This window comes from Exiguobacterium acetylicum, assembly GCF_019890935.1.
GTDB lineage: Bacteria > Bacillota > Bacilli > Exiguobacteriales > Exiguobacteriaceae > Exiguobacterium_A > Exiguobacterium_A abrahamii.
Genome location: NZ_CP082333.1, coordinates 2,099,590 through 2,214,932 on the forward strand (window position 1 = coordinate 2,099,590; position 115,343 = coordinate 2,214,932).

The following is a 115,343-nucleotide window of genomic DNA, read 5'->3' on the forward strand; positions in this document are numbered from 1 at the left end:
TCAAAATGCAACATAAAAAGGGCCCCCTAATATTTTTTACTCATTGGATTTTTTGTAGGCATTAACCAAAGAATTTCTCAAAGAAACTGCTGAATGACTTTTTCTCTTTTGGAGGCTGTTCACGTGTCGACCGTTCTTCTCGAACAGGTGTCGCTTGTTCGTTCATGAGCGGTGCATCCTGTTCACGTCCGTGTGCTACGACTTCCTTCTCTTCTGCGCGGTCGAAACCTGATTTCGATACGGCGCTTCGTGAAAGTACATAACGTAACATACCAGCTGCGACGGCATACTTCGGATGACGAATACCAAGACTAGCAGGTTGATAGACATTGACGCTCTGCTTGAAGATTCGTTTTCCAAGCTGGTCGATTCCCGGCAATGAAGAACTTCCGCCACACAAGATTAAACCGCTGTTCATATGAGCGTATCCGGCTTGCGTCATTCGTTTTTGAATCATCTCGAAGATTTCCTCAAGTCGCGCTTCTAACACGAAACCGATTTCTGATTGTGGTTCGAAACGATGTTCCCCGTTGATCGTGACGTAGGAAACTTTCTCTTCCGGATCACCGAGTGCTTCAAGTGCAACACCGTACTCTTCTTTTGCGAGCTTCGCATCTTGATATTTACAATTCATCTTATACGTCAAATCACGTGTCAGATGATCGCCACCGTATGGCAACGTCGTCGAGTAGACGAGGTCATTCTTTTCATAGATGGAAAGTGTCGTCGTCTCATGTCCGATGTCGATGATTCCGACACCGAGTTCGAGTTCATCAATCGATGCTGCGATTCTAGATACCGCTAAACTCTCCAGCACATATCCAGCAAGCTCTAAACCAGCCCGTTCAATGGAACGTTTAATGCTATGTAGGATCGTCTTTGCTCCGATGATGAGCTTCCCTGTTACTTCGAGACGATAACCAATCATTCCTCTAGGATCAGTGATCTCCGTTTGCTGATCGACCGTAAACGTCTTCGGCAGGACATCGACGACACTGAGTTCGTTTGGAATTCGCATGACCATCGCAGAATGCAGAACATCTTTCACGTCATCATCCGTGATTTCATTGTCCTCACCTTTGATTGATGTCATCCCCTGGCAATCCTTCACTTGAATGTGTTCGCCAGAGATAGCAACATATACTTCACCAATTGGTTCACCAAGTGTACGTTCCACTTCCGTGACCGCTTGTTTAATGGCATGTACCGTTTGATCGATGTCAACGATGACACCTCGTTTAACACCCGCGGATGGTGCAGAACCTTCAGCAAGAACGTTCAGCGTTCCACCAAGTAGTTCACCGACGATGAGTTTCACCTCCGATGTCCCTATGTCGAGTGCGGCAATCGTACCTTTCGTTTCCATGGGAGTGACACCTCCACTTTCATAATACTAATCCTTTTTATTCCTAATTATATTCTAGGAACAGGACAGGCTTCTTCTCGTTTAAGTCTACACTATATAAATACTTACGAAAAGAAGTTATTGCCCGTCTTAGCGTTCGAATAGATTACGATTTGATGACGATTCGAACAACGGTCGACGAATGAAAACACACGTTTGTTTTTTTGTTCGTCAACCCTTTACGAATCTTCTATTTTTTCCCTTTATATGGCTTGAAATAGATGCCGCCATCAATTGTAATCGTCCCTGTCTTTCCTTTCGGTAAGGCAGAAATGACCTTCACGTATTCATTCAAGGAATTTGAAAAGGCAGACGTACTGAGTAATACCGTATTCCCGTCCGTCATGAATAACTTCAGACCACCTTTGTCCGTCTTATCGTTTGCGACGATTTCTGAGATCCGGCTCCGTACTTTCGGCTCGATTTTAACAAGTTCCTTCGTCAATCGATTTAATGACTGATCCGTGAATCCCGTCAAGATCGGAGCATCGAATAGTTCTTCCTTCGACTTCCCAGGAATGATCGTTCCGTCCGCAAGCACGATCCGGTCTCCCGGTTTATCCTTCGCGTAAGCAATCTCTTTCTCTTCCGTCACCGTCACGCGATATTGATGCAAAAACTGTTTTTGCATCGTTGCTTCTTGAATACCCGGAACCTTTTCGATTCGCTCAAGAACATCTTCCTCCGATACGTTAAAGGCGTGTGTTTCCTTCACCTTAATCCCGGACGCTTGCAAGATATCAGCAGACTTCACATTGACGTTACCATCGATATCAAATCGAGCAACCCGAGAATAACTCGACTGTAGATAAAAGACGACACCGACCAATAGACCAATCAGAATCAGGACATAAATGAGTCTTCGGTTGGCTTTTTTGCGACGTTGTTCACGGATATAAGGTATCTTATCCTCGAGACTACGGACATTCTCGTCCTCTTGTGGTCGTCCGACCGCTCTCCGTTCCCTCACGTCTCATTCCCCCTCTATACGTAACAGTTCATTTCCCTATCGGTCTTTTCCTGCAATAGTTTAGTTTTTTTGTCCTGTCAATCGTAACAATTCATCAACTAAGTCCCGTGAAGCATTCGGCATACCGAGCGCAAGCGCCGCTTCAGACATCATTTGTTGTTGTGCCAACGCTTTTTCACATGCCTCAAACAATCGATCACCTGTCAGTTCCTGTTCACGAATCAATAGACTCGCACCTGTCTCGACGAGCGATGAGGCATTGACCTCTTGGTGATTTTCCGTCACGTAAGGACTCGGGATGAGCACGCTCGGTAAGCCGAGTGTCGTCAGTTCGGCAAGCGTACTTGCTCCTGAACGCGAAATAACAAGTTGACTAGCTTTTAAGATATTCGGTAAATCATATACGAATGGGCGAAGTTGAATGCGTTCTGGTACAGAACCAACGCGTGACACGATCGTATCGTAATGAATTTGACCCGTAACGAAGAGGAGCGACCATCCTGCTTGCTCGACCTTTGGCATCATATCGACGACTGCTTCGTTGATTGCAGGTGCGCCACGACTCCCGCCATAGATGACGATGAGAGGACGTCCTTCTTCAAAACCGAAACGTTGTCGCTCTTCAAGCGGATTGATGTTAAGCTCTGCCACTTCAGAAGCACGCGGATTTCCGATTAAAACCGTCTTCGCTTCATTCTTACCGAAGTGATGTCCAGACCCTTTAAACGAGAGTGCAACCCGATCCACATACCGAGCTAAAAATTTATTCGTGATACCAGGTAAACTGTTTTGTTCATGAACGAGTGTCTTGAACCCCATTTTTGCAGCCGTATACAATACCGGTCCACAAACGAATCCACCTGTACCGACGACGATATCCGGTTGGAACTGACGCAGTAGTCGACGAACACGCCGGACGCTCTTGACGAACCGGATACCGGTCTTGACGTTTTCGAACGACAAGGAACGACGAATGCCAGAAATCTCAATCGATTCAAATGGAATTCCCGCGCGACGGACGATATCCGCCTCGAGACCATTTTCTGTTCCGATATAGAGGACCTCACACGGCATGCGTTGTTCAAGCTCCCGAATCATAGCGAGTGCCGGATAAATGTGACCGCCTGTACCGCCTCCAGAGACGACGATTTTCATACTGTTGTTCCTCCTACTTCATGTACGGCACGAACGAAATGATCGCCGCGCTCTTCATATGTCTTGTATTGATCCCAACTTGCAGATGCTGGTGACAGAAGAATGATGTCGCCGGGTTGTGACACTTCAAACGCGACTTTCACCGCTTCATCCATCGCCTCAACAACGGTCGACACATAGCCATTTTCTGACGCAAGCGTTCCGAACCGATGACCTGTCTCACCAAGCCCGATGACATGTTTGACGTGTTTCATTGAATCGAGTAACGGTGTCAAATCCGCTCCACGCTCGAGTCCGCCACATAACCAGATGATGGGTGCCGTAAATCCGGACAACGCCGCTTCTGTTGCAACATTATTCGTCGCTTTTGAGTCGTTGTAAACTTTTCGACCAGCAATTTCACCGACGAACTGTGTCCGGTGTTCTACACCACCAAACGTCCGTAGGACATGTTGAACGTCAGGTAATGCTAAGTTAAACGGTTCGACGAGTGTTAAGGCTGCGAGAACGTTCTCGACATTATGCCCACCACCGAGAGCCAGTTCACTAACAGGTAAGATACTCGTCCCATTGATTGTCAACGTATCGTTCAGGACTTCTGCATACGCCGATTGACGACGAGAGAACAAGAACGGCGTTACTTCAGCAGTCTTTCCGAGCACATTGACGGACGTATCATCGGCATTCAAGACAAGACGATCCGTTTCTTTCATGTTCTTAAAGATCCGGGCTTTCGCTTCGCCATACGATTCAAAATCACCATGATAATCCAGATGTGCCGGTGATAAGTTCAAAAACGCTGCCGTGTATGGTCGGAACTGCTCGATCCCCATCAATTGAAAACTTGATAATTCAATGACGATGATATCGTCCTGTTTCGCCTGACATGCGATTTCAATTGCCGGGAATCCAATGTTTCCTGCCAAATGTACACGCCGCGTACCGGTTTTCAACAACTCATGGACAAGCGTCGTCGTCGTCGTTTTCCCGTTCGATCCTGTAATGGCAATCCACGTCGCATCGGTTGCTTGATACGCCAGTTCTACCTCTGTCCAAACCGGAATGTCGCGTCGCAAGGCTTCTTGTAGCAGATCGATGTGATACGGAATCCCTGGATTCTTGACGATCAAATCGATGTCGTCGAGTAGTGTGAGCGGGTGCTCACCGTAGACCGTCTTAACATCGAGTGATGCAAGCGTCGCTTGATCACTCTCGGACGGCGTTTTCCCGTCATTGACCGTTACCTCTGCACCAATACTCGCTAAATACCGAGCTGCTGCGATTCCACTTTTCGCCGTTCCGAGAACGAGCACTTTTTGATCATTCCATTGTCGTTGTTCCATTGTTGAATCGCTCACTTTCTCTCTTCTTTTTTATTACACGAATAGATAGGCGATGAATGCCATCAAACAGCTGATTCCTGCGAATGTACCGACGATCCGCCATTCGCTCCAACCGACCATTTCGAAGTGGTGGTGAATCGGGCTCATTTTGAAAATTCGTTTTCCTGTCGTCTTAAAGGAGATGACTTGTAGAATGACGGATAATGTCTCGACAACGAAAACGATACCGATTAAGACGAGTAGTAATTCCAGTTTTAAGACAATCGATAGACCTGCTAGTGCAGCACCGAGTGCAAGTGAACCTGTATCTCCCATGAAGATCTTCGCCGGGTGCGCATTGAATAACAAAAATCCGATCAATGCACCAACTGCTGAGAAAGCAAAACAAGCAGCGCCTACTTCATCTGCAATAAACCAACTGTATAATCCGAAGAACAAGAATGTTGGAATCGCTGTGAATGATACGAGACCGTCCAATCCATCCGTCAAGTTGACTGCATTTGAGAAGCCGACTAACCAGAACAAGGCAACAAACGGATAGACGATACCGAAATCAAGCTCAAAATCTGTAAATGGAATCGATAGATACGTCGCATCACTCGTGAATCCACCGCTCAACCAGACGAATAACAATCCGACGACGATTTGTCCAATTAATTTTTGTTTCGAATTCAGACCAAGATTACGTTTCTTGACGACTTTGATGTAATCATCAATGAAGCCGATGACGCCATACGCAAGTGTTAAAAACAGTAACGATAATTGTGTCGTCGATAGATCGCCCATGACGACTGCACCAAGAACGCTGACGATCATCGCGACAAGGATGACGATTCCACCCATCGTCGGTGTTCCTGATTTGACCTGATGCCATTGTGGTCCTTCTTCCCGAATTTCTTGACCGAACTTCAATTGGTGTAGAAATGGAATCGCCTTTGGCATGACGAGTAGCACAACGAGAAATGCAAGAATAAGACTGATGAATAATGTGATCATAGCAGACACCCTTTTTTCAAAAATTAGTTTTCGTTCAGATAGGTTAATATCCTTTCAAGCGCCATCCCACGTGACGCTTTCAATAAGACGATTGTTCGTTCTCCGAGCAGCGGACGCAATCGTTTCGCAGCATCCTCGACGGTTGCCGCGAATTGGATTTGAACAGACGGGTCGCTGATTCCTTCAGCAATCCACGCGCCTTTCTCCCCTACTAGGATAGCATGCGAGACGGGTAACGCAATCCGCTTTCCGACCGAGGCATGTAATAAGCGTTCTTGGTCCCCTAATTCATACATATCGCCGAGGACGAGAACGCGTGTCGTATACCCTTCCAGCGCAGTGACCGTTTCAATCGCTGCATTCATTGATGTCGGACTCGCGTTATACGCATCATTGATGACCGCAGTCTCTTCAAAGAGTAATCGTTCCATCCGCATCGGTGTCAATTCAACCGCATCGAACCCCTCTTGAATCCGAGCGTCCGTCACGCCAAGTGCACGTGCTGTCGCAATCGCGTATGCTGCATTTCGGACTTGGTGTTTTCCTAACACTGGCAGATGAAAAGCGGTGCCATCGTAAGTAAAGGCCGTCCCAAAGAACGTTGCTTCCTTCGTTTCGATCCGGTACGTATTTCCGATCTGATAGCCGATCTTCTCCGCTTCGACTTCTGCGAGAAGTGGTTCGTCACCATCAACGAATAAATGACCACCTGGCTTGAGTCCGGATTGAATCTCAAGCTTCGCTTTGGCGATGCCACTGCGTCCACCGACTTGCTCCGCATGCGATTCGCCGATGTTCGTGACGAGCGCGATATCTGGCTCAGCTAGATTCGATAAGAATTCAATATCGCCAAATCCGTTCATTCCCATCTCAAGCACAGCGACTTCCGTATCAGCTGGCATCATGAGAATCGTTAATGGCATTCCGATATCCGAATTGAAGTTTCCTTGAGTCTTATGTGTCTTGAACGTCGTCTTGAGTACGCTCTCGACCATGTCCTTCGTCGATGTCTTCCCGTTTGATCCAGTGATGGCGACGATTTTAGGCGCAATCTGCATTAAGTATCGTTTTGCGATTTGTTGCAGGGCAACCAATGGTTCATCGACTTCTAAAAAGACGATATCGACGTCTGGCCGATCAATGCCTTTCTTCCATAAGGTGATGATCGCTCCTTGATTTTTTGCACCTTCAAGGAATCGATGACCATCAACGCGTGCTCCCTGAATCGGAACATAGAGACCGTCTTCCAGTTGTGCGCGTGAATCTGTTGCAAAGTGACGAACGATACGATCATCTTTGACATCGAGATGCAACCATTCAGCGAGTTGCGTAATTGTTAACATGATATATACCTCCATTCGATGACAGCAAAAGAGGACGAATGCAAAAGTCAACGAATGACTCCTGTTCGTCCTCGTCTTCCTGTAGAAATCAGGAAACTTGCTCTACCGTTACTCTTTAGGTTCAGCTAGTTCGACCGTCAACTTTCCATTTTCCTTCACTAGTGTACCAGTTCGAGCCGATTGTTTGGTTACAAAACCTTTACCGATGACGTCGAGCTTCAAATCATATAAGCTGACAAGCTTTTTGACGTCTCGTTGCGACCAACCGGTCAAATCCGGCATCTTAAACGTATTTGATGTTTTCAGCAAGACACGTTCTCCGCTGACGAATTCCTGTCCACGGGATGGAATCTGCGAAACGACTTCAGCACCATCGCCTAGGATGATCGCAACTGCCTCTTGTTCTTTTGCTAGGTCAGTCGCTTGTCGAGCACTCTTCTTGATATAACTTGGCGTGATCTTCGCTTTGACATCCACTGAATCCTTTTGCGTTTCCGGTTGGATGCTACGATACTGTAGTGCCGTATTCATGACACTTTTGAACACAGGACTCATGATGAGCGGACCAGAGACGGATGATTCGTTTTTCGATGGACGATCGACCGCGATGTACATGATCAATTCCGGATCATCTTTTGGGGCCATACCGATGAACGAGTGAATGAATTGTCCTTGAATATACTTTCCATTCTCAGAAATCTGAGCCGTTCCGGTCTTCCCAATGACCCGGTAATCTTTCAACTTATACATTTGACCTGTACCAAGCTTACTGTTGACGACACCGTCGAGTGCTTCGCGTGTTGCTTTTGCCGCTTCAGCAGAAATCGGTTTACCGACGACTTCTGTTTTCGCTCGGTATGGTGCCTTATCCGTATGATCCGCTTTTTGGATGATATGCGGTTTGACCATCTCGCCGTCTCCAGCGATTGCTGTCGCTCCTTGAAGCAATTGCATCGGCGTGACCGCAGTCGATTGCCCCCATGAGGTGATGAGCGCATTCAACGGTTTAGACAAGTCAGATTGACTATTTACTTCTCCCGAGATGTCTATACCCGTTCGTTGGTCAAAATGAAACTTCTTAAAGTAATCTTTATACCGTTCAATCCCAAGTTTTTCTGCTGTCAACTTCGAGAACATGACGTTTGAGGAGTGATAGACCCCTTCAATCATCGGGATGGTTCCCCAACCGACATCGTTATAATCCTTGATGACCGTTCCTTTGTAGTTATAACTACCCGATTTATACATCTCATTCGGACGGAACACTCCCGCATCAATCGCTGCTGCGAGCGTAAAGATTTTCATCGTCGAACCTGGCTCGAATCGTGACGAGACGGCAAAATTCGTGAAATCTTTCATATCACGCAAATTCGGGTTGAACGATGGGCGATCCGCCATGGCGAGGATTTCACCAGTCTTCGCATCCATGACAATACCTGTCGCATTTTTCGGTTTGTACGTGTTGTACATTTTTTGCATCTCTTTTTCAAGCGACTGTTGGATTCGATGATCAATCGTCAAATAGAGATTCGATCCATCCTTCGGTTCGTTCGAGACACGTGACGCACCTTGAATCAACGGATTACCGCTACGATCCTTTTCAAAGACACGGGCTCCGTAAGATTCACTTAAAGCATTATCATACTGCTTCTCGATTCCCATCTGACCTTGTAAAGCGACCCGACCATTTTCCTCGGTGATCTTTTGAACGAACCCTAGTGTATCAGACAAGAAGATGCCGTTCGGATAGTATCGTTTCGGCTCTTCAATCATCCGGATTCCAGGAAGCTTCAGATTGTCGATTTTCTCTTTTTGATCAAGCGTCAAATCATTTCCTTTTTTTCCGAACTCAATTTGAGAACGGTCTTTGTTCTCAATCAGATAGGTCTCCAGTTCCTTCGTCGTCATCCCAAGAATCGGCGCAAGACCCTCAGCCGTCTTTTTAAAATCGACGATCGTCTCATCTGGATCTTTGACACCACCCAGTCGATAAACGCCAATCAGATGATAGGATGGAACGTTGATCGCAATCGGGGAACCGAGACGGTCGAAAATCTCGCCACGTTCTGCTCCAAGCGTTTCTTGAGACTCCCATCGTTTCTTTTCCGCGTATGCAATCATATCTTCACCATGGAACTGTTTTGTCGTTGCTAAATACAAAAATCGGCCAATGAACACAAAAAAGAGAGTAGCAAATATCACCATGATAAAGGCTACTCTCCAACGGGATTTTTTCAGTGGATTCATTTAGGAATCACCTTGATGTTCCCTTTACGCATATCAAGACCCTGTTCTTTTGCAATCTTATAAATCCGTTCCGGAGAGCTTAAGTTCGTGACCTCTAGTTGTAAACGTTCGTTTTCTTTTTTGAGTGATTGTGTGACTTGGTTCTCTTTCGCTAAATCACGGCTCACATTATACGCTTGGTTATGCGTACTGATCGTCAAACTCCCAAATAACACAAGACCACCAATCATCGCGCTGTATAAGAATTTTTCAAAGGGATACAAGCGATACTTCGGACGGACAGCGACGCGACGCGCGATATCTTCCGTCTTTCGTGGTTCCTGAACAGGTTGTTGACGAACGGGTTGAACCGTTTGGACCGATTTACGAAGTGGTTCTGCCATTGGAATGCTCCTCTCAAGTTTCTTTCATTTTTTCAGCAACTCGTAATTTTGCCGATCGGGCGCGACGGTTATCATCGAGCTCTTCAACACCAGCCGTAATCGGCTTGCGTGTGACGAGTCGGAGTTCCGGCTCCATTTCGACGGGAATCATCGGTAACCCCGGTGGCAGCTCGGGCAGTGATGATTTTTCTTTAATTGCTTGTTTACACATGCGATCTTCAAGTGAATGGAACGTAATGACACATAGACGTCCACCGACCCGTAATAAATCAATGGCTTGGTGTACTGCACGGTCAAAGACATTCAGTTCATCATTGACGGCGATCCGGATTGCTTGGAATGTCCGTTTCGCAGGGTGACCACCTTTACGTCGTGCTGGTGCCGGAATCGCATCCTTGATCAATTCGACGAGTTCGAACGTCGTCTCAATCGGTCGCTCTTCCCGCGCTTTTTCGATTTTGCGCGCAATCTGTTTCGAGAATTTCTCTTCCCCGTATGTAAAGAAGATACGTACGAGATCATTGTACGACCACTCATTGACGACTTCGTAAGCAGAAAGTGGAGAAGATTGATCCATGCGCATGTCGAGACGTGCGTCGTGATTGTAACTAAATCCCCGTTCCCCTTCGTCTAATTGTGGTGAAGAGACACCGAGATCGAATAAGATGCCGTCCACTTTCTCGACGCCATGTGCTGCTAATTGCTCTTTCAGATAAGCAAAATTACTCTTTATTAAAGTAAAGCGACCTTCATACGCCGCGAGACGTTCTACTGCATGAGCGAGGGCGACATCATCTTGATCAAATGCGTATAGATGACCTGTCGTCAATTGCTTGACGATCTCTTCGCTGTGTCCTGCTCCACCTAATGTACAATCGACGTAAATACCGTCGGGTTTAATCGCGAGTCCTTCGATCGACTCCCATTTCAATACTGTTTCATGCTCAAACATGTCCTGCCTCACCTTTCACTGTCCTTGAAGGACGTTACTCTTTTTCAATGTATCACATTCTCTCGTGAAAACGTTACGAAAATGAGACAGTTTCCTTGATTTATTTAACTTTTGTGTAATTTTCGCTAAAAAAACGAAAAAACCTGCTAGTTTCAGCAGGTTTAGAGGAAAATCTTCAGTTGATCACTCGTATTCGCTTCATAGGCTGTTCTTAAGTCCCGCACAAAATCAAGACCATGGTGATTTAACCACGGTAGGACAGAATGAATCCGCTCTTGTGGCGCTCCATCAGGAAGGAGATGGTAAGCCGTCTCTTTATATTGCCGTGTTTGTCGATCGAACTGACGTCGATCTTCTGCCAGTAGACTAGCAACTGCTTGATCGAGCTGTTTCTTGACCTTCTCACTCTTACTCGATGTCCGCAGTAGATCCTGTTCGAGCGAGAGGAATTCAGAGACAAAACTGTCTTTTAACATTGCTGCCGTCTGCATACGTCCTGTCATTTTCTCTTCTGAATAGAGCGGAATCGGAACGCCTGACCGGACGATTTCTTCGAGCGACACCTCGAGTTTAGCAAGACGTTTTTCATCGCTACGACGCACGAGTAACCCACCCATGCGGGGAATCAATAACGGCATCGTCCAATTCAGATGATGAAAGAGCGGTCGTAAGCGTGTCCAGTATGCTAACTCCCCCGGACCCCCGATATAGGCAAGCGTCGGGAACAGATAATCCTGCATCAATGGACGGGTGACGACACTGTTGGAGAAACGTTCCGGACTGGCGTACAGCAACGCGATCAGTTCAAGCTCCGTATATTGCTTTCCTTGTTTCGTCTCGAATCCGTCTGCTGTCGGATACAGCAACTGACGACCGTGATCATCGACGAAAAGATGCGCCGCTTCCTCGTTCAAGAATGTATCCGGTAACTCTTGCGTCTGTGAAATACCATCCGTCAATGCTCGTCTAAATTCCGCATTGTCTTGAATCAACCGTTCAAAGAACGGAATCTCGAGTTCACGGACAGAATGTGTATCCGCATCAAAGAAGACGACATCAAAATCGATCAATTCACCAATCAATTCTGAGAAAAACATCCCATACGATGTACACTCTTCAACGAGTTTCTTCAGGCGCGCAACTAATTGTTTCGTATGCACCGTTTCTGGCATTGCTCGGAATGCCTCTTCGATGATTTCAAGAAGTGCTACTTGATCAAAAGAGAGTCGACTGACCGAGCGGGCAATCGATTCTGAAGGTGTGACAGCGACTTTACGCGTTTGATAATCCGCTGTCGGAACGTAAACATGGTTAATCTCATCAAAATCGTGATCTTCGGTCGCGAGCCAAAAAATCGGAACGACAGGTCGCCCAAGTGTCGTCTCCGCCTGCTGCGCGACCTTCAGACAGGTCAACAATTTATAGATTGCATATAATGGTCCGCCGAAGATACCTGTTTGTTGTCCTGTAATGACAACTTGAGCTTCACCCGTACGAAGCTTCGCGACACGTTCCCGCAAACGCTCCGTCATGTTCGGATTTTGGCGTTCAAGTTCGTCAGTCAGTGCCGCAAGATGCGGATAGTGACGTTCTTCAAGCAAACGGCTCCTCGACGCTAAACCACTCTCTCCAAGGTGGTCGACATATGTTAAGAATTCTTCTCGTGAAGCACGATGCATCAACGAGTTATCATCGTATAAGGCTTCAAATGGTTGTACCTTCAAACAAAATCCCTTCTTTCTTACCTAACTGGTCAGCTGATGAACAGTTGACGAATACCGAGTACGAACAGTATGAAATGGACGGGTAATGCCAGCAAGATGATGATCCGCCAACTGTGGCGAATCATTTGTCTCAAATCAACATCAAGTTGACGAATTCGTTGCCAGAGTGCATTCAACGCAAACACCAACAACACGACGATGACGATCCACCCTAAGTAATTTGTTCCGGTCAAGGCAATCAATGCAACATGAATCGCATACAGAACGATGAATGTTCCAAAGTCGAGTGCAAATCGAACGGCCTTCCCATGTTTCCGAAATAGAAGTAGAAAGACGAGATACAACGCAATCAGGCTGAATAAAGGAAAAATGATGAAGACTGTCACTGCGGACCCTCCCTCTGTTTGATCTGTTCATAATAAAAAGATAAACGTGGCGTCGCAGTCGTCGCCTGACGTAATGCGTATCCAAGTATCGGCTCTACTTCCGTTCGTCGTCCGTACTCAAAATCTCGTAACATCGAAGAACGATTTTTGCTCGTATTCTTCATGATCCGCTCGATCTCGGAATAAGTAATGTCATGGTGCGGGAAGATCGTCCGCATTTCGTCGAATAATTGACGGGCTTCTTCTCGATAAGGCATCTCTAGTAAGGATCCATTCTCAACACCGTAATAAGCCGTCACTGGATTGATGACGACGTTGATGAACAACTTCGTCAATAGGACAGCTTCCATATCTGACTCGAATTCAAAGCACAGCTGCCTTGACGACAAGTTCGCTACCTCTTGATTCCCGTAGCGGATACGTCCTTTTCCAGTATGCTGGACTTCAAACGGTGCAGTACGCATGGCACCATGTTCGACGACACCAAATAAGACATGCGGCAATTGCTCTTTCCATTTCAAATGATCCATTCCATTTTGCAGGAACATGACGGGACACGTCAGCCGCTTAAGGAATGGAATCACACTTTTTATATCATACGACTTTGTCGCGACAAACACCAAGTCTTCTGACTCGAGCCGATCAATCTTCCGGATCCGTACGAGACGACTCGCTTGTCCATCGCGAATGATTGGTCGTTCCTCTTCTTGTTCTTGTCGCACATAAAGCGTGACTGCATGCTCTTCCGATAAATAAGAGGCAAGCAACAACCCGATGGCACCCGCGCCAATGATTCCAACATTCATCTGTTCATGTCCCCTTTCATGAAAAAAGCGACCTTAAAACCGATTTCTCGATTCGAAGGTCGCTTTTATACCGATCAATCAGCTTATTTGCTGACGATTTCTTTACCTTTGTACGAGCCACATGCTTTACAAACGCGGTGTGAAAGTTTCATTTCACCACAGTTTGGGCACTCGACCATACCTGGTACACGGAGTTTGAAATGAGTACGGCGAAGACGTTTGCGTGTTTTCGACGTTCTGCGGAATGGTACTGCCATCGTTGTCCACCTCCTTGAAAAAATACACTCGCCTTTACTTCAGAAATCAGGAATCCTGATCTTTTTTAAAGAACTGAGCGAGACCCGCGAGTCGCGGATCGATTTTTGGTTCGGTTTCCTCTGGATCTTCTTCAGAAAGAATCGTCCAGCCTTCCCCCTCAACCAACTGATTCTCTTCATCATCCCCATGCACTTGCACTGGCACATGAAGTAAAATCAATTCTTGCACGAGCGGTCGAAGATCGACCGTATTCCCGATCGGCACGTTGATGTCATCTGCTTCGTTCGAAACAGCATCGACCTCGAGCAGGAATGGCTCGATGGATTCAATCTCGAATGGATAAGCGACGTCATTTAGCGTCCGGGCATCCGGAAGCGTCATTTCGCCGGTAATCCGAAGATTGAATATTAATTGATTCGATGTAAACGATGCATTTGCACGAACGTGCACAGGTTGCACCGCCCGGATATCCGGATGGAGGGCGACTAGCTCATTGAGCTCGATCGTCTCGTTAACCTGAAGTTGACCCAGATTGCGCAATTTATTCAATTGCATCAGGGACCATTTCATCCGAATCACCTCAATTGCAACAATATGAATTATAGAGAGGACATCTTGTTTTGTCAATGTTTTTTCTTTACACTGAAATCGCTAGAGAACGAACACTTTTGGACGTCTTTATCCATATTACCGCACTTAATTCGGTTTGCAAAGGAGAAAGTTTTCATGAGGATGACAGCTATCATTTCAGAGTACAATCCGTTTCATAACGGACACTATTATCAAGCGACGACAGCACGACGGGAAACGGATGCCGACGTCATCGTCGCCATCATGAGCGGGACGTTCATGCAGCGTGGTGAGCCCGCCTTTACGGATAAATGGACACGTGCTCAGGCAGCCGTCGCGAGCGGTGCCATCGATCTCGTTCTTGAACTTCCCTTCTATTTTGCTGTCCAGCGTGCTGATCGCTTTGCACTCGGTGGTGTAACGATTGCCGAGACAATCGGCTGTCAGTCGCTTTCGTTTGGAAGCGAGTGCGGAGATATCGAACCTTTTCTCCATGCAGCAGCGGAACAGATCGAAGAGACCCCTGCATACAAGCAAGCGTTACACGATGGATTATCAGCGGGCCTCTCTTCTGCTCACGCCGCCAGTCAAGCATTCAGGAGCGTCTCAAGGACGCTTGATTTGACACAACCGAACAATACGCTTGGCTATTATTACGCTCGCGCCGCAAATACCCTGTCGCTTCATACGACGAAACGGATTGGAAGTGGCTACCACGACTTATCCACCGGGGACATCATGAGCGCCACCGCGATACGCGCCCATCATCAGACACACGGTCAGCTGCTCGCACTTCCTGAACAGACGGAAGACGTCTTAGCAAGCGCCTCTTTCGCCAACTTCTCGCATTATTATCCGTGGATTCGACAACGTCTACTAACGACTCCAGTAGCCGAGTTGATGCGAATCGCTGGGATCGACGCTTCGTTAGCACCACGACTCATCGAAGGGGCGAAACAAGCAACGACATTCGAGACCTTTCTGAATCACGTCAAAACACGCCGTTATACGCGGACGAGCCTGCAACGTGCCCTGATCTATCTGTTGACCTCAACGACAGCAGAGGAGGTCGCACGGATTGATTACGACCATATTGATTTCGTTCGTCCCCTCGCCTTTTCAGAACGAGGACGACAGGCACTCAAATCCATCAAAACGCGGACTACCGTCTTCAGTACCTTCACGAGTCATCCTTGGCTAACGAAAGAAAGCCAAGTGACAGCTGCATACGCACTGCCCTTGGCTCGCTACGACGCGTTGCTCGAACACCGTCGTTTTCCTTATTTCGCTGGAAGTTCTTCTAAATAATCAATCGCATCTTCGACTGTCTTGATCGGAACGAGCTTCATGTTCGTTCCGAGTTTTTTGATGGATGGTTTTGCTTCTTTGTAGTTCTCTCCTGCTGGCACGAACATGATTTCTGCTCCTGCCTCGTCAGCAGCGACGACCTTTTGCCACGCTCCACCAATCGGTCCCACCTTGCCGCCTTCTTCAATCGTTCCCGTGCCGGCGATTTTATGCCCTTTCGCCAAATCCCCCGGCGTCAATTGATCATAAATTTCAAGAGTGAACATCATTCCAGCAGATGGTCCACCGACACCTTCGACCTGAAACGCAATATCAGGATCCGTCGTCACGTTTGAGATCGGAAGCGGTTCGTAAATACCTAGTCCGACTCGCTTGACCTCTTTAGATAACTGATCCACGCGAATCGTCGTCTTCTTGTCTTCCGATTTACGCGTGAACTGAATCGGAACAGTTGTTTTGGCTTTTTTCGCTTGAATCGTCTTCATGAAACCTTCAAATGACGTAATCGGTTTTCCGTCAACACTTGTAATCCGATCCCCTGCTTTCAGTTTCCCCTCGGCTGGACCACCGGGAATGACGCCGGAGACGTAGACCCCTTCGAAATCGACATCGACCTTTTGATCCGCCAATTCAAACGCTTCGATCGTTGCGTTATGTTGCGCTTCTTCCATATACAGCTTCTGACGCGTTTCATACTGCGCGTCCGACTCGCCGTCGTACAGATAATCACTTACACTCGATGTTTCGGAGAACGGTAGAAATAAGCTTTCAATGAGAAAGTAAGGCGTGGCCCGGCGTTGTGCGATCGTCAGCATCATCAAATCTCCCGGTTCCTTGTCGCCTCCAGATACTTCGATCAAATCTTCCGTCGACGTCGCATCACCTGGATAGGAGATGAAATAGGGAAGCGGTACGAAAAATACGATCAAGGCAGCGATGATCGCTGCTAAGGCAGGTTTCCAAGCTTTCATCACAGTTCTCCTTTCGTATATTTCTGACGTAGCGCTTCTTCGACGGAAGGCGGTACGAGATCGGCAACGGAAGCACCATATTTGGCAGCTTCCTTAACGATCGAAGAACTCAAGAAGGAATACTGATTATTCGTCATCATGAACAATGTCTCGATTTGATCATTCATCTTCTTGTTGATGGAAGCGACTTGCATTTCGTATTCAAAGTCCGAAACTGCTCGTAGACCGCGTACGATCGCGGTTGCTCCGACTTCCGCCGCATAATCGACGAGCAATCCGTTAAAGGAATCCACCTTGATTTGAGGTAGGTGCGACGTCACATCGGCAATTAACTCCATCCGTTCCTGGACAGAAAAGAGTGGTTGCTTCGAAGAATTATTCAGTACGGCAACGATGATCTCATCAAAAATCGGAACAGCACGCTCGATGATGTCTAAATGTCCGTTCGTGATTGGATCAAAGCTACCTGGGCATATGGCGATTCGTTTCATTCGTGGTCTTCCTCCGCTTCCATGAATTCGTACAATGTAATCGAGATGACAGCGGAATAACGAAGTCGACGCACGACTTCCAGTCGTCCGATCTGGTCCGGCAATTCAACCGCCGAGTCATGTTCACAGACGATGACACCGTTGTCCGTCAGCATATCGTGTTGCTCTATGTACGTGACATGTTCCGTCAATCGCTCTTTTGCATAGGGAGGGTCTAGATAAATCAACTTAAACGGCTCTTCAGATGCGAGTTCCGTTAAAGCGATCGCTACATCTTTTTTCAAAACACGTGCTTGGTCCGTATAGTGCGTCGTTCGTAAATTATCTTGGATCGTTTGGACCGCTTTATGGTGTTGGTCGACGAACACTGCCTCATCGCATCCTCTTGAAAGAGATTCAATCCCAAGACCACCGCTCCCCGCAAACAGATCCAGTGCTCGTCCTCCGTTGAAATAAGGACCGATGACATTGAATAAGGATTCTTTAACCTTATCCGTCGTCGGTCGTGTTTGATCCCCTGGCACTGCTTTTAATCGTGTACCTTTCCGTTCCCCTGAAATGACTCGCATTTCCTTCATTCCTTTCAACAAAGAAGCGACGAGGATGTCCTCATCGCTCCATGGATTATGCTTCTTCTGGCATTTTACCTTTTTTGTTCGCGAACGTCTCCGTGATGAACGGTCGTTCTGAACGTTTGATCGATTCGACGAACGGGAGAGTCGAAATGACTTCCATCACCTGTTCATGCTGATCTAAATCGACATACAGATGAACGTATCGTTCACGTTTAGACGTAAAGTAGACGTTCCCGTAACGGCGTAATTGACGGGATGCTTTCATCGCATTGACATAGACGATGAGTCCCACTCGTTCTTTGATCACGCCAGCCTACCCCCTTCACCTTCGTTATCCGCTACAGCTACAGCTGCCACCGGTCGAACAACCTCCAGCGCATCCTTGATCGAAGAAAGGATTTCCCGTCGGTACTTTAATTTGCGGTGATACTTCCCCAGCGAGCTTCAGACTGATTTGTCCGAGTAACGTCTCGAGTTGTTTTTCCGCCTTTTTAAACTGCGCGACTTCCTCTTGTAAATCAAGTCGCCGTTTGACTTCATGGACCTTTTTCGTGATCGTCTGATAGTCAGGATGATACCGTCCGAATCGCTGTACGAGTTCGTAGTCCTCCTTGACTTGATGAAAATCGCGAATGACAGCCTGTGCCTCTGCTGACTCTTGCTGTGCTTGTTTCGCACATCTATATGCTTGCCCCGTTTCACTTTGAGCGAGAGATCGAATGAGGTCTTCCGCTGCGTTGATGAGGTCAATCGTCTTATCGGTATATATCACAACGAATCTCCTCCTTAACTTTACCATCTTATCATAACATTTCTCTCCCTCCTAGCCTGTTGAATTGTGTATAATTTGTTCAGAAGGAAGGAATGAACTTTATGCAACTGCTCTCTTTTAATATGTTCCGGACGATTGGAATCAAGACGGAACATGCCAAGTCAGATTATCACTTTGATTCCTTGAAAAAAATCGAACAGGCGGATGTCGTCCTGTTCCCGGAATACTGGCAAATCCACTCAATCATCTATGGGATGAAAAAACCGATTTTCCCGTCGGCTGCTACGTTCCACTTAGGTCATGACAAGATCGAAATGACGCGGATTTTTCAAACCGTCATTCCGGATAACATCCCTCGGACCGGCATCTATGGAAAAAATGAATTCACCGTCGAACGTGTCTTACGTGAATTTTCGTTTCCTTTCGTTGCGAAGACAGTCCGTAGCTCAATGGGACAAGGTGTTCATCTCATCAAAAATGAAACAGACTGGAAGAAATACACGGATACACACGAGACGTTCTACATTCAAGAGTACATTCCGAATGAGAAGGACTTACGTGTCGTCGTCGTCGGCGATCAAGTCCTTGCTGCATACTGGCGCGTAGGCGGTGCTCAGTTCTTAAATAACGTCGCTCAAGGTGGTGTCCTTGATTTTGATGATGTGCCACAAGGGGCAATCGACTTCGTGCTCGCTCTCGCGAAACAGCTCGATATCGATCACGCTGGTTTTGATCTCATCATCCGTGACGGACAGTGGTACGTTCTTGAGTTCAATGTCTTCTTCGGTGGAGAAGGACTCAATCACCTTGGTATTCACGCACCGGATACGATTCTCGAATATGTCGAACGAAAATATGGAAGTTCATGAATTCTTCAAAATGACTTCACATCTTTTACGTCATCGTTTCATTCATTATGGTATGATAGTTTGGAAAGACTAGTATCTACTAGCAAACTGGGGTATAGGGGGATTCAAACATGAAGTTTGAACAATATGGTATCGAAGGCAAGGAACTGAAGTTCGGTCTTCTCGAAACAATCATGGAACATCACCGCTTCGTTCGTGAAGGACAGTGGGATTACGAACGCGCGATGTATGACATGAAATATGAAAAACAATCAACAGGTGAAGTATTCTACCTGCGTGTTCCTGTCTATGCGATCCAAGGCGAGATTGAAGACCGCCATGCTGTCGTTCGTATGATGACACCACTTCTCGGTAAACACTACTATCCACACGGTGTCGAGTATGATGAGACGTTCCCTCCGGAAATCGTCAAAGACTGCGAACGTCGTTTAGCAGCATTGCTCGAAACACTCGAAAAATAAGATCCACACGTAGAGGTTCCAATTAAGGAGCCTCTATTTTTTTGTTCTTCATTCCAAACAAAAAAGCTAACGACCTCGCATCATCCACGAAATCATTAGCTGTTCTGTCCAACTGATTGTTATTCTTTAATACGCGCGAAATCGCTTTTAACGCGCGACGAATTGTACATAAGATACGACATCGTCTCCGAGCTGAATCCCAAGCTGCTCGCGTACATGAAGATAAAGCGCGTGAAGTGACGTTGCCGGTGCATTGACCTTTACGCTAAATGCAATCTCTTCCCGGTCCATCCGTTTGATCCGGGAGTGATGGATTCCATAATCCTCGATCGCACAAGCAAGTAATTCCTCGATGGCTTGAATAGAGACGGTAACATCTCCTTGCATGTACTCTTCATAAGTCATCTGCCTTCACTCCTTTGCTAATTGTGTGACCGAAGACATGACCTCTTCTAAGTCGACCGGTTCATCCGGCGTCTTCGCCATAGACGAAATCGCCCGTACTTTATTCTCACGGTCCAAAATGAACATTTGTGTTCCGTGTGTCACTAAGCCGCTCTCAGCCTTCGAGTAATAGAAATTCAACTGACGTGTCAAACGATCGATGACGACTGGATCTCCCGTCAATACTCTCCATCCTTTGGCATCTGCTTCAAAGTTCGAAGCATACTTTTTCAAGACTTTCGGTGTATCCACTTTTGGATCAACCGTCACTGCGACGAGTTCGACGTCACTTCCGTACAATTCTTCGTTCCGAAGCTTTTTCTCAAGCTTACGGTAATCATTTAACGTCAACGGACAAATATCAGGACAGTTCGAGTAGAAGAACGTCAACACTTTGACTTTTCCGTCTTCCGAATTGAATGATTTTCCGTCTACGGCATTCGTTAATTCAAATGGTGTCGGTTCAGCGATGACAGGTAACTTTTCTTTCATGAAGAAATAATAATATCCCCCGGCTGCCGCAACTAAGATAAGGACGACGGCAGCGACCGTCAAGTAACTATTCTTTTTCAAGTTGGCTCCCCCTTAATGACTCCAGATCGCCCGGAATACGTTCGTCGTCTCACCCGGATCGTAGACGACATATAGTAAGCAATACACGATCACACCGGTAATGGCTGTCAAAAACCAAACGATTGAGGCCACCGGTCCGATTTTACGGTGACGTGCAAAGTTCTTCTTATACGCGTGATAGAGTGCCATCAAACCGAGCACCCCACCAGATGTCGCAAGAAGGATGTGGAAGATCAAGAATCCTGTGTAGTAGGCTTTGACGGACTCTGGACCGCCAAAGGCTGTGTTACCGAGCAGAATCGTCCGCAAGGCATACATGATGAAGAATAATAAAGCGAGTGCAGCTGCAATCGTCATCACGGTCTGGTGAGCTTTCATGTTACGACGCGTTTGGGCGATTAAAAACCAGCCAATCGCTACGAAAATCGCACTGATGACAATCAGCGACACACAAATCAACGGCAAATAACTCATGTTCCAACTTCCTCCAATTTAATCCGCTTTTGGTGTGAAGGACATGCCTTCATCCACGGCAGTACTTTTTGAACGGCGCACCCATGTAAAGAAGGTCAGTCCGAAGAATAGACCATACACGAGTTCTTGACCGAGCTTCATGAGGACACCACCAAAGCGTTGGTCCTCTAATAAGTCATCTGTCGTTCCGAGCAATCGTTCCAGGTTCAATCCGCTTAAATCATTGTTCGGCATACAGTAAGCGAGTACTTTCGCGAACGTCGCCGGATCCTGATACGCTTGATACTGAAAACTTTGACTGAAGATCATGAAGGCACAGGCTGGTGTCAACAACACACCATTTGCCACGATATAGACCATCTTCTTCAGGTCAGAAAGACTGTCCGCCTCATTGACCGGTGCAATGATTGGATACCACATCGTCATACTCAAGAAAATCAATGTTCCGTGGAACAAACGGTGAACGGTATAGTTCGTCAAGACATAATCAAAAATAAATGGCATGTGGTAGAACGTAAACAAGGCATTAAAGACGACAAGTGCAATCAGCGGCTTGATGAAGAAGCGAAGAATCCTCCCAAGATACGGTGTATCGAACAAGCGCTTATAAAGCCACTCTGGTATCGCAATCAACAAGAGCGGCGGTGCGACCATATAGACGAATACCATCTGCAGCATGTGTGCTGAGAACGTGATATGTGCTAGCAGGTCTAATGGACTTCCAAAACCGATGTAAAAAACGATCAATGCCGCGAGCATCGAGAATTTTTGCCCAAGCGTTGTTTCCGGCTCATCCGGACGACGCAACTTTTCTGTCACGACAGCATATAGGATATACAATCCAACGAGTATCAACGCATAATACGGACTCCATAAGACAGTCCATTCGAATTGCGAAAGTGCTCCCCTTAAATTGCCTAACATATTTTTTCACCCCGTTCCTTTCTCTTACAAACTAAGATTACCGTTCCCCTATTTCATTGTAAAGGTTTCTCATAAAACGATTCCAAAATAAAAGACCATCCTGCTAAACGTTAGCAGAATGGTCACATTTCTTACCAGATCAATAGACGAAGTGTCGCGACGATCGTCAAGGCGACGAATACACCGAGACCCATCATGACTTTGATCCATGTGTTTCCTTTATTGTTCATGTGCATGAACATATAAAGTTGAAGATAAACTTGAACGATCGCCATGATGATCAAGAAACCACCAGCTGCCCAGTGCGGCATGAGCTCGGCCATGACAGCACCGAACGCGATGAGCGTCAAGACGATCATGAGCGCGAAACTGATGAGTTGCAGTTGTGTCTCGCGACTACGTTCCGCTTTCATCTCGAGTTCGATTTGATTACGCGTAAGTTGTGGTTCGTGTTTTTCCATCTTATTTCACCATCCCCATGAGGTAGACGACTGAGAAGATAAAGACCCAGACGACGTCAATGAAGTGCCAGTAAAGACTTGAAACATAGTACTTCGGCGCGTTCACGACCGTGATGCCACGGTTCCAGTTCCGGATGAGCAATGTCGAGATCCAGAGAAGACCGAACAAGACGTGCGCACCGTGGAATCCGACGAGTGTATAGAAGGCAGAACCAAATGCACTCGATGTGAACGTGTGACCAATGTGGTAGTAGTGATTGAACTCATAAATCTCACCACTTAAGAATCCAAGACCAAGAAGCAATGTGATGATGAGCCAAAGTTTCATCTTTTTCACATCATTACGTTTCATTGCCATCATGGCAAGAACGCTTGTCAATGAACTCGTCAAGAGAAGCATTGTCATGATGAAGACGAGACCCATTTCGAAGATGTCATAACTGCGTAGACCTTCTTTTGCACCGGAGTTATGGAGACCGATGTATGTCCCGAAGAGAGAGGCGAACAAAGTCGTCTCTCCTCCAAGGAAGAACCAGAAGGCTACATATTTATTCTTACCCTCAAGTGTTGCTTTTTCAACATGATCCGGAATACCCGTGATCGGGTTATTCGGTACTGAATGATGACCCATCTTACTTCGCCTCCTTTTCTGCTTCAAGGCGTAGATCTTCTTCGACGACTGATTTCGGGATGTAGTAGCCTTCATCATCGATCCAAGAACGGAAGAACATCGCGATCAATGTCATCGCAAGACCAATCAAGGCAACGACAAGACCAACAGTTCCATAGTCTAGGCGAAGAATGAATCCGAGACCTGCGAGGAATAGACCGACTGACATGACGAATGGCAAGATCGTGTTGTTCGGCATGTGGATATCGCCGACTTCTTCCGATACAGAAACTGTTTTGTTTCCTGCCATTTTTTCGAGCCAATACGTATCCAAACCTTTGACGAGTGGGATTTGAGCGAAGTTATACTCTGGAGTTGGAACTGGAAGTGTCCACTCAAGTGTACGTCCATCGCCCCAGACGTCGCGTTTTACATATTCTTTTGACATCAATGCTGCTGCAATCGAGATGACGAGAACGATCGTCGACACACCCATGAAGGCTGCACCGATTGATGAAAGTAAGTTCATTGTTTCCCAGCCTTGGTTTGGCAAGTACGTGAAGACACGACGTGGCATACCTGTAAGACCAAGAATATGTTGCGGGAAGAACGTCAAGTGGAAGCCGATGAAGAACAACCAGAATTGAATTTTTCCCCAGAATTCGTTGAGCTGTTTCCCGAACATGAGTGGGAACCAGTAGTAAAGACCTGCGAAGAGACCGAAGACAACCCCACCAACGATAACGTAGTGGAAGTGAGCTACTACGAAGTAACTGTCATGGTACTGGTAATCGGCAGGTGCAACAGAAAGCATGACCCCTGTCATACCACCAACAAGGAATGATGGAATGAACGCGACCGAGTAAAGCATTGCGACTGGGAACGTCAGCTTACCGCCCCATAGCGTAAAGAGCCAGTTGAAGATCTTGACCCCTGTCGGTACAGCAATCGCCATCGTTGCTACGGCGAAGATCGCGTTTGCGACCGGACCGAGACCAACTGTGAACATGTGGTGGACCCACACCATGAATCCGAGGAAACCGATCAACATCGTCGCAAAGACCATCGTCGTGTAACCGAAGAGACGCTTACGAGCAAATGTAGGAATGATTTCAGAGAAAATACCGAATGCCGGTAAAATCAAGATATAAACTTCCGGGTGACCGAAGATCCAGAAGAGGTGTTCCCAGATGACGATATTCCCGCCCGCTGCCGGGTCGAAGAAGTGCGCTCCGAAGAGTCGCTCGAACGTCAAGAGGAACAATCCAACCGTAAGTGGTGGGAATGCGAAAACGATCAAGGCAGAAGCAACGAATGCTGTCCATGTGAAGAGCGGCATCCGCATTAGTTTCATACCTGGTGCACGCATGTTCAAAATCGTAACGAGGAAGTTAATCCCCCCCATAAGTGTACCGAAACCAGAAATCTGAAGACCTAACGCGTAGAAGTCTACACCGAGAGACTCAGGTACCGTCGAGAGTGGTGCGTATGCAGTCCACCCTGCGTTCGGTGCTGCGCCGAAGAACCAAGAAAGGTTCAACAAGACTCCACCGAAGAAGAACAACCAGAAACCAAGTGCATTCAAGAATGGGAACGCAACGTCACGTGCCCCGATTTGAAGCGGTACTGCTGCGTTCATGTATCCGATCAACATCGGCATCGCTGCCAAGAAGATCATCGTCGTACCGTGCATCGTGATCAATTGGTTAAAGAGTTCACCGCTGACGAAATCGTTCATCGGTTTAATCAATTGAAAACGAATCATTAGGGCTTCTACGCCACCGACTAGAAGGAAGAACAATCCAGACATGATGTAGAGAATCCCGATTTTCTTATGGTCGACTGTCGTTAGCCAGTCCATGATGCCGCTTTTTTTCTGCGGCATACCCATAGTATGTGTCCCCACTATGATTCCCCCTTAAAAAATTATTGGAGCTTTTTGTCCAATAGATAATCTGCCAATTCGCTCAATTCTTCATCGCTGATCTTATCTTCAGAGAATCCAGGCATTTTCGTACCTTGTTTCTCTTTTTGTGGATCGCGAATCCATTTTTCGAGGTTTTCTTTATCATGGTCGAGGTAACCCGCGATACGCTGACGATCACCGAAGTTCGTCAAGCTAGGTGCGACTTTCCCGCCACCATGACAGCTGAGACAGTTCTGGGCATAGACTTTCTCGCCAGTCGTCCAGTTCTTTTCATTCTTTTTATCAAGCTGCTTCGTCTCTGCTTCTTTCGCAGCTTTCATATCTTTTAACCAGTTGTCATAGTCGTCTTGTTCAAGTGCAACGACTTTGAAGTCCATCAATGCGTGAGAAGGACCACACAACTCGGCACATTTACCGTAGTAAGTGCCTGCTTCTTTTGCTTGTAACCACATTTCGTTCTCAAGACCTGGGTTCGTATCTGTTTTACCAGAAAGAGCTGGTACCCAGAATGAGTGAATGACGTCTTTAGACGTCAAGTTAACAGCAACACGTTTACCGACTGGGATGACAAGTTCTTGTCCTGTCGAAACACCTTTGTCTGGGTATTCGAACTCCCACCAGTAGAGGTTTGCTGTAACGTTGATTTGTTCGTTTTTCTTCGCTTCTTTTGCATCTGCGAGTTCAACCGTTGTTTTAATCGTCGGAATTGCAAGAACGATCAAAAGAAGAATCGGAATGACTGTCCAGATGATTTCAAGCGTATGGTTCCCTTCGACTTGCTTCGGAACCGTGTTATCACCTGATTTACGACGGAATTTCATAAGTACGTAAATATAAATGACGGCTACGATCGCAAGGACGAACAACATGACCCACAAGCTAAGCTTGATGATCTCAAGTTGCATCTCAGCGCCTTCTCCGCGAGGCTGTAGCGCAGACAATTCCGGAATTCCACAACCTGATAACATAAGTGCCATCAAGCCGATTGGAAGAAGCCGGAAGAGCATTTTTACTGATTTTTTCACAACCATCCCCACTTTCTTTGTCCCCAATTTTGTCTTTCGTAATGGTGTACGTGAATTATGTCAAATCGTTTTAGAGAGAAACGAGTACGACCGTCACGATCCAAGCCGTAAAATAAAACAGTGAGAAGAAGAACATCTTCGACGCCCATTTGATTTCGGCTTGTTCATCTTGGATCTTCAGACCTTTCAGTCCCATATAGAGCCAATATCCACCGAGCAATGCCATGACGATCATGTAGATGATGCCATAGTGTGCTAAGAGGAGTGATGATGGAATAAGTACTGCAATCCACCATACAATTTGTCGTTTCGTGATCGCGAATCCGTTTACGACAGGTAACATCGGGATACCTGCTGCCCGATACTCCTCTGTCCGTCGCATCGCGAGTGCAAGGAAATGTGGTGGTTGCCACACGAACATGATGAGGAATAAAATCCAGGCATCAATGTGAAGCGTCGGAGTGACTGCCGCAAATCCAATGATTGGTGGCACAGCTCCTGATATACCACCTACGACTGTATTGATCGTGTGCGTCCGCTTTAACCACATCGTATAAATCACGACGTAAACGAATGATCCGATCAATCCGAACACTGCCGCCACATGGTTGACGATCAACAACAATACCGTACCGGTCGCAAGAATACCGAGTCCTAATGCGAGTATCCGTTGTCCATCCATCTTCCCAGTAACGCTTGGTCTTCCCATCGTCCGTTCCATCTTATAATCGATGTCCCGGTCAATGTAGTTATTGAGGTAGCAACTTCCGGCAATGACCAATCCACTCCCGAGAAGCGTCCACAGTAACATCCACTTGGTTTGCCACAAGTACAACAGGACATCATCCGTTATGTATGATGCTGCTACGACATACCCCGCGAAGACCGTAATCAGATTGGCACGGACGATCCCCATTTTTGCTAGGGTGATATAGTCCTTGAATGTCGGCTGATCCGCTTGCTCGATCGCCATATCCAGTGCCTCTCCAGTAACTTTCGCCATGCTGTTCCCTCCTTTTCACCGTCTGCTTCCGTTTAGCACCTAGGCTTCACGTAATTTCTTCACAGAAATAACACAGACATGCCACGAAACGTCCTTTTCTCTATAAAAGATACCACATATTTAGGACCGTGACGTATGAAAATACTTTCGACATAATGAACAAAATGTGAAATCTATGTGATTTTCATCACAGTTCACCATATTTACCTAATACTAGAATAGCGTTGTTCTAAAAGATTGCAACCCTTTCAGGACTTTTTATGCGATACTAGACCTATGGAAATCCATGTATTTCGTATTTTTTTAGAAAGGTGGTGTCCAAATCTTGAATCGAAAACTTTCGATGTTTTCAGCCTTCGTCACGTTTACGATGATGATCGTCTTACTGATGGGTGGGACAGTCACAAAAACGGATTCGGGAGATGGTTGTGGAACGGATTGGCCACTCTGTCACGGGGAACTCATTCCGACGAACCCAAGTGTTGAAACGATGATTGAATATAGTCACCGCGCTGTGACTGGAGTCGTTGGACTCTTAATCATTGCCTTATGTCTCTGGACGCTCGTTGCCTTCAAGGATCGATTAGATACGAAGATCTTTGCGTTTCTTGCTTTCATCTTCATGTTGATTCAATCGATCGTCGGTGCTGGAGCAGTCGTTTGGCAACAATCAGACCTCGTCATGGCGTTACATTTCGGAATCTCTTTGATTTCCTTTGCTTCGCTATTGATTTTGACATTGTTGATCATGGAGCGTCCGGGTCAGGAATTCAGGGAATCTGTCCCAGCATTCTTACGGAAGCTCTTGTACGGTCTACTCATCTATACGCTGATCGTCGTTTATACGGGTGCTTACGTACGCCACGTCGGCGCTACATATGCTTGCGTTGGTTGGCCAGTCTGTTCTCAACCTTCCATGACGTTCGAAGCGTGGGTGCAGATGATTCACCGGATCATGGCAGGATTATTGTTCCTGTTTACCTTATTCGTCCATGTCGTTGCGATTCGCTTAAAACATCGGACGACAACGATTGGTATGGCGTTCGCGACGTTCTTCATCTCGTGCCAAGTCGCCACTGGGGCTTGGATCGTTCTTGGTGGACATGCAACGTATGTGCCATTACTCCACGCCTTCTTGATCACATGTTACTTCGGAGTCTTATCTTACTTGACGTACCATGCATTTCGAACACGTAAGGCAAATAGTCGTCTTCAATAAGGTCGTAAAAAAGGATGTTCCTCGCTTGAGGGACATCCTTTTTTCATTATTTGAATCGAGCAATCGCACGCTTTCGCGCTTCGTCATGTGCGACGATTGGTTCTGGATAGCCATAATCCTTGCGTTGCTCAGCAGTCGGTTCATGAATATACTGCTTTGATAAATCCTTGATTTCCGTGACGTACTTTCGAATGAACACTCCATCCTTATCGAACTTCTTCGATTGAGTCGTCGGATTGAAGACGCGGAAGTACGGGACGGCATCCGTTCCGACTGATGCTGCCCATTGCCAACCCCCGATGTTTGATGCCGCTTCATAATCAACGAGTTTCTGCTGGAAATATCGTTCGCCTTTCTGCCAATCGACCAACAAGTCTTTTGTCAGGAAAGAAGCGACGATCATCCGTAGACGATTATGCATCCACCCCGTTTGATTCAATTGCCGCATCGCTGCATCAACGATCGGATAGCCCGTCTTGCCTTCACACCACGCCTTGAAGCCCTCTTCATCTTCTTCCCATTCGATTTCCCGATATTGCGTATTGACGGCTTGTCGTTTTGATTCCGGGAAATGCATTAAAATCATGTAATAGAATTCACGCCAGATGAGTTCGGTGATGAAGGTCTGTTTCCCTTTTGATTCTTTTGTCTCCTGAACAGCCGCATAGACGGTCCGAATGCCGACTTCTCCAGTCCGTAAATAGCGAGAAAGTAAACTCGTACCGTCGACAGCAGGAAAATCACGATTCTCTTCGTAATCTTCAAGCGATTGTTCGATGAATTTCTTCAAGCGTTGTTTCGCCTGCTTTTCACCAGGATGGAAGACGGCTTCCGACTTTGCCTTTTTAAAATAAGCGTTGATGAAACTATTATCGTGCTGACGCTTTTGATAATGATCCCGCAGCGTTTGCCACTTGACTTCATATGGTGCAGGAATGTCTTTTTTCATGAATGCATTCTTATATGGCGTGAATACTTTATAGAACTTTCCATCTTGCTTTTTAATGTCATGCGGGTGAAGAAGATGCCGGTCTAGTAGCCGCTCCGTCTGACGATCTTTACGCTTTTTAATGATTTTTTCATCTCGCGTCTTGAATGGTTCGACATATTCCGCATTAAATAATAAAACGTCCGCATCACCAGTTGCGTCTAAGAAAGCCTGTTCATCGCCTTCGATGAAACGGATCGGCATCTCTTTCTCTTTGCAGGCATCAGAAAATATTTCGAGCGCTTGGAAGAAATATTGTTGCCGTGCTTCATATTCCCCGATGTAATCCGGATTGAGCCAAAAGACGAACTCGACCGTCGCCTTCGGATTTTCATTTAGTAATTCAACAGCACGTGCCAACATGTGGTTATCTTGTAATCGAAAATCACTTCGTACCCAACAAATAATGTTCAATCGTATCCTCTCCCACTACGTATTGAATGAAAAACAGGCAGCCCGCCGAGCGTGCGCCTGTTTTTCGTTGTGACCTTATACGAATTCAATCAATAAGTCTTGACTCGCGATGGCTTCGCCTTCCTTGACGTGGACGGCTTTGATTTCACCGTCTTCCGGTGCTTGGATTGTCGTTTCCATCTTCATTGCTTCTGTGACGAGGAGTTGCTCTCCTTTACGGACACGTGTACCAGTCTCGACGAGTACCTTCAGCACGCTACCCGGCATTGAAGCACCGATTTGTTTCGCATTGCTTCGATCTGCTTTTGGACGACTTGATGAACTTTCCTTGATACTGATGTCTTTGACTTCGACTTCACGAGGAACACCGTTCATTTCATAATAGATCGTCCGCATACCATGATCGTCTGGCTGACCGATTTGAATCAACTTGAGGTAGAGTGTCTTGCCTCGTTCGATTTCAACCTCGATCGTCTCCCCTAGACGCATTCCATGGAAGAACGTATTCGTATCAAGAACAGAGATATCGCCATATCGAGCGACATACGAACTGTAGTCCATGAAGACTTTTGGATAGAGCGCGTAAGCGAGTGCATCAAATTCTGTAACTGGACGTTCAAGCTTTTCGAACAACTCATGTTTGATTGCATCAAAATTGAGTGGTTCCATCATCTTACCAGGACGTTCTGTCAGTGGGGCAGCTCCCTTGAGAATAGCCTGTTGAACGTCTTTCGGGAAACCATCCGGTGGTGTTCCGAGCTCCCCTTTCATCAGTTCGACGACTGAATCCGGGAAATCAAGTCCACTTGCACGGTGCAAGACATCTTCTTCCGTCAGATGATGTTGAACCATGAAGAGTGCCATGTCTCCGACGACTTTTGACGATGGTGTGACTTTGACGATATCGCCAAACAGCATATTGACACGCGCATACATTTCTTTGACTTCAGACCAACGATCCGCGAGTCCGACCGCTTTTGCTTGTTGCTGTAAGTTCGAATACTGTCCACCCGGCATCTCATGGTCGTAGACCGTTGGATTTGGTGCGATCATATCGAGTTCGAATGCTTGATACAGATGACGCACGTCCTGCCAATAATCCGAAATCTGTTCAAACTTCTGTGCTGATACGAGCGGTTGACGTGGATGACCACTTAAGGCATGAATCAAGCTACCACCCGCTGGCTGACTCGTAAGTCCCGACATGCTTGATGCTGCGACGTCTACGACGTCGACACCTGCATCGATCGCACGCGCATACGTATAAATCCCGTTCCCACTCGCATCGTGTGTGTGGAGATGGATCGGTAGCGATACCGCATCTTTAAGTGCTGATACGAGCGCATAGGCTGCTTCCGGTTTCAAGAGACCCGCCATATCCTTAATGGCAATGATATGAGCGCCGCTTTCTTCCAGTTGTTTCGCCAGATTGACGTAATACGGCAGGTGATATTTCGGACGATTCGCGTCAAATAAATCCCCTGTGTAACAGACAGCTGCTTCCGCGATTTTACCTGTCGGCAAGACCGCATCGATCGCAAGTTGGATCGACTCGGGGTTGTTCAAGCTATCGAAGATTCGGAAGACGTCTACTCCTGCTTGCGCCGCTTCCTTAACGAACGTATGGATGACGTTGTCCGGATAGTTTTTGTAACCGACGCCGTTCGCACCACGAAGCAACATTTGAATGAGGACATTTGGCATCTTTTCACGCAATTTCATCAGACGAACCCATGGATCCTCCGACAAGAATCGATAGGCAACATCAAATGTCGCGCCTCCCCATGCTTCGACAGAAAACAGTTCAGGTAGCAGTTTCGCTTCCGCCTCTGCAATCGCAACGAGATCCTTCGTCCGCATCCGCGTCGCAAGGAGCGACTGATGGGCATCACGGAATGTCGTATCTGTCAACAAAACGTTCTCCTGAGCTGCCAACCATTTTGCGACGGCTTCTGGACCTTCCGCATCGAGAATCGCTTTTGCACCTGGTGTATAGTCTGTCGGGAGATTTTTCGGAATCCGGACGTCACGCGCAAGCGGCTTGTCCAATTTTCCGATTCCCGGGAATCCATTGACGGAAACCTCTCCGATGTACGTCAAAAGTTTCGTTCCCCGGTCTTGACGTTTCGGGAAGATGAATAATTCTTGTGTATCATCAATGAACGATGTATTGTAATCCCCGCTGACGAACGCATGGTGCTTCAAGACGTTGCTTAAGAATGGGATATTCGTCTTGATCCCACGGATTCGGAATTCACTTAAGTTTCGACGCATCTTCGCAACGGCTTGATCGTACGTCAAACCATGCGTCGAGATTTTAACGAGCAGTGAGTCATAATATGGTGAAATTTCCGCTCCAACATAAGCATTCCCACCATCGAGACGTACACCAAAACCGCCTGGTGAACGATAGGCTTTAATTTTCCCTGTATCCGGTAAGAAACCGTTCTCCGGATCTTCTGACGTGATTCGGCTTTGGATCGCAAAACCAAGCATCTTAATGTCTTCTTGTTGCGGAATACCAACGAGGTCGCTATGTAACGATTCGCCTTCAGCAACACGGATCTGTGTCTGGACGATATCAACGCCTGTGATCATCTCCGTAATCGTGTGCTCGACTTGGACACGTGGGTTGACCTCGATGAAATAGAACGATTCATCTTGTGTCACGAGAAATTCGACCGTACCCGCATTTTCGTATCCGACATGCTTCATCAATGTGACGGCTGCGTCACAAATCTTTTGTCGACCTTCGTCTGAAAGCGTCACACATGGTGCCACTTCGACGACTTTTTGGTGACGACGCTGTACGGAACAATCACGTTCAAACAAATGAATGATGTTCCCATGGGCGTCACCGATGATTTGAACTTCAATATGTTTTGGTCGTTCGATTAATTTTTCGACGTAAATCTCATCCGAACCAAATGCTTTCAAGGCTTCAGATTTCGCACGTTCGATCATGTCTGGAAGCTCTTCTTCTGTCCGGACGACACGCATACCGCGTCCACCACCGCCAAGCGATGCTTTGACCATGAGTGGATAGCCTGCTTCTTTTGCGAACGCATATGCTTCATCAATGGATGAGATCGGACCATCCGTTCCCGGAATGACAGGAAGACCGGCTTCAATCGCTGTCGTCCGTGCCCGTACTTTATCCCCGAACTTATACAGATGCTCTTCTTGCGGTCCGATGAAGATGATTCCCTCTTCACGGCAACGTTTGGCTAGCTCAATATTCTCAGAGAGGAATCCATAACCAGGATGGATCGCATCACATTCGGCTTTTTTCGCTGTTGCGATGATATCTTCAATATCGAGATAAGCTTCGATCGGTTTTTTCCCTTCTCCGATCCGGTACGCTTCATCGGCTTTATAGCGATGAAGAGAACCCATATCCTCTCGCGAATAAATGGCAACGGTACGAATACCGAGTTCTGTCGCTGCACGGAAAACGCGAATCGCGATCTCCCCGCGGTTTGCTACGAGAATCTTCTGGATTTTAGTCAACTGATGCTCCCCCTTTAGTTAATGAGCTTGTGGCACTCATCGAACGTGCAGTCCGCACTTCTTTCTGATAAGCCACTCGATATTTGTTTTGCATGGAAATGTTTGCCATCACACCAAGCATCGTACTCATGACGAGTAACGATGACCCACCGTAACTGATGAATGGCAAGGTAACACCTGTACCTGGAAACAGACCGGACATGGCCGCGATATTGATACATGTCTGGATGAAGATGATACCGGATATCCCGAGAGCGAGCATGCTCGAGTAAAGCGAGACACACCGATTAGCGATGACCGCCCCTTGAATCATCAGATAGAACAATAGACCGAGTACTACAAGAACCCCGATGAACCCGAGTTCCTCCGAGATGATCGACATGATGTAGTCGGTTTCAGGCTCTGGTAGATAGCCATACTTTTGAAAACTATTCCCGAGACCTACTCCGAATAATCCCCCGTGGGCAATCGATATGACGGAGTTGATGAGCTGATATCCCTTACCTTCTGCGTCAAGGAAGGGATTTAAACTTGCTTGAATCCGTTGCATCTGATTATCCGAAAAATTATTCCATGCGTACAAGAAGATGATTGGTACGGTGACGACACATAACATGATGTAACCACTCGGTAATCCAACTGCGAATAAAATCATCGCCGTGATGAGTAACAGAATGAACAATCCGCCGTCATCCGGTTGCATGCGAATGATGATCGCGTAAGGTGCAAGTAATACAACCATCGGAATCAAGATCCAGTCCGAGAAACTAAGTAAAATCCGTCTTCCTGGAGACGTCGCTGGAATTTGACGATGGATGAAGTGATGGACGATCCCAATCACGCCGTCCATTTTCCCTTTGTGCTTTTGATCAAAATAACTCGCAAGTCCGACGACGAGCACGAATTTACAAAGCTCGATTGGTTGAATCAAGAAGATACCGAAGTTCAACCATGCGCGAGCCCCGTTTAGTGGTGCCGAAAACAGCGTCGCCATCAACATCAACCATGTAATCGCGTACAAGAGTAAACGAATCACTGGTCCACGGAACACCTCATGATTGATTTGTGAAACGAAAAGGAACAGCACGATCGCCATCGCATCAAACATCAACTGCTTCTCAAAGAAGGACGTATTCGCATAATCTCCACCGTTCCACACGCTCGCACTATAGACCATGACCGTACTGATCGCCATGAGGATGAGCATCGTAAAGAAGAGACCATAGTCAAAAAATGCTCGTTTTTCTTTAAACTTCGCTAACATATGTACACGTCCTTTTTTCATTTTCTAAAAAAAAATACCCAAACGCCGCATTTCACGTTTGAGTAGAAAATCAGCACGTCTCCGCATCATGTAAATCAGATAATTGCTGTTCAAGTGATTCGAGTAATTGTTTCCCCTCACCCGCATCAATCAGTTCAAGACGTACCGCAAAATCAATCTGACGGGATAATCCGAACATTTGTGTATCCAATACTTCCTCGTAAAGAGGACATTGTGGCATCGTTAAATTCGCAAGCTGGACCTCGATCAACCGGCGGATTTTTTGTGCATCCGCTTCTAGTAGCTCAAGAGCGCGCTGGCGATGAACTGTCTCGATTTCAGTTGACAATCCAATCCCTCCTCATCAAATGACGCGTTCCTGTTATAGCTAAACTTTACCTTACTTTCGCCAACAATTCAACGTTTCGGTATAATGGATTTGTTGGACTTACACATTTAGGGGGTAGAACAAATGATTTTTCCGATTAACGGTAAAGTACGGCATCAGTTAACGATTGATCCGACAGTCTGGATCTTTGATGAACGAAAGGTAGCAATCGAGAAAATCGGGCAACCAGCCGACACAAGTGAACAAGAAGCGTACTACGCGAAAATGGGGGCTGCGTGGGATAAAGGCATCATGGAAGGCAGTCGTACGGATCACAATCGTCCGATGACACGTGCTGAAAAAGAAGCCGCGCTTCAAGGGTCATTCGCCATGGCGCTTGCACCGTTCATCCGGAATGCCGAGCTCTTACCGGATGCGATTGCCATTCGTTTCGAAGGCGAAGAAACGGTTGAACTTCCCCTTGAGCAACTCGACGAAGTGTATCTGCAGTTCTCACAAGACGGCAAAGTGTTAGCAGATGGACCCGTTCATCTGTTACACGGACAACGGATCGTCAAATCCGTTCATACGGTTACTGTCATATAAGGAAAACGTGGTGCGCCTGAATAGACGCACCACGTTTTTTCATAGTAAATCGGCTGCGAGGCGCGCCAAGTTCGAGCGCTCCCCTTTGACGAGTTTGACATGTCCCGTCATTTTCTCATTTTTGAGTCGTTCTACGGCGTAGGATAGACCATTGGAATACTCATCTAGATACGGATGATCAATCTGCTGTGGATCCCCGACTAACACGATTTTCGAATTTTCACCGACACGTGTCAAAATCGTCTTGACTTCATGTTTCGTCAAGTTCTGCGCTTCATCGATGATGATGAATTGTCCCGGCATACTACGTCCCCGGATGTACGTTAATGCTTCCAGTTGAATCGTCTTCATTCCGGCGAGAATGTTACCTAGTTCGTCTCCCGATCCCGTATTGAAAAGGTGTTCGAGGTTATCGTAGATAGGTTGCATCCACGGACGAAGCTTCTCTTCCATTTCACCCGGCAAGTAGCCGATATCGTTTCCCATCGGTACGACAGGACGAGCAACGACCAGTTTTTTATATTTGTGCTCGTCTTCCACTTGCAGGAGCCCCGCAGCGAGTGCGAGTAACGTTTTTCCGGTACCTGCCTTACCAACGAGTGTCACAAGTGGTACGTCGTCACGTAATAATAACTCAAATGCCATCCGTTGTTGAACGTTTCTTGGAATGACGCCCCAGACTTGATCGACATCGATCGAAAGTGCCCGGATGATCGGCAGGTTCTGATCAACGACGGCGATGGCTGAAGCTTTCGACATGTTACTTTTTAAGATGACGAACTCATTCGGTTGCACTTTTTCTGGCAAGACATCCACTGAAAGCCGTTTGTCCTGATAGAAGGCATCAATATATTCCTGATCGACGGTCACTTCGATGAATCCTGTATAAAGACCGGTCAAATCAGCGATATGATCCGTCATATAGTCTTCAGCGACTAATCCATACGCATCCGCTTTGACGCGGACTAAGATATCTTTTGAGACGAGAATGACATCTCGTGGGGTCGTTTCGAGCTGTTGCTCCCGATGAATCGACCATGCGAGCTCGATAATCTTGTTATCGTTTGATTCATGCGTAAACGGCGAACCTTCATGAATGGAGTCCCCAATATCGACGCGAAGAATACCGCCGTTTCCAAGCGGAACTCCTGCATGAAGCTGACCCGTTTCCCGTAATTGGTCTAAGATGCGAGCTGTTTCTCGCGCATTGCGTCCAACCTCATCCATGTTGCGTTTTTTTCCATCTAGTTCTTCTAGTACGATCGCTGGTATGACGACGTCGTGCTCCTGGAATTGAAAAAGAGAAAGTGGATCGTGAAGCATGACATTAGTATCAAGTACGTATATTTTTTTCATTCCATCGTTCGCCCCTTTAGAGTCGAGTTTGTGATGAATGTTACGCTTTTAGGATGCGATGAACGAGTTGATCCAACCGTTCGGCTGCTTGTTCATCGTATGTTTTTTCGATAGTCGGTCGTTGTGTGACAGCTGCTCCGTAAAACAAGATGTCACGTACCTCCTCAACGCGTCCCTCATAAAAAGCGAGTGGCAACGGAAGGTCTTCTTGCGGCGTAAACGCCTTGACGTCCGTACACGTTAAGCTGTACGTCGACTGATCTGCAAAAAAGATCAATGTGAAGACCGGATGTTCTCGTAATGTTTTAACGAGATGAGAATCTGCTTCGATTGTAAATCGAACCGTTTGCGAATCCGTCGCATGTACCCAACTGATTGCATGTGTGATGGGCCAATGTTTGGATTGATCATGCGTAATTAAAAAAACGAGTGGTAATTGCGATAGTGCTTCTAGTTGACCTGAGTTGAGCTGTTGTTCAACTTTATTTGCCATGACATCACCCCCTCTACGACTTAGTGATGATATTTCGAGATATACTTCTCGTTTCCCTTTTTTACATCTGAATAATCTTCTAATATGATATACTAAGAAAAAAAGGGAGGACCTGGCATGCGAGTGAAATGTACGATTTGCGATAAGCGTGAAACGATTGATGATTGGTCCTTCACGGCGAAGCGATTACGCAATAAACCTGTTCGTGTCCACATTTGTGATGAGTGTCGATCACGCGTAGAAGAACGGACACTTGAACGCCACGCTTCTGGACAATTCCATCTATACCCGACTTGGGAAACGAAACGAAAACACTGGTAAATAAAAGGTCTGCGGGGAAATTCCCTGACAGACCTTTTATTGTTCATCGATTGATACGAACGAGTCGATCATCATCTGCCGTTGGATTCCCTCTTCCGTCCGTATTATTTGTAATATAGTAAATTGATGTCTCGTCAATCCAGACATCTCGAATCCGACCTTGATTTTCGACGATCGTCTTGACTCGCTTCGTCTCTAGATCGATGGTTTGTAATCGTTGTCCGACAAGTGTTGCAAAATAAAGTGTATTCTCTGCTGTTGCAACTCCACTTGGTGCAACAGATTGTTCTCCTACTTCATACCACGGCGTCACCAGTCCGTCTGCTTGTTCTTTCCCTTCAATCGTCGGCCATCCATAATTCTTTTGTTCGATTCGGTTGATTTCATCGTGCCCACTTTGCCCATGTTCACTTGCATACAGTTGATCATCGACGAAAACAAGTCCTTGTGGATTCCGGTGACCGAGACTGTAGACGTATCCTTTTTGATTCCCTTCGAACGGTTCCCCTTCCGGTGTGATGCGTAAAACCTTTCCTGCCAATGAATCAATGTCTTGCGCCAGTTCAGGATTCGCTGCGTCTCCTGCTGTGACATAGAGCGCGCCTTCAGGTCCCCACTCCAGCCGTCCCCCGTTATGAATCGTCGCTCCGGGAATATCATCGAGTAAGACACGTTCTTCCGTCCACTGGTCACCCTCTTCTTTTATCGCGATGACGCGATTCGTCGCTTGCCCTTGTTTAGCGTACGTATGGTAGACGTATGCCGTCTGATTGTCCTTAAAATCAGGATCAAGTACCATCCCAAGTAATCCACCTTCTCCTTCAGCGAGAACATCCTCTTTCAGCTGAAGGCGCATCCGTTCATAGTCACCTTGTTTTCCTTTGACAATCGTTCCTTCTCGTTCCGTGATGTAAAATACCTCTTCTTCTCGGACAATATTCCACGGAGCGTTTAGCTCTTTAAATACGACGTCTTCTTGCGCTTGAGATGATTGTGTCGCTTCTTGATCACTTGAATCCTGTTGGTTGTTTTCTTGTGTCGTCTGATTCGTTTCCTCTGTTGACGATTCTTCTGATGTTTGTGTACAGCCCATCAGAACACCCGCTAACAGGAGGGGTGATATGACATACTTGATCTTCAATGTTTTTTCCCCCTTTTAGTATTCTAGTTCCCGCTACGCTTTAAATCATGCATCTGAATTGGCTCAAAAAAAAGAACGAACCTCCGAAGAGATTCGTTCTTTTGATTCATGACATGCTTCCGTCAAGAAGCTGTCCGTTCACGTTCACGCTTGACCATCCACATCCGGAAGCGATAAATACCAAGTACGAAGACCATCGCAAGGAGTACTTCAGGAATCGGCCATGTCCAGAAGACAAGCGTCAATGCTGCCGAGAACACGGCGAGCAAGAGATAGACGATCAGTGATTTCCACCATGCTAGTTCCTTAGCAAATCCTAACTTAAAGACGACAAGCGTCAAGATGACGACGGTAATCATTAAAGGATAAAATCCCGCTTCGATGTTATTCGGATCACTTCCAATACCGAGAAGTTTCGCGATGAACGGAATATCGTATTTCGAGAAATCAGAAGCAACGGCAGCTTGTGCATTCATTGCCAGTCCCCCTATTCGTTCAAGACTTAATCTTTACCTAGACGACGACGTTTTTCTTGCTTTTCACGTTCGTTTTTGTTCAAGACTTGTTTACGGAGACGAACCGATTGTGGTGTGATTTCACAGTACTCATCTTCGTTCAAGAATGTCAACGACTCTTCAAGTGAGAAGACACGTGGACGTTTAAGAACGTTTGTTGAGTCTTTTGCAGATGCACGCATGTTCGTTAATTGTTTTGCTTTAACGACGTTGACAGCGAGATCGACATCACGGTTACATTCGCCGATGATCATACCTTCGTATACTTCGATACCAGGCTCGATGAAGATCGTTCCGCGGTCTTCAAGAGCTGAGATTGCGTAAGCAGTTGCTTTACCTGTTTCGATTGAGACCATAACACCACTACGACGTCCACCGATATCCGCTTGGATGAACGGACGGTATTCTTCGAATGTGTGGTTCATGATTCCGTATCCGCGTGTAGCAGAGAGGAATTCGTTACGGTAACCGATCAAACCACGTGAAGGAACGATGAATTCCATCTTCGTTTGACCGTTGTCCATTGTTTGCATGTTCGTCAATTCACCTTTACGGAGACCGATCGATTCCATGACAGAACCTGTGTACTCTTCTGGTGTATCGATGACGACGCGTTCGAATGGCTCGACTTTGACGCCTTCTTCTTCTTTGATGATTACTTGCGGTTTCGATACTTGAATTTCGTATCCTTCACGGCGCATGTTTTCGATCAAAATCCCGAGGTGAAGTTCCCCACGGCCAGAAACGATCCAGCGGTCCGGTGAGTCCGTGTTTTCGATGCGAAGTGAAACGTCTGTTTCGAGTTCTTTTTCAAGACGCTCTTCGATTTTACGTGAAGTAACGAGATCCCCTTCACGACCAGCGAATGGCGAGTTGTTGACGATGAATGTCATTTGAAGCGTTGGCTCATCGATACGTAATAATGGGAGTGGATCAACGTGTGAAGTCGGGCAAACCGTCTCACCGACGTTAATATCTTCCATACCAGCGATCGCGATCAAATCTCCAGCTTTTGCTGTTTCGATTTCGACACGTTTTAGACCGAAGTAACCGAACAACTTCGTAACACGGAAGTTCTTCGTTGAACCATCAAGTTTTGAAAGCGAAACGCTATCGCCAACTTTGATTTCTCCACGGAAGACACGACCGACACCGATCCGTCCGAGGTAGTTATCATAGTCAAGCATCGTCACTTGGAACTGAAGCGGTTCCATTGTGTTATCGACAGGTGCTGGTGTGTGCTCAAGAATCAAATCAAGAACGTTCGTGATTGTATCTTCTTGTTTTTCTAATTCGGGTTCAAATGAACTTGAGCCGTTGACTGCCGATGCATAAACGACTGGGAATTCGAGTTGATCTTCGTCAGCTCCGAGGTCGATCAAGAGATCTACGACTTCGTCGACGACTTCAAGAGGACGGACCATCGGTTTGTCGATTTTGTTGACGACGACGATTGGTTGAAGTCCTTGCTCGAGTGCTTTTTTCAAAACGAAACGTGTTTGTGGCATACAGCCTTCACGTGCATCGACGACGAGGATGACGCCATCAACCATACGCATGATCCGCTCAACTTCTCCACCGAAATCGGCGTGTCCTGGCGTATCAACGATGTTGATGCGTGTGTTTTTGTAGTCAATTGCAGTGTTTTTCGCAAGAATCGTGATTCCACGTTCCCGCTCGATGTCATTTGAGTCCATTGCGCGTTCTTCGACTTGTTCGTTCGTACGGAACGTACCAGACTGTTTTAAAAGCTCATCGACTAATGTTGTTTTACCATGGTCAACGTGGGCGATGATCGCAACGTTGCGTAAATCATTTCGTACTAATGTTGTCATAGGTGTGTACCTCTTTCTATTCATTTAAATAAATCTTATCATACTTTCGGTCAACTTTAAGAGTATAGCACAGGTAGAGTCCTAATTGGCAATGACTAAGATTCGACATCACTCCGAAAGCCTTTTCATTATCCTTCATTCACGCTACACTGTTAACGTACTCACGGGTAGAGGGGGAAAAAACATGCGCCTGCTATTTTTATTACTCGCCATGCTTGCCGTAGGATCCATGGCAGCCATCGGCATCTTCATCGCAGAACAAAACGTACCGATGACGATTGCCTCTGTCATCTTGATGATTGTTACGATGGGTGCCGGGTTCGTTTTAAAGGCACGTTTGCGAAAACAAGCATGAACAAAAAGGTTCCTTTCGTTCAAGACGAAAGAAACCTTTTTTCAATCCTCTTGTGTTTGTACGAATGTCAACACATCTTCAACGAATGTCTGGCTCCCTGCTAGCACACTCGTTTGTTCGAGAAATGACATCGATTCACCTGTGATCGTTCCGACACGCCCACCGACCTCTTCAATCAATAACTGACCAGCTGCGTAATCCCAAGGCATATTACGCATCGTGATATACCCATCAACACGTCCTGCAGCTGTCCATGCGAGTTCAAGTGATGCTGCACCGATTGCTCGTACACCTACCGCGTGTCGTACGAGTGGCGCAAGACGATCCGTATTGATTCGACGATTTGGTGTCACCCAGGTCGCGTTCATACAGATGATTGCTTCTTTAACACTCCGCTCCTCGATTTGTGGTAACCGTATGCCGTTTTGATAAGCACCATGCCCTTTGATGACATGGAACAACTCGTCCGCCATGACATCGTAGACGAACCCATAATGTAACTCACCATCTATCATGATCGCAATCGAGATGGCAAACATTCGTTTTTGACGAATGAAGTTCATCGTTCCATCAATCGGATCAACGAACCAGATCGTGCCTTCGAGTGTATCAGGTCGAGCGATTCGCCCTTCTTCCCCATAAATATGATGATTCGGATAACGATCTAAAATACCTTGAATCAATAAGTCCTCGACGGCTTGATCAATCTCTGTCACTAAATCGCTTTTTCCGGTTTTTTGTTCGACGTGATACGAACCATCAATTTTTTCGCGAATGTATTTTCCCGCTCGTTTGATCAAATCTATCGCATCCAACTCAATCTGCATTTGAGTTCACTCCTTCATCGTTGTTTCCAGCTTCTTCTATAGTAACAAAAAAAGAAAACCAGCGAACAGTTCGCTGGTTGAAGAGTTGATATTTTATTATAAGGTAGAGATCGGAACGTTGAAATCAAGCTTCAAGACGTACCATCTCTTGACGATATTTTTCGAGACGCTCTTTACTTGCGCCAACAGCTTCTGCGTCACTTGCCACCATCGCATCATGTAATGTAGCAAGCTCATAATCGATTTCGAGACGCAATACAGGAATGCGTTTTTCTGCATCTTTTCTCTTGTATGCTTCTATCACTTGTTTCACAGTAACCACACTCCTTCGCGGGATAAACAGAGGTTTAATTTGTCAGACAATTGCGACTTATTAGTGGATTGAATCTATAATAGTACGATTCAACTTAGATGTAAAGCATCTAATTTTAAAAAATACAGTTTCACATATTTGTAAGGCCAACGTCTTGTATGTAGTATATAGCCGCTTCCTTTCCACTTTAAACAAATGTTGATCATTTCCCGCACATTTCCAGTCGGATTAAAAGATAAGACTCCTATACGATCGCATAGGAGTCTTATCTTCATGATTCAATTATTTCTTCATGCGAACGATCGGTTCTTCTTGACGTTTCGCCTGCTGCATCGTCCGATAACTCGAGCAACCGGTCTCTTCCATATAAAACTGATCCCACTGTTTTTCCTCGGATTTCGAGGTGACGATTTGCTTGAATTCACGATATGCTTCGAGCAATCGTTGTCGTTCAACGCCTGTCTCATACGCTTGCTCGACTAAATTAAAGAAGTCTATGACTTTTACGATTTCTTCAGTCGACCAATCGGAATTGAGCGGATAATTCAATGCCATCATTCCCACTTCCTTTCTGCACTTTTCTATTTTACACGGAAAAGAAGCATAAAACAGTTGCAACCGTCCGAAAACTTGTTATAGTTAGCTTGTTTGATTGTATTTTTATTCGGTTTTAAGGGGGGAAATCTGGTGCAAACAAAAAGCTTAACACAGCTCGATACACCTTTATTCGATGCGCTACTTGCGCATGCGAAACGTCAACCAATTCAATTTCATATTCCCGGTCATAAAAATGGTCAAGGAATGGATCCAGCCTTTCGATCGTTCATCGGTCAGAATGCGCTCGATATCGATTTAATCAATATTGCTCCCCTTGATGATCTCCATCATCCAAAGGCAATCATTAAGGAAGCTCATCAATTGGCAGCTCAAGCCTTCCATGCCGACGAAACGTTCTTTTCCGTACAAGGAACTTCAACGGCCATCATGGCGATGATCATGAGTGTCGTCGGACCTGATGATAAAATTCTCGTTCCTCGGAACGTGCATAAATCGGTGATGTCAGCTATCGTTCTTTCTGGTGCGCATCCGATTTTCATTCACCCTGAATTCGATGAGACATTCGGAATCGCGCACGGAATCACACCAAGCGCGGTAGAACGTGCCCTTGCACTTCATCCTGATACAAAAGCCGTTCTCGTTATCAACCCGACCTATTTCGGCGTTGCTGGTGACTTAGAGAGCATCGTCAAGCTTTCCCATAGTAAAGGTATTCCGGTACTCGTCGACGAAGCACACGGCGTCCATATCGCATTCCACGAAGATATGCCGTTGTCAGCGATGCAAGCAGGAGCTGATCTTGCCGCAACCAGTGTGCATAAACTCGGTGGCTCACTTACAGGAAGTTCTGTCCTGAACGTTCGTCGCGGACTTGTCTCTCCAGATAAAGTTCAAGCAGTGCTCTCGATGTTGACGACGACATCGACATCTTACCTGTTGCTCGCTTCTCTTGACTGCGCTCGGCGTCATCTTGCGATCAACGGTGAAGCGATGAATCGTCGGGCACTTGAACTTGCGACACGGATGCGCTTTGGATTAGCGAAGCTTCCTTATCTCGCTGTTTTCGGTGAATCCGATCTTCATTCGAGTGCGACGTTCGCTTTTGATCCAACGAAAGTGCTTGTTTCCGTCAAAGGACTTGGTATTTCTGGTCACCTCGTCGAAGAGTTCTTACGCGAAGAACATCGGATCGAAGTTGAACTTTCTGATTTGAACAATATTCTTGTCATCATCACGTCTGGTGACTCGGAAGAGACGATTGACGCCTTCTTACATGCGATGTCGTTACTTGTCGCACGTTATCAGAACAATGGTGCCGAAACAACTGATCATTCGATTGTTCTTCCAGACATCCCAGCGCTCGCTCTCAGTCCTCGTGATGCATTCTATGAAGAGACAGAGACGATTCCGTTGGTCGATGCGGTCGGGCGGATTTCAGCTGAATTCATGATGGTATATCCACCTGGTATTCCTATCTTCATCCCAGGCGAGATGATCACGGCAGACAACCTTGCCTATATCAAAGAAAACATCGAAGCCGGTCTTCCGGTTCAAGGTCTTGAGGATCATTCGCTTGAGACGATCAAAGTCATTCAACAATCGAATGCGATTCGTTAAAAAATGCAAAAGCAGCTATCCTTATTACTCAGGATGGCTGCTTTTTTGAACCTTTCATTCGGCGTATTCATCGTTTGGTGAACAAGGTATGAATGCCGCGAGTGCTTCACCGATCACTTCGACATCCTCCCGCTCAATCGCAAATGTACGAATCAAAACATCTCCATTTAGCACATCCTGTTGATCGAGTAACGCTGACTGACCACCGGTTAAACTGACGACGAGTACTTTCCCGAAGAATTGTCCCGTGCAGACGACAGCAAAATCATAGCGGGCGAGTGCAGTCGTCCAGCCGACAAAACGAACCTTATCCATCTCTGATACGTAATACAGCTCCTCTAAGGTAGTCACGGATTCCATGTGCGTCCACCCTCTCCAATTTTTACTTTTTCTTTTCCTTTTTTGAATCAAGACCAAACAAAAAACACCTCATACACGGTCGGCTCCCCGTGTATGAGGTGTTTCGATATTATTTAATGATGTGGATTGGGCTACCGATTGCAACTTCAGCAGTTTCCATTGCGATTTCACCGAGTGATGGGTGCGCATGGATTGTGAGTGCGATATCTTCAGCTGTCATACCAGACTCGATTGCGAGTCCCATTTCAGCGATCATATCAGATGCGCCTGTACCAGCGATTTGCGCGCCGATTAAGAGACCATCTGATTTACGAGTGATCATTTTCAAGAAGCCGTCTGGCTCGTTGAGTGCAAGTGCACGACCATTCGCAGCGTAAGGGAATTTAGACGCGATGTAATCGAGTCCTTCTTCTTTCGCTTGTGCTTCCGTGTAACCGACTGTAGCGAGTTCTGGATCTGTGAAGACGACCGCTGGAATCGCGCTGTAGTCGAGGTATGCAGGGTGTCCTGCAGCTGCTTCAGCAGCAATTTTAGCTTCGAATGAAGCTTTGTGTGCAAGTGGTGGTCCTGGAACGATATCACCGATTGCGTAGATGTTTTCGTTTGAAGTACGGCACTGATCGTCGATTTCGACAAGACCACGGTCGCTGACTTTGACTTCTGCCATTTCAAGACCAAGATCACCAGTGTTCGGACGACGACCGACAGTGACGAGGACGTAGTCCGCTTCAACTGTTTGTGCTTCACCGTTGACTTCGAATGTTACTTTAACGCCATCTTCCGACTCTTCCACACTTTGAGCAAGTGCTTCGTTGTGGATTGTGATGTTACCTTTTTGTTTGAGCTTTTTCTTAACGACTTGCGTCATAGCAGGCTCGAAACCAGAAAGGATATCTTTTGTTCCTTCAAGAATGACGACTTCTGTATCGAAGTTCGCATACGCTGTACCAAGCTCCATCCCGATGTATCCGCCACCGATGACGATGAGTTTTTTCGGGATTTCAGGAAGGTTCAATGCGCCTGTTGAAGAAAGAACGCGTTTTGACCATTTGAAAGCTGGAAGTTCGATTGGAGTCGAACCTGTCGCGATGATACATTTCTTGAATTTGTAAGGAGTCGAAGAATCTTCGTTGATGATACGGACTGTATCTTCTGATTGGAAGTAAGCTTCCCCAACGACAGTCTCGACTTTGTTCCCTTTAAGAAGACCACTAACGCCGCCAGTCAATTTGTTGACGACAGATTGTTTCCAAGATTGAACTTTCGAGAAATCGACAGTTGCATTCTCAGAAGTGATCCCCATATCGCTTGCACCTTTAGCATGCTGGAAGTTATGTCCTGCAGTGATCAAGGCTTTTGATGGGATACATCCAACGTTTAAGCAAACACCGCCGACGTTTTCACGTTCAACGATTGTTACTTTCATACCGAGTTGCGCGCCGCGGATTGCAGCAACGTAACCACCAGGGCCAGCCCCGATTACGAGTAACTCTGTTTCTTGTGCGAATTCACCTACTACCATTGCTTATCCCTCCATGATGAGAAGTTGTGGGTCGTTCAATAGGCGTTTAACTAAGTTAAGCGCGTTTTGTGCAGTTGCACCATCGATGAGACGGTGGTCGAAGCTGAATGAAAGTGCAAGAACTGGTGCAGCAACGATTTCGCCGTTTTTAACGACTGCTTTTTCAGCGATACGGCCGATACCGAGGATTGCAACTTCTGGGTGGTTGATGACTGGTGTGAACCACTGACCGCCAGCAGAACCGATGTTAGTGATCGTGATTGATCCGCCTTTCATCTCTTCGCCAGAAAGTTTACCTTCGCGTGCTTTACCAGCAAGGTCGTTGATGTCGTCAGCGAGTGAGAAGATCGATTTACGATCTGCATCTTTAACGACTGGTACGACAAGACCGTTGTCTGTATCTGCAGCGATACCGATGTTGAAGTAGTTTTTGTAGACGATTTCTTCGTTTACATCGTCGATTGATGCGTTGATTGCTGGGTATTTTTTAGCAGCAGCAGTCAATGCTTTTACGACGAACGGAAGGTAAGTCAATTTCGTACCTTGAGCAGCCGCAACTTCTTTGAAGTTTTTACGGAGTGCTACGAGGTTCGTAACATCGACTTCGTCCATGAGTGTTACGTGTGGAGCTGTATGTTTCGAGTTAACCATTGCTTTCGAAATCGCTTTACGGATTCCTTTGATTTTCTCGCGTGTTTCAAGTTCAGGTTGAGCAGCAACGTATGGCTTAACTTCTGTTTTTGGTGCAGAAGCAGCTGCAGCTGGTGCTTTTTCTTCTGTTGCTGGTGCTTCAGAAGTTTGACCACCATTTGCGAATGCATCGATGTCTTCTTTGACGACACGACCGTTGTCTCCAGAACCCTGGACTTCACGGATGTCGACACCTTTTTCACGTGCATATTTACGGACAGATGGCATCGCGATGACGCGTTCTGATTTATGGATTTGAACCTCGTTTGGTTTGTCTTCCACTTTTTGATCCGTATCTTGAACGTCTTTTGCGTTGTCTTCAGCTTTTGGTTGCTCTGCTTCTTCAGAAGGAGCAGAACCTTCGCCTTCGACTTCGAAAGTGATGAGGACGTCGCCAACGACAGCTACGACACCTTCGTCAACTTTTACTTCTTTAACAGTACCATCAACTGGTGATGGGATTTCAACGACTGCTTTATCGTTTTGTACTTCAAGAAGAACGTCGTCTTCCTTGACAGTGTCGCCCGCTTTTACGAACCACTTTACGATTTCACCTTCATGAATACCCTCACCGATATCCGGCAATTTGAATTCAAATAAACCCATTTGAATATGCCTCCTTTTAGTTCACTCTTCTAGTCGATTGTTATCTGTAAAAACGGAAGCAAGGAGAGAATGAACCCCTCTCCTTATTTTCCGAAATGCTCTTAGAAATTGTAGACAGTTTTGACTTTCTCAACGATATCTTTGTGATCTGGGATCCAGACGTCTTCACCTTGTGCGAATGGGAAGATTGTATCTGGAGCAGCAACACGAAGAATTGGCGCTTCGAGGTCAAGGATTGCACGTTCTTGGATTTCAGTTGCAACCATTGCAGCGATACCCGCTTGTTTTTGTGCTTCTTGAACGACGACGACACGGTTTGTTTTCTTGACAGAAGCAAGAATCGTATCGATGTCGATTGGGCTGATTGTCATCAAGTCGATGATTTCGACGCTGATGTTTTCTTTTTCGAGCTCTTCAGCTGCTTTAAGTGAAGCGTGTACCATCGCACCGTAAGTGACGATTGTTACGTCTGTACCTTCACGTTTAACATCAGCTTTTCCGAGTTCGATCGTGTAATCGCCCTCTGGCACTTCACCGCGGAATGAACGGTAGAGTTTCATGTGCTCGAGGAATACGACTGGGTCGTTGTCGCGGATTGACGCGATCAAAAGACCTTTTGCATCGTAAGGTGTTGAAGGAATGACAACTTTAAGTCCTGGTGACTGAGCCATGAGTCCTTCGAGGTTATCTGCGTGAAGTTCCGGTGTTTTAACACCGCCACCGAATGGTGAACGGATTGTAACAGGTGCATTATACGTGCCACCTGAACGGTAACGGAGACGCGCAAGTTGTGCTGCGACTGAATCGAATACTTCGAATACGAATCCGAAGAATTGGATTTCCATGATTGGACGGAATCCTGTCAGACTGAATCCGACAGCAAGACCACCAATACCTGATTCTGCAAGTGGTGTATCGAAGACGCGGTCTTCGCCGAGCTCATCTTGAAGACCTTCTGTCGCACGGAATACCCCACCGTTTTTACCGACGTCTTCACCGAACAAGAGAACTTGTTCGTCGCGTTTCATCTCGACGCGCATTGCGTCAGTGATCGCTTGGATCATCGTCATTTGTGCCATGGGTTATTTCGACTCCTTTGCTGTATACTCATCAAGCTGCTCTTGCAGGTTTTGTGGAAGCTTCTCAGCCATCACGTTGATGAAATCTGTAACTTTTTGTTTTGGTTCTTTGTCAGCTTGTGCAAGTGCTTCCTTAACGTCAGCTTTAGCTTGCTCGATGACTTCGTTCTCTTTATCTTCGTTCCAAAGACCTTTTGCTTCCATGAAAGCACGGAAACGGACGAGTGGATCTTGTGCTTGATACTCATCATCCATGTCTTTTGTACGGTAACGTGTTGGATCATCACCAGCGAGTGTGTGTGGTCCGTAACGGTAAGTCAATGTTTCGATCAATGTCGGAACACCGTTGAGTGCTTCAACACGCGCTTGTTTCGTAGCTGCGTATACAGCAAGAACGTCCATACCGTCGACTTGGATACCATTGATACCAGCAGCGACAGCTTTTTGAGCGATTGTTTTCGCCATAGATTGTTTTTCGACAGGTGTCGAGATTGCGAAACGATTGTTTTGAACGACGAAGATTGCAGGTGCTTTGAAAGCTCCAGCGAAGTTCATACCTTCATAGAAGTCACCTTGTGAAGAACCACCATCACCTGTGTAAGTGATTGCGACTTGTTCTTTACCGCTTTTCTTAAGACCGAGAGCAACACCAGCCGCTTGAACGATCTGCGCACCGATAATGATTTGTGGCATTAAGACGTTAACACCTTCAGGGATCTTACCACCTGTGATGTGACCGCGTGAGAACAAGAATGCTTTGTAAAGTGGGAAGCCATGGAAGACCATTTGTGGAATATCACGGTATCCAGGAAGAATCCAGTCATCTTTATCCAAAGCGAATTGCGTACCGATCATTGACGCTTCTTGTCCAGCTACTGGAGCGTAGAAACCAAGACGTCCTTGACGGTTAAGTGAGATTGCACGTTGGTCCCAGATACGTGTGTATACGAGACGGCGCATTAATTCCGTAAGCTCTTCATCCGAGAGATCTGGCATAGCGTCTTTATTGACGACTTCACCTTTCTCGTCAAGAATGCGGAACGTTTCAAAGTTTTCTTCCACGTTTTTAAACATGTTTACGTTCATCTTTTCACCTCATCCTTTCACTGCGTTCAGCGAAATATTCCTCTGACTGATTTGCCCACATAACAATAGTGTCCAAAAAACGAAGTCCCGTGTGACTATCCTTTGAACATGTGTCTGTGTACCTATTCAGTTGAGTAAACTGTATTATCATGAATCGACACGTTATAGTGTCTTGTTCATTACGTTACAAGTATAAATCTGTAACACCTTAAAATCAAAGGAAATGTTTTATTTTTTTCGCGTTTCACATTGTGAATTCAATCACAAAACTAGAATATTCCATCTTCTGTATCATTCGATATTTTCCTACTGTGTTAGTTGTCATCATTCCCCACTTTCCTATGCTATACTTTTTGTAGACGAAAGGAGTGTTGTTCATGATCACCATGAATGAAATCGTACGCGAAGACGTTCCTGCTCTTCACGAACGGTCAGTAGAAGTGACCTTCCCTCTCAGCGATGAGGATAAGGAAACGATGCGACTCATGCGCGAGTTCCTCGCCAACAGTCAAGATGATGAAATTGCGAAGAAATACGATTTACGAAGCGGCATTGGACTTGCAGCACCACAAATCGGTGTCAACAAGCGCATGTTCGCGATCCGCTTACCGGATGGTGATGATTTATTGGAATTTGGTATCTATAATCCAAAAATCATCAGTCATTCCGTCGAGCAGACGTATTTAACAGGCGGCGAAGGATGTCTGTCCGTCGATCGTGAAGTCGAAGGACATGTACCGCGCTATATGCGTATTACCCTAACTGGCATCGATCATAACGGAAATCCTGTAAAATTACGTTTAAAAGGGATGAAAGCAATCGTCTGCCAGCATGAATATGATCATCTAGATGGCGTCATGTTCTATGATCGGATTGATAAAAAAGAACCGTTCAAGGAATACGGTCCTGCCACGTAATGCAAAAATCCTCGTTTCCGTTTCGGAGACGAGGATTTTTTTGAATCAGACTTCCATGATGATCGGCATGATCATTGGATGACGTTGTGTTTTTTCTGTTAAATACGGTGTGAGCGTATCATTGATGACTTGTTTGATGTCCGTCCATTTCGTATTACGGTTCGCAAGCGATTGATCAAGCGAACGCTTGAGTAGACGTTCAGCATCTTTAATCAAATTACCCGACTCCCGCATGTAGACGAAACCACGCGAGATGATGTCCGGTCCAGAGACGAGACGATTCGTCTTCGAGTCAAGCGTCACGACGACGACGACGAGTCCCTCTTCTGAGAGAATACGGCGATCGCGTAAGACGATGTTTCCGATGTCTCCGATTCCTTTTCCATCGACATAAACGGCATTCGCTTGAATCTTCCCAGTGATAGCGGCTGCATTCGCATCTAATGCGAGTACTTCACCGTTATCCATGACGAAGCAGTTCTCTTCCGGTACACCAGCATCCATCGCAAGCGACATATGCTTCTTCAGCATCCTGTATTCCCCGTGAATCGGCATGAAGTATTTCGGATTCAATAAACGTAACATGAGCAACTGCTCTTGTTGACTACCATGACCTGATGTATGGATATCATTCAGTTTACCGTACATGACATCTGCGCCAGCTTTATATAGCTGATTGATCGTCTTTCCGACAGAAACGACGTTTCCTGGGATTGGTGACGATGAGAAGATGACGAGATCATCCGGAATGATCGAGATTTGACGATGTGTTCCGTTTGCGATACGGCTAAGTGCAGCCATCGGTTCTCCTTGTGAACCGGTACAAAGGATCGTCAACTCATTTGATTTATAACGTTTCATCTCGTTCGGCTCGATGATCGTACCCTTCGGCGCTTTGATGAAATCAAGTTCTTGACCAATCATCATGACCTTGTCCATGCTACGTCCGAAGACGACGATTTTCCGTCCTGCTTCTACAGAAGCATTGACGACTTGTTGCAGACGATAGATGTTCGACGCAAACGTCGCGAAGATGATCCGCCCTTCCGCTTTACGGAAGATGTCTGAGATCGTTTCCCCAACGACACGTTCACTCATCGTAAACCCTTCCACTTCTGCGTTCGTAGAGTCCGATAGAAGACACAATACGCCTTCTTTACCGAGTTCAGCCATTTTCGCTAAATCAGCCGGCTCTCCGACTGGCGTGAAATCGAACTTGAAGTCCCCTGTATGCACGATGTTCCCTTGTGGTGTTTTGACGACGACACCGAACGAATTCGGAATCGAGTGTGTCGTACGGAAGAACGAGATGCTTGTCTTCCGGAACTTGATGACCGAATCTTCATCGATCTCATGCAGTTCCGCGTTGCGAAGCAAACCATGCTCTTCTAACTTCACTTTGATGAGACCCATCGCAATCTTCCCAGCGTAAATCGGTAAATTCACTTGTTTAAGCAAGAAAGGCAGACCGCCAATGTGATCTTCATGACCGTGTGTGATGAAGACGCCTTTGACCTTGTCCTTGTTCTTGATCAAGTACGTGTAATCTGGAATGACATAGTCGATTCCGAGTAATTCATCTTCTGGGAACATGACACCCGCGTCAATGACGATGATCTCATCTTGGAATTGAACGACATACGTGTTCTTCCCGATTTCCCCGAGTCCACCGAGTGCGAAAACGGCGGCCTGATGGTTTTTGACGAACTTCATTCGAACGTCGCAACCTTGAAATCAGGATGTTGTTGTTCGTATGTCAAAAATTCTCCGCTGACTTCGCGGATGAACTCGATGTTGATATCTTTGAGGTGGTCAATCGTTGATCGCACGTCACGAATGCTTTCCCCTTCTACATACATTGTTTCTGTCCGTTCACGAACAGGTGCTTCCGAACGAAGCGGTTGGTAAAATACTTTAAAAATCATGCCTAGCAACTCCTTATCAGTACATTGTTTTTTGTCCTTAGTACAGTATACACGATACACAGACTATTTTTCATCCTTATTCCGCATGTTCCCTTCAGGCAACACGCTTTTGGTTATGCTATACTTTCACATGAACAGGTCATTTTGACCAATTAAAAAGAGAAGGTGAAACCATGGCAAATCAGAAAGTCGTCTTTTTCGATATCGACGGAACCTTATTGCATGATGGTCATTTTGTTCCGGAATCAACAAAACAGGCAATTCGTAAGCTTCAAGAAAATGGTGTCTATGTAGCACTCGCAACTGGACGCGGACCTGCGATGTTGTCTGGAATCCGTGAATTGCTCAACATCGATACAATTATCGGCTATAACGGGCAAATCGTCGTTCATCAAAATGAAATCATCTACAAACGTCCACAACCGAAGACGGATTTGACACAGTTGACACAACAAGCACGTGAAAACGGACATACACTTGTCTACCTCGGTGAAACAAAAGGCTTCACGACGAAATCAAATGACGTTCATGTCGTCGATTCGCTCGGTGAGCTTGATATGCCGTTACCGATTCACGATGAAGAAGCGTTTTTATCGCATGATGTTTTCCAAACGCTCGTCTACTGCACAGCTGAAGAAGAGAGCGATTATGTTAAACGCTATGACGCATTCGATTTCATTCGTTGGCACCCACATGCAATGGATGTCATCAATGTCGGTTCTTCGAAAGCAGAAGGGATCAAACAATTCCTGAAATTGACGAATATTCGCCGCGAAGATACCTTTGCATTCGGTGATGCCTTAAACGATTTAGAGATGCTCCGCTACGTTGGAACCGGTATTGCGATGGGGAACGGGCTTCCAGAAACGAAAGCTGCCGCTGATTACGTCACGAAACCCATCCTTGAGGACGGTATCGCACATGGACTAAAAGAATTCCAACTCATTTAATTAAGTAAATGTAAAGCTGAGGCGCGCCTCAGCTTTTTTTAGTTCTTCACTTTATGAATCGCACGCTCTAGACGGTCGAGGTCCTCATTTTCACCAATGACGACGAGATAGTCCCCTTTTTCAATCATTTCGTCAGCTTGTAGAGAAATCAGAACGTTTTCTCCACGTTTAATCGCGACGACGTTCGCTCCGTATTTGCTCCGTAGATCCAGGTCAATCAATGTTTGTTTTGCCATCCGGTCACTGACTTTAATTTCAACGATCGAAAATTCTTGAGATAAATCGAGATAGTCAAGAATATTGGAACTCATTAAACCGTTCGCAATCCGCACTCCCATATCCCGTTCGGGGTGAACGATGAAATCTGCTCCGATTTTTCGTAATACTTTTTCGTGGTAATCGTTCGTCGCTTTGACAGTAATCGATTGTACCCCGAGCTCTTTTAAGATCAATGTCGTCAAGATGGATGCTTGAATATTTTCCCCGATGGCAACGATGACATGATCGAAGTTTCGGATTCCTAGACTTTTTAAGACATTCTCATCCGTCGTGTCCGCGATGACGGAATGCGTCGCAATTCCCATAAATTCATTGACGCGCTCCTCGTCGGAGTCAATCGCTAAGACATCGTAGCCATTTTTCGATAATTCACGGACAATCGAGCCACCAAAGCGCCCTAGTCCAATTACTGCAAACTCTCCATTCATTTTCACAACTCTCCTTCACAATCGCTCTTCCTTAGTAGTGTACCCGATTCATTTTAAAATTACTATAAACGCCCCTGCGATTCGCAGAGGCGTTTATTCATCCATTATTTTGAGGATTTCCCACGTACATAATCGTTATCGAACAAGAAGAGTCGTAAAATCAAGTACAACGCCGGAATCAAGAGTAAGAGTCCGAAGATGAAGACAACGACGAGTGCGGAAGCCATTGTTTCGTTAACGACCGCTTTGTTGATATCGATATATGGATACAAGATGTATGGTAAGTGCGTATAACCGTAACCGAACCATGCCACTCCATACTGTAGCATGACCGCGACGAAAGCAATTCCGTAATTCTTCTTCATGTAGACGAGTGTCACCGCAACAAGGAAGAAGATGAAACTAGCAGCGAACCACCACCAGTTCCCGTTTAAGATGTTCTCATAGTGCCATGCCGCTTGATTTTTCAATCCAAAGAAAACGAGTGCACAGACTAGAATCGTTGGACCACTCCAGAAGAGTGCCCATTTACGAATCAATGGCGTAGCTCCTTCATCCTTCGCTTTATCTGCGTAGAACAAGAGGAACATCGCACTGATATAGAGGACGGATACGATAGCGAGTGCTACGACCGACCAAGAGTAAAAGTTCGTAAATAATTTTGTTCCTAAAAACTCGACTGTTTCATTCGTTTTACGAATGAATCCACCTTGACTGATCGTCAAAGTCGTTGACATCGCCGCCGGAATCAATAGACCAGTTGCTCCATATAAGAACGTATAGAACATGCTGTCGTTTGATCCATAATTGGCAAATGCATAGAAGCTACCACGAATCGCAATCAATACGAGAACGATTGAGGCTGGCACGAGCAGTGCCGTACCGAAATAATAAGCGGTATCCGGGAAGAACCCGACTAGTCCGACGAAGAAGAATACGAAGAAGACATTCGTTACCTCCCACACTGGTGAGAGATAACGAAGAATCAATCGATTCGTTAAATGATCCCGCTTCGTATATTTTGAATAAAAGGCGTAAAATCCAGCACCGAAGTCAATTGAGGCAACGATGAGATATCCGTACAGGAAAGTCCAAAGGACCGTAATTCCTAGTGTTTGAACGTCCAAATCGTTCCCTCCTTACTTGTTATCATCCACGAACATAGCTTCCCCACGCGCGTGGTGGTTTTCAGCAAGTTCTTGAAGTTCTTTTCCAACCGGGTTTTTCTTGAACATCCGTAATAATACGACTGTACAAATCGTACCGAGCATCAAGTACAAGGCACTGAATAGAATCAACATCGGACCAACAGCAGTTGATGTCGTCGCCGCATCTGCTGTCCGCATGATGCCGTACAGTGTCCAAGGTTGACGACCAATTTCAGCATACATCCAACCTGCTTCAATTGAAATCATCGCCAGAGGTCCACCGATGAAGACACCTCTTAAAATCCATTTGTTATAAGGATTTAATTTTTTCAAACGGAATGCCAAGATGAACAAGGCAGAGATGGCAGCCAAATACATACCGATCGAAACCATGATATCGAAGAAATAGTGAACGATCAGCGGTGCTTGATCTTCTTTTGCGAACTCATTTAGACCAATGACTTCTGTATCTGGAGCTCCACCCGCAAGAATTGAGAGTGCATATGGGATTTTGACGGCACCCTTGATTTCATAACTGCCGTCTTCTTGCTGATCAAGTATCCCACCAAAGATCAACTCGGCTTCACTTGTCGTTTCAAAATGCCATTCAGCGGCTGCGAGTTTCTCTGGCTGGTATTTCGCCAAGTATTTCCCTGAGAAGTCCCCGACAAGTGCCGTCGAGAAGGCAAAAATCAATCCAGCCATAACCGTTAAGCGAAGTGCTTTTTTGTGATACGCTGTTTCCGCTGCTGAGAGTGTTTTTTTGCGGAGTAAGTGGAACGCCGCGATTGCCGCCAAGATGAATGCGACTGTTAAATAAGCCGATACGATGACGTGTGTTGCTTTTGTAGGTGTTGCTGTATTGAACATTGCTTTTAATGGTTCAATTTGCGTTAGCGTTCCGTTGACGATCTTAAATCCTTCTGGTGAGTTCATGAAGGAGTTGACCGTCGTAATGAAGAATGCTGATGCTGTCGCACCAATGACGACCGGAATCCCGATCAACCAGTGTAACCATGGGTTTTTAAACCGATCCCACGTGTACAGATAAATACCGAGGAAAATCGCTTCAAAGAAGAATGCGAATGTTTCCATAAATAGCGGTAGTGCGATCGTTTGACCAGCCACTTGCATGAGTGACGGCCAAAGTAGTGATAATTGCAATCCGATGGCCGTCCCTGTCACGACACCGACTGCGACGGTAACGACGTATCCACGCGTCCACCGTCTTGCTAATAAAATATAATCCGGATCTTTGCGTTTCAGACCGATGAATTCAGCTGCGAGTACCATGAGTGGTACCCCGACGCCAATCGTCGCGAATATAATATGAAACGCTAATGTGAGCCCTGTCAACAATCGACTGAGCAATACGGGATCATTGAACATGTATATAGCCCCCTCTTCCTAAAACATACTTCTCTATATGGTCTATAACCGTATCATAGAGAACATAACCCTTTATGTCTGTTTATAATGTTTGATGTAACAAATTGTTCACATGTGCACGTGATTTTTTTCACAAAATGTTCGAAAACTCCTATTCTTACATATATAAAAAGCTTTCCCATTCTTGATTTCGAAAGGGAAAGCTTAATGTCCTTCATTATTTCATAAAACTTTTTAAACATATTCTCGGAAATAATGATCGAGTAAATCAATCACAAATGGAATAGCGGATTCATCCGGATTCAAGGTTGGTTGATGAAGTCCAGATGTTGGATTGTCGACTCCGAGCCAAAACATCATCCCTGGAATTTCCTTCAACATGAATCCAAAGTCTTCTCCTGTCATTGCTGCATCACATTCAATATAGTTCGCATTCATCTTAACGAATGATGAAAATTTATCAACGATGTGTCGGTCATTGACGACCTCGTAATAACGATTTCCGAATTGCAGATCAATCTTGACGCCAAAGGAAGCTTCGATTCCCCGGATGATGTCACGAACACGTCGTTCCAGTTTTTCCATATCTTCCCCGTTGAGTGCGCGCATCGTACCGTCAAGAACAGCTCTACCGGCGATGACGTTTTCTCGAATCCCGGCATCGACCTTTCCGATCGTGATGACGCTACAGTTCATCGGATTGATGGATCGGCTGACGATTGTTTGCAATTGCATGATCAAGGCTGCTTGCGCAACGACCGTATCAATCGTCAAATGAGGAAATGCCGCGTGACCACTTTGACCATAGATCGTGATATGGACTTCTCGAGCACTCGCGAACAAGACGCCTGGACGGCTTGCAATCGTACCGACTGGATACTCCGGTGCGACGTGAAGACCATACATCTCACTTGGACGATATTTTTCAAACAACGGACTTTTAATCATCGGTTCTGCCCCGCCCGGACCTTCTTCCGCTGGTTGGAATAAAAAGACGACATCATCCATGACCGGCAATTCAATGATTCGTTTCATCAATCCCAACGCAATCGACGTGTGCATATCGTGACCACAGGCATGCATGAAGCCTGGATGTTCCGAGCAAAATGGAAGACCTGTCGCTTCTTCGATTGGTAACCCATCAATGTCTGCCCGGTATCCAATCGTCCGATTTCCAGTCAATCCTTTCACTCGAACGAAAACACCCGTTTCGAACGTATCATACGTGACACGATCTGGTGGATAAGCACGAATTTGTTCCAATATAAAAGCTTGCGTCTTAAATTCCTTGAACCCTGGTTCTGGTATTTTATGAAGCGCGCGCCGCATTTCAATGGCGTATTCCATCTGACTGACTTCCTCCTTCTTCTTTTACGATGTCCCAAAATGCTTGAACTTGTTTTAGTTCAAGCATCGATTCCGTAGATAAAATCCATGTATCTCGCTTTAATATCTTTCCAGATGATGTTTTTAACGGAAGCTGCATGACTTCATTTGATTGTTGGATCGTCGACTCGGGTAAAATCGCAAATCCAATTCCATGTAGAGCCATCTGCTTACATGTCTCGATTTGATCGACGACCAACGTCCGAGATGGTGGACTTGCGAACCGATCTTGCCACCATTCTAAAATTTCCTGATAGTACGTTGAATCACTCTTGAACTGGATGAATGGTCGATCCGTCACGCGTAACTGTTCGATTGACGTCAACTCACTATCGACTAAATAGAGCGGATCCGAGAAAAGACGTTCTTTGACACCTTTCCAGTCCGGGTTTCCACGAATGATTCCGATATGAAAATGTTCCTCTAACATATGGCGCATCATCTCACTGGACCATCCCGTGACAAGCTGAACACGGACATGCGGATAACGCTCAACGAATCGTTTCAAGACACGCGGGAGCCAGTATTGCCCCATGATGGAAGCGACGGCAATTCGAAGCGTCCCATAAACAGCCCCCTCTTCTGCTGTCAATTCACTTTTTAACTCAAGTTCCTTCCGATTCATCTCTTTTGCGAGACCGATTACTTTTTCTCCTTGTGGTGTGATGCTTAACCCACGCGATGAACGAATGAATAACTTTGTTCCCCAGCGTCTTTCAATCGCAACGAGACGTTGACTAAGTGCAGGTTGCGAGACGAATAATCGTTCAGCAGCGCGCCTCATATTCAATTCTTCCGATAAGGTGATCAACATTTCCATTTCCGACACTTGCAATGTGAGATTCGACTCCTCATGATATAAGATGGCATTAGTTTAACACGTTAGAAAGGACGATACATATGACACGCTATCATTTTATGTTCATCATCTCAACGATTGCAACGCTTGGCAGTCTCTATTTCAGTGAAATTCGCGGATTCATTCCCTGCCCTCTCTGTTGGTGGCAACGGCTATTCATGTATACGACTGCCTTTTATTTGCTCATCTCGCTATTCCGGTCGAAAACGATCGATCCGCTCTTCGTTCGCCTGTATGTGCTTGCCGGCTTTGGTGTCGCCTTGTACCACGTCATCCTTGAGCGCTTACCCGATGGCGAAGCATTATGTACAAGCGGCTGTCTCATCAAGTGGGTCAACTATTTTGGTTTCTTGACGATTCCGATGATGAGTCTCATTGCCTTCACTTTACTCTTGATTCTAGCGTTCTATCCAGCACGTTCGAACAATGAAGCATAAGATGGGGCTGACTCAAAAGTCAGTCTCTACAACGATAAGGGTGGCAGAATGATGATCTGCCATCCTTATCTCGTAACAAAAAGAATGACGCGTCACACGCCACTCCTACAGGAACAAGCCATTTATGCGCTGTCAGAGACGAACAAGACCCGCTTTCCTGCTTCAACGAAGCAGGAAAACTGGCTTGTGTCTCGCCTGAGGAAAGGGCGTGAAAAGACGCGTCATTCTTTTTTTGAGTCAGCCCCCGTTTGACATCACGTCCAGCGATTGAAGACGCTCACGGCACTTGAGAACGCAAGCTCCGAGAGTTGTCCCGTACCTTCACACCAGTCCCCGACGAAAGCGATACCTGCATGATCCGGAATATGAGTCGCAAGCGGCGCTTGCCCCATTTTCCATTTGATTTCTTGTACGACTGCTCGTTTGATCGTTCGTTCTGCGACGATACGTTGTCGCCAATCTGCAAAATGAACGTCAAGCATCTGTTCGATTCCTGTTCGGACATGTCCAATATATTCAGGATCCTCAAGTCGATCGTGTTCAAGGTAGGCGATTGCTTGAAGGACTTGACCATCTTTCGGTGCAAGACTTGCATCATAATGCGATAAATCCGTGATGAAAGCTCGATGCGAACGGTCGTAGATGTATGAATACGGTGTTTGGATATACGGATGAAGTCCAAGATCATACACGAATACTTCTACCGGTTCATGGCTCGCGTACGGTGTAACAAATCGCTGAATGGCAGTGGGAGTCGCCATTTTTAAGATTTCACGCGGTGGTACGGCAAAGATGATCCGTTCGACGTTCCATTCTTGTTTCTTTCGATCACGTACTAAGAATCCTGTCGTAGTCGATTCGACTGCTGTTATTTTTGTTTTTTTCAGGATTTCTCCGTGGTTCTCTAGGATGATCCGTTCCAACTCCTGTATTAACCCTTGCCATCCACCTTCGATGTATGAGACAGGCTTGCGCGTCCGAAAAAGTTTTTGATAATACTCGAAATAGACGTCTGACGGAATTTTTTCGGGTTCTGCCGTAAAAAAGTTCGTTGATGCCAAATCAAGCATCAACTGTGCCACTTGTTCATCGACTCGTTCTGTCTTTAACCATTGCCCGATCGATTGTTGCGGATCCCCTCGTTCGACTCGTAAAATCGTTTTAATGATTTCCCATGTGAAACGTACTTTGTTCGTTCCTTCGATGACTTCTGTTTTCAATAATCCCCAGGCATTCGCAGGAACTGCCGTCAAATGACCTGAAAACTCATATTTCGCACGACTCGCCGAGAAATCCAGCCACGTCACTTCGATACCGAGCTGTTTCGTTAGTTTGCGAAGAATCGATTGATCGCGTCCGTAAATCGCATGAGCACCGTAATTAAACGTAAATCCTTTTACGGTTTGAGAGGTGGCACGTCCTCCAAGTAACCCCGCATCCCAAAGCGTGACCGGCGTTCCTTGTTTTGCGAATAATGCAGCTGCCGTCAAGCCGGATAACCCTCCACCTATAATCCCAATCGTCATACTCTCGCCTCCTCAATCATCGTTTCTCTTCTTTTCCCATAACAATTGAAGAAGAATCGAAGAACATGAAAAAAGACGTGATTTCACGATTGAAATCACGTCTCCTTATTTTGGATTAGGCTTTCCACCATTCATCGAGTGGTGAGACCGGCATATGATGCTTGTGTCCAACACGTTTATACTGCGTCTCTAACTTTTCTTGACTTGCTTCTGAAATCGTCTTTCCTTCCAAGTAGTCATCGATTTCTTCATATGTCATACCAAGTGCCACTTCGTCTGGTAATGCCGGACGATTTTCCTCAAGATCTGCTGTCGGAACTTTTTCAATCAAGACTTCTGGTGCGTTCAAGTAACGTAAAAGTTGTTTCCCTTGCCGTTTATTCAGTCCTGTCAATGGCGTCAAATCACATGCACCATCACCGTGTTTCGTGTAGAATCCCGTCACGAATTCAGCTGCATGATCCGTTCCAACGACTAAACAGCCATAATGAGCGGCTAAATCATATTGGCTTTTCATTCGCTCCCGCGCTTTCGTATTTCCTTTACTAAAGTCGGAAAGTTCTGCACCTGTCGCTTCTTTGAACGCCTGCATCGATGCTTCGACTGCTGGTTTAATGTTCACACGAAGCGAATGATCCGGTTGAATGAACGTCAAGGCTGTCTGTGCGTCTGCTTCATCTTGTTGTTCCCCGTAAGGCAAGCGGACCGCATAAAACGCGACATCTTTCCCCTCTTCTTTTCGCAACTCTTCAACAGCCAGTTGGCACAGACGACCGGCGAGCGAAGAATCTTGTCCGCCAGAGATGCCTAATACGAATCCTTTTGCTCCTGTATGCTTGAGATACGCCTTCAAGAAGGCTACCCGCTCGTTTACTTCTTGTGCTGGGTCAATGACAGGTTTTACGCCTGTTACTTGGATGATTTCTTGCTGCATAAATCGCTTCACTCCTTCATGTTGTGTTAATCGTCATTTTGAATCAATCATTTGCTGATCCGTCGTTTGTTTCGCACTTGCTCCTTTAAACTGACGGATTGTCGATACGCGTACTTCCGTACTATCACCTAAAGAGGAGATTGGTAATTCAACCGTATACTGTTTCGTTTCGCGTTTCGTGAACGTATCTTTTTCAATCGCTTGCGTGAATACTTGCTCTTTCTCAAAATCATACGTTACGTGTTGTTTCGCATCAATCAATTGAGCCTGAAAACGTTGTGAGGAAGGATACGTCACGTTCACACTGTGATCATTTGGATTCGTTAAAGAAATGTCTAATTGCATCATGTCGTCCTGCTTTGTCGTTTTGACTGCGATCTGAATCGGTTCGTTCGTGGTTGTTGTTGCCTGTTGTTTCTTTTCTTGGCAACCTGCTAAACAAACAGAAAGCAGTAGCAGAATGAAAACGAGACGTTTCATCTCATCCCTCCTTTTATCTCTAATAATTTTATCACAAAAAAAAGCGAGAGAGGATTCTCCTCTCTCGCACGTTTATCCACTTATGCCACAGGTAAAGTCGATGGATTCATTTTGAATGAAAACAATTGCTCTAATCCTGTCGCAAACAGTTCGTCACAAATATCCTCTGCCGCGTTTGCTGGCGCGACTAATGTAATCGTACGACTGTCGATTGTTTCGATCGTTACATATACCCCTGTTTTTGTCCGTTCCTTGTATCCTACTGCTAAATCTGTTTCAGCGAAAAGTAACATATCCCCGATTCTCCCCTTTTCTCATTCATAATGCCCAGCCAAGAGATGACCTACATGATTCGAATTCGTTATTGTAGATTAACTGTACCAAAGGGCAGGAAAAAGAAGAAAATTGTCATTCGACATTTCATTTCAAAACAATATTTCAATTTCATCAGGGATATTTTGGAATGCTTGATTTAGTTGTTAGATGCAAGCGTTTTAATAAGCATTTCCAACACATTTCATTTCGATTTCAAAAAGATGACAACATAATTTTGATTATTTTACCAGTGTTTTTAGACAACAGGTAAAATATACCTAGACAATTGGTGACTCATTTTGTCGAATGATTCTCTTAAGCAATTATTTTTTGAGTTCTTATGAACTTTCATCTATCATTCGATTCATTTGCTGCCAAACCGTTCCTAGTGCTTCTTCCCCACTTTCGATCCGCGTTAATGCGAGTTCGGCTTGTAGAGCCACTTCATATTCCCGGTCTCGAATGGCTTCACGCAGTCTTGGAATCGATTGTTCCGTTCCGACATCAAACAGGAAGCGAGCAGCTCGCCAGCGTACTAATTTATTTTTATCCGCTAACGCTTCCATCATCATTGGTTCAGCTTCTGGCATCGCCCAATCTGAAATCGTATCGCCTGCTGTCCGGCGAACGATCCCTGACGGATCATGCAGTGCACTCGTCAAATACTCTAATAGTTCTTCACGGTGATCTTCGAACATCCCAAGCTTTACGATCGCTTGACGTCGAATTTGCATCTTCTCGTCCTGTAACAGGCGAGCATAAGCTGGAACCCATTCCATCTCAACAGGTAGTTCATCGAGCGCTGCGAATCGTTCTTTCCAATCGGATGATTGAATCGCTTGACCGCTAAATGTAATGTCTTCTCCTGCTGCGAGCGACTTGAGACGTTCGAGACGTTCGACTGGATAGGCAATCTCAATCTCATTCGCTACCTCACGCAAACTTTCGTCAAGATCACCGTATCGAGGTGCTTGTTCCACCCAGCGTCGATCGCTAATGACATTCTGAACGAATGGTTGGACGAATAGCGCTGCTTCCCGGAAACGTTCCGACAGCCCTTCTCGTTTTTCTTCTAATCCTTTCACACCTTTGATTTGCATCGGTACGCCTAAAATGAACTGCACGAATAGATGGACAGGCTCATACTCAGCATCTGTCTCGTGCTGTTCAACGTCATTTAACGTTTCACCAAACGCACGTCGTATATCGATGACAAGCGAGCGCCAATCATATTTCGGATAACGCTCGATCGATAAAAAGTCACTGACCTGATAAACGAACTTAACGCCTGGTATTTCAAGTAATCGCTGAATGTGTTCCGGTGCGCCAAAGGCATGCTCAAATGTCTGCCCCTTTTCCGAAAAGACCTCATCAACGATGACTTTCATGTTATTTGGACTTGGTGTTGGTTCAATCGCTACGATTTTCATGTGTATCCCCTCCATTTCTATCATTTCAGATATCTCATCTGAAATGCAAAGCAAATGCCCTACAGACGTGACCGTAGGGCAAAAACTTACTTGAATGCTTCTTCGATGATTGCAACGAAAGCATCCGGTGTCTCAAGCATCCCCATGTGTCCACTGTCTGTTGACCGATGCATGAGATGATCATTCTTTGGTGCAAATGCACTTTCCTCTGAAATCAGTTGATCTTTCGTGCCATGAATGATGAGACCCTTCACGCTTGCTTTCGTCAAGACCTTCGTCATATCTCGCCGATCTCGCATCGCAGAGAGCGCACGAATGGCTCCTTCGACCGTCATCATGTATCCAATCTCAAGTGCTTCAGCGACAGCAAACTCATCTGCCCCTTCAGCGAATAAGGATGGAACAAGACCATTGACGAATTCTCTGACACCGACTTCTTCGACGCGCGTGATGTTTTGATTTCGTTTTTGTTTCGCTTGTTCATCATCTGCTTTAGCTGTCGAGTACACAAGACCGTATCCACTGATTTGATCCGCATACCCTTCAACGATTGCAGCTGTGATGTATCCACCAAAGGAATGCCCGATGATGATCGGCTTTTCGATACCACGTCGATCAAGTTCATGCATGACCCATTCTGCAAAGCCTTCAATCGTATCAGGACCAACATCGAGTCCTTCATGTCCCGGTAAACTTAGTGGTAATACATCAAAGGAATGTCGTAAATTTGCCTCTACCCGATTAAAATAATCTGTTCCTCCTGTAAATCCATGCAGGAGTACAAGTGTTTGGTTTTCCATTGACTACCTCATCCCTTCCATTCAGATGCGAGCATCCGGTACATCGTCAAGTCCATGAAACGACCATGACTGTACGCATAATCTGCTAGTAAGCCTTCTGCTTTGAATCCTAATTTTTGTACTAGTGCATTAGAAGCGAGATTTTCAGGTGCGACGAGGGCGCTGATCCGATGGAGAGCAAATTCTTCAAAGCCATATGTCAGAACAGCTCTTGCCGCTTCCGAGGCGACACCACGTTGCCAATAGTCTTGACTAACTTCAAAACCAATTTCAGCCCGATGGTATTGGGACAGCCAGTTATGAAAACCAATCGTCCCGATCAATTGATTCGTTTGCGCATCAGCAATTGCCCAGCGAATCGCTTTACCTTGCGTGAACTGTTCCTTAAAGTAACTGATGACATTTTTAGCTTCATAGACCGTCACGAGCGGATCTGATCCGTAATAGTACATGACTTTATCGTCCGATAGGATTTTAAACAATTCGCGTGCGTCACGGTTTTCGAGCTCACGTAATATGAAGCGCTCGGTCCGCAATTCTGGGAAAGGCTTTCGCAAGCCCCACATGCTCCATCACCTCTCTTTATGCTTCTCTATGTAGTATGCCCGTTTTCAGAAGTAAATATCCTTTCAGGCAATTCGAAGTTTTGCTACTATTAAATTATGAAGTAGTTAGTCATGGAAAGGAAGCGAAGTGGTATGTCGAGTGCGTTACTTTACTTATATGAGGACGAGGAAAATCAACGATTAACGATGTCAGGAGTACATTTCTCTGATTTCGCTGCAGCCGTGGATTTGAAACGTCCTTTACTCATTTCAGGAAGTGATTTCAAACAGACGAAACAATCGTTTCGAACGATGCTTCATTACATCGAATCGCATGAGATCGAACAGTTTTCACAATCAACGGATGTCCAGCGTCATCCTTTGACTGCTATTGATATTCGATCTTCCCATTCGCTCGATGTATTGACGGATGTCGAAATCGCGGAATTATTATTTTTAATGCATATGAAACGAGGGACACCGCTTCCTTTCCTTGACTCGATCGAGAATGAATTGGTCTATTTTAGCGAACACGATGGGCTTCATGCTTCTGTTTACTTGAAGGATTGGTCACGAGTAGAACAACTTATCTCCGATCTCGTACAACGGAAATTTCGTCAGCACGCACGATCCGTTGCTTCGATCGCCTTAACAGCTGAAATCATGATTCATATCCGTCATCTCCTCAAAGAAGGAGTATTGATTGATTTTGAGAGTGCAAAACGGTCTGTTTTCTCAAGAAATATCACGATTCCTGTATATGTAGCAGGACGATATGAAGATATGAGCGTACTACATGAAGATTTTGAAGCGGAGAAAGAATCGATCCTCCGACGAGGAACGCTTGTTTGTCGCAAAAAGAAATGGAGTTTTGAGTTAGATTGACCTTTAGCATCTTTTTCTTTTAGAAAAGGATGCTTTTGTTCTATTTGAATTTCACATGATGATTCCCTCTTAACAGGTATTCCTATACATATGACAATATTGTTAAAAATTTTTTCGAATTTTCACACAAAATAAGACTAGCATCTTGTGAAGACTTCGCTATAATGAGGATAACCTTTTCAAGATAGAAGTTAGACCCGGTTTTTTATAGGGATAGTACTGGAATCAACAGAAGGAGGAATTCAATATGGATCAGTTAAAAGTGAACGGAATTGGCTCATTCACGAAATTTGCGACAAATGGAAACATCCTGAAATTAAAGGATGCGACACTCGGTGAAGTAAAATTGTCGCTGAATGAAGCGAGTTCAATGACCATCGCCCCTGTCGATGAAGAAAATGGACTTTTCATCATTAAAGGGCAACAGCAGGAATCGCTTGTTGAACTGACGTTACCACGTCAATCCTGTGAGGTCGTTCACGCTTGGCTCCTCCATAAATTGAAACGCCACAAAAAAACGCGCTCGATTGCAACGAGCTGATGTGTACCGTAAAACGTCTTGAGTAGAGACCCTCATCTCTCCTCAAGACGTTATTTATTTTCAAAAATTCGGTGATGAATTTTCAGAAAATATTGTTTTATTAGATTCTTCATGTTATCCTTAGAAAAATTCAAACAGGAGGTTTTAAACATGACATATACATCGCTTATCCAAGTACGACTGATTGTGATTAGGACCAGGGACTGAAGATTCATTTCTCGATTGAGGAGATGAAGACCAGGCCCTTTTCGTCATTTCGACAAGGCGTCTGATCACACGACGCCTATCCACGCACATCGTGGATGAGGCTTTTTTTATTGAAATTAGGATGAATGGAGGACAACACATGTTTAAGACAAAAGATACATTTGCTTTAGGATTTATGATTTTTGCATTATTTTTCGGTGCGGGTAACCTGATCTTCCCACCGGAACTCGGTGCGCTTGCGGGTTCACAGTTCTTTCCTGCCATCCTTGGCTTTATCGTGACGGGTGTTGGTCTTCCATTGCTCGGCTTACTTGCAGTTGCCTCTATCGGAGGTGGCATCAAAACACTTGCTGCACCACTCCCTCGTTTTGTAGGTGCTGCCTTGACGTTCGCACTCTATGTGGCGATCGGTCCCTTTTTCGGGATTCCGCGAACATCGGTTGTCACGTATGAGCTCGGAGTCGTACCATTTCTTGGTGCTCCCTCACAAATGACGTTGATCATCTCATCGAGTCTCTTTTTCCTTGCCACACTTTATCTTGTACTACGACCAGGAAAATTACTTGAGATCATCGGGCGTTTCATCACACCATTATTACTGATTGCTCTTGCTGCATTAAGCATCAGTAGCATCGTTTCGCCGCTTTCGAGTGTCGCTTCACCGAACGAGGCGTATGAGACGACTGGACAGGCATTCATTCAAGGTTTCCTTCAAGGGTACTTAACGCTTGATGCACTCGGTGCCTTGGTATTTGGTGTCGTCGTACTGCATACATTGAAAAGCCGAGGCGTTCATGAACGAACAGCACAATTTAAAGTCGTCACTCGTGCCGGAATCATCGCTGCCACTGCTTTGACTCTCGTCTATGTCGGACTTGGAATGATCGGACGTAACACATTTGCCGCCATCGGAAAAGTTGATGGTCCAACACTTCTTCAGCATTATGCAAATACTGCCTTCGGCACAATCGGTTTAGCTGTACTTGGTCTTGCGATCTTGCTTGCATGTTTGACGACATCAGTTGGTCTCGTCACCGCATTTGCAGAATATATGATGACGATTTCCAACCGTGTATCTTTAAAAGCGGCAAGTATCTTCACGACTGCTCTTGGTCTTACGGTATCGATCGTCGGATTGCAGACATTGCTATCCATCGCCGTTCCGGTATTGATGTTCCTTTATCCAATCGTCATCGTCTTGATCGCTTTGACATTCATGCGTCATCTGTTCCGTCGTAAGTCGGTCGTTTATCAATCAACTCTTGGTGTAACGATTTTCTTCTCATTCTGTAGTGCGTTGAATCAACTTTCGCTTTTCCCGGGAAATCTTAAAACGTTCTATCAATCCTTGCCTTTAGTGGATCAAAGTTTAGAATGGTTATTTCCAACACTCATCGCCTTCGGTATCAGTTCATGGTTTGGACACGTTTCCAGTGCTTCTATCACACAAAAACGCGCTAGCTAGTGATTCCGCTTTCATCGCTATGGTATGATGAACAAAATGGTTCTATTAATGGAGGCGTCATATACATGGATAAGATTGCTTGGATTACCGACAGCATGGCTTTTTTTGAGCCAGGAGAGGCTGAAAAAATCGGAGTCCATGTGATACCGACTTTACTCATCTTAAACGGGGAGTCTTACCGGGAGTATGTCGATATCTCGATTGAACAGCTTGATCAAAAAATGCGAGAAGATGCTCACGCTTCACCGACGACTTCTCAACCATCATTCGGTGACTTCGTGACCTTGTATGAACAATTACTTGAAGATGGCTATGATTACGGGTATGCGATTCATATTACGAGTGGATTGAGCGGCACGTATTCGAGTTCCGTCGCTGCAGCTGAAGCCGTCGGTTTCCCCTTATACGCGATTGATTCGTATACAGGTGCTGCGAATCAGCAAGAACTTGTCCGAATCGCACAACGACTCGTTGCTGCTGGTAAAGGTCCCGATGAAGTCATGTCTACGCTTGAGACATTCAAGCACAAATCGCATTTTTATCTGATCATCGGAAATATGGAGACGATGCGACGGAGCGGACGTGTCTCTGGGAGTCAATTTTTACTAGCAAACATGCTCAATATTAAACCAATCGCTCAATTTAATGAGGAAGGACGGCTTGTTCCATTTAAAAAAGTTCGTTCCATCAAAAAAGCTTTTAAAGAAATGGTTAGTGAAATTTCATCAAAAGTCAGTGCTCATGGTGTATATGATCGGACGCTTTATGTCAGTCACACGCTCGCTCATGCCGCTGCTGAAGAATTACGGCGCTTGATTTCTACAGAACATCCGGAGCTTCAAGTACGCATTACCCAATTTGGTCCTTCCATCTTGGCACATGCTGGCGCTGAGACGGTCGGTGTGTACTGGTTCGATGAGATTCCTTTACCAACAACTTGATATCTTGCACGAAACGATGAAAACCGGACGGTCTGCTTGAGACCGTCCGGTTTTTTCATGTCGTTTCATACTTACGAAATAGTTCTTCTAATAATACAGCTTCGTCCGTCGTCCGTTGAATCGGCTCATGCGGAAGCGTGATTACACTGGATAACGTCTCAGAAGGATATACATCAATCGAAACTTGTTCCATTTCGATGAGATACTCAAGGATGGAATCAAGTGATGTCTCCTTATTGAATTGACGAAGCCAATTTTCATATCGACGATCCACTTTTCCTTCTTTAAGCAAAATCTTTCCACCGTCAATGATCGCCCACTTCGGTGGCGCATCGATTTGAAAGAGTTCCAACTGCTGGTACTCTTCCATCGTTCGTTTCGTCACCGGAACAACACCGTTAATCGACACTAACCGTTTTAATCTAAGATGCGCTCGCATCGTCATAAAACGAGGTCGCCCAGCGACTCGTTCGACAAGCAACGTCGGCTTGTCGATGGAGCGCATCGTCTCTTCATCAAATAATAAACTATGATCAACATCTAACAGTAACATCAAGCCACTCCTTTTTTTCTACGGGAGACGATGAATGCATAGGAGCTACATAAAAGAATCGCGGCAAAACAATATCCACCGATGACATCTGAGAAATAGTGAACGTTTAAAATGATTCGAGAAGCTCCCATGGCGAGGAATAATCCAATCGTCACGATCGATACAAGTACCTTCCCACCTGTTTTCAAATGACGAAACGCAACGACGAGAAATCCGGCATAGACGGCAAAAGCCATCGCTGAGTGACCACTCGGAAAACTGTATCCTACACCACCAACCAGTTCATTTAATGAGGGGCGCTCTCGAACAAAGGCGAATTTAACGACTTGATTCAATACACCTACTGATACTGCCATGATCACGTACCAGATGCTTGCAATGCGATCTCGCCACAAAACATAACTCAGTATTCCAAGTAAGACCGTCATCGTCATCGCCCCTGGACCTGATCCGAGTTGAGTGAACCAAGAAACGTAATCCCCTGGGACGTGTTGCGACATATATGACGATAATTGAGCATCAAATAAAAAATAGCCTGTTGTCCGAATGGAGACAGCAATGATCACAAATAAGACGACAGCAATGGATGCACCAATCCACGCCGCTCTTGCACCACGCATCAGTATGTTCCCTTACGTTCTTCTAATTCTTCTGCTGAATAGTCTTCCTTATCTCGCAAACGGTGCGCTAGTCGTCCGGATGCATTTGCTGCAATGGCCGCGACGATATCATCCATGAACGTATTGACTTTTCCGTCCCCAAGTTTCGTATCGAGTTCTTTGATGATACCAACCTTTGCTTTATCCAAATATCCAAATGTCGTAACCGCAATCGAACCATACGTGTTGACGGCACCAATCGCAATCGTCTCATCTACGCCAAATAGCCCTTCATCGCTTTGGATGATGGACAGCAGAGGTTCTGATAATAACCCTTTTTCCGCCAGGATGTCTAGTTCTGCTCCGACGAGAATCGCATGTTGTAATTCACGTTTTTCAAGAACACGTTCTACTGAACTGACACATGTTTCAATTGTCAGATCCACTGTGTATGGGGCCTGCATTTGGTACACGATCTCAGCGATTGCATGAATCGTCACCCCACGTTCGTGTAACTTATCGATAGCTGCCTGTTTGACCTCTTTTGAATGTGTTTTCTTCATGACTATATCCACCTCTCCAACAAAGTACCTCATTAGTATACACGGATTCTGAAGCTCCTCTCAAACTTCTTTGACATCGACGCCAGAATCCGTCATGATTATTTTGTAAAGCGTTATCATTTCAGGGGAAAGTAGGGGATTTTCGATGAACATCGGGGTTGTATTGTTTCCATCGAAACGCGTTCAAGATTTTGCCAATTCATACCGAAAGAGATATGACTCGAAGTATGCACTGATCACACCTCATATCACGCTACGGGAGCGGATGGAAGTGGATGAGACAGAATTAGACCACATCGTAACGGAGTTGAATCGAATCGCGTCCGAAACGAAGCCTGTCAATTTGCACATCCAAGGAGCTCGTTCGTTCCATCCGACGAACAATGTCTTGTTCCTTAAAGTAATGCCGACGGATGAGTTAGAGCAATTACATCGCGCTTTGCATACTGGTCCACTCGAACATAAGCCGAAATACGATTTCTTGCCACATATCACGATTGGTCAAGAACTGTCGGATGTCGAACTGTTCGACGTGTTAGAACGTCTCAAGATGGAAGATATTCGTTTCCAAGAGGACGTCACGAAAATGGCTTTATTGTATGAACTGGAGAACGGTGCTTGGAGTGTCTATGAGACATTCCGCTTCACAGGTCAATGAATGATTAAACTTCCCGGTCGAAGCTTCGACCGGGAAGTTTTAGTTCTGGTAATACACCGTATGCATTTGCCTGTTCTTCTAAAAAATCGTCAGTTTCATGTTCGCGGTAAGGATCAGTTGGGCGTATCGGTTGAACCCGAGCGACTGGCTCAGTCTTTAGTTGTGGATCGACACGAACTTGACGGTTCACGTATTGTACGACTGTAAAATCGATTGCATTCATCCATTACACTTCCTCTCTCCTTCAACATGTTCATATTTGACACTTCCCCGATCCAGCACAAAAAAAACCAAGCCCCCTTCTCAGGAAAGCTTGGTTCAATCTGTTATCTATTAAAGAATGTGGAATCCGCTATCGACGTGAAGGATTTCTCCTGTCACCCCACTCGACATTTGTGAAAGCAAGAACAGTCCACTTTGACCAATTTGTTCTGTCGTCACATTACGATGAAGTGGCGCACGTTCTTCGATGCTATCAAGAATGGAATTAAAGTCGCCAACACCTTTTGCGGATACTGTCCGAATTGGACCAGCTGAGATCGCATTGACACGAACGCCTTGCTGACCGTATTCAGCAGCGAGATAACGAACGCTTGCATCTAATGCGGCTTTCGCAACCCCCATGACGTTGTAGTTTGGAACCATCTTCTCACCACCGAGGTATGTCAACGTGATGACTGATGCATCTTCCGTAAAGAAATCTTTCGCCGCCTTGACGACTGCTGTTAAGCTGTAAGCTGAGATATCAAGTGCTTGCGCGAACTGTTCACGCGTTACCCCAGAAAATTCACCACGAAGCGCTTCTTTATCCGCGAATGCGATCGAGTGAGCAATCCCTGAAATCTTACCGTGGTCCGCATGAATCGTTTGGAAGACCTGTTCGATTTCTTCATCGCTCGTGACATCACACGTATAATAAGAAGCCGGACGTGATAATTCTTGTCCTAATTTTTCAAGTGGCGCCTTAAAACGTTCCCCGACATATGTAAATGCGAGGCTTGCTCCAGCAGCGTCGAGCGCACGTGCGATGCCCCATGCAATCGAACGTTGGTTAATGACGCCCATGACGACGTACGTCTTGCCTTCGAGTGAAGGATAAATATTCATGATAAAGTCCCCCTTGAATTAGTACCTGGTAATAAAACCTATCTTCAGGTTACAAAAACGTAACGCTTCTGTCAACCATCGCTCTTGATATTGCGGATTTGATAAATTACGGTAATATAGAAAGTGATAGAAAGTAGGGATGAAATGAATCGATTCAAATCATTTACACAACGTTATGATCATACGTTGCTTTTTTTACTCGCCTGTCTGATGGTCATCAGTATCATCGCCATCTATACAGCACAACCTTCGCTTAAAGGTGCGATCAGTGCCATCAACTTCTCTGCCAAACAAATTCAATGGTATGTCATCGGCTTCATGGCGTTATCGGTCGTCATTTTCATCGATTATGAACAGTTGAAGCGATTCCACTGGTTTTTATATGGAGCAGGTATCGTATCATTGATCGGTCTTGTCGTTCTTCGAAACACACCAATCGTCACTGAAATCAAAGGGGCATACGGTTGGTATCAATTCCCAGTTATCGGTACGGTCCAACCTGCTGAGTTCATGAAGTTCTTTTTGATCGTGACGCTCGCTGCCGTCATTACCGAGCACAATGCGCGTTATGTTCAACATGAAAGAGATCTCTTGTTACTTATCAAGTTGGTCGCAGTTACAGCCTTGCCGCTCGGTCTTATCATCATTCAGCCCGATTTAGGGATCGGTTTGATTCTATGCGTCATCCTCGCATGTGCGATGTTGTTATCAGGACTAAACTGGAAATGGCTTTTGACGATGTTCGGTCTGTTCGCTGGAGCTGTCATCATCTTCTTTTACCTGTTCTTTTTCCAAAATGATTTGCTCGCAACCTTTTTCCCAGGTCACGCGATGAACCGGATCATGGCTTGGTTACAACCGTTCGAATATGCGGATGATCTGTCGTACCAGCTCGTCCAAGCAATCAACGCAACAGGTTCAGGGCAAATGTTCGGCGTTGGATACGGGAAACTGCAAGTGTTCGTTCCGGAATTGCATACAGACTTCATCTTTACGACGATTGCCTCACACTACGGTTTCATCGGAGCTGCCATCGTCTTGATCGTCTTGTTCCTGTTCGTCTATCGCTTGATCCAGATTGCTCTCGAAACAGCAGATCCATTTGGTACCTATATCGTGACAGGATACGTCGCGATGTTTACGTTCCAAATCTTCCAAAACATCGGGATGACGATTGGTGTCTTACCAATCACAGGTCTTCCCTTACCGTTCATCAGTTATGGGGGATCAACGATGATCGTAAACCTCGTCGGTCTAGGATTGATCATGGCAATCGCCTCTCAATCTCGTATTTCCATGTTCGATGAAGACTAAACACAAATAAAAGGCAGTGGACCGAGTCCATTGCCTTTTATTTGTGTACTTTATCATTCCAGTCGGAGATCCTCAGGAAGTGGTGCTTCAAAACGAACCCGTTCTCCCGTCGCAGGATGAAGGAACGTTGCTGACGCACTATGGAGCGCCTGACGCGGAAGTAACGGGTTCCCTTGATACATCGTATCGCCAATCAAGGGATGCCCAAGAAAAGCAAGATGGACACGAATTTGGTGTGTCCGACCTGTCTCTAGTCGGATATCGAGTAATGAGATTTCTTGGTTAAAGGCTTGAACTAGACGGCTATTTAAGATATGCGTAATGGCTCGTTGACCATCTGGTCGTACCATCCGTTCCATGAAAGAATGATCGGTTTGACCAATCGGTTGATCAATCGTTTGTACCGGTACGTTTCCGGGTGCATACGCTAAATAATGTCGTTCTAATTCATTGGATCGTTGCATGAGACTCATCCGGTGATGGGCAAGCCCGTGTTTCGCGAACAAGACAAGACCACTCGTATCACGATCGAGCCGATTAACGATATGGATTGCATACGGAATTCCTTGTTTTCGGTAATAACCAAGGACATAGTTCGATAATGAGCGTTCCGGATGCAGTCGTGACGGAATCGATGCCATGCCCGGCGGTTTATTGACGACGAGCAACCAATCATCTTCAAACAAAATATCAAGTTCCCCTTCTGTCGCCACCATATCCGGTGCTGGTGTCTCTTCCGGGAAGAAGACATGGACATGATCACCCGCGTGTAAGACGTCGTGGACGTTAACATGCTGACCATTACGCGTGATATCCCCATGATTTTTAATCGATACTAACATTTTTCGCGAAATCCCTAAGCGGGTCGTACAAAAATGACTGACACGCCAGCCATCCTCGATGTCAGTCACCATCTGTTGTAGCTGAAATCCATTCATGTTTCCATTTCCTTTACTTTAACGTCTTTCGTCTGCCAGGAAAGATTCCCGCACCCGTTGCCAGAACGGGAAAGAACGAAAACGAGCAAATTTCACTTTTTTATCAGAGACCCGGCATCGAATCGATGTCACGTTTTGATGAATGATCGAAGCATAGTGGTCATAGGTCATCTGAAAATCAATCGGATTGACGGGACGAATTTCGACATCATGATGTTTCGGTAACAACATCGGTGAGCCGATCGTCCGGTAGACACGATTGTTGATGGAAGCCATCTCTGTAATTTGAATTGCTTCGAGCGCCGGGTGAACGATCGCTCCGCCGAGTGCCTTATTGTAAGCTGTCGAACCAGAAGGTGTTGATACACACAACCCGTCCCCTCGGAATGTCTCGAAGTAGTCGCCTCGAATCGATAAATCACAAACGAGCGTCTGATTAAAACTTTTAATCGTACATTCATTCAAGGCAAGCAGTTGGTTGTGAGAACCGTCCGCATAATCAATCGAGAGTTCAAGCAACGGGTATTGAACCGTCGCTAAATCCTGCTTCGCGATATGATCAATCAGTTCATCCATTTCTTCAGGGCGCCAATCCGCATAAAAACCAAGGTGCCCCGTATGAATCCCAACAAGCGTGATCGTCTCTACTTGATCGAGATACGAATGAAACGCCTGTAGCATCGTTCCGTCTCCACCGATCGAGACGACGATTTCCGGCTGGCTGACATCAAGAATACATCCCCGATCCGTCAATGCCTGCTCGAGTTGCTGTTTCAGCGCATGAGATCGCTCATCATCACGAGCCGTGATTGCAAAACGCATGGTCATCCCCCTACTCTTTTAATCGTTCAGACGCCTTAGCGTCGCGTTGAAAGACGAGTTGTGCGTCTTGGATTTCTACTTTCAGCTGGCTCATCTCCGCATCAAGCAAAAATGCTGCCTCTGCTGCACGACGCAGACGTTCACGCGTCTCTTCCGGAATATTTCCTTGGTACTTATAATTCAACGAATGTTCAATCGTTGCCCAGAAATTCATCGCAAGCGTTCGAATTTGGATCTCGACTAACGTCGGAACTTCACCTTCGATCGTCTGTACCGGATAGGCAATGATGACGTGATACGATCGATAGCCACTATCCTTTTTTTGCGTAATGTAGTTTCGTTCTTCGACGATTTTAAAATCTCCGCGCGAGCGCAGCAGCTCAAGGACATGAATGATATCATCGACGAATTGACACATGATACGTAATCCGGCGATATCCTGCATGTCTTGTTCTAATGACTCACGCGCAATTGCTTTTCGTTCCGCTTTTTGAAGAATGCTCTTTACAGGTTTGACCCGTCCTGTGACAAATTCAATCGGTGAATGTTCTCCCCGTTGCTGAAATTGTTTACGAATCGCTTTTAGCTTAACTTTCAACTCATCGACCGCGATTTGATACGGTGCAAGAAATAAATCCCAATTTTCTTTTGTCATCTGATTTGTCACCACTTTTAATCGAATAGTATTGGTTCAGTGCCTGTTCCTACCTCATTCATGTTATCATATTTTCAGACATTCAACTAGAAAGGCGTGATTCCGATTAGACAAGAATTGGAAATCGAATTTAAGAACTTATTGTCTGAACAAGAATATCTATCGTTATTTACCCATTATGCGTCAGCTAAACAACCCATTTGGCAAGCAAATGATTATTTTGATACGCCTGATTTTGAACTTCGAAAAAAAGGTGCTGCCTTGCGGATTCGTGAGAAAAAACAAGGACTCGTACTGACTTTAAAACAACCCCATGAGGAGGGGTTGCTTGAAACGCATGTCACGTTATCATCAACTGAAGCAGAAGATCTATTCAAATACGGTCTAATTCATTCCAAAGAAATGAATCAACAGTTGTCGTCTTTTGACTTGCAAGGTTCGTTGGAACATTTAGGTCGTTTGGAAACCGAACGAATCGAGACGGTGCTTCCTGAAGGCTTACTCGTTCTTGATAAAAGTCGCTATCTTGGACATACCGATTATGAGTTAGAGTTTGAGGTCAGCAACTTCGAACAAGGGCAAAAGGATTTCGAGCGAATTCTTTCAGAACACGACATTCCCCAGCGCAAAACAAAAAATAAAATCGTCCGCTTCATGGAACGTAAAGCGCTTTCTTGATTTTTCGTGTAAGAATGAACAAGCAAAACCTTTGCTCTTTCTTTTTTTTCGTTGCTAAAATAGGGTAACGATAACAACAGGAAGGGGTGAACGGATGGAACACGCACAATGTAACGGATCTTATTGTTCATTGGACGAACCATCGATTCAACAACCGACGAAACCTCTGGAAATCTATCATTTTCTAGATGTTACACAAACGGATGGTTTACGGTTGATACCCGTCCTCAAGAAGCTAGAGCTAGAATATGGTCATCTGTTCCGTCTTCGGACGATTGCAACGATTCCATGCGCTCCATCACGATCTGCATGTGATATGTCACCACTCGTCATTCTAAAAGCAATTGAGCTTCAAGGCAAGACGTTTGGTATGCGATTCATGCGACGCCTTCGAATGCTTCATAACGTCGAAGGAGAGAGTGCTTATAGTCGCCCATCATTGATGCGGCTAGCAGAAGCATTAACGGAGTATGGTTTGGATTTAGAAGAGTTTCATCGTGATGTCTCGTCGGATACAATTCAGCAAATGCTTGAGAAAGAAACCGAACTAGTCACCGAGTGGGATGTTCGGATTCTTCCGACACTTGCTTTCGTCGGAGACGAAGAAGCGATTAAAGCAGAAGGACCTTATGAGTATTTGGTGTATGTCTCGATCTTAAGTGAATTGCTAGATCATACGATCGAAAAACAACCGAAGCCACCACTCGAACAATTCTTGAGACGGTATGAAACAGCAACAACGGCTGAAATCGCCTTTATTTATGACGCTCCTGAATCCCAGATTGAACACGAACTAAAAAAACTGGTCTTGCAACAAAAATGTGCTTCTCTATCGTACTGTGATGGAAAAGTATGGCGTCATTTAAAAGATTCGGCACACGCATGATAAAAACAATAAAAGGGACAGTTCAGCGTGCTGAACTGTCCCTTTTTGTGTTCAATCATAGACAAAAGAAAAAGTCCCTCCTGACGAGAAGGACTTTTTCTTTTGACCACTGGATGGGGGAAAAAGAGAATCGACTGGGGAATGTGACCCTCTTCACAATATAAGTATATCGTGGACTTCGCCTCTTTTCCACTCTTTGTTCACTTTGTCACAAAGATGTCACTCTGCTAACAAAGCTTCAAATTCATCTAGGACACGTTCAAATTGACGCAATGCTGCTTCAACTGGCGCTTTTGTCGTCATATCGACACCCGCAGCTTTTAATACTTCGATTGGATAATCACTTGATCCCGCTTTTAAGAAATTGTTAATGTATCGCTCTACAGCAGGTTGTCCTTCTTCTAGAATCTGATCCGTCAAAGCAGCGGCAGCAGAAATGCCCGTTGCATACTGATAGACATAATAATTGTAATAGAAGTGTGGAATCCGAGCCCATTCTAGACCGATTTCTTCATCTAATACAATTTCGTCTCCGAAGTATTTTTGATTCAACGCATAATACGTTGACGTTAAGAATTCCGGTGTCAGCGATTGTCCAAGACGTGCCGCATCATGAATTGCATGTTCGAACTCGGCGAACATCGTTTGTCGGAACAATGTTCCGCGGAATGTTTCGAGTTGATTGTTTAATAGATAGAGTTTCTCTTTACGATCCGTCACTTTCTTCAATAGATAGTCGTTCAATAATGCTTCATTCGTCGTTGAAGCGACTTCTGCGACGAAGATTGAATAGTCACCGTATGGATATGGTTGAGACTTCCGCGTGTAATAACTATGGACGGAATGTCCGAATTCATGTGCGAGTGTAAAGAGGTTGTTGATGTTGTCTTGCCAGTTCATCAAAATGAACGGCTGTGTATCATAAGCTCCAGAAGAGTAAGCTCCACTCCGTTTACCACGCGTCTCCCGGACATCAACCCAACGTTCAGACAACCCTTCTTCGAGGATATGCTTGTACTCTGCTCCGAGCGGTGCGAGCCCTTCCACCATCAATTGTTTCGCTTCCTCGTAAGAGACTTTCATCTCCACTTCAGAAACGAGCGGTGTGTACATATCATACACGTGTAGTTCATCGAGTCCGAGCACTCGCTTACGTAGGGCAACGTAACGATGAAGCAATGGTAAATGCTCATGTACCGCTTCAACTAATCCATCATAGACGGACTCAGGAATCGCATTACCATGTAAAGCTGCTGCGCGTGCCGATGGGAACTTCCGGACATCCGCATAGAAGTTGTCTTTCTTAACTGACCCAGCAAGTGTTGAAGCGAGCGTATTCGTGTATTTTGCATATGTTCCATACATCGCTTTAAATGCGGCTTCACGGACCGAACGATCAGATGATTCCAGGAATGTGATGAAGCGACCATGTGTCAACTCTGTCTCTTCTCCGTCTTCCCCTTTGATTTTCGGGAATGTCAGATCTGCATTGTTCAACATACCGAACGTCGTACCGGATTGACCGAGTACTTCTCCTGCCTTTGCAAGAATCGCTTCTTCCGCTTCCGTCAGGACGTGTTCACGCTCTTGATTCAATTCATCAAATGCATGACGATACATCGCAAGATCTGGATTCTCATTAAGATACGTCTCAATCGTTGACTCAGGTACAGCTAACAATTCTGGTGTCATGAAAGCAAGCGTTGCTCCGATTTGCGACGCGAGCGTTCGAGCACGGTCATTCATAGCTTGGTAGAAGCTGTCTGCTGTATTTTCGTCATAACGCATGTGCGCGTATGTATAAAGCTTATAAAGGCGTCTTGAGACTTCGTCGCGTAACTGTAACCCTTCATAGAGTGTTTCTGCACTCTGTCCAAGACGCCCCTTATACTCGACGAGTAATGGAAGCATCGCTTTCACCGATTCGAATTCTTCTTCCCACGCTTCGTTCGTTGCGTAAATCGACTCTAGATTCCATGTTTCTGTAACGTCAACATCTTGACGTGTTAATACTTCTGCCATTTCCCTCACTCCTTTAATTCAGTTATACCTGTTTTCTTTTCGACAAACAATCGAAGTGCTCCTGCTAAAACAGCTTATTCGCCTCCTCAATCCGTTCCATCCATTCTCTGACGAGAGCATCAATCAAATCTCTTTCAATCGATAGATTCAATTGGTGAAGCAGTTGATTTATGGCATGTTCTAGACGGATTGAAGTGTACCTCCCTTTTAGCTTTAAAAAGACTGCGATTTGAAATTCAAAGGGATGGACGGGGAGAAATAATAGGCGTGTGATCGGAAGAAAGGCAAAAGAGGGAAGGTTCTGCAGATGGAAACCTGCTTGATACAGTGGGGTCTTGAGAATGCGTGGAGGTAATGAAGGATAAAAAGGACGTCGCCGGTAGCGATGAACGATCCCTTGCCATCGAGCGATTGAAAATTTCCGAGGAAATGATGAAGGCTCTGTCGAGAGGAAATCAGATAACGAGAGCGATTGAACCGTGCAATAGACATGGTGTTTTGCAAAAGGAACTGGATGTCGAAATCTCCGGATTTGATTCTCGACGATCAGATCCAAATAATCATTTTGTAAAAATGCTTGTCGCATCCAACCCTGCAATCGCAACGTGACACCATGTGAAGGATGAAATCCGATCCACCGAACCGTTTGTTCTTGTTTCGCATCAAGTAAGGCTCGTCTAATCCATTCCTCTGCCGACATCGGAGAACGTTGAATCTCAATTCCAAGTTTCTGTTCCGGTATCCACAGGTCAAAACGTCTCTCTCCAGTCGTCCATTCAATTTCGACTTGGATACCTGCGTTTATTAAAGAATCGGCAATGCGCTTTTTCCAGGACATATGCACACTACTTTCTCCTGTACAAGCTGAGATATGTGCAAAATGTGGTCGTCGCCCTTGCCTGACGCGCAAGGGCTTCAGGCAATACGGACAACGTAAGGACATCGCTTTTAATTCATGGATGGGAAATCTGTGAATCATGATGCGTTTACCAGAAGCATCAATGGCTTCAAACATCTGAATCGTCCCCTTTTGCTAGAGTAACGGTGAGAATAAACGTGAAATCGATTCAATCAATCGACGGCGTAATGGACGTCGATGGAACATATCAGCATCAACTTGTGTCGAATGGCTAAAATCTTCATAAAAATCACGTGTTAGTTCATGGACAGAGTTCGTTCCATATAAGAAAGCATTCACTTCGAAATTCAAATGAAAACTACGTAAATCCATGTTCGCTGTCCCAATCGTTGCGATGGCGTCGTCCACAACGATGACTTTCGAGTGCATGAACCCTTTATTGTACTCGTAAATTTTCACACCAGCTCGTAGCAAGTCATCAAAATATGAACGGCTCGCATAAAATACGATTTTATGGTCTGGAAAGCTCGGTAGCAGAATACGAACATCAATCCCAGCCATAGCAGCTGTCTTCAGTGCTGTCATGAGGTCTTCGTCCGGTATCAAATACGGGGAAGCAATATAGACTGATTCACGCGCTTCCGTGATGAGCCCGAAGTAAAGTGATTTCATTGCCTCATGTGGCTCATCAGGACCGCTCGCAATGATTTGAACACCCCCTGTTGCTCCTTCAACGTACTCAAGCGGCTCCATGTAAAACGGTGTAAACAGCCGTTCTCCTGTCATGTAATACCAGTCTTGGAGAAAAATCAGTTGGAGTTCAGAGACAGCCTCTCCTCTTACGAGAAGATGCGTATCACGCCAAAAACCAAAATGTTGATCGCGACCGATATACTCGTCACCAATGTTGATTCCGCCTGTAAAAGCAACCGTTCCATCGATGACGACGATTTTCCGATGATTTCGGTAGTTCGATTTACTCGAAATAAACGGTAAGACGACGGGGAAAAACGCGCGAACCTCAACGCCAGCCGCCTGCATCTTCTTGAAATAATGTTTATCCGTCGAAAAACATCCAACGGCATCATAAAGAAAGCGGACCTCGATTCCTTGCTCAGCCTTTTCAATCAATGCTTCCTGTAACTGAAGCGCAAGTTGATCATCGCGTACGATATAGTACTCCAAATGAATATGATGCTGTGCTTGACGAATCTCTTCTAAAAGAATCGGAAATTTTTCCTGACCATTCGTCAAGATTCTTGTATGTGTATTATACGAAATCGGAAGGCGACTGATTGAATCGATAAGTGTCACAACTTTTCCATAACGCCCTTCTTGGAACACTGATTGGTGTACCCCTGCCTTAAACTGGGTACGATACTTAATGTAAGACTCTTCATCAAGCATTGCCTTCAGTCGAAACATTCGTTTTCGGCGGTAGTTCTGACCGAATGTGAAATACACGAATACGCCAACGACAGGCAATGCCATCATGACAAGTGCCCAGACGAGCGTTCGTTCTGGGTTTCGATTTTCGAGTAGAATGATGACAAACACGCTCATGACGACCAAGATGATGACGATGGACAGCCAACCTACCATATAGACACTCCAATAGTAGGATAAAAAGGCAATCAAGCCGATGGTCAAGATGAGGGTCATGAGAAGTTGTACACGTCGTAGCATGAATCCCCCTCCTTTTATGTAAGTAGTACAAATCGTATTTAAACTGATGACAGAAAGGAAGCGTTTAAATGGGTACGTATATCATTACTGGTGCAACAAGTGGAATTGGTGAGGCAACTGCCCTTCAACTCATCCGGGAGGGACATACTGTCCTTGCGATTGGTCGTAATGAAGAAAAAGGATCCTCACTTGAAGCAGATGGAGAAGGACGTTTATATTTCTTCCCTGTCGACTTAACTGATTCCTCTGCAATCGATGCGTTCTTTGAAGAAACACAAGAAGATTTCCCAGAAATCGATGGTATTTTCAACAATGCAGGTACTTTCGGTAAACCCGTCGCACCTGAACGTGTCTCCGATCAACAAAAAGAAGTGTTTCAAGTGAACTATCACGCACCCGAACGAATCATCCAGCTTGCGACAAAACGCTTTTCAAAAGGTGCTTCCATCGTCAATAATAGCGCCATCGTAGGTCATGTTAAGTTTCCAGCAATGCTACTGCCTTACGCGTCGTCTAAGAGTGCTTTACTGACGCTAACAAAGACATACGCCGCCCGCTTCCATGGTAAGTACCGATTTAATGCTATTTGCCCGGGACCAGTCGATACAGCGCTCAGTCATGCCTTATATGGCGGGAAAGATAAATTTGACCTCGCAATGAAACATCACCTTCGAGGTGAGCCTGCACAACCTTCTGAAATCGCTGAGGTCGTTTGTTTCTTACTATCAAACAAAGCGAGTTACATCAACGGTCAAGCGCTCATCGTAGATGGAGGCTATACCCTCACTTAATACCAGAACAAAAGGAGGTATCACGATATGTGATCCTCCTTTTCCTCGCACTTTTTCTGACCTTAGTTCGGAAAATGTTTCCGAATGAACGGAAAGACATCTGAAGCAATGATTTGTTTCCCGTATTCAGCTACAGGATGTATCGTTTGTTCGCTGAACTGGAGATACTCTGCGATTAAACTCATGACGTTTTCTTGCGCTTCTACGTTCACATCATCTTCGAAATGAACATGCAGTAAATAGAGTCCATCTTTTTGATAAAGCGCTGTTTCAAGTTCTGCGAATACAGGAGCATTCGCATATTGGCTGAGCGCGATGATATGTTCGAAATCGCGAGTTTCAAATAAAACATCTTGGCTTAACTCTGTATCTTTATCTTCTGTCTCAGACATCGCTGATCGTAAAAGTGAATCGAGTTCGTCTTCATCGACTTGCTCACCATCAACTGCATTTTTCGCGATCGTTACAGTGACTTCAAGACCTTTTTCAAATGCTTGCACTTGTATCCATAGTGGACCTTCGAAGGAGATGGACTCTTTTTCATTCGCTTCGTCCATCATCTGCCAGAATAACTGTTCTCCCCGTTCCCGGTTATACCAAATCTCATCTCGGGCAAAACCACGGCGTTCGATGTCGGTGTACGTGATGAAGAACTTGACCGTATTGTCATTGACGCGTTCGATTTTCAAACTGTCCACTCCTTTCTTCTCGTTCCTTATCTAGAATACGAACGAGGACATAACTTGGATTCATAGTTTTGAATCCGAAGGATATATTTCTATTCCTTTGTTATCTTTATTTTAACCTTTTTTATCGGTAACAAAAAGCACACTGCTCACGAAGCAGCGTGCTTTTTAAAATTACTCGTTGACAAGACGCTGCGCTTCCAAAAGTTGGAATGTACGCACCTTGCGCGGTAAGAATCGACGGATTTCATCCTCGTTGTATCCCACTTGAAGGCGTTTTTCATCAATCAAGATTGGGCGACGCAATAATCCCGGATATTCTTGAATCAAATCGTATAGATGCTGCAACGATAAGTTTTCAACGGAAACATCGAGTTTCGAGAAGACTTTTGAACGTGTTGAAATGATCTCGTCCGTTCCATCTTCCGTCATGCGAAGAATCTGTTTGATTTCATCGAGCGATAATGGTTCTGAAAAGATATTACGTTCAACGAACGGGATTTCATGTTCTTCAAGCCACGCGCGTGCTTTCCGACAAGAAGTACAACTTGGTGAAGTATAGAGTGTTACCATTGAAAAACATCCTCCCCCTGATTTAACATCATTCAATATCTATGTGAATAAGCAGATATTGATGATGGTTCTATTACTTGACAGTTTACATCTAATAAAGCAGAAAACCTAGCTTTTTTATAAAGATGAAAGAACTTTTCGTAAAAAAGCTTGTTAAAGCCACCACGTGGCTTTAACAAGCTGGCGTGTGATCAAATGGCTGAGAAATCGTCTCTTTTGCTTTAGGAAGTTTCATTTCTTTCAGTTTTTTCTCTAAAATATCCCGCAAAAGGCGCTTCTTCAGCTTTTTCTTCTTGTCACGTTCTTTCATATTCCGACACCCCAATCGGCCCGAAACAGAACTAACAACCATACGAAAGCAAAATAATCATCTTCTACATTAGTAAGTATACCACGTATCTCAAAAATCTATTCCTACTTTAAGCAATTAAATATGTGAGATTGTCGATTGAGGAATGAAAAACAGTTGCAATTTCTTTCAAATTTCTGTAGAGTGTATAGAAATATCAACGCTCAGAAAGGAGTTTTTCATTCATGGCATTAACACTCGTTACGATTCTTGATCATCCGATCGCTCAAAAATATTTATCTCGTTCTGGCTTGAATCATGCGATTTCAGTAGCCGAGCGCGCACTGACGCTTGCTACGAAACGCGGCTTAGATGCAGACACTGCTACGAAAGCAGCACTCTTACATGATATCGGTCATTACGAATGGTATACCGATGGCACTTGGAACTATGATTTATATCGCCAAAATGATATTCATGCCATTAAAGGAGCTGAACGTGCTCACAAACTATTGATTCGTCTTGGTGAAGAACCAGCACGTGCAAAAGAAATTGCTCTCGCTGTTCTTTTGCATACGGATTCTTATCTTCCACCAGGTGCAATCAATCGAACACCTCTTCAACAACTTGTTCATGATGCGGATACGCTGGAAGAACAGCCGGGCGGACTCCATCATTACGAAAAAATTGACTTTGAAGAAGCCATGCGTCGTCTTGATGCAATCGATGCAGTCGTCCATCGATTTGCTCATCTACCGCGTATCGCATCAGAAAATTAAAAGGCATTTCCACGATCAACGTGGAAATGCCTTTTTGCTTTAACGATTATACAAGTTGCGCTTGATACGCTTCAAGTTCTGCATCCGTCATCGAAACGAAGTGACCTGGTTCGATTTCACGAAGTGGTGGAATGCTCGAATCTTCATCCGATTTCCCAACCGGTCCACTCGTCGGACGATCAAAGATGATCCGTTTACGTGTCCGCTCGTGCTCTGGATCCGGAAGCGGAATCGCAGATAAAAGTGACTTCGTATAAGCATGAACAGGATTCTCATACAGACGATCCGCATCACACAATTCAACGAGGTGACCCTGATACATAACACCAATCCGGTCTGAGATATACTTAACCATCGATAAATCGTGGGCGATGAACAAGTATGTCAAACTGCGATCACGTTGCAGTTTTTTCATCAAGTTGACGACTTGGGCTTGAATCGATACGTCAAGTGCTGAAATCGGCTCATCCGCAATGATGAAGTCCGGCTCTACAGCAAGTGCACGTGCGATACCAATCCGTTGACGCTGACCACCTGAGAACTCGTGCGGGTAACGACTCGCGTGTTCTTTCGTCAAACCAACAGTCTCAAGCAAATCATATACACGGTTATTGCGCTCTTCTTTTGAGTTTGCTAAACCATGAATATCGATTCCTTCAGCGATGATATCACCAACCGTCATCCGTGGATTTAACGATGCATACGGATCTTGGAAGATCATTTGCATTGCACGGTTGAATTTCAATTTTTCTTTACGTGACTTCTTACCATGAACGTTTTCACCTTTGAAGATGACTTCGCCGTCTGTCGCTTCGTATAAACCAATGATCGAGCGACCAGTCGTTGACTTACCACAGCCTGACTCTCCAACGAGACCAAGTACTTCGCCTTCGTAGATATCAAATGAAAGTCCATCAACCGCTTTGACGACGCGTCCACGTCCAATATTGAAATGTTGCTTCAAGTTTTTTACTTCAAGTAATTTATTACGATTTTCCATTATTTCAGACCGCCTTTCAGAAGCGATTTTGAGAACACGCTGTCCGGACGGTATTTTAACGCCAAGTCACGGATTGCAGCGGGTGGTTCGACGTATGGAGCTTGTGGATGTAGCAACCACGTCGCCGCTTCGTGTGTATCTGAGATTTTGAAGAAAGGTGGTTCTTTCTCGAAATCAATCTTCATCGCGTATTTGTTACGCGGTGCAAACGCATCACCGACTGGTGGATGCATCAAGTTCGGTGGAGTTCCTGGAATCGCAGGAAGATCTTGTGAACGGTCATCCGATGGACGTGGCATTGAACCTAGTAGTCCCCAAGTATATGGATGACGCGGCTCATAGAAGATCTCATCTACTGTACCTTTTTCAATCAATTTACCAGCATACATGACGGCTACACGGTCAGCCATGTTCGCTACGACACCTAAGTCGTGCGTAATGAAGATGATTGCTGTACCCGTTTTTTGCTGAATGTCTTTCAATAACTCAAGGATCTGAGCTTGAATTGTAACATCGAGTGCAGTCGTCGGCTCATCGGCAATCAACACTTTCGGATTACATGCAAGTGCGATTGCGATGACGATCCGTTGACGCATCCCACCCGATAATTGGTGCGGATATTGTTTCAGACGCGCTTCTGGATTCGGAATTCCTACGAGTGTCAAAAGTTCGAGTGTACGCTTTTTCGCTGCGTCGCCTGTTAAGCCTTGGTGACGTTTTAACCCTTCAGCGATTTGTTTATAAATCGTCATTGTCGGGTTAAGTGATGTCATCGGATCTTGGAAGATCATTGCGATATCACGACCGCGGACTTTTTGCATTTCTTTATCCGAAAGCTTAACGAGGTCACGACCTTCAAATAAGATTTCACCTTGTGTGATTTCACCTGGTGGGTTTGGAATCAAACGCATGATCGCTTTTGAAGTAACCGATTTACCAGAACCAGACTCACCAACGATTGCGAGTGTCTCGCCTTTTTTCAAATCAAACGATACACCGCGGACGGCTTGTACCGTCCCGGCATACGTATGGAAAGCGACGTTCAGGTCGCGAACAGATAAAATAGTTTCCATTGTGAATGAGCTCCTCTCTAGTTTCCGTTAGCGTCGTAAACGTGGGTCGAACGCATCACGCAGTCCATCTGCCAACATGTTGAAGCTGACCATGAGGAGTACGATGACCGTCGATGGAACAACGAGCAAGAATGGGAACGTTTTGAGTTCTTTGTACCCTTCGTTGATCAATGTACCGAGTGACGGTTGTGGTGGTGCAAGTCCTAAACCGATGAAGCTTAAGAACGCTTCGAAGAAGATCGCACTTGGAATCGTGAACATAAGTGAGATGATGATCGTTCCCAAGGTATTTGGAATCAAGTGTTTAAAGATCAATCGTGAGCTAGAAGCACCAAGTGTCCGTGCTGCAAGAACGAATTCTTGGTTCTTTAGTTTCAAGATTTGACCACGAACAAGTCGGCTCATCCCAATCCAGCCGGTGATCGTCATCGCAAGGATGATCGTCGTGATCCCTGGTTCAAGAATCAAGATGAACAAGATGATCAAAATTAAGTTTGGTACACCTGTTAAAATTTCAGCAATCCGTTGCATGATGTTATCGACACGCCCACCGTAATAAGCAGAAATTCCGCCGTATGTGACACCAACGAGAACGTCGATGAGTGCTGCCATCAAACCGATGAATAACGAAATCTTCGTTCCTTCCCAGACACGTGACCAAAGATCACGACCAAGGTGGTCCGTTCCGAACCAGAAGTTCTCCGTCACCTGTTTTTGTTTATAAAAATCAATCGGTGTATCACCAAGTGTCGCCATACCGTCAAAGCCAGCCCACTCTAAACCAGTAACTTTAGGTGGAAGTTTAGCTTGTGTGATTGTTTGGGTATAAGGGTCATTACCAGACAACGCGGGTCCGATCAATGACATGATTGCGATGATGATGATGACAGCAAGTGAGAGAATTGCCGCTTTGTTCTTGCGTAGACGCATCCAAGCATCTTGCCAGAAGTTTAAGCTTTTACCAGCAAGGCGTTCCCCTGCTTGTTCATTGAACTCAACGTGTTGGAACAGCGATGAATCAAACTGTTCTGCTTTTGCATTTGAATTTTGTTCAGCCATTATTTGTTACCCCCCAAACGGATCCGTGGATCAACGACACCGTACAGCAAATCGACGATCAAAATCATGAGAATGAAGACTGCTGAGAAGAACAACGTCGTACCCATGATGACTGTGTAGTCATTTTGTGTGATTGATGATACGAAGAGTTCACCAAGACCAGGTACAGAGAAAATCCGTTCAATGACGAGTGTTCCTGTAATCAATGCAGCTGTCATTGGTCCAAGAATCGTGATCGCTGGAATCAAGGCGTTCCGAACCATGTGTTTCCAAGTAATCGACTGACCATCTAGGCCTTTTGCTTTAGCTAACGTGACATAATCCTGGTTCGTAACTTCTAGCATCTCTGTTCGGACGAATCGAGCAATTGAGGCTGTAACCCCAAGTGATAACGATATGGTCGGCAAGATGGTATGCGCCGGGCTTTCCCAGAACGCGACTGGCAAAACGCCCCATTTCACGCCAACATAGTATTGAAGGAGTGAGGCGAATACGAAGGACGGTACCGAGATTCCGATAACCGATACGAACATTGCACCGTAATCGATCACTGTGTTGTGACGAAGCGCCGCGACAACACCTAAGACGAGTCCTAAAAATACTCCAAGTACTAATGCTTGAACTCCTAATTGAGCCGATGGTCCAATTCGTTCAGAGATTAAATCCGTTACCGGACGGCTATCATATTTGAATGAAATACCGAGATCTCCTTGGAACAAGTTAACCATATACGCTGCATAGCGTTGTGGCAGTGGATCATTCAAGTTGTACTTATCCCGAAGGATGTTCAACTGTTCAGGAGAAAGTTTCTCCTGGTTTTGGAACGGTGAACCTGGTAGCAGATCCATCAGGAAGAAAGTGAACGAAGCGATGAGTAAAAACGTCAGTACGCCGTAAACCAGGCGTTGAGCTAAATAACGGCCCATAAGATGGCACCCCCTATAAAGATTTTCTGTTTTTTTCGAAACATCAATAAAATCAGTATGACCCACAATTGTCGGAACATTCAAGAATTTTGTCATAAAAATTTAAAAATTCTTTTTTTATTGTGCTTTGATTTGATGTTCGCTTGGATGTTTTTCTAATTTCATCCAATAGTCAGAATTTTTCGTTTGATTCCATTATACTTTGCTAACAAAGTAATTAGAACTACTTTTTTACGAAACTTTCACATTTTCGATAAAAATGAGTTTCCATTCATAAAAAGTAGTATAAAACAGGAGCGTACCCGAACTGATCAGGGGACGCTCCCATTCTCGATTACTTAATATCAACGTATTTGTATTGGAAATCTGCTCCGAACACTTGACGGTTGAAATCTTTAACCGTCGGACGGCTCAAGTATGCAGAACCTGCTTGATAGATTGGCGCGATGGCTTGATCTTTCTCAATCAATTGCGCTTCCGCTTGTTTGAAGAGATCAAGACGTTTGTTTAAGTCAGACTCTTCATTCGCTGCGTTCAACAATTTATCATAAGCTGCAGACTTGTACTTGACGTCGTTTTGGCTATTCGTTGATTCGAAGATAGAAAGGTTAGACATTGGATCCTGGTAATCCGGGCCCCAAAGTGAATAAGAAACCTGGTAGTCTCCTTTTGTTTCAAGGTCGAGTTTGTTCTTGAACGGTTGTTGTTTGATTGAAACAGTGACGTTCGGAAGATTTTTCTCGATTTGACCTTTCATGTACTCACTGATCTTCTTCGCATCTTCATTGTCGAATGAAAGAAGTTCAATCGTCGTTTTCTTATCGCCGTTTGCTTTTTTCCAAAGATCAGCTGCTTCTTTAGCATCACGATCGAACCAGTTGATGTCGCTCGTGTAGTCTTTACCAGACGCATCTTTGATGAATTCTTTCGGAATGAAGCTTGTTGTTGGAATCGAACCGTTCGCAAGAAGCGTATCTGTGATTCCTTTTGGATCGATGGCACGAGCAATCGCTTTACGTGCATCAACATTTTTCATCGTTGCATCTTCGTTATTGAACTTCAGATAAGCGATTGAAGAACGAAGTGCTGTCTTGAATTCAGGCTTTGATTTGTAAGCTTCAACTTGCTCTGAAGTGAGACCAGCGTAATCGATATCATTTGAATCATAGAGGTTTACTACTGTTGACGTATCTTTGACGACACTGACCGTAACTTCGTCGAGTTTGACGGCATCTTTATCCCAGTAGTTATCGTTTTTCTTCAGTACTCGTTTTGAATCCGTTTTCCAAGATTCCCAAACGAAAGGACCGTTATAGAGTAATTTATCTGGTTTAAGCGAGAAGTCTTTTTCATTCTTTTTGTAGAAGTCTTCACTGATTGGTGAGTACGTACCAAACGATGTCAGTGAGAGGAAATACGGCGCTGGACGCTCAAGTTTGACTTCTAACGTTTTGTCGTCAAGTGCTTTAACACCGAGTTCGTCGACAGCTTTTTTACCTTGTGTAACATCAGCGCCGTTTTTTAACGTGTCAAAGATGTACGAGTAACTAGATGCTGTTTTCGGATCAGCAGCACGTTTCCAAGCGAATTCGAAATCTTGTGCTTTGACGGGTGAACCATCAGACCATTTTGAATCACGAAGTGTGAACGTATACGTCAAGTTATCACTTGAGATATCTGTTTTTTCTGCAAGTGCTGGAATCGCTTTGCCGTCTTTATCGAGACGGTAAAGACCTTCCATCGTGTTCCCGATCATGTTGAAAGCGACAGAATCCGTAGCTTTCGCCGGATCCACTGTCGTGATATCCGAAGAGTCTGTTAAGCGTAGATTTTTCTTTCCGTCTGTAGAACCTGAATCACTGTCTCCGCCACCTGTCGAACATCCAGCAAGCACTGCGCTTCCTGCAAGCATGACTGATAATGCGAGACCGACTGTTTTTTTCTTCATCGGTAAGTCATCTCCTTTTCAATTTCCAAGTTGCCATAATGCCTATGACATCAATAACGTCCCGTCGAAACTGCAATGTATTCCCCAAAATGCATTGACCTAGTTTCAAAAACTTAAACGAAGTGATAAATTGATTTTATGTGAGAATAGCATTAACGTCAAGTAAATAGTCACACTATTTGCTATTTTGCATCATTCGTTTGTTACCGATTCGTAACAGGATTAAAAATTTCGTATACTAAGGTTATCAATGCATTTAAGGGGGATTTTCATGCGATCGACCTATTTCCGACCGGTCATCATTGCGGTCATTTTAGTCTTACTTTATACGGTATGGGCGACTATCACCGATTCGACGCACGGGATTTTGTATCATCTATCTGGTGGATTATTCATTGGAGGCTTTTTGCTTATGGCAATCGGATTCTTTTCCAACATGTCGGCTAACGGCTTCTTCCGTGGCATGACAGCCGGATTTAAAAAACAACGAGAAGCGAAGCTTCGAGAGATTGATGGCGATTACTACGAAGATGATGACGAAGAGGAAGAAGTCCTCCGTAAAAAGCAAAACCGGGCTTCTGCCCGAACGAAACCCTATATTTCTAGCGGTATTATCTTCATCATCGTATCGCTGATCATCTCTTACTTTTAATCGAAATCACCGTGACGTGCCTTCTATCGTATGGTAAACTTAAGTGAATTAAACAAGAAAACACGACGACAAAGAGTAGTAACTTAGGTACATCCCTTTCAGAGAGTCCATGGTGCTGGAAATGGACAGGTGATGCCTACGTGAATGGACTTTCGAGTGGCTGATTCGAATCAAGTAGAGTCAGATGGGTGTGCCCATTACAGCAAATTGAGCGGCTATATAGATAGCAACTTGGGTGGCAACGCGATGAATCGTCCCTTGATTTTCAAGGGGCGTTTTTTATTTTGATTTTATTATTTGGAGGGATTTCATTATGAAAACGATTTTCTCAGGTATCAAACCAACAGGAACAGTGACACTCGGAAATTACTTAGGTGCGATGAAACACTTCGTGAACTTACAGGATGGTCATGACGCGTATTATTGCGTCGTCGACTTGCACTCGATCACGGTCGATATCGATCGTGTCGAACTGATGAACAATACACGCGCCCTTGCTGCACTTTATATCGCAAGTGGTCTGAACCCAGAAAAATCAACGATCTTCGTTCAATCAGAAGTCAAAGCGCATGCGCAGCTCGGCTGGATGTTGACGTGTCTCTCCGGGATGGGTGAACTGGAGCGTATGACACAGTATAAAGATAAATCACAAGGAAAAGAGCGGATTGGAGCAGGGTTGTTCGTCTACCCAACACTCATGGCAGCTGATATCCTACTCTATGATGCGGAACTCGTTCCGGTCGGTGATGACCAAAAACAACATATTGAGTTGACGCGTGATCTAGCGCAACGTTTTAATAGCCGCTATTATGAGACGTTCACATTACCAGAACCAATCATCGCTGAATCTGGTGCTCGGATCATGAGCCTGACGACGCCAGACAAAAAGATGTCAAAATCTGATCAGAATCCAAAAGGCTTCATCTCGATGCTTGACGCACCAGATGTCATTCGTAAAAAAGTGAAATCTGCCGTCACGGACTCGGAAGGTATTGTCAAATTCGATCGCGAAAACAAACCAGGTGTGTCGAATTTGCTTGAGATCTACTCCCTACTCGCTGGCATCTCGATTCCAGATCTTGAAGCAAAATACGAAGGCTCAAATTATGGAACATTCAAAGCAGACGTTGCAGAAGCAATCATTGCGGAACTCGAACCGATTCAACAGCGCTACTATGAATTGATTGACTCAGAAGAGCTTGATCAAATTCTCGACGCTGGACGTGACCGCGCAGAAGCAGTCGCCGCAAAAAAACTTGCGAAGATTGAAAAGGCAATGGGCTTACAACGGAAGCGTGCGAAAGTAAAAAAATAAGTCCTCCTCCAAAAGAGATCGGAATGCTCCGGTCTTTTTTGATATCTCCAAACAAAAAACTACTTCCGAATGAAATCGGAAGTAGTTTTTATTTTGCTTATTTACCTTCGATCGAAGCCCATTTGTACGAGAAGTCTGCGCCGAAGTTATGCTCGACGACACCTTTGACGTATGGTTTAACGAGGAATGCACGTCCACGCTGATAAACAGGTGAGATCGCTGCAGATTCGAGAAGAATTTTCTCAGCTTCTTGCAATTCAGACCAACGTTTCGTTGCATCTGTTTGTGTTTGAGCATCTTTGATGAGTTTATCATACTCTTCATTTGACCACTTACCACGGTTGTATGGTCCGTCTGTCAAGAAGAGATCGAGGAATGTCATCGGATCTTGGTAGTCAGGTCCCCAGCCCGCGAGCGAGAATTGGAAGTCCCCTTTGTTTTCAAGATCAAGTTTGTTTTTGAATGGTTGTTGTTTGATTGTGACCTTCATACCTGGAAGGTTTTTCTCAAGTTCACCTTTCAAGAACTCACCGATTTTTTTCGAATCATCGCTATCGTAGTTCAAGAGTTCAAGATCAACCGATTTTTGACCGATTTCCTTTAAGCCCTCTTCCCAGAGTTTTTTCGCTTCGTCTGCATTGTATTCGTTGAATCCAGGATACTTGTCGCGGAAATCTTTCCCGTCAGCATCTTTCGCGAAATCTTTTGGTACGAGATAGTTCGCTGGAAGTGATCCGTTTGCGAGGATGACATCCGTGATTCCTTTTTTATCGTAACCCATGTCGATTGCGCGACGGATTTTTTCGTTATCAAGCGCTTTTACCTTCGTGTTGAGGTAGAGGTAGAAGATTGTTGATTCACCTTTTGTTTTGAATTCTTTATTATCTTTGAACTGGGCAACGAACTCAGATGTTAAACCTGTGCGATCGATGTCACCTTTTTCGTAAAGGTTAACACCAGTTGCAACTTCTTTAACGACCTTAACGTTGATCGTTTTCAGTTTAACGGCATCTTTATCCCAGTAGTTATCGTTTTTGACCATTTTCCAGCCTTGCTCACGTGTCCACTCTGTTAATTTGAATGGTCCGTTGTAGAGCGACTTGTCTGCAGTCGAACCGAAGTCTTTTCCGATTTTCTTCGAGAGTTCTTCTGATTTCGGCATGAATGGACCGAATCCAGTGAGTCCGAGGAAGTAATCTGCAGGTGCTTTTAACTTAACTTCGAACGTTTTGTCGTCGACTGCTTTAACGCCGACAGCATCACGATCACCTTTTTTCGTGTTGTACTCTTCTGCACCTACGATGTTATAGAAGACATATGCATACTGTGAAGCGTTCTCTGGGTTGAGAACTTCTTTCCATGCATATTCAAAGTCTTTAGCTGTGATTGGTGTACCGTCAGACCATTTCGCATCACGTAATTTAAACGTGTATGTCTTTTTGTCTTTTGATACTGTATGACTTTCAGCGATACCTGGTGTTGGTTGCTGTTTGTCATCAAGACGGTAAAGACCTTCCATCGTGTTGTTCAACACGTTGAATGAAACCGAGTCTGTTGAAGTCGTCGGGTTAAGTGTCGGGATATCCGAACCTTCGATCAAGTTAAGTGTTTGATCACTAGATTTTTTGTCTGAACCTGTGTCGCCCGATTTGTCGCCTGAATCCGTTGTCGAACAAGCTGCGAGGAACGCACTTGATACGAGAGCTACCGATGTAGCTAAAGCAAAACTTTTCTTCTTCATGTTACGATGACCCCCCTAGGTTTCTAAAATGATACTGTCAGGTTTTTGACCGAAAAAAAAAGAATTACTATATTCGAATCAAACCCTTCGTTACAAATAGTTTACAATGTTCTGATAATTTTGCAAACCTTTTATCCGATTTTTCTAAATATTTTTTCAAAAAAGACTGGGACCTCACGAAAAAATGGTCCCAGCTCAGTGATTATTTTAGAATTTTCATTGCACGAAGTAGGTATTCCGGTCCATAAATCGGTACTTCGATTCCTTGAATCGTATCAGAAACATATAATTTCTCTGTCGTCTGATACAAAGGAACGATGACGGCATCTTGATTGATCAACTGACTTTCAGCTTGATGATACAATGCTTGTTTTTTCTTCATATCTCGTACCTGTCGTGCTTTTTCGATCATTTGATCGTACGTGTCGGATTGATAGTTTACGGAATTCAACGGATTATCTGAGACGAACTGGTTCAAATATGCAAGTGGACCTGGATAATCCGGCATCCATCCCGTTAACGTCATCGCATACTGAGCCGACTGTTCTTTATCGATCTTCTCTTCAATCCCAACTGGTTTAAGAACGATATCAATATCAGGTAACTGTCTCTCAAGATACGTCTCAAGTTGTTGGCCAATCCGCTTCGCCTGTGGGTCCTCGAAGTTCAGCATCTCGATTCGTTGTTTCTTCTGTTGTTTACCATTTTCTTTTTTTACTTGTACCGGTTCTGTCATTAATACATTCGTATCGGTGACGACGAATCGATTCGTCGGAATACCTGCATATCCTAAAGGAAGTTGAACCGACTCTTTTTCCATCAAGGCGTAAGCAATCCGTTTTCGGAGTGTCTTTTCGCGAAAGGCTTCATTTTTTTGATTAAATGCGATATAAAAGACGCCGCTCCGCTTTTTTTGATAGGTTGGGCGAGAGACTTGATCTTCTTGTGTCTCAACACTCTCTTGTAACGGAAGAATCGCTGCTTTACTGTTTTCATACGTATTCCATTGCGTCTGATGATCAGAGATGATGCGACTTTTAACTTCCTCGACTGTGACAACATTTTGTTGATGATACTGGTTGTTTTTCTTAAGCGTGTATCCGTTTTTAGACATCTGTTCTAGTGTAAACGCACCATTACCCGTAAGGTCTTGCCACTTCTTGGATTCTGGTTGGGGATAAAAGACGGACATCGCGAGTAATTCTTTTAGATTCGAAACCGGCTGATTCAGCGTGATGACAAGTTGATCATGTCCTTTCGCCTTTACACCTAAACGCTCTGGCTTCATTTTTCCGTCATTGACGGCACGTCCATTTTCAAACACTTCAAATAAAAAACCATAAGGAGAATTCGTTTTATTAGCTGCGACACGTCGGAAACTATCGACAAAGTCTTGTGCCGTGATCGGCTGACCCTGCGCATTTTTCGTTTGTTTGAGTTGAATCGTATACATCAGACGATCTTTTGAGACTGACATATCCTGTGCCAATCCTCTACGGACGGATGTCCCAGAAGTAAAGACATATAATCCTTCATACAGTTGTGCTAACAGTGTCTGAGAACGGCTATCCGTCGCTAATGCAATATCGGATGTCTTCGGGAGTGATGCTTCAATTAATTCAACCTTCACTGCTTGGGTTTCCTGATCTGTTTTCGTCTTTTGAGATGATGATAGACGATATATGAGCGTACCACTGAGACCAATCAATAAAAATAGGATCAGTATCAGGATTGATGTTTTTCTTGTGATGTTAGTCATAAACGACTCCTTTCTGCGTCAAACACGCATTTCTCTATTGAATCAGAAAATCAGCAAAAAAGCGACCCCCTCGTTTTCCAAGGGAATCGCTTAAGCTTAAGCTTCGTAACGTTTGAAGACGAGTGATGCGTTGTGTCCACCGAACCCGAGCGAGTTGCTCAGGGCGTAATTTAATTCGACGCTCCGTGCACCTTCCGTCACGTAGTCGAGATCACAGCCTTCACTCGGCTGTTTGAGATGAATCGTCGGGTGAACGGTTTGTTCTTGTAACGATTTGATGGTTGCAATCGCCTCGACGCCACCAGCGCCACCAAGTAAGTGACCAATCATCGATTTCGTCGAGTTGACGACGAGTTGTTTTGCCTGTTCACCGAAAACACTGTGGATCGCTTTTGTTTCAAGAATGTCGTTCATCGGTGTGCTCGTTCCGTGTGCATTGATGTATCCGACTGCTTCTGGTGCGATACCTGCATCTTGGATTGCCATTGCCATCGCACGCGCTCCACCGTCTCCATCTGGATCTGGAGCCGTAATGTGGTAGGCGTCAGCTGTTAATCCATACCCACTGACTTCGGCATAGATTTTTGCGCCACGTGCTACCGCATGCTCGTACTCTTCAAGAATCAAGATACCTGCTCCTTCTCCCATGACGAATCCATCACGCCCTTCGTCAAACGGACGGCTTGCTGTCTCAGGATCATGATTCGTTGACATCGCTTTGTTGGAACAAAAACCAGCAAACGCTAAGTTCGTGATTGGCGCTTCCGCTCCACCAGCGATCATGACATCTGCATCGCCCCGTTCGATGACACGAAGTGCTTCCCCGATGGCATTCGTTCCTGAAGCACATGCTGTGACAGAACAGTTATTCGGTCCCTTGGCTCCGGTATAGATCGATACCTGACCGCTTGCCATGTTCGGAATCATCATCGGAATGAAGAACGGGCTGACACGACGGTGTCCACGCTCGAAGTAAATCTTCGCTTGTTTCTCGATTGTCTCTACGCCACCGATTCCTGATCCAATCCAGACACCTGCACGTTCAGCAATCGACTTGATATCAATTCCAGCATCTTTTACAGCTTCCATGCTTGCGACAAGTGAGTAATGGACGAAACGGTCCATCTTGCGTGCTTCTTTTGCCTCGATGAATTCTGTCACGTCAAAGTTTTGTAATTCGCCAGTGACCTTCGTCGGATACTCATCGATATCGAGACGCTCCATCGGACGAATTCCGTTCGTTCCTTCTTTTAATGCTTCCCAGAATGTATTGGCATCATTCCCGATCGGTGTCAGTGCTCCGATTCCTGTGACTACAACGCGTTTTCTCATCATCTTATGTGTTCTCTCCTTTAGTCCAAGTAATGTATGCTGCTCCCCAAGTCAATCCGGCACCGAATCCAGCAAGTACAAGTTTCGTACCTGGTGTCAGACGACCTTGTTGACGTGCTTCTTCGAGTGCAAGTGGGATCGAAGCAGCCGATGTATTCGCATGCTCATCGATGGTGACGATGACTTTCTCTTGCGGTATATGCAGTCGTTCGCACGCTGCATCAATGATGCGTAGGTTTGCTTGATGCGGGATCAAGATATCGATGTCTTCGAGCGTACTATCCGCTTTTTGAATGACTTTTTCAACGATTTCCGGTAATTTACGCACAGCGAACTTAAAGACTTCACGACCATTCATCTCGATTGGTCCATCGATGTCCTTAAATAACAGATGAGCGCCACGTCCATCTGTTCCAAGCTCAAAGGCATTAAGACCCTCTTGCTCAGTTTGTCCGATGACGACCGCCCCTGCACCGTCTCCAAATAAGATGGCAGTTGACCGGTCTGACCAGTCGACGATGCTCGACATTTTTTCAGCGCCGATGACGAGCGCATGTTTTCCTTCGACTGTTGCTAACATGCTAGCAGCTGTTTGTAATGCGAAGATGAAACCACTACATGCCGCACTAATATCGAATGCAGTCGCTCCACGTGCCCCTAAACGCTCTTGAACGATACAGGCAGTAGACGGAAATGCTCGTCCTGTTGCCGTTCCTACGACGATCAACCCGATGTCCTCTACTGTCAATCCAGCATCATCAAGCGCTTTCTGAGCAGCTTCTGTCGCTAAGTCAGTGACATCCACATCATCGGCTGCAATCCGTCGTGCCCCGATTCCTGTCCGTGTCCGAATCCATTCATCGCTCGTATCGAGCGTCGTTGCTAATTCATCGTTCGTCACGCGGCGTGACGGCAAAGACGTTCCTAATCCTACAATCCCGATCTTCATAAGGCATCCCCTTTTGTTATTAGTATCTGGTACTAATATAAAGCGTTAATATGCTTTTGTCAAAGAAAAAAGGAAGAGCATGGTCTCCCGTGCCCTTCCCCATACCTCATTCTGCTAACGTCCGTACGACTTCCATGACCATTTTAGCGGAATTGATTGACGCAATCTCGAGGAACTCATCAAACGAGAGTGACGCTTCTTCATTGGCGCTATCTGAAATCGAACGCGTTACGACGAACGGAACACCGAACTGATGACAGACTTGTGCGATTGGTGCTGCTTCCATCTCGACGGCTGCGACTTCTGGGAAGTGCGCCTTGATTTGAGCAGAGCGCTCTGAATCGTGGATGAATGAATCGCCTGTCGCAATCAATCCATGAACGACGCGAATCGCATCCATCCGCTCAATGACGGCTTCTGCCGTCGCAACAAGCTTCGGATCTGCTTGATAGGCAGCTGGCATTCCAGGTACCTGACCATATTCGTATCCAAATGCCGTCACGTCGACGTCGTGGTGACGTACTTCTGTTGAGACGACGACATCCCCGACCGTTAAGCCTTCCTTGAATCCACCTGCTGAGCCCGTATTGATGACAGCACTTGGTTTATAGTGATCCAGCAATAGTGTCGTCCCGATCGCAGCGTTCACTTTCCCGATTCCTGACTTCAAGATAACGACAGGGACACTATTTAAAAGCCCTTCATAAAAATGATAGTTTGCGATGACTGTATCTTTACGTTCTGATAACTCATTACGCAATAAGTTGACTTCCTCTTCCATTGCGCCGATGATTGCGATTGGCATGGTACATTCCTCCATCAAACAGAAAGCCGGATTGCTCCGGCTCCTGTGTTCTTTATTTAATCGATGTAATTTTTACTGCGTATTCGCCGCCTGGTGCTGGTACAGAGACTTGATCTCCGACTTGGTGCCCCATTAAACTTTTCGCGATTGGTGATTCGTTTGAGATTTTACCCGTGAACGGATCTGCTTCGGCACTACCGACGATCGTGTACGTATCTTCTTCGTTATCTTCGACACTTAAGAAAGTGACCGTCGTTCCAATACCAACGACCGAGATATCCTTCTCTTCTTCTGAGATGATGGCAACATTACGAAGCATCTCTTCAAGTTGAGCGATCCGGCCTTCGACCATCGCTTGCTCTTCTTTTGCTGAATCGTACTCAGCGTTCTCTGAAAGGTCACCGAACGAACGGGCGATTTTGATGTTCTCGACGACTTCTTTCCGGCGGACTGACTTCAATTCATTCAATTCATTTTCAATGTTCGCTTTACCTTCAAGCGTCATGTAGTATTGCTTTTCTGCCATTTTTGTCACGCTCCTTTTTATTCCACTAGTATAGTATATTCACATCTTTTTTGGAATCAATATCCTCTTTGATCGAGTGCTGAACGATAATCAAGAATCGCTCGAATCTTCGTCACAAGTAAATCGATCGCGACATGATTCTCGCCGCCTTCCGGTACGATGATGTCCGCATACCGTTTTGTTGGTTCACAGAACTGCAGATGCATCGGACGAACGACATTCGTGTACTGCTCAACAACTGAGTCGATCGAACGTCCACGTTCGTTGATATCGCGTTGCATCCGACGCAGAATGCGAACGTCCGCATCCGTATCGACGAACACCTTGATATCCATTAGTTCCCGTAACCGTTCGTCTTCAAGCGCTAAAATTCCTTCTACGATGATGACATCGCGTGGTTCGAGACGAATCGTTTCTTGTGCCCGCGTGTGGGCGACATAGTCATATACCGGTTTTTCAACGGCAATGTTCTCACGGAGCGACTGAATGTGCTCAATCAATAGACCATTATCAAAAGCGAACGGGTGATCATAGTTTGTCTGATACCGCTCCTCCATTGATAAATCACTTTGATCTTTATAATACGCGTCCTGCTCAATCATGACGATTGATTCACTTGGGAACGCATCGACGAGTGAACGTGCCACCGTCGTCTTCCCTGAACCCGTTCCGCCCGCTACACCAATTACTACCGGTTTTTGCATGTCTTTCGTTCCTCCATCATTTCGACTTTTTCCGACTGACGGATACACCGTCACCGAGCGGAAAAATCGTCGTATCGTATTGTTCTTGTTCCATCATCCAGACCGTGAATTCCTTGACGAGACGCACGAGTCGACGTCTTCTTCGATCGAATGTCTTCGGATCAGACTCGAGGACATCTCCGTGTAAGAAGAGATTATCCGTATAGAGCACGCCGCCCTCAGGAATGAGTCGCCCATATCCTGCAAAGAATTTTTTATACTGTCCTTTAGCTGCATCAATGAAGACCGCATCGAACTGGTCTTCAAGCGTTTCGGCTAATTCTACTGCATCACCAAAAATGATGTCAATCCGGTCCGCCACATCTGACCGGGCGATGAAGGTTTTTGCTTCTTCATACCGCTTTGCATTCCGTTCAATCGTCGTAATGCGCGCATCCGGTAGCGCTCGGGCCATCCGAATCGCACTATATCCGATTGCGGTTCCGACTTCTAGAATACGCTTCGGTTGTTGTAATCGCAGGAGCGATAACAAGACTTCGGAACCTGTCAGTTCGATGATTGGTATATGATGTTCTTCCGCATAACGCTCCATTTCTTCTAACAGAGCATCTCGAGGATGAATCATTGATTCGACATAGGTCGTGAAATCATTCACGCCATTCACTCCCTCTTCCGCATAAACAGGTTGACTTGAAGCGAACTTCCCGCTTCAACCCAACCCGTTGCTCATTGCTCTTTACTCGCTTCGTATTCCACCCATTCCGGCTTATACTTAACGACGTTTCGTTGATGTTCTTCATATGTCTCTTCGTATAGAATCTGTCCTCGTGGATGTTTATCACTTGGTGGACGGGCGAAGAAATAGACATATTTCGTTTTATTCGGATTTAACACGGCAAGTACCGAATCCTTACTGACCGTTGAAATCGGACCAATCGGAATCCCTTCGTACTTGTACGTATTGTACTTCGAATTGTTCTCGAGGTCCTTCAGCGTCGTTAAAGCTGTATTTTCACCTGTGCCATACCAAACCGTTGGATCCGACTGTAACTTCATGCCGTCATCCAATCGATTTTTGAAGACACCAGCGATTTCACGACGATCATCTGGTGTAGCCGCTTCACGCTCGACCATGGAACCGAGACTGAGTACTTCATGGAAGGTCATGCCTGATTTTTGAATGGCATCCACATTCTCATCGTAGACTTTTTCTGTTTCATCAAGCATCGTCTCGACGATTTGATCAATGCTTTTTCCTTTATCAAATTCATACGTTGCTGGGAAGAGGTAACCTTCAAGTGCATACAGGACACCATTCTTCTTCACTTCATCCGTCAACATCGGATATTTTTCAATCATGCTGTCGATGAATGTCGCATCCGTCAATTCTTCACGGATCGTCTCTTCCTTGAAGTTCGTCGCTTTTGCGATCAAAGCAATTTGACGATCCATCGTGATGCCTTCAGGTAACGTGATTTTCACATCCGCTGCCTTCATGACCGTTCCCGTTTTCAATTCATTGATGATTTCATCCGGGGACATGGCTTGTGACAGTGTATACGTACCCGCTTGGAATGACGATTCATTCTTATAGCGGACGTAGTAACGGAAAATCGTCTCATTTGCGATTAAGTCTTTTTCCTTTAGTAAAGAAGCAATCGAACTCGTCCCTGCTCCTAAAGGAATTTCGACTTTGACAGATTTCGTCGCTGTTTCATCGACTGGTTCAAGCGCATTTTTCAAAAAGACATAGACGACCGCACTGGCAACTAGAAAAATCGTCAACAATACAGAAAGGATGATTAGCGTAATCCGGCGTGATGTCCGGCGTCGCCTTTTTTCGATTTCAGCATTTTGCTTCCATTCGTTCTCCATCGGTTCCTCCTTCTTCTCTTAAAACAAGGTGACATCGTAAGAGATAGTCTCTTACGACGTCACCTGTCATGAGTCGGGTTAGTCTAACTGGTCTTCGAGCGTGTTAAAGACTTCTTCGATTTCATCCCAAGTCGCTGTATCGTCTTCATCGATTGGTACGAGGTTGAAGTCGTTATCTCCATCACCGTATTCGTCGAGTTCGTAAACGAAGATGTCGACTTCTTCTGCTTCGTCATAGTCTGCTCCGATTGGCTCGAGGAAGATGTATGTCTTGCTCGAACGTGGGCTTTCATAACGCAGACGTTCTACGAATTCGAAATCATTTCCTTCGCCGTCCGGAATTACGTAACGTGTTGGTTCATTCTGTTGCATCAGTGATCCGCTCCTTTAACGCAAGCTCGAGTTCATCCCAAGTTTGCTCATCATTTTCATCGATCAGGCTCAATTCGAAATCATCTTCGCCTTCTCCATATTCATCGATCTCACAGATGATCAAATCATCTGCTCCTTCGTCAGGGTTACCGATCATTTCAAGAAACAGATAGGTTTTTCCTGTACGTTCACTCGAGTAACGGTACCATTCTTCGAAAAGATGTTCGCCGCCCTCTTCATCTGGAAAGAGATACTGACGTTTTTCTTCAGCCATCGGTTTCTCCCCCTTCATCGGTTCGTCCGATCCAAGTACGATTGCAGGATCATGACGGCAGCCATCTTATCGATGACTTGTTTACGCTTTTTACGGCTGACATCGGCATCGATCAGCATCCGTTCTGCTTGCATCGTCGTCAACCGTTCATCCATGAAGACGACTTCAAGCCCGGTATGCTGTTCGATTTCCTTCGCAAAAGCTTCACTTGCTTCTGCGCGGGGACCGATGGAACCGTTCATGTTTTTCGGAAGACCAATGACTAGGATTTCGACATTGTATGTCTTCATGATGACATCGAGCCGTTTGAAGGCTTCTGGGTAATCCGGTTCCGTCCACTTGACCGTCTCGACGCCTTGCGCCGTCCAGCCCATCAAGTCACTGACCGCTACCCCGATCGTCTTCGAACCGACATCTAGTCCCATTGCACGTTTCATTTTGAATTTCCACTCTCCGCCAAATAAGATTTCACGAGTTCTTCGAGCAATTCGTCGCGTTCAATCTTACGAATTAAGTTACGTGCGTCATTATGACGAGGAATGTAAGCAGGATCTCCCGAAAGGAGATAGCCGACGATTTGGTTGATCGGATGATATCCTTTTTCTTCTAAAGCATGATAGACCGTCAACAACACATCACGTGTCGCTGCTTTGTTATCGTCTTCCGGAAAGTTGAATTTCATCGTTTGATCCATCTGACTCACGTTCATCACCTCTTTCATATACACTACGTTTCTATTATGCCAGTGATTGCACGTATTGTGAAGCGTACGCGAGTGCTTCTTCTAATTTCGACGCATCTTTTCCACCAGCTTGAGCCATGTCAGGGCGACCGCCACCGCCACCACCGCAGCGTGTTGCGACTTCCTTGATCAATTTACCAGCATGATAGCCTTGGTCGATTAAATCTTTTGAGACGCTTGCAACGAGATTGACTTTCTCCCCTTGCGCACTACCGAGTACGATGATTGCTGATCCGAGTGAGCTCTTCAACTCGTCCATCATACCGCGAAGGGCGTCCATATCTGAGACGTCGACACGTTTCGCAAGCACACGCACACCGTTGATTTCTTCGACATCGTCCTTGAGCGAAGCAGCTTCGATGTTCGCGAGTTTTGCTTGCAACGATTCGTTTGCCCGTTCCGTCTCACGGAGCTGTTGTTGCAGTGCTTCGATGCGGACAGGAACTTCCGTCGTCTTCGTCTTCAAGACAGCTGCTGCTTGTTCGAGTGTTTCCAAGTGCTGATTCATAACACGATACGCGCCTGCACCTGTTACCGCTTCGATTCGGCGTGTACCTGCACCGATACCGGACTCTGAAACAATCTTGAACAAGCCGATTTCGGCTGTGTTCCCGACGTGGATACCGCCACACAACTCGATCGAGTATGTGCCTGCTGAGACGACGCGGACCGTTTCACCGTACTTCTCACCGAACAATGCCATTGCGCCCTTTGCTTTTGCATCAGCGATGTTCATCTCTTCGATATCAACCGGTAGTGATGCCCAGATTGCTTGGTTGACGTCTTGTTCAATCTTTGTCAACTCTTCTTGTGTCACTGCACCGAAGTGTGAGAAGTCAAAACGAAGACGGTCTGGAGAAACGAGTGATCCCGCTTGGTTGACGTGTGTTCCGAGCGTATCTTTCAATGCTTTATGAAGCAAGTGTGTTGCCGTGTGATTTTTCGTGACGGCTTTACGTTCTGCTGCTTCGACTGTTGCAACGACGTCTGCTGCTTCCGTTGCGATCCCTGTACGAACGATGACTGTATGCAAGTTTTGACCGTTTGGTGCTTTTTGAACATCTTTGACATCAAGAACGAAGTCTTTGCCTTCGATTGTTCCTGTATCCGCGACTTCACCACCACTTTCAGCATAGAACGGCGTGATGTCAAGAATGACTTGTGCTTCTTCACCAGCAGCGACTTCTGTGACTCGTTCTCCATCATGCAACAATGCGATGATTTTCGCATCCGCCTTAAGTTCGGTATAGCCGACGAACGTACTTTTATCTTTTAGCGTCGAGAGGACTTCCGATTGCTGTTGCATCGAACCACTCTCTTCACGCGCTGCACGTGCCCGCTGACGTTGTGCATCCATCGCTAGTTTGAAGCCTTCTTCATCAACAGACATCTGATGATCTTCCGCATACTCGACTGTCAATTCGAGTGGGAAACCATACGTGTCATACAGACGGAACGCATCTTCGCCACTGATGACATGCTCACCGTTCGCCTTAGACGTCTGAGCGACCGTGTTCAAGATTGCAAGACCGTCATGAAGTGTCTCGTGGAAACGTTCTTCTTCGTTTTTGATGACACGTTTGATGAAGTCTGCTTTTTCTGGCACTTGTGGGTAGAAGTCGACCATGACATTCCCGACCGTATCGACGAGTTCATACATGAACGGACGTTCGATTCCAAGCATCTTCGCATAACGCACCGCACGGCGTAGTAAACGACGAAGGACATATCCACGACCTTCATTCGAAGGAAGCGCACCATCACCGATTGCGAATGATACGGTACGGATGTGGTCTGCGATAACTTTGAATGCTACATCCAGTTTTGAATCGTCACGGTAGATTTTACCGCTGATTTCTTCTGTCTTATGAATGATCGGCATGAACAGATCCGTATCGAAGTTCGTCGGCACGTCCTGCATGACACATGCCATCCGTTCGAGTCCCATTCCTGTATCGATGTTTTTACGCGGAAGTTCCGTGTAGTTGCCGTGTCCATCGTGGTTGTACTGACTGAAGACGATATTCCAGATCTCGAGATAGCGTTCGTTTTCGCCACCTGGGTAGAGTTCTGAATCGTTCGGATCGTCTCCAAAAGCAGGTCCACGGTCGAAGAAGATTTCCGTGTTCGGACCAGATGGACCTTCACCGATTTCCCAGAAGTTATCTTCAAGTGGAATGATCCGCTCAGCCGGTACACCGAGTTCAAGCCAGATTTGACGCGCTGCGTCATCTTCCGGGTGAATCGTGACCGAGAGACGTTCCGGATCAAGACCGTACCAGTCATCACTCGTCAAGAGTTCCCAGCCCCATTTGATCGCATCTTCACGGAAGTAATCACCGACAGAGAAGTTTCCGAGCATCTCGAAGAACGTATGGTGACGTGCTGTTTTCCCGACGTTTTCGATATCGTTCGTCCGGATTGATTTTTGTGCGTTGACGATACGTGGATTATCAGGAATGACACGACCATCGAAATACTTCTTGAGTGTCGCAACCCCTGAGTTGATCCACAAGAGCGATGGATCCTCGACCGGTACGAGTGAAGCACTCGGTTCGATCGCATGCCCTTTGCTTTGGAAGAAATCAAGATACATCTGACGGATTTGTGCACCCGTTAATGGTTTTAGAGCTTTCATGAACAGTTACCCCCATTGGTTTTATTTGGACGCAAAAAAGCGATGCCTTCATCCCTGAAAAGGGACGAAAGCATCGCTTCCGTGGTACCACCCTCGTTCGTAAGCAATCCATTGCTTACCTCGAACATCTGATAACGGGGATGACCCGCAGGTGTTTACACCCGACTCCGGAAGGAGCTTCAAAGGGACTCGAGAAAGTGATTGCAGCAGACTCACTTCTCTCTGGACTCGAGTTTTCCTTTTACTTATCTTCCATCAACGTGTTACGTCCATTCATCTATCGTGATTATTACCTATCGCACAGCATCCGTCAAGTCTTTGTCACACCACCGAGTCGTTCAATCAATCGTGTTCGGCGCCGAGGCTCCTCTTCTTGCGACGCTTTATGAAACGCTCGTGGGTCGCCGAACAATAATAAACTCGACTTCGCACGGGTGACCGCCGTATAAATCAAGTTTCGGGAATGCTTGAATGCTCCCGTGAAATAGACCGGCATCAAGACGATCGGAAACTCGGACCCTTGTGCCTTGTGAATCGTAATCGCGTAGGCATGCGTGAATTGATCCCAGTCACTCCGGTTGTACTCGACTTCCGTCTGGTCGAAGCGGGCGATGATCTTATCCACCTTGTCGACGTTTTCTTTGGCGAAGAAAATATTGACGATTTCGCCGATATCTCCGTTATAGACGTTCTCTTCTGCATTGTTGACGAGCTGAAGAATCTTGTCCCCGGTCCGGTAAATCCGTGTGCCTTGTTTGACTTCGCGTTTTTTCGGTTCCTCCGGATTGTAGACGCGTTGCAAGGCGACATTCAGTTCGTCGATTCCCACCTGACCACGGTAAGTCGGTGCCAGAACCTGAACATCGAATTTCGAATACCCTTTTGCGAGTGCTTTTTCCGCGAAGGCTGAGATGCCTCGTAACGTCTCTTGCGGAGACGCGGTGTAAAAGCGACGATCCGCAAGTGGTGATAACAAATCAGCTGACGTCGTCCGGTTCTTCAAATCGTGCGCGAGCCGTAAAATAGAAGAATCTTCCGCTTGGCGATGGACGACGTTCAAACGAACGACGGGAATCCCTTCCGTATCCATCAAATCTGCCAGCACCTGCCCTGGACCGACAGATGGTAACTGATCGCGGTCACCGACGAACAAGATTTTCATGCCGTTCGGCACAGCACGGAGCAGACTTGATAACAAGTAGATATCAATCATCGACGACTCATCGATGATCAGTACTTTCCCTGTGATCGGCTGATCTTCATTCAGCTGAAAGTTCGTTCCGTCATACTTCAATAGACGATGAATCGTCATCGCTGGGACGTCCGTTGCTTCCGATAGACGTTTAGCGGCGCGTCCGGTCGGTGCGACAAGAACGTACGGATAGACATCCCCCGTCTTGACGCGACTTTTCTCAAGCGGCCAATCATGAATTTCTTGCAGAGCATGTAAAATTCCCTTGATGACGGTCGTCTTACCGGTACCGGGTCCACCTGTCAGAACCATTAACGGTGCTTTGACCGCTAACTCGATCGCTTCCCGCTGTTGCGCCGCATATTCCATGCCAAACTGTTCTTCGAGGTGCCCGATTGCTTCAAGGATCGTCGCGACATCGACTTCCTGTTCGGCACCGTTCGCCATGACACGCGCGAGTTCCTTCGCCGCCCGAACTTCCGCATAAAAGATCGTCGGTAAATACAGACAGCCTTCTTCGAGCTTGACCTTATCTTCAGCGAGCAACAGTTCAATCGCTTGTTCTAGCCGTTCCCCTGGGTCTTCACCAAGCAACCGGGGCGCCCGTTGCAATAGCGAGTCGACTGTCGCAAAGGCGTGTCCCTCTCCTGCTTCTTGTTCCAATATGTGCATGATCGAAGCAGCGACGCGCTCTGGGTGTAATCCGACGAGTCCAAGGTGTGAAGCGATATGATCGGCTGTCTTAAAACCAATCCCATTCACTTCATACATCAAGGAATATGGATTCTCTCGTATTCGCGCCATCGCGTCCCCTTCGTAAGCAGCATAAATCTTTGCCGCTAGCTTCGGTGTAACATCAAACGGTGCTAAGAACAGCATCAACTGATCGACACCGTATAACGTGGCTAGTCGACTCAAGATGATGTCAGCTTGTTTTTGTTTTAACCCAGGCACCTGATTTAGTACCCGTTCATCTTTCAAAATGAGATCCACTGCCTCTTCTCCGAGAGCATCGACGATATTTTTCGCTGTCTTCGGACCAATGCCGGTGAACGAACCATTCGTCAAGAAGCGGATCGTCGCATGTTTTGTCATCGGAACCGATCGCCGAATCAGCTCCGCCTTCAGTTGTGTTCCGAATCGGGGATGATCGACGAGACGACCGAATGCTTGATACGTTCCTCCGAGTTCGATCCCAACCCCAGTACCCGTGATGACGAGCTCGGTTTCTTTCAGTTCAAAGTTCTTTTCTTTGACGGCGACCAATACAATGGAGTGTGCTTCTTCTTCAGAAGAAAAGAGCACACGTTTGACGCGCCCGACGACTTGATGGGGGTGCTCCATCACTCCACCTTCTTTCTCTCTTTTTCATTCGCTGCTTTCATCATAGCATTCGTTTACCGGATTTTAAATCAGGGAAAGATACCCTGAAACATTTCGTTAAGAGGAGGAGTTCAAGGATGGCACGTTTACCGATTGCAGGATTGTGTGAATTAGTACTGGAAGTCGAAGATATGGACCGTGCGGTCGGTTTTTGGAATGGGACACTTGGCATTCCTATCGTCGAGCAATGGGCACCTGAGGATGCGGAACCAAGTAAAGAACAGTCTCAACAAGACGGGGTCTGGGCAACCTGGCTCTATATTGGCGGCAACACCCGACTCGGTCTGTGGCTGAAACGGGACTTCACAATGGAAGAACGTACCGTCAAACACTTACCCGTGTCCGAATGGGATACGTTATACGACGAAGGTGGTGTTCATGTCCACTGTGCTTTCTACGTTGAGAAGGACGAGTTCCAACAAGCGCTTAATCAACTGCGTGAAGCTTCGATCACCGTGAAGCTCAGAGAGTGGGATGAACAAGAGACGTCGAACCAAAAAGAGTATTCGGCTTATTTCAAGGATACGGAAAATAACGTCATCGAACTGTATACGAAAAACATGGATGAAGCCTATGAAGACTTTTCCGGACCTCCACTTCGCGTCATTCGTGAAGTTGGGAATTAAATAGCATAAAAAAGACGACTCCAGGCGGAATCGTCTTTTTTATATCAGTCTGCTTGTTTTAATAACGCATCCATCTTCGCTTTCGCGTCCCGCGCAAGAGCGTGTTCCGGCTGGTAGGCAAGAACCGCTTCGAGTTCTGCATAACACGCTTCCTGTTGACCGAGGAAAGCAAGGGCAATCGCATAATTGTATCGTGCATCCGTATGCGTTTCGTCAAGCATCAAGACATGCTCGAACATCTCGACCGCTTCTTCCAACTTCTCGTTTTGCGCTAAGGCAAGTCCGTATTGGAATGCAATCTCGATATCGACACCGTTTAGTTCTGACGCACGTTGTAGACGAGGTAACCCACGTACTGGATCACCGAGTTTTTGATACGTCATCCCAAGCATGAAATGGAGATCAGCGTCATCAAGTCCATATAATAAGGCTGCGCGCAATGATTCCTCTGCTTCGACGAGTTGATCGGCAGCAAAGAACAAGGCACCTTTTGCATAATAAGCACTCGCGAACGTATTATCGATCATCAGTGCCCGGTCATAAAAACGAAGGGCACGATCAGCGTCGTTCATCGATTGGAGTAATGTTCCAAGATTGACGTACGCCGTCGGATCTTTTGGGTTTTGTTCGATCGCATCGTTAAACGCTTGTGCTGCTAATTCATAATTTCCAGCTTCTAGATGCCGGAATCCTACTTCATTATAGTTCATCTTCTTTTGCTCCTTACGCTAGATAAGCGAGGCGTTCGCCTGCTTTATAGGCTGCATCGATCGTCGCACCACCGAGGCAGATATCTCCATCATAGAACACGACCGCTTGTCCAGGTGTGATTGCTCGTTGACGCTCGTCAAATGAAACATCGAGTCCATCTTCGAGGACACGAACCGTGACCGCTGTATCTTGTTGACGGTAACGGAATTTCGCCGTACAACGGAATGTCTCACCGACCGGACGCTCAGATGTCCAGCTGACATCTGAAGCAAGTAATCCTTCCGAATACAACAATTCGTTATGGAATCCTTGATCAACATAGAGGATGTTCTCCTCTAAATTTTTCCCGACGACGAACCAAGGCTCTCCGTCGCCACCGATACCGAGTCCATGACGTTGCCCCATCGTATAGTACATCAATCCATCGTGACGTCCCATGACGTTGCCGTCAAGTGTCCGCATCTCACCGGGTTGCGCCGGCAGATATTGACCGAGGAACTGTTTGAAGTTCCGCTCGCCAATGAAGCAAATGCCTGTCGAGTCTTTTTTCTTCGCCGTTGCGAGGTTCGCTTCTTCTGCGATCCGGCGCACTTCTGATTTTTCCATGTGCCCGATCGGGAACATCGCCTTCGCGATTTGCTCTTGCGACAATTGATTCAAGAAATATGTTTGATCCTTGTTTGCATCAACGCCTCGAAGCAATTTATGTTCTCCATCCTCATAGACGGCACGCGCATAGTGCCCTGTCGCGACGAAATCGGCACCAAGACGCATCGCGTGATCGAGGAAGGCTTTGAACTTGATTTCCTTGTTACACATGACGTCCGGATTCGGTGTCCGACCGAGTTTATATTCATCGAGGAAGTACGTGAAGACTTTATCCCAGTACTCTTTCTCGAAATTGACCGCATAGTACGGAATGCCGATTTGATTGGCTACCGCGATGACGTCTTCATAATCTTCCGTCGCCGTACAAAAGCCGTTCTCATCCGTGTCATCCCAGTTTTTCATGAAGATTCCGATGACGTTATAGCCTTGCTCTTTTAATAAATGAGCGGTCACAGAAGAATCGACACCGCCCGACATCCCAACGACGACTGTCGTTTCACTCGGGGCTTTCGCTCGTGTATTCATTTATTTCACCTCTTAGTTAATTCTGAAACGATTTTACGACATCTTGCAAGGCTTGTGCGAGTAGTTCGACTTGCGCGAGCTCATTTCCGTGACCAAAACTGATTCGGACCGATGCTCGTGTCCGTTCATCTTCGCCATACATCGCCGATAAGACATGCGAAGGTTCGACGGATCCTGCCGTACATGCACTCCCGCTCGATACGGCCATCTGGCGCATATCAAGCATGATCAGGAACGGTTCGATTTCAATCCGCGGGAAGTAAAGATTGAGGACATTCGGCAATCCTTCAACGCCGTTGACTTCGTAAGTGACGCCACTTTCATCCAATCGCGTCAGTAAAACGCTGCGCAGTTGTTTGATGTGGTCCTGTTGTTGATCACGCTCTGCGATCATCAGTTCGAGCGCTTTCGCTAAACCGACGATTCCCGGTACGTTCTCCGTACCAGCACGACGCTTGCGTTCCTGTTCTCCTCCGAACGTTTGAGGCGCTAACTTCACACCAGTCCGTACATACAACAATCCGATTCCTTTTGGACCATTGATTTTATGACCAGACGCGGATAAGAGATCGACCTGTAACGCTTCGACATCGATTGCTTGTTTTCCGAACACTTGCACCGCGTCCGTATGGAACAAAATACCGCGTTCTCGTAAAAATTGACCGAATGCCGCAATCGGCTGAATCGTTCCGACTTCATTGTTGCCGAACATGATCGAGACGAGTGTCGTATCTTCCCGTACCGCTTCTTGCAAAGCAGCCATTGAGACGACACCTGTATCTGGAACATCGAGATACGTGACGTCATAACCTTGTTTTTCGAGCTCTTCGAACGCATGTAATACAGCATGGTGCTCAAACCGTGTCGTAATGAGATGACGCCCTTTTTCACGCGCCGCCTCAGCCGCACCGAAAATCGCATAATTATCCGATTCCGTTCCACCACTCGTAAAAATCAGTTCGGTTGGTTTCGCGTTCAATTCTTGTGCGATCTGCCGGCGTGCTTTATCAATTGCTGCACGAGCAGACCGACCAGCCGCGTGAACACTCGATGGGTTACCGTACTGTTCGAGCAAATAAGGCGTCATCGCCTCAAGGACTTCCGGACGCATCGGCGTCGTCGCCGAATGGTCAAAATAATTCATTCGTTTTCACCTCTCAAATATAGAACATGTATCCTGTATCTTCTTCTTCCGCTAAGTCTTGTAGCGTCGTTGAATCGAGTACTTGATCGACTGCTTGCTGGATTTTATCCCAAAGTTTGCGCTTCGTGACCTCGTCACATGCATCGCCTTCGACGACCACGAGTGGTCCTTCAAGCAGACGGATGATTTCACCCGCTGTGATGTTTTGCGCTTCACGACCGAGCTTATACCCGCCGTAAGCACCACGGACACTTTTGACGAGACCTCCATTACGAAGGGGGGCAATCAACTGTTCAAGATAATGCTCAGATAAGTCATACATCTGCGCGATTTTTTTTAGGGATAATGGTTTAGATTCAGCTTCTTTCGCGAGTGCGATCATGATCGTTAGACCATATCGCCCTTTCGTCGAGATTTTCATCATGCGAAGGATCATCCTTTCTAGTATAGTAGTAGCTAAAAGTGGAAGGAGCGTATGTGTATGGCACATTTATTTGAATCCCAGTCACCTGCCGGACCGCTCGCGAATCGAATGCGTCCGCAGAATCTGGATGAAATCGTCGGACAACGTCATCTGATTGGAGAGACGACGCTCCTGCGGCGTGCCATCTTAGCCGATCGCCTCGGAACCGTTATTTTTTACGGTCCACCCGGTACCGGTAAGACGACGCTCGCGCGTGTCATTTCTAGTTATACAAAATCAGCGTTCGAGCAATTGAACGCGGTCACAGCGAAACTGGAACAATTACGGGAAATTCTAAAAGCAGCCGAAGCCCGTCTTCAGTTCGA

The 115,343-nt window shown here is 45.7% G+C and carries 123 protein-coding genes and 2 other annotated features (2 of these 125 only partly in view); of the genes, 25 read left to right on the forward strand and 98 right to left on the reverse strand.

Annotation, left to right across the window (positions count from 1 at the left end; genetic code table 11):
- From ftsZ to K7G97_RS11085, 15 genes are all read right to left on the reverse strand, one after another.
- A protein-coding gene (gene ftsZ / locus K7G97_RS11015; RefSeq protein WP_029342137.1) for a cell division protein FtsZ crosses the window boundary here: on the reverse strand, nt 1-14 show its 5' end (the start). Its footprint begins 1,141 nt before the window's first position; only the first 14 of its 1,155 coding nucleotides appear in the window; its start codon is at nt 12-14; the stop codon falls past the left edge of the window.
- Between the two features lie 47 nt (nt 15-61).
- Nucleotides 62-1,366 carry a cell division protein FtsA gene (gene ftsA / locus K7G97_RS11020; protein ID WP_223040588.1) on the reverse strand — a complete coding sequence of 435 codons (1,305 nt, stop codon included), beginning with the start codon at nt 1,364-1,366 and terminating at the stop codon, nt 62-64.
- A 229-nt stretch (nt 1,367-1,595) separates the two neighbouring features.
- Nucleotides 1,596-2,375, reverse strand: coding sequence for a cell division protein FtsQ/DivIB (locus tag K7G97_RS11025; protein ID WP_149427626.1), 780 nt, complete (start codon nt 2,373-2,375; stop codon nt 1,596-1,598).
- 60 nt (nt 2,376-2,435) lie between these two features.
- On the reverse strand, nt 2,436-3,530 hold the full coding sequence (murG, locus tag K7G97_RS11030) for an undecaprenyldiphospho-muramoylpentapeptide beta-N-acetylglucosaminyltransferase (protein WP_223040589.1): 1,095 nt from the start codon (nt 3,528-3,530) through the stop codon (nt 2,436-2,438).
- The gene (gene murD, locus K7G97_RS11035; protein ID WP_223040590.1) at nt 3,527-4,873 is read right to left on the reverse strand and encodes a UDP-N-acetylmuramoyl-L-alanine--D-glutamate ligase; all 1,347 of its coding nucleotides are present in this window, start codon (nt 4,871-4,873) and stop codon (nt 3,527-3,529) included. The genes murG and murD overlap by 4 nt, the downstream gene beginning before the upstream one ends.
- 33 nt (nt 4,874-4,906) lie before the next feature.
- Nucleotides 4,907-5,869, reverse strand: a complete 963-nt coding sequence (gene mraY / locus K7G97_RS11040) for a phospho-N-acetylmuramoyl-pentapeptide-transferase (RefSeq protein ID WP_050677532.1) — start codon at nt 5,867-5,869, stop codon at nt 4,907-4,909.
- A 23-nt stretch (nt 5,870-5,892) separates the two neighbouring features.
- The gene (locus K7G97_RS11045; protein ID WP_262415740.1) at nt 5,893-7,212 is read right to left on the reverse strand and encodes a UDP-N-acetylmuramoyl-tripeptide--D-alanyl-D-alanine ligase; all 1,320 of its coding nucleotides are present in this window, start codon (nt 7,210-7,212) and stop codon (nt 5,893-5,895) included.
- Nucleotides 7,213-7,320: 108 nt separating this feature from the next.
- The gene (locus K7G97_RS11050) at nt 7,321-9,390 is read right to left on the reverse strand and encodes a penicillin-binding protein (RefSeq protein ID WP_262415741.1); all 2,070 of its coding nucleotides are present in this window, start codon (nt 9,388-9,390) and stop codon (nt 7,321-7,323) included.
- A gap of 65 nt (nt 9,391-9,455) precedes the next feature.
- Nucleotides 9,456-9,842 carry a cell division protein FtsL gene (gene ftsL, locus K7G97_RS11055; protein WP_223040591.1) on the reverse strand — a complete coding sequence of 129 codons (387 nt, stop codon included), beginning with the start codon at nt 9,840-9,842 and terminating at the stop codon, nt 9,456-9,458.
- 13 nt (nt 9,843-9,855) lie between these two features.
- Complete coding sequence (rsmH, locus tag K7G97_RS11060; RefSeq protein WP_223040592.1) at nt 9,856-10,794, reverse strand: 16S rRNA (cytosine(1402)-N(4))-methyltransferase RsmH; 939 nt, start codon at nt 10,792-10,794, stop codon at nt 9,856-9,858.
- Nucleotides 10,795-10,955: 161 nt separating this feature from the next.
- Nucleotides 10,956-12,518 carry a bacillithiol biosynthesis cysteine-adding enzyme BshC gene (gene bshC, locus K7G97_RS11065; RefSeq protein WP_223040593.1) on the reverse strand — a complete coding sequence of 521 codons (1,563 nt, stop codon included), beginning with the start codon at nt 12,516-12,518 and terminating at the stop codon, nt 10,956-10,958.
- A gap of 29 nt (nt 12,519-12,547) precedes the next feature.
- Nucleotides 12,548-12,904, reverse strand: coding sequence for a DUF3397 domain-containing protein (locus K7G97_RS11070; protein WP_023468811.1), 357 nt, complete (start codon nt 12,902-12,904; stop codon nt 12,548-12,550).
- Complete coding sequence (locus K7G97_RS11075) at nt 12,901-13,710, reverse strand: ketopantoate reductase family protein (protein WP_223040594.1); 810 nt, start codon at nt 13,708-13,710, stop codon at nt 12,901-12,903. Before K7G97_RS11075 ends, K7G97_RS11070 begins: the two co-directional genes overlap by 4 nt.
- An 83-nt stretch (nt 13,711-13,793) precedes the next feature.
- The gene (gene rpmF, locus K7G97_RS11080) at nt 13,794-13,967 is read right to left on the reverse strand and encodes a 50S ribosomal protein L32 (protein ID WP_012370841.1); all 174 of its coding nucleotides are present in this window, start codon (nt 13,965-13,967) and stop codon (nt 13,794-13,796) included.
- A 46-nt stretch (nt 13,968-14,013) separates the two neighbouring features.
- Nucleotides 14,014-14,538 carry a YceD family protein gene (locus K7G97_RS11085; RefSeq protein WP_023468813.1) on the reverse strand — a complete coding sequence of 175 codons (525 nt, stop codon included), beginning with the start codon at nt 14,536-14,538 and terminating at the stop codon, nt 14,014-14,016.
- A 156-nt stretch (nt 14,539-14,694) separates the two neighbouring features.
- Between K7G97_RS11085 and K7G97_RS11090 the strand changes: the two genes are divergently transcribed.
- Nucleotides 14,695-15,846, forward strand: a complete 1,152-nt coding sequence (locus tag K7G97_RS11090) for a tRNA(Met) cytidine acetate ligase (protein ID WP_223040595.1) — start codon at nt 14,695-14,697, stop codon at nt 15,844-15,846.
- Here the strand turns inward: K7G97_RS11090 and K7G97_RS11095 are convergent.
- Genes K7G97_RS11095 through K7G97_RS11115 form a run of 5 tightly spaced genes read right to left on the reverse strand, consistent with a single transcriptional unit; the run spans nt 15,819 to nt 18,655 of the window.
- Nucleotides 15,819-16,817, reverse strand: a complete 999-nt coding sequence (locus tag K7G97_RS11095; RefSeq protein WP_223040596.1) for a SepM family pheromone-processing serine protease — start codon at nt 16,815-16,817, stop codon at nt 15,819-15,821. The genes K7G97_RS11090 and K7G97_RS11095 overlap by 28 nt on opposite strands.
- Nucleotides 16,817-17,308: a pantetheine-phosphate adenylyltransferase gene (coaD, locus tag K7G97_RS11100; RefSeq protein WP_029342153.1), complete on the reverse strand. Its 492-nt coding sequence runs from the start codon at nt 17,306-17,308 to the stop codon at nt 16,817-16,819. The genes K7G97_RS11095 and coaD overlap by 1 nt, the downstream gene beginning before the upstream one ends.
- Entirely contained in the window at nt 17,305-17,886 is a 582-nt protein-coding gene (rsmD, locus tag K7G97_RS11105; protein ID WP_223040597.1) for a 16S rRNA (guanine(966)-N(2))-methyltransferase RsmD, read from the reverse strand. Before rsmD ends, coaD begins: the two co-directional genes overlap by 4 nt.
- Nucleotides 17,887-17,932: 46 nt before the next feature.
- Complete coding sequence (locus K7G97_RS11110; RefSeq protein WP_023468818.1) at nt 17,933-18,190, reverse strand: YlbG family protein; 258 nt, start codon at nt 18,188-18,190, stop codon at nt 17,933-17,935.
- A gap of 24 nt (nt 18,191-18,214) precedes the next feature.
- The gene (locus K7G97_RS11115; RefSeq protein WP_195864725.1) at nt 18,215-18,655 is read right to left on the reverse strand and encodes a YlbF/YmcA family competence regulator; all 441 of its coding nucleotides are present in this window, start codon (nt 18,653-18,655) and stop codon (nt 18,215-18,217) included.
- Nucleotides 18,656-18,777: 122 nt separating this feature from the next.
- On the opposite strand from K7G97_RS11115, the gene K7G97_RS11120 reads away from it, so the two are divergent.
- Nucleotides 18,778-19,524, forward strand: coding sequence for an ATP-grasp domain-containing protein (locus K7G97_RS11120; RefSeq protein ID WP_241492307.1), 747 nt, complete (start codon nt 18,778-18,780; stop codon nt 19,522-19,524).
- A gap of 110 nt (nt 19,525-19,634) precedes the next feature.
- Complete coding sequence (locus K7G97_RS11125) at nt 19,635-19,985, forward strand: YugN family protein (protein ID WP_023468821.1); 351 nt, start codon at nt 19,635-19,637, stop codon at nt 19,983-19,985.
- A 147-nt stretch (nt 19,986-20,132) separates the two neighbouring features.
- On the opposite strand, the gene K7G97_RS11130 is transcribed toward K7G97_RS11125, so the two are convergent.
- The 9 genes from K7G97_RS11130 to cyoE all read right to left on the reverse strand — a co-directional run bounded on the left by K7G97_RS11130 (nt 20,133) and on the right by cyoE (nt 27,426).
- Nucleotides 20,133-20,390, reverse strand: coding sequence for a hypothetical protein (locus tag K7G97_RS11130; protein ID WP_023468822.1), 258 nt, complete (start codon nt 20,388-20,390; stop codon nt 20,133-20,135).
- A 6-nt stretch (nt 20,391-20,396) separates the two neighbouring features.
- The gene (locus tag K7G97_RS11135) at nt 20,397-21,002 is read right to left on the reverse strand and encodes an SCO family protein (protein WP_223040598.1); all 606 of its coding nucleotides are present in this window, start codon (nt 21,000-21,002) and stop codon (nt 20,397-20,399) included.
- A 12-nt stretch (nt 21,003-21,014) separates the two neighbouring features.
- Nucleotides 21,015-21,476 (reverse strand): DUF420 domain-containing protein, encoded by a 462-nt coding sequence (locus K7G97_RS11140; RefSeq protein WP_023468824.1) that lies wholly within the window; start codon nt 21,474-21,476, stop codon nt 21,015-21,017.
- A gap of 18 nt (nt 21,477-21,494) precedes the next feature.
- Nucleotides 21,495-22,400, reverse strand: coding sequence for a cytochrome c oxidase assembly factor CtaG (gene ctaG / locus K7G97_RS11145; protein WP_023468825.1), 906 nt, complete (start codon nt 22,398-22,400; stop codon nt 21,495-21,497).
- Between the two features lie 131 nt (nt 22,401-22,531).
- Entirely contained in the window at nt 22,532-22,861 is a 330-nt protein-coding gene (locus K7G97_RS11150; RefSeq protein ID WP_064299605.1) for a cytochrome C oxidase subunit IV family protein, read from the reverse strand.
- Nucleotide 22,862: 1 nt separating this feature from the next.
- A complete protein-coding gene (locus K7G97_RS11155) occupies nt 22,863-23,492 on the reverse strand; it encodes a cytochrome c oxidase subunit 3 (RefSeq protein ID WP_023468827.1) in 630 nt (209 codons plus the stop codon).
- A 1-nt stretch (nt 23,493) separates the two neighbouring features.
- Entirely contained in the window at nt 23,494-25,362 is a 1,869-nt protein-coding gene (gene ctaD / locus K7G97_RS11160) for a cytochrome c oxidase subunit I (RefSeq protein WP_029342162.1), read from the reverse strand.
- Nucleotides 25,363-25,397: 35 nt separating this feature from the next.
- Nucleotides 25,398-26,429: a cytochrome c oxidase subunit II gene (coxB, locus tag K7G97_RS11165; protein WP_223040599.1), complete on the reverse strand. Its 1,032-nt coding sequence runs from the start codon at nt 26,427-26,429 to the stop codon at nt 25,398-25,400.
- A gap of 64 nt (nt 26,430-26,493) precedes the next feature.
- Complete coding sequence (gene cyoE, locus K7G97_RS11170; RefSeq protein ID WP_023468830.1) at nt 26,494-27,426, reverse strand: heme o synthase; 933 nt, start codon at nt 27,424-27,426, stop codon at nt 26,494-26,496.
- A 325-nt stretch (nt 27,427-27,751) separates the two neighbouring features.
- Between cyoE and K7G97_RS11175 the strand changes: the two genes are divergently transcribed.
- Nucleotides 27,752-28,645 (forward strand): COX15/CtaA family protein, encoded by an 894-nt coding sequence (locus tag K7G97_RS11175; protein WP_023468831.1) that lies wholly within the window; start codon nt 27,752-27,754, stop codon nt 28,643-28,645.
- 46 nt (nt 28,646-28,691) lie between these two features.
- On the opposite strand, the gene K7G97_RS11180 is transcribed toward K7G97_RS11175, so the two are convergent.
- The 4 genes from K7G97_RS11180 to K7G97_RS11195 all read right to left on the reverse strand — a co-directional run bounded on the left by K7G97_RS11180 (nt 28,692) and on the right by K7G97_RS11195 (nt 35,170).
- On the reverse strand, nt 28,692-30,047 hold the full coding sequence (locus K7G97_RS11180) for a cryptochrome/photolyase family protein (protein WP_223040600.1): 1,356 nt from the start codon (nt 30,045-30,047) through the stop codon (nt 28,692-28,694).
- 75 nt (nt 30,048-30,122) lie between these two features.
- Complete coding sequence (locus K7G97_RS11185; RefSeq protein ID WP_223040601.1) at nt 30,123-33,557, reverse strand: pyruvate carboxylase; 3,435 nt, start codon at nt 33,555-33,557, stop codon at nt 30,123-30,125.
- Entirely contained in the window at nt 33,550-34,821 is a 1,272-nt protein-coding gene (locus tag K7G97_RS11190; protein WP_223040602.1) for an FtsW/RodA/SpoVE family cell cycle protein, read from the reverse strand. Before K7G97_RS11190 ends, K7G97_RS11185 begins: the two co-directional genes overlap by 8 nt.
- A gap of 70 nt (nt 34,822-34,891) precedes the next feature.
- Nucleotides 34,892-35,170: an Fpa/YlaN family protein gene (locus K7G97_RS11195; RefSeq protein ID WP_023468835.1), complete on the reverse strand. Its 279-nt coding sequence runs from the start codon at nt 35,168-35,170 to the stop codon at nt 34,892-34,894.
- 123 nt (nt 35,171-35,293) lie between these two features.
- Between K7G97_RS11195 and K7G97_RS11200 the strand changes: the two genes are divergently transcribed.
- Nucleotides 35,294-35,755, forward strand: a complete 462-nt coding sequence (locus K7G97_RS11200; protein WP_029342168.1) for a hypothetical protein — start codon at nt 35,294-35,296, stop codon at nt 35,753-35,755.
- 39 nt (nt 35,756-35,794) lie between these two features.
- Here K7G97_RS11200 and K7G97_RS11205 read toward each other — a convergent pair whose 3' ends face one another.
- Nucleotides 35,795-37,111, reverse strand: a complete 1,317-nt coding sequence (locus K7G97_RS11205) for a PhoH family protein (RefSeq protein ID WP_223040603.1) — start codon at nt 37,109-37,111, stop codon at nt 35,795-35,797.
- 40 nt (nt 37,112-37,151) lie between these two features.
- Nucleotides 37,152-37,604 carry a PNPOx family protein gene (locus tag K7G97_RS11210; protein WP_214859707.1) on the reverse strand — a complete coding sequence of 151 codons (453 nt, stop codon included), beginning with the start codon at nt 37,602-37,604 and terminating at the stop codon, nt 37,152-37,154.
- Between the two features lie 117 nt (nt 37,605-37,721).
- Between K7G97_RS11210 and K7G97_RS11215 the strand changes: the two genes are divergently transcribed.
- The gene (locus K7G97_RS11215) at nt 37,722-37,925 is read left to right on the forward strand and encodes a YlaI family protein (RefSeq protein ID WP_029342171.1); all 204 of its coding nucleotides are present in this window, start codon (nt 37,722-37,724) and stop codon (nt 37,923-37,925) included.
- Nucleotides 37,926-37,968: 43 nt separating this feature from the next.
- Here K7G97_RS11215 and K7G97_RS11220 read toward each other — a convergent pair whose 3' ends face one another.
- The 3 genes from K7G97_RS11220 to typA form a co-directional block, all read right to left on the reverse strand.
- Complete coding sequence (locus tag K7G97_RS11220; RefSeq protein ID WP_223040604.1) at nt 37,969-39,066, reverse strand: PQQ-dependent sugar dehydrogenase; 1,098 nt, start codon at nt 39,064-39,066, stop codon at nt 37,969-37,971.
- Nucleotides 39,067-39,188: 122 nt separating this feature from the next.
- Entirely contained in the window at nt 39,189-39,542 is a 354-nt protein-coding gene (locus K7G97_RS11225; protein WP_023468841.1) for a YlaH-like family protein, read from the reverse strand.
- A gap of 26 nt (nt 39,543-39,568) precedes the next feature.
- Nucleotides 39,569-41,416, reverse strand: a complete 1,848-nt coding sequence (typA, locus tag K7G97_RS11230) for a translational GTPase TypA (protein WP_023468842.1) — start codon at nt 41,414-41,416, stop codon at nt 39,569-39,571.
- 184 nt (nt 41,417-41,600) lie between these two features.
- Between typA and K7G97_RS11235 the strand changes: the two genes are divergently transcribed.
- The gene (locus tag K7G97_RS11235; RefSeq protein ID WP_158581850.1) at nt 41,601-41,771 is read left to right on the forward strand and encodes a DUF5325 family protein; all 171 of its coding nucleotides are present in this window, start codon (nt 41,601-41,603) and stop codon (nt 41,769-41,771) included.
- 41 nt (nt 41,772-41,812) lie between these two features.
- Here K7G97_RS11235 and K7G97_RS11240 read toward each other — a convergent pair whose 3' ends face one another.
- The 3 genes from K7G97_RS11240 to K7G97_RS11250 all read right to left on the reverse strand — a co-directional run bounded on the left by K7G97_RS11240 (nt 41,813) and on the right by K7G97_RS11250 (nt 43,469).
- Nucleotides 41,813-42,598: an inositol monophosphatase family protein gene (locus K7G97_RS11240; protein WP_223040605.1), complete on the reverse strand. Its 786-nt coding sequence runs from the start codon at nt 42,596-42,598 to the stop codon at nt 41,813-41,815.
- A 124-nt stretch (nt 42,599-42,722) separates the two neighbouring features.
- Entirely contained in the window at nt 42,723-42,911 is a 189-nt protein-coding gene (locus K7G97_RS11245; protein WP_023468845.1) for a hypothetical protein, read from the reverse strand.
- 282 nt (nt 42,912-43,193) lie between these two features.
- On the reverse strand, nt 43,194-43,469 hold the full coding sequence (locus tag K7G97_RS11250; protein WP_262415742.1) for a UPF0223 family protein: 276 nt from the start codon (nt 43,467-43,469) through the stop codon (nt 43,194-43,196).
- 129 nt (nt 43,470-43,598) lie between these two features.
- On the opposite strand from K7G97_RS11250, the gene K7G97_RS11255 reads away from it, so the two are divergent.
- Nucleotides 43,599-45,086 carry an aminotransferase class I/II-fold pyridoxal phosphate-dependent enzyme gene (locus K7G97_RS11255; protein WP_035406702.1) on the forward strand — a complete coding sequence of 496 codons (1,488 nt, stop codon included), beginning with the start codon at nt 43,599-43,601 and terminating at the stop codon, nt 45,084-45,086.
- A gap of 54 nt (nt 45,087-45,140) precedes the next feature.
- Here K7G97_RS11255 and K7G97_RS11260 read toward each other — a convergent pair whose 3' ends face one another.
- The 5 genes from K7G97_RS11260 to pdhA all read right to left on the reverse strand — a co-directional run bounded on the left by K7G97_RS11260 (nt 45,141) and on the right by pdhA (nt 50,429).
- A complete protein-coding gene (locus K7G97_RS11260; RefSeq protein WP_023468848.1) occupies nt 45,141-45,446 on the reverse strand; it encodes an SAV0927 family protein in 306 nt (101 codons plus the stop codon).
- 109 nt (nt 45,447-45,555) lie between these two features.
- On the reverse strand, nt 45,556-46,968 hold the full coding sequence (lpdA, locus tag K7G97_RS11265; protein WP_223040606.1) for a dihydrolipoyl dehydrogenase: 1,413 nt from the start codon (nt 46,966-46,968) through the stop codon (nt 45,556-45,558).
- A 3-nt stretch (nt 46,969-46,971) separates the two neighbouring features.
- The gene (locus tag K7G97_RS11270; protein ID WP_023468850.1) at nt 46,972-48,264 is read right to left on the reverse strand and encodes a dihydrolipoamide acetyltransferase family protein; all 1,293 of its coding nucleotides are present in this window, start codon (nt 48,262-48,264) and stop codon (nt 46,972-46,974) included.
- Between the two features lie 101 nt (nt 48,265-48,365).
- On the reverse strand, nt 48,366-49,343 hold the full coding sequence (locus tag K7G97_RS11275) for an alpha-ketoacid dehydrogenase subunit beta (protein WP_035406692.1): 978 nt from the start codon (nt 49,341-49,343) through the stop codon (nt 48,366-48,368).
- Nucleotides 49,344-49,346: 3 nt separating this feature from the next.
- On the reverse strand, nt 49,347-50,429 hold the full coding sequence (gene pdhA / locus K7G97_RS11280) for a pyruvate dehydrogenase (acetyl-transferring) E1 component subunit alpha (protein ID WP_023468852.1): 1,083 nt from the start codon (nt 50,427-50,429) through the stop codon (nt 49,347-49,349).
- Between the two features lie 377 nt (nt 50,430-50,806).
- On the opposite strand from pdhA, the gene def reads away from it, so the two are divergent.
- The gene (gene def / locus K7G97_RS11285) at nt 50,807-51,346 is read left to right on the forward strand and encodes a peptide deformylase (protein ID WP_023468853.1); all 540 of its coding nucleotides are present in this window, start codon (nt 50,807-50,809) and stop codon (nt 51,344-51,346) included.
- A 45-nt stretch (nt 51,347-51,391) separates the two neighbouring features.
- On the opposite strand, the gene rnjA is transcribed toward def, so the two are convergent.
- Complete coding sequence (gene rnjA, locus K7G97_RS11290; RefSeq protein WP_223040607.1) at nt 51,392-53,059, reverse strand: ribonuclease J1; 1,668 nt, start codon at nt 53,057-53,059, stop codon at nt 51,392-51,394.
- Nucleotides 53,056-53,271: a DNA-dependent RNA polymerase subunit epsilon gene (locus K7G97_RS11295; RefSeq protein WP_023468855.1), complete on the reverse strand. Its 216-nt coding sequence runs from the start codon at nt 53,269-53,271 to the stop codon at nt 53,056-53,058. Before K7G97_RS11295 ends, rnjA begins: the two co-directional genes overlap by 4 nt.
- A 173-nt stretch (nt 53,272-53,444) precedes the next feature.
- On the opposite strand from K7G97_RS11295, the gene K7G97_RS11300 reads away from it, so the two are divergent.
- Nucleotides 53,445-54,221, forward strand: a complete 777-nt coding sequence (locus tag K7G97_RS11300) for a Cof-type HAD-IIB family hydrolase (RefSeq protein WP_223040608.1) — start codon at nt 53,445-53,447, stop codon at nt 54,219-54,221.
- 38 nt (nt 54,222-54,259) lie between these two features.
- Here K7G97_RS11300 and K7G97_RS11305 read toward each other — a convergent pair whose 3' ends face one another.
- From K7G97_RS11305 to K7G97_RS11325, 5 genes are all read right to left on the reverse strand, one after another.
- Nucleotides 54,260-54,928, reverse strand: a complete 669-nt coding sequence (locus K7G97_RS11305) for a potassium channel family protein (RefSeq protein ID WP_023468857.1) — start codon at nt 54,926-54,928, stop codon at nt 54,260-54,262.
- Between the two features lie 104 nt (nt 54,929-55,032).
- Complete coding sequence (locus K7G97_RS11310) at nt 55,033-56,055, reverse strand: cytochrome d ubiquinol oxidase subunit II (RefSeq protein ID WP_023468858.1); 1,023 nt, start codon at nt 56,053-56,055, stop codon at nt 55,033-55,035.
- A gap of 12 nt (nt 56,056-56,067) precedes the next feature.
- The gene (locus K7G97_RS11315) at nt 56,068-57,465 is read right to left on the reverse strand and encodes a cytochrome ubiquinol oxidase subunit I (RefSeq protein ID WP_023468859.1); all 1,398 of its coding nucleotides are present in this window, start codon (nt 57,463-57,465) and stop codon (nt 56,068-56,070) included.
- Between the two features lie 234 nt (nt 57,466-57,699).
- Complete coding sequence (locus K7G97_RS11320; RefSeq protein WP_023468860.1) at nt 57,700-58,812, reverse strand: N-acetyldiaminopimelate deacetylase; 1,113 nt, start codon at nt 58,810-58,812, stop codon at nt 57,700-57,702.
- Nucleotides 58,796-59,686: a transcriptional regulator CcpC gene (locus K7G97_RS11325; protein WP_029342184.1), complete on the reverse strand. Its 891-nt coding sequence runs from the start codon at nt 59,684-59,686 to the stop codon at nt 58,796-58,798. The genes K7G97_RS11320 and K7G97_RS11325 overlap by 17 nt, the downstream gene beginning before the upstream one ends.
- Before the next feature lie 65 nt (nt 59,687-59,751).
- On the opposite strand from K7G97_RS11325, the gene K7G97_RS11330 reads away from it, so the two are divergent.
- Nucleotides 59,752-60,147, forward strand: coding sequence for a disulfide bond formation protein B (locus K7G97_RS11330; protein WP_023468862.1), 396 nt, complete (start codon nt 59,752-59,754; stop codon nt 60,145-60,147).
- A gap of 254 nt (nt 60,148-60,401) precedes the next feature.
- Here the strand turns inward: K7G97_RS11330 and K7G97_RS11335 are convergent, their stop codons facing one another.
- The 7 genes from K7G97_RS11335 to K7G97_RS11365 form a co-directional block, all read right to left on the reverse strand.
- On the reverse strand, nt 60,402-61,673 hold the full coding sequence (locus tag K7G97_RS11335; RefSeq protein WP_223040609.1) for an FAD-dependent oxidoreductase: 1,272 nt from the start codon (nt 61,671-61,673) through the stop codon (nt 60,402-60,404).
- Nucleotides 61,674-61,788: 115 nt separating this feature from the next.
- On the reverse strand, nt 61,789-62,607 hold the full coding sequence (gene nadE / locus K7G97_RS11340) for an ammonia-dependent NAD(+) synthetase (RefSeq protein ID WP_215083893.1): 819 nt from the start codon (nt 62,605-62,607) through the stop codon (nt 61,789-61,791).
- A gap of 33 nt (nt 62,608-62,640) precedes the next feature.
- A complete protein-coding gene (locus tag K7G97_RS11345; protein WP_223040610.1) occupies nt 62,641-63,087 on the reverse strand; it encodes a BsuPI-related putative proteinase inhibitor in 447 nt (148 codons plus the stop codon).
- Nucleotides 63,088-63,167: 80 nt separating this feature from the next.
- The gene (locus tag K7G97_RS11350; RefSeq protein WP_023468866.1) at nt 63,168-63,380 is read right to left on the reverse strand and encodes a hypothetical protein; all 213 of its coding nucleotides are present in this window, start codon (nt 63,378-63,380) and stop codon (nt 63,168-63,170) included.
- 360 nt (nt 63,381-63,740) lie between these two features.
- On the reverse strand, nt 63,741-64,832 hold the full coding sequence (locus K7G97_RS11355; protein WP_214723676.1) for a conserved virulence factor C family protein: 1,092 nt from the start codon (nt 64,830-64,832) through the stop codon (nt 63,741-63,743).
- Nucleotides 64,833-64,918: 86 nt separating this feature from the next.
- Nucleotides 64,919-65,632, reverse strand: a complete 714-nt coding sequence (locus K7G97_RS11360; protein WP_223040611.1) for an alpha/beta fold hydrolase — start codon at nt 65,630-65,632, stop codon at nt 64,919-64,921.
- A gap of 8 nt (nt 65,633-65,640) precedes the next feature.
- Entirely contained in the window at nt 65,641-66,198 is a 558-nt protein-coding gene (locus K7G97_RS11365) for a GNAT family N-acetyltransferase (RefSeq protein WP_195864703.1), read from the reverse strand.
- Nucleotides 66,199-66,330: 132 nt separating this feature from the next.
- Between K7G97_RS11365 and K7G97_RS11370 the strand changes: the two genes are divergently transcribed.
- From K7G97_RS11370 to K7G97_RS11385, 4 genes are all read left to right on the forward strand, one after another.
- Nucleotides 66,331-67,062, forward strand: coding sequence for a hypothetical protein (locus K7G97_RS11370; protein ID WP_064299590.1), 732 nt, complete (start codon nt 66,331-66,333; stop codon nt 67,060-67,062).
- Between the two features lie 247 nt (nt 67,063-67,309).
- Complete coding sequence (locus K7G97_RS11375; RefSeq protein ID WP_050677561.1) at nt 67,310-67,603, forward strand: hypothetical protein; 294 nt, start codon at nt 67,310-67,312, stop codon at nt 67,601-67,603.
- A 346-nt stretch (nt 67,604-67,949) separates the two neighbouring features.
- Nucleotides 67,950-69,275 carry a branched-chain amino acid transport system II carrier protein gene (brnQ, locus tag K7G97_RS11380; protein ID WP_223040612.1) on the forward strand — a complete coding sequence of 442 codons (1,326 nt, stop codon included), beginning with the start codon at nt 67,950-67,952 and terminating at the stop codon, nt 69,273-69,275.
- 65 nt (nt 69,276-69,340) lie between these two features.
- Nucleotides 69,341-70,216, forward strand: coding sequence for a DegV family protein (locus tag K7G97_RS11385; protein ID WP_214805206.1), 876 nt, complete (start codon nt 69,341-69,343; stop codon nt 70,214-70,216).
- 55 nt (nt 70,217-70,271) lie between these two features.
- Here the strand turns inward: K7G97_RS11385 and K7G97_RS11390 are convergent, their stop codons facing one another.
- The 3 genes from K7G97_RS11390 to K7G97_RS11400 are packed head-to-tail and all read right to left on the reverse strand — an operon-like array spanning nt 70,272 to nt 71,931.
- The gene (locus K7G97_RS11390) at nt 70,272-70,769 is read right to left on the reverse strand and encodes a hypothetical protein (RefSeq protein WP_055968682.1); all 498 of its coding nucleotides are present in this window, start codon (nt 70,767-70,769) and stop codon (nt 70,272-70,274) included.
- The gene (locus K7G97_RS11395) at nt 70,769-71,389 is read right to left on the reverse strand and encodes a phosphatase PAP2 family protein (protein ID WP_223040613.1); all 621 of its coding nucleotides are present in this window, start codon (nt 71,387-71,389) and stop codon (nt 70,769-70,771) included. The genes K7G97_RS11390 and K7G97_RS11395 overlap by 1 nt, the downstream gene beginning before the upstream one ends.
- Entirely contained in the window at nt 71,389-71,931 is a 543-nt protein-coding gene (locus tag K7G97_RS11400) for a phosphatidylglycerophosphatase A family protein (protein ID WP_034786059.1), read from the reverse strand. Before K7G97_RS11400 ends, K7G97_RS11395 begins: the two co-directional genes overlap by 1 nt.
- Before the next feature lie 145 nt (nt 71,932-72,076).
- On the opposite strand from K7G97_RS11400, the gene K7G97_RS11405 reads away from it, so the two are divergent.
- Nucleotides 72,077-72,589 (forward strand): YjcG family protein, encoded by a 513-nt coding sequence (locus K7G97_RS11405; protein WP_023468877.1) that lies wholly within the window; start codon nt 72,077-72,079, stop codon nt 72,587-72,589.
- 4 nt (nt 72,590-72,593) lie between these two features.
- Here K7G97_RS11405 and K7G97_RS11410 read toward each other — a convergent pair whose 3' ends face one another.
- Nucleotides 72,594-72,812, reverse strand: coding sequence for a hypothetical protein (locus K7G97_RS11410; protein WP_223040614.1), 219 nt, complete (start codon nt 72,810-72,812; stop codon nt 72,594-72,596).
- 110 nt (nt 72,813-72,922) lie between these two features.
- Nucleotides 72,923-73,696, reverse strand: coding sequence for an enoyl-ACP reductase FabI (gene fabI / locus K7G97_RS11415; protein ID WP_029342212.1), 774 nt, complete (start codon nt 73,694-73,696; stop codon nt 72,923-72,925).
- A 144-nt stretch (nt 73,697-73,840) separates the two neighbouring features.
- Between fabI and K7G97_RS11420 the strand changes: the two genes are divergently transcribed.
- Nucleotides 73,841-75,010 carry an FtsW/RodA/SpoVE family cell cycle protein gene (locus K7G97_RS11420; protein WP_035396680.1) on the forward strand — a complete coding sequence of 390 codons (1,170 nt, stop codon included), beginning with the start codon at nt 73,841-73,843 and terminating at the stop codon, nt 75,008-75,010.
- A 53-nt stretch (nt 75,011-75,063) separates the two neighbouring features.
- Here the strand turns inward: K7G97_RS11420 and K7G97_RS11425 are convergent, their stop codons facing one another.
- From K7G97_RS11425 to K7G97_RS11435, 3 genes are read right to left on the reverse strand one after another with little or no spacing between them, the layout of a single operon-like run.
- Complete coding sequence (locus tag K7G97_RS11425) at nt 75,064-75,948, reverse strand: RluA family pseudouridine synthase (protein ID WP_223040615.1); 885 nt, start codon at nt 75,946-75,948, stop codon at nt 75,064-75,066.
- A gap of 18 nt (nt 75,949-75,966) precedes the next feature.
- A complete protein-coding gene (locus K7G97_RS11430; RefSeq protein WP_023468882.1) occupies nt 75,967-76,770 on the reverse strand; it encodes an NAD kinase in 804 nt (267 codons plus the stop codon).
- A 10-nt stretch (nt 76,771-76,780) separates the two neighbouring features.
- Nucleotides 76,781-77,425: a GTP diphosphokinase gene (locus tag K7G97_RS11435; RefSeq protein ID WP_035396676.1), complete on the reverse strand. Its 645-nt coding sequence runs from the start codon at nt 77,423-77,425 to the stop codon at nt 76,781-76,783.
- A 117-nt stretch (nt 77,426-77,542) separates the two neighbouring features.
- On the opposite strand from K7G97_RS11435, the gene K7G97_RS11440 reads away from it, so the two are divergent.
- Both K7G97_RS11440 and K7G97_RS11445 read left to right on the forward strand, forming a co-directional pair.
- Entirely contained in the window at nt 77,543-78,103 is a 561-nt protein-coding gene (locus tag K7G97_RS11440) for a CYTH domain-containing protein (protein WP_262415743.1), read from the forward strand.
- Between the two features lie 94 nt (nt 78,104-78,197).
- Nucleotides 78,198-78,989 (forward strand): DsbA family protein, encoded by a 792-nt coding sequence (locus tag K7G97_RS11445; protein WP_029342209.1) that lies wholly within the window; start codon nt 78,198-78,200, stop codon nt 78,987-78,989.
- Nucleotides 78,990-79,208: 219 nt separating this feature from the next.
- On the opposite strand, the gene pepF is transcribed toward K7G97_RS11445, so the two are convergent.
- The 3 genes from pepF to cls form a co-directional block, all read right to left on the reverse strand.
- Nucleotides 79,209-81,011, reverse strand: a complete 1,803-nt coding sequence (gene pepF / locus K7G97_RS11450) for an oligoendopeptidase F (protein WP_223040616.1) — start codon at nt 81,009-81,011, stop codon at nt 79,209-79,211.
- Nucleotides 81,012-81,075: 64 nt separating this feature from the next.
- Nucleotides 81,076-82,026, reverse strand: a complete 951-nt coding sequence (locus K7G97_RS11455) for a competence protein CoiA family protein (RefSeq protein ID WP_223040617.1) — start codon at nt 82,024-82,026, stop codon at nt 81,076-81,078.
- A gap of 18 nt (nt 82,027-82,044) precedes the next feature.
- Complete coding sequence (gene cls, locus K7G97_RS11460) at nt 82,045-83,556, reverse strand: cardiolipin synthase (RefSeq protein WP_223040618.1); 1,512 nt, start codon at nt 83,554-83,556, stop codon at nt 82,045-82,047.
- A 68-nt stretch (nt 83,557-83,624) separates the two neighbouring features.
- Between cls and K7G97_RS11465 the strand changes: the two genes are divergently transcribed.
- Nucleotides 83,625-84,347 carry an SDR family NAD(P)-dependent oxidoreductase gene (locus K7G97_RS11465; protein ID WP_223040619.1) on the forward strand — a complete coding sequence of 241 codons (723 nt, stop codon included), beginning with the start codon at nt 83,625-83,627 and terminating at the stop codon, nt 84,345-84,347.
- Nucleotides 84,348-84,409: 62 nt separating this feature from the next.
- On the opposite strand, the gene mecA is transcribed toward K7G97_RS11465, so the two are convergent.
- The 3 genes from mecA to K7G97_RS11480 all read right to left on the reverse strand — a co-directional run bounded on the left by mecA (nt 84,410) and on the right by K7G97_RS11480 (nt 85,916).
- Nucleotides 84,410-85,036 carry an adaptor protein MecA gene (gene mecA, locus K7G97_RS11470; protein WP_023468889.1) on the reverse strand — a complete coding sequence of 209 codons (627 nt, stop codon included), beginning with the start codon at nt 85,034-85,036 and terminating at the stop codon, nt 84,410-84,412.
- 171 nt (nt 85,037-85,207) lie between these two features.
- On the reverse strand, nt 85,208-85,606 hold the full coding sequence (gene spxA, locus K7G97_RS11475; RefSeq protein WP_012370920.1) for a transcriptional regulator SpxA: 399 nt from the start codon (nt 85,604-85,606) through the stop codon (nt 85,208-85,210).
- Nucleotides 85,607-85,778: 172 nt separating this feature from the next.
- Complete coding sequence (locus K7G97_RS11480) at nt 85,779-85,916, reverse strand: hypothetical protein (protein ID WP_023468890.1); 138 nt, start codon at nt 85,914-85,916, stop codon at nt 85,779-85,781.
- A gap of 224 nt (nt 85,917-86,140) precedes the next feature.
- Here K7G97_RS11480 and K7G97_RS11485 point away from each other — a divergent pair, with 224 nt between their 5' ends.
- Entirely contained in the window at nt 86,141-86,674 is a 534-nt protein-coding gene (locus K7G97_RS11485; protein WP_029342203.1) for an HD domain-containing protein, read from the forward strand.
- Nucleotides 86,675-86,720: 46 nt separating this feature from the next.
- Here the strand turns inward: K7G97_RS11485 and K7G97_RS11490 are convergent, their stop codons facing one another.
- The 5 genes from K7G97_RS11490 to K7G97_RS11510 all read right to left on the reverse strand — a co-directional run bounded on the left by K7G97_RS11490 (nt 86,721) and on the right by K7G97_RS11510 (nt 92,680).
- Nucleotides 86,721-87,674, reverse strand: a complete 954-nt coding sequence (locus tag K7G97_RS11490; protein ID WP_223040620.1) for an ABC transporter ATP-binding protein — start codon at nt 87,672-87,674, stop codon at nt 86,721-86,723.
- Nucleotides 87,674-88,747: an ABC transporter ATP-binding protein gene (locus K7G97_RS11495; RefSeq protein WP_029342201.1), complete on the reverse strand. Its 1,074-nt coding sequence runs from the start codon at nt 88,745-88,747 to the stop codon at nt 87,674-87,676. Before K7G97_RS11495 ends, K7G97_RS11490 begins: the two co-directional genes overlap by 1 nt.
- A 27-nt stretch (nt 88,748-88,774) precedes the next feature.
- The gene (gene opp3C, locus K7G97_RS11500; RefSeq protein ID WP_223040621.1) at nt 88,775-89,806 is read right to left on the reverse strand and encodes an oligopeptide ABC transporter permease; all 1,032 of its coding nucleotides are present in this window, start codon (nt 89,804-89,806) and stop codon (nt 88,775-88,777) included.
- On the reverse strand, nt 89,806-90,732 hold the full coding sequence (gene opp3b / locus K7G97_RS11505) for an oligopeptide ABC transporter permease (RefSeq protein WP_058703812.1): 927 nt from the start codon (nt 90,730-90,732) through the stop codon (nt 89,806-89,808). Before opp3b ends, opp3C begins: the two co-directional genes overlap by 1 nt.
- A gap of 334 nt (nt 90,733-91,066) precedes the next feature.
- A complete protein-coding gene (locus K7G97_RS11510; RefSeq protein ID WP_223040622.1) occupies nt 91,067-92,680 on the reverse strand; it encodes a peptide ABC transporter substrate-binding protein in 1,614 nt (537 codons plus the stop codon).
- A 271-nt stretch (nt 92,681-92,951) separates the two neighbouring features.
- Here K7G97_RS11510 and K7G97_RS11515 point away from each other — a divergent pair, with 271 nt between their 5' ends.
- Nucleotides 92,952-93,332 carry a DUF3899 domain-containing protein gene (locus tag K7G97_RS11515; RefSeq protein WP_223040623.1) on the forward strand — a complete coding sequence of 127 codons (381 nt, stop codon included), beginning with the start codon at nt 92,952-92,954 and terminating at the stop codon, nt 93,330-93,332.
- 56 nt (nt 93,333-93,388) lie between these two features.
- Nucleotides 93,389-93,594: a binding site (T-box leader), on the forward strand.
- Nucleotides 93,595-93,645: 51 nt separating this feature from the next.
- Nucleotides 93,646-94,647, forward strand: a complete 1,002-nt coding sequence (gene trpS, locus K7G97_RS11520) for a tryptophan--tRNA ligase (RefSeq protein ID WP_223040624.1) — start codon at nt 93,646-93,648, stop codon at nt 94,645-94,647.
- Nucleotides 94,648-94,744: 97 nt separating this feature from the next.
- Here trpS and K7G97_RS11525 read toward each other — a convergent pair whose 3' ends face one another.
- The 15 genes from K7G97_RS11525 to recD2 form a co-directional block, all read right to left on the reverse strand.
- Nucleotides 94,745-96,388: a peptide ABC transporter substrate-binding protein gene (locus tag K7G97_RS11525; RefSeq protein WP_223040625.1), complete on the reverse strand. Its 1,644-nt coding sequence runs from the start codon at nt 96,386-96,388 to the stop codon at nt 94,745-94,747.
- A gap of 202 nt (nt 96,389-96,590) precedes the next feature.
- Complete coding sequence (locus K7G97_RS11530) at nt 96,591-98,147, reverse strand: peptide ABC transporter substrate-binding protein (protein ID WP_223040626.1); 1,557 nt, start codon at nt 98,145-98,147, stop codon at nt 96,591-96,593.
- Nucleotides 98,148-98,243: 96 nt separating this feature from the next.
- Complete coding sequence (fabF, locus tag K7G97_RS11535) at nt 98,244-99,482, reverse strand: beta-ketoacyl-ACP synthase II (protein WP_133207561.1); 1,239 nt, start codon at nt 99,480-99,482, stop codon at nt 98,244-98,246.
- A gap of 1 nt (nt 99,483) precedes the next feature.
- On the reverse strand, nt 99,484-100,428 hold the full coding sequence (locus tag K7G97_RS11540) for a beta-ketoacyl-ACP synthase III (protein WP_064299572.1): 945 nt from the start codon (nt 100,426-100,428) through the stop codon (nt 99,484-99,486).
- A gap of 106 nt (nt 100,429-100,534) precedes the next feature.
- Nucleotides 100,535-101,233, reverse strand: a complete 699-nt coding sequence (gene mtnN, locus K7G97_RS11545; RefSeq protein ID WP_023468903.1) for a 5'-methylthioadenosine/S-adenosylhomocysteine nucleosidase — start codon at nt 101,231-101,233, stop codon at nt 100,535-100,537.
- Nucleotides 101,234-101,285: 52 nt separating this feature from the next.
- Entirely contained in the window at nt 101,286-101,759 is a 474-nt protein-coding gene (gene greA / locus K7G97_RS11550; RefSeq protein WP_029342224.1) for a transcription elongation factor GreA, read from the reverse strand.
- Between the two features lie 56 nt (nt 101,760-101,815).
- The gene (gene udk / locus K7G97_RS11555) at nt 101,816-102,463 is read right to left on the reverse strand and encodes a uridine kinase (protein WP_023468905.1); all 648 of its coding nucleotides are present in this window, start codon (nt 102,461-102,463) and stop codon (nt 101,816-101,818) included.
- 16 nt (nt 102,464-102,479) lie between these two features.
- Entirely contained in the window at nt 102,480-103,118 is a 639-nt protein-coding gene (locus K7G97_RS11560; RefSeq protein ID WP_023468906.1) for an O-methyltransferase, read from the reverse strand.
- Nucleotides 103,119-103,189: 71 nt separating this feature from the next.
- Complete coding sequence (gene mltG, locus K7G97_RS11565) at nt 103,190-104,338, reverse strand: endolytic transglycosylase MltG (protein ID WP_223040627.1); 1,149 nt, start codon at nt 104,336-104,338, stop codon at nt 103,190-103,192.
- A 78-nt stretch (nt 104,339-104,416) separates the two neighbouring features.
- Complete coding sequence (locus tag K7G97_RS11570) at nt 104,417-104,710, reverse strand: DUF1292 domain-containing protein (RefSeq protein WP_023468908.1); 294 nt, start codon at nt 104,708-104,710, stop codon at nt 104,417-104,419.
- A complete protein-coding gene (locus tag K7G97_RS11575; protein WP_023468909.1) occupies nt 104,697-104,984 on the reverse strand; it encodes a DUF1292 domain-containing protein in 288 nt (95 codons plus the stop codon). The genes K7G97_RS11570 and K7G97_RS11575 overlap by 14 nt, the downstream gene beginning before the upstream one ends.
- A gap of 14 nt (nt 104,985-104,998) precedes the next feature.
- Nucleotides 104,999-105,421: a Holliday junction resolvase RuvX gene (gene ruvX / locus K7G97_RS11580; RefSeq protein WP_023468910.1), complete on the reverse strand. Its 423-nt coding sequence runs from the start codon at nt 105,419-105,421 to the stop codon at nt 104,999-105,001.
- Nucleotides 105,418-105,687 carry an IreB family regulatory phosphoprotein gene (locus tag K7G97_RS11585; RefSeq protein ID WP_029342229.1) on the reverse strand — a complete coding sequence of 90 codons (270 nt, stop codon included), beginning with the start codon at nt 105,685-105,687 and terminating at the stop codon, nt 105,418-105,420. The genes ruvX and K7G97_RS11585 overlap by 4 nt, the downstream gene beginning before the upstream one ends.
- A 34-nt stretch (nt 105,688-105,721) precedes the next feature.
- Nucleotides 105,722-108,364, reverse strand: a complete 2,643-nt coding sequence (alaS, locus tag K7G97_RS11590; protein WP_223040628.1) for an alanine--tRNA ligase — start codon at nt 108,362-108,364, stop codon at nt 105,722-105,724.
- A gap of 57 nt (nt 108,365-108,421) precedes the next feature.
- Nucleotides 108,422-108,632, reverse strand: a binding site (T-box leader).
- A 42-nt stretch (nt 108,633-108,674) separates the two neighbouring features.
- Nucleotides 108,675-110,900: an SF1B family DNA helicase RecD2 gene (gene recD2 / locus K7G97_RS11595; RefSeq protein WP_223040629.1), complete on the reverse strand. Its 2,226-nt coding sequence runs from the start codon at nt 110,898-110,900 to the stop codon at nt 108,675-108,677.
- A 116-nt stretch (nt 110,901-111,016) separates the two neighbouring features.
- Here recD2 and K7G97_RS11600 point away from each other — a divergent pair, with 116 nt between their 5' ends.
- Nucleotides 111,017-111,565, forward strand: coding sequence for a VOC family protein (locus K7G97_RS11600; RefSeq protein WP_223040630.1), 549 nt, complete (start codon nt 111,017-111,019; stop codon nt 111,563-111,565).
- Nucleotides 111,566-111,609: 44 nt separating this feature from the next.
- Here K7G97_RS11600 and K7G97_RS11605 read toward each other — a convergent pair whose 3' ends face one another.
- The 4 genes from K7G97_RS11605 to cymR are packed head-to-tail and all read right to left on the reverse strand — an operon-like array spanning nt 111,610 to nt 114,975.
- Complete coding sequence (locus K7G97_RS11605) at nt 111,610-112,275, reverse strand: tetratricopeptide repeat protein (protein ID WP_058703823.1); 666 nt, start codon at nt 112,273-112,275, stop codon at nt 111,610-111,612.
- Between the two features lie 13 nt (nt 112,276-112,288).
- Nucleotides 112,289-113,410 (reverse strand): tRNA 2-thiouridine(34) synthase MnmA, encoded by a 1,122-nt coding sequence (gene mnmA / locus K7G97_RS11610; RefSeq protein WP_064299568.1) that lies wholly within the window; start codon nt 113,408-113,410, stop codon nt 112,289-112,291.
- A gap of 16 nt (nt 113,411-113,426) precedes the next feature.
- Nucleotides 113,427-114,554 carry a cysteine desulfurase family protein gene (locus K7G97_RS11615; protein ID WP_214770977.1) on the reverse strand — a complete coding sequence of 376 codons (1,128 nt, stop codon included), beginning with the start codon at nt 114,552-114,554 and terminating at the stop codon, nt 113,427-113,429.
- Nucleotides 114,555-114,567: 13 nt separating this feature from the next.
- On the reverse strand, nt 114,568-114,975 hold the full coding sequence (gene cymR / locus K7G97_RS11620) for a cysteine metabolism transcriptional regulator CymR (RefSeq protein WP_029342236.1): 408 nt from the start codon (nt 114,973-114,975) through the stop codon (nt 114,568-114,570).
- Between the two features lie 60 nt (nt 114,976-115,035).
- On the opposite strand from cymR, the gene K7G97_RS11625 reads away from it, so the two are divergent.
- On the forward strand, nt 115,036-115,343 hold the 5' end (the start) of the coding sequence (locus K7G97_RS11625) for a replication-associated recombination protein A (protein WP_223040631.1). It continues 1,030 nt past the right edge of the window; only the first 308 of its 1,338 coding nucleotides appear in the window; the start codon lies at nt 115,036-115,038; the stop codon falls past the right edge of the window.

Coding starts and splice junctions, on each gene's coding strand:
- K7G97_RS11420 (WP_035396680.1), top strand. CDS start 73,841: ATGAATCGATTCAAATCATTTACACAACGTTATGATCATACGTTGCTT.
- K7G97_RS11605 (WP_058703823.1), bottom strand. CDS start 112,275: ATGAACTATAATGAAGTAGGATTCCGGCATCTAGAAGCTGGAAATTAT.
- rnjA (WP_223040607.1), bottom strand. CDS start 53,059: ATGAAGTTCGTCAAAAACCATCAGGCCGCCGTTTTCGCACTCGGTGGA.
- K7G97_RS11085 (WP_023468813.1), bottom strand. CDS start 14,538: ATGAAATGGTCCCTGATGCAATTGAATAAATTGCGCAATCTGGGTCAA.
- cymR (WP_029342236.1), bottom strand. CDS start 114,975: ATGAAAATCTCGACGAAAGGGCGATATGGTCTAACGATCATGATCGCA.
- trpS (WP_223040624.1), top strand. CDS start 93,646: ATGAAAACGATTTTCTCAGGTATCAAACCAACAGGAACAGTGACACTC.
- K7G97_RS11485 (WP_029342203.1), top strand. CDS start 86,141: ATGGCATTAACACTCGTTACGATTCTTGATCATCCGATCGCTCAAAAA.
- K7G97_RS11515 (WP_223040623.1), top strand. CDS start 92,952: ATGCGATCGACCTATTTCCGACCGGTCATCATTGCGGTCATTTTAGTC.
- K7G97_RS11250 (WP_262415742.1), bottom strand. CDS start 43,469: ATGATGGCATTGAATTATCCGCTCAATTCCGATTGGTCGACTGAAGAA.
- K7G97_RS11365 (WP_195864703.1), bottom strand. CDS start 66,198: ATGTGGGGCTTGCGAAAGCCTTTCCCAGAATTGCGGACCGAGCGCTTC.
- K7G97_RS11320 (WP_023468860.1), bottom strand. CDS start 58,812: ATGGAATACGCCATTGAAATGCGGCGCGCGCTTCATAAAATACCAGAA.
- rpmF (WP_012370841.1), bottom strand. CDS start 13,967: ATGGCAGTACCATTCCGCAGAACGTCGAAAACACGCAAACGTCTTCGC.
- K7G97_RS11345 (WP_223040610.1), bottom strand. CDS start 63,087: ATGAAACGTCTCGTTTTCATTCTGCTACTGCTTTCTGTTTGTTTAGCA.
- pdhA (WP_023468852.1), bottom strand. CDS start 50,429: ATGAACGTAAACATGTTTAAAAACGTGGAAGAAAACTTTGAAACGTTC.
- K7G97_RS11330 (WP_023468862.1), top strand. CDS start 59,752: ATGACACGCTATCATTTTATGTTCATCATCTCAACGATTGCAACGCTT.
- K7G97_RS11400 (WP_034786059.1), bottom strand. CDS start 71,931: ATGAAGAAAACACATTCAAAAGAGGTCAAACAGGCAGCTATCGATAAG.
- nadE (WP_215083893.1), bottom strand. CDS start 62,607: ATGCAGCAAGAAATCATCCAAGTAACAGGCGTAAAACCTGTCATTGAC.
- rsmD (WP_223040597.1), bottom strand. CDS start 17,886: ATGAAGGAAATGCGAGTCATTTCAGGGGAACGGAAAGGTACACGATTA.
- K7G97_RS11390 (WP_055968682.1), bottom strand. CDS start 70,769: ATGTTACTGTTAGATGTTGATCATAGTTTATTATTTGATGAAGAGACG.
- murD (WP_223040590.1), bottom strand. CDS start 4,873: ATGGAACAACGACAATGGAATGATCAAAAAGTGCTCGTTCTCGGAACG.
- fabI (WP_029342212.1), bottom strand. CDS start 73,696: ATGAATATTTATCCTTCACTCGAAGGCAAGACGTACGTCGTCATGGGC.
- udk (WP_023468905.1), bottom strand. CDS start 102,463: ATGCAAAAACCGGTAGTAATTGGTGTAGCGGGCGGAACGGGTTCAGGG.
- def (WP_023468853.1), top strand. CDS start 50,807: ATGATCACCATGAATGAAATCGTACGCGAAGACGTTCCTGCTCTTCAC.
- K7G97_RS11335 (WP_223040609.1), bottom strand. CDS start 61,673: ATGACGATTGGGATTATAGGTGGAGGGTTATCCGGCTTGACGGCAGCT.
- K7G97_RS11125 (WP_023468821.1), top strand. CDS start 19,635: ATGAAGTTTGAACAATATGGTATCGAAGGCAAGGAACTGAAGTTCGGT.
- ruvX (WP_023468910.1), bottom strand. CDS start 105,421: ATGAAACGTGCAATGGGACTAGATGTCGGTTCGAAGACGATCGGGGTA.
- K7G97_RS11095 (WP_223040596.1), bottom strand. CDS start 16,817: ATGAAAGCTTGGAAACCTGCCTTAGCAGCGATCATCGCTGCCTTGATC.
- K7G97_RS11445 (WP_029342209.1), top strand. CDS start 78,198: ATGGAACACGCACAATGTAACGGATCTTATTGTTCATTGGACGAACCA.
- K7G97_RS11455 (WP_223040617.1), bottom strand. CDS start 82,026: ATGTTTGAAGCCATTGATGCTTCTGGTAAACGCATCATGATTCACAGA.
- K7G97_RS11090 (WP_223040595.1), top strand. CDS start 14,695: ATGAGGATGACAGCTATCATTTCAGAGTACAATCCGTTTCATAACGGA.
- K7G97_RS11405 (WP_023468877.1), top strand. CDS start 72,077: ATGAACATCGGGGTTGTATTGTTTCCATCGAAACGCGTTCAAGATTTT.
- K7G97_RS11615 (WP_214770977.1), bottom strand. CDS start 114,554: ATGAATTATTTTGACCATTCGGCGACGACGCCGATGCGTCCGGAAGTC.
- alaS (WP_223040628.1), bottom strand. CDS start 108,364: ATGAAAGCTCTAAAACCATTAACGGGTGCACAAATCCGTCAGATGTAT.
- ftsA (WP_223040588.1), bottom strand. CDS start 1,366: ATGGAAACGAAAGGTACGATTGCCGCACTCGACATAGGGACATCGGAG.
- mtnN (WP_023468903.1), bottom strand. CDS start 101,233: ATGCCAATCGCAATCATCGGCGCAATGGAAGAGGAAGTCAACTTATTG.
- K7G97_RS11370 (WP_064299590.1), top strand. CDS start 66,331: ATGTCGAGTGCGTTACTTTACTTATATGAGGACGAGGAAAATCAACGA.
- ctaD (WP_029342162.1), bottom strand. CDS start 25,362: ATGGGTATGCCGCAGAAAAAAAGCGGCATCATGGACTGGCTAACGACA.
- K7G97_RS11130 (WP_023468822.1), bottom strand. CDS start 20,390: ATGACTTATGAAGAGTACATGCAAGGAGATGTTACCGTCTCTATTCAA.
- K7G97_RS11215 (WP_029342171.1), top strand. CDS start 37,722: ATGCGAGTGAAATGTACGATTTGCGATAAGCGTGAAACGATTGATGAT.
- murG (WP_223040589.1), bottom strand. CDS start 3,530: ATGAAAATCGTCGTCTCTGGAGGCGGTACAGGCGGTCACATTTATCCG.
- K7G97_RS11225 (WP_023468841.1), bottom strand. CDS start 39,542: ATGAATGCACAAGCTGCCGTTGCTTCTGATTTCTCGAAATACGATATT.
- K7G97_RS11075 (WP_223040594.1), bottom strand. CDS start 13,710: ATGAATGTTGGAATCATTGGCGCGGGTGCCATCGGGTTGTTGCTTGCC.
- rsmH (WP_223040592.1), bottom strand. CDS start 10,794: ATGTTTGAGCATGAAACAGTATTGAAATGGGAGTCGATCGAAGGACTC.
- pepF (WP_223040616.1), bottom strand. CDS start 81,011: ATGGCAGAAGTATTAACACGTCAAGATGTTGACGTTACAGAAACATGG.
- typA (WP_023468842.1), bottom strand. CDS start 41,416: ATGACAACATTAGTACGAAATGATTTACGCAACGTTGCGATCATCGCC.
- K7G97_RS11480 (WP_023468890.1), bottom strand. CDS start 85,916: ATGAAAGAACGTGACAAGAAGAAAAAGCTGAAGAAGCGCCTTTTGCGG.
- greA (WP_029342224.1), bottom strand. CDS start 101,759: ATGGCAGAAAAGCAATACTACATGACGCTTGAAGGTAAAGCGAACATT.
- mraY (WP_050677532.1), bottom strand. CDS start 5,869: ATGATCACATTATTCATCAGTCTTATTCTTGCATTTCTCGTTGTGCTA.
- ctaG (WP_023468825.1), bottom strand. CDS start 22,400: ATGTTAGGCAATTTAAGGGGAGCACTTTCGCAATTCGAATGGACTGTC.
- K7G97_RS11525 (WP_223040625.1), bottom strand. CDS start 96,388: ATGAAGAAGAAAAGTTTTGCTTTAGCTACATCGGTAGCTCTCGTATCA.
- K7G97_RS11465 (WP_223040619.1), top strand. CDS start 83,625: ATGGGTACGTATATCATTACTGGTGCAACAAGTGGAATTGGTGAGGCA.
- K7G97_RS11375 (WP_050677561.1), top strand. CDS start 67,310: ATGGATCAGTTAAAAGTGAACGGAATTGGCTCATTCACGAAATTTGCG.
- K7G97_RS11530 (WP_223040626.1), bottom strand. CDS start 98,147: ATGACTAACATCACAAGAAAAACATCAATCCTGATACTGATCCTATTT.
- K7G97_RS11155 (WP_023468827.1), bottom strand. CDS start 23,492: ATGGGTCATCATTCAGTACCGAATAACCCGATCACGGGTATTCCGGAT.
- opp3b (WP_058703812.1), bottom strand. CDS start 90,732: ATGGGCCGTTATTTAGCTCAACGCCTGGTTTACGGCGTACTGACGTTT.
- K7G97_RS11540 (WP_064299572.1), bottom strand. CDS start 100,428: ATGAAGATCGGGATTGTAGGATTAGGAACGTCTTTGCCGTCACGCCGC.
- K7G97_RS11510 (WP_223040622.1), bottom strand. CDS start 92,680: ATGAAGAAAAAAACAGTCGGTCTCGCATTATCAGTCATGCTTGCAGGA.
- K7G97_RS11190 (WP_223040602.1), bottom strand. CDS start 34,821: ATGTTAGCGAAGTTTAAAGAAAAACGAGCATTTTTTGACTATGGTCTC.
- fabF (WP_133207561.1), bottom strand. CDS start 99,482: ATGATGAGAAAACGCGTTGTAGTCACAGGAATCGGAGCACTGACACCG.
- ftsL (WP_223040591.1), bottom strand. CDS start 9,842: ATGGCAGAACCACTTCGTAAATCGGTCCAAACGGTTCAACCCGTTCGT.
- coxB (WP_223040599.1), bottom strand. CDS start 26,429: ATGGTTGTGAAAAAATCAGTAAAAATGCTCTTCCGGCTTCTTCCAATC.
- K7G97_RS11425 (WP_223040615.1), bottom strand. CDS start 75,948: ATGAATGGATTTCAGCTACAACAGATGGTGACTGACATCGAGGATGGC.
- K7G97_RS11275 (WP_035406692.1), bottom strand. CDS start 49,343: ATGGCACAAATGACGATGATCCAAGCGATCACTGACGCAATGCGCGTC.
- K7G97_RS11120 (WP_241492307.1), top strand. CDS start 18,778: ATGTTCCGGACGATTGGAATCAAGACGGAACATGCCAAGTCAGATTAT.
- brnQ (WP_223040612.1), top strand. CDS start 67,950: ATGTTTAAGACAAAAGATACATTTGCTTTAGGATTTATGATTTTTGCA.
- spxA (WP_012370920.1), bottom strand. CDS start 85,606: ATGGTAACACTCTATACTTCACCAAGTTGTACTTCTTGTCGGAAAGCA.
- K7G97_RS11305 (WP_023468857.1), bottom strand. CDS start 54,928: ATGAATGGAGAGTTTGCAGTAATTGGACTAGGGCGCTTTGGTGGCTCG.
- opp3C (WP_223040621.1), bottom strand. CDS start 89,806: ATGGCTGAACAAAATTCAAATGCAAAAGCAGAACAGTTTGATTCATCG.
- K7G97_RS11495 (WP_029342201.1), bottom strand. CDS start 88,747: ATGGAAACTATTTTATCTGTTCGCGACCTGAACGTCGCTTTCCATACG.
- K7G97_RS11410 (WP_223040614.1), bottom strand. CDS start 72,812: ATGAATGCAATCGATTTTACAGTCGTACAATACGTGAACCGTCAAGTT.
- recD2 (WP_223040629.1), bottom strand. CDS start 110,900: ATGGAGCACCCCCATCAAGTCGTCGGGCGCGTCAAACGTGTGCTCTTT.
- cyoE (WP_023468830.1), bottom strand. CDS start 27,426: ATGGCGAAAGTTACTGGAGAGGCACTGGATATGGCGATCGAGCAAGCG.
- K7G97_RS11295 (WP_023468855.1), bottom strand. CDS start 53,271: ATGATTTTTAAAGTATTTTACCAACCGCTTCGTTCGGAAGCACCTGTT.
- K7G97_RS11150 (WP_064299605.1), bottom strand. CDS start 22,861: ATGGAAAAACACGAACCACAACTTACGCGTAATCAAATCGAACTCGAG.
- K7G97_RS11210 (WP_214859707.1), bottom strand. CDS start 37,604: ATGGCAAATAAAGTTGAACAACAGCTCAACTCAGGTCAACTAGAAGCA.
- mnmA (WP_064299568.1), bottom strand. CDS start 113,410: ATGAATACACGAGCGAAAGCCCCGAGTGAAACGACAGTCGTCGTTGGG.
- K7G97_RS11315 (WP_023468859.1), bottom strand. CDS start 57,465: ATGTTCAATGATCCCGTATTGCTCAGTCGATTGTTGACAGGGCTCACA.
- K7G97_RS11200 (WP_029342168.1), top strand. CDS start 35,294: ATGATTTTTCCGATTAACGGTAAAGTACGGCATCAGTTAACGATTGAT.
- K7G97_RS11490 (WP_223040620.1), bottom strand. CDS start 87,674: ATGGAAAATCGTAATAAATTACTTGAAGTAAAAAACTTGAAGCAACAT.
- K7G97_RS11140 (WP_023468824.1), bottom strand. CDS start 21,476: ATGAGTTATTTGCCGTTGATTTGTGTGTCGCTGATTGTCATCAGTGCG.
- K7G97_RS11045 (WP_262415740.1), bottom strand. CDS start 7,212: ATGTTAACAATTACGCAACTCGCTGAATGGTTGCATCTCGATGTCAAA.
- coaD (WP_029342153.1), bottom strand. CDS start 17,308: ATGAAACGAATCGCCATATGCCCAGGTAGCTTTGATCCAATCACGAAC.
- K7G97_RS11360 (WP_223040611.1), bottom strand. CDS start 65,632: ATGGAAAACCAAACACTTGTACTCCTGCATGGATTTACAGGAGGAACA.
- K7G97_RS11385 (WP_214805206.1), top strand. CDS start 69,341: ATGGATAAGATTGCTTGGATTACCGACAGCATGGCTTTTTTTGAGCCA.
- K7G97_RS11570 (WP_023468908.1), bottom strand. CDS start 104,710: ATGCAACAGAATGAACCAACACGTTACGTAATTCCGGACGGCGAAGGA.
- K7G97_RS11235 (WP_158581850.1), top strand. CDS start 41,601: ATGCGCCTGCTATTTTTATTACTCGCCATGCTTGCCGTAGGATCCATG.
- lpdA (WP_223040606.1), bottom strand. CDS start 46,968: ATGGTAGTAGGTGAATTCGCACAAGAAACAGAGTTACTCGTAATCGGG.
- K7G97_RS11240 (WP_223040605.1), bottom strand. CDS start 42,598: ATGCAGATTGAGTTGGATGCGATAGATTTGATCAAACGAGCGGGAAAA.
- K7G97_RS11260 (WP_023468848.1), bottom strand. CDS start 45,446: ATGGAATCCGTGACTACCTTAGAGGAGCTGTATTACGTATCAGAGATG.
- mltG (WP_223040627.1), bottom strand. CDS start 104,338: ATGGAGAACGAATGGAAGCAAAATGCTGAAATCGAAAAAAGGCGACGC.
- K7G97_RS11355 (WP_214723676.1), bottom strand. CDS start 64,832: ATGAAAATCGTAGCGATTGAACCAACACCAAGTCCAAATAACATGAAA.
- K7G97_RS11435 (WP_035396676.1), bottom strand. CDS start 77,425: ATGACAAAAGAAAATTGGGATTTATTTCTTGCACCGTATCAAATCGCG.
- K7G97_RS11350 (WP_023468866.1), bottom strand. CDS start 63,380: ATGTTACTTTTCGCTGAAACAGATTTAGCAGTAGGATACAAGGAACGG.
- K7G97_RS11300 (WP_223040608.1), top strand. CDS start 53,445: ATGGCAAATCAGAAAGTCGTCTTTTTCGATATCGACGGAACCTTATTG.
- K7G97_RS11600 (WP_223040630.1), top strand. CDS start 111,017: ATGGCACGTTTACCGATTGCAGGATTGTGTGAATTAGTACTGGAAGTC.
- K7G97_RS11575 (WP_023468909.1), bottom strand. CDS start 104,984: ATGGCTGAAGAAAAACGTCAGTATCTCTTTCCAGATGAAGAGGGCGGC.
- K7G97_RS11205 (WP_223040603.1), bottom strand. CDS start 37,111: ATGAAAAAAATATACGTACTTGATACTAATGTCATGCTTCACGATCCA.
- K7G97_RS11395 (WP_223040613.1), bottom strand. CDS start 71,389: ATGCGTGGTGCAAGAGCGGCGTGGATTGGTGCATCCATTGCTGTCGTC.
- K7G97_RS11430 (WP_023468882.1), bottom strand. CDS start 76,770: ATGCGTTTTGCAATCACGGCTCGTGATGATGAGCGATCTCATGCGCTG.
- cls (WP_223040618.1), bottom strand. CDS start 83,556: ATGCTACGACGTGTACAACTTCTCATGACCCTCATCTTGACCATCGGC.
- K7G97_RS11270 (WP_023468850.1), bottom strand. CDS start 48,264: ATGGGTTTATTTGAATTCAAATTGCCGGATATCGGTGAGGGTATTCAT.